This is a genomic window from Neobacillus vireti (assembly GCF_001026695.1).
GTDB classification, from domain to species: domain Bacteria; phylum Bacillota; class Bacilli; order Bacillales; family Cytobacillaceae; genus Neobacillus; species Neobacillus vireti.
Window position 1 is genome coordinate 345,302 of the sequence record NZ_LDNB01000012.1, and the last position, 115,343, is coordinate 460,644.

Genomic DNA, 115,343 nt, shown 5'->3' on the forward strand with positions numbered 1-115,343 from the left:
GAAATTTATTAATGAAAGATTTATCGTTAAGAAAAAAAATATTTTTCAAATGAAAAAATGGGTAGAAGCCACTTCTTGCCGGCGAGAATTAATCTTGCGATATTTTGATGAAGCATCGTCAGGTAAGGTTCCATTCTGCTGTGACCAATGTGGACTGCAACTAAATGATTATCAAACCGGACAGCTTGCCCCAATGCCAAAAGCAAATGAGGAGTTGTGGAAGGACTATCTTGCCAAAATCTTAATTAATCGTGAGTTGAGCAAATGAAAAAGAAGTATAATGAATTAATCACAAATTTAACGGATAAAGAATTACTATTTCACTTATATATGACTCAAATTATTCTTCTGGCAATTTCGTTTATTTTAGGGTTTCTTTTATATGATCATTTCTCCTATTTGAGCAAGATCCACTTGAATGACATTCAAGTTGCTATTATAGGCATCCCTGCTGGTGTTGCGGTGGTATTCATTGATATTGTTTTAATGAAGTTGCTGCCTGCTTCTTTTTATGATGACGGGGGACTTAATGAAAGGATTTTCAGAAAAAGAAGTTTTATCCATATAATGGTGATTGCTGGGTTAGTCGCATTTAGTGAAGAATTACTATTCCGCGGAATTATTCAAACAAAGGTTGGACTCATCCTGGCAAGTATTATTTTTGCGATTATTCACTATCGCTACCTGTTTAATTGGTTCTTATTTTTAAATATTATCTTGCTAAGCTTTATTATTGGGATGATTTATGAGTGGACAGATAATTTAGCGGTTACGATTGTTATGCATTTTGTTATCGATTTTCTGTTAGGCATATATATTAAATTAAGACGAAAAAAAATGGCTGATGAACAGGGGGGAGCTGCCACGTGAACAAAGAAGAACCATATAGAGATCAAGCAGAGAGATTGAAACAGCGGATTCAAAAAATTAATGAAAAAAATGAAATTGTCGAGGAGGGTGACAAATTACCTCCGAGAGAGCAGATTCATCGTCAAAAGAAAAAGAAAACAAAATGGAAGCTAAAATATCCAGTTATTAGTTTTCTAGTCTTATCGTTTATCCTCCTTCCCGTCATTATTTATAGTGTAATTTCATACAGTGATGGCGTAAAAAAAATCAATGGAACAGAAAAAAACTCAGGAGGCTCAGTGTGGAATGAACCAATAAATTTTGAAAAGCAGAAGAAAGATGACGAAAGTAAAGTAGACAAATCCGACCAACTGAAGGAAATAAAGGATGATAGTACGGAATTGATTACACCAGAAGAAAAGAGCGAAGAGCCAAAGGTAGATGATGACCAGCCTGTTACTACTAATAATGTCAATTCTTCTCCTCCACCCCCTGCATCTAATGCAGCCAATGTAAATAAGCAGGACTCAGACAAGAACAGTCCGCAGCAAGAGCAGAAGACAAATAACCAAACTAATACGCCGCCAAAGCAAGATAAAATTATTTATCATACTGTCCAGCCGCAAGAAACTCTCTTTAAACTGGCAAATAAATATTATTATTCAACAAAAGGAATAGATATTATCAAAAAAGCCAACAATCTGCACAGCGATCAAATTCAAGTTGGTCAAGTTTTGAAAATACCGTTAAACAACTAACCGATCCCAGATCGGTTTTTTGCGTTTATCAACATAAAGCACAGGACAAGTTCATATGAATAAATGGAGAAATGGAGGTTGATAAAATGGATTCTCCAATCCAATTACTTGAGAATACCGATCAAGCAACGAAGCAAATGTTAGAAAATGTTAGGAAAAGAAAGAAAAAGTTTGAAGACACAAAAAGATGGCATTATTTTTCGGTATATGGGACACTTTTGTTTGCCTTTTTTTTCTTTGCTTATTTCTATTTTACAATTGCTGAACATTATTCTTATTCTTTTTTAGCGATGTTATCGGCTGCTTTAAATAATACCATCAATGTTTTGTTGTTAAGTTTGACGATTATTGGGTTTGGAGCAATGAATCTTTTAAAACAACAAAAGGAGAAAAAGGAGAAGGAATTTCAAGAATTGCGCTGTGAAATTGTCGACCGTAGTAAGGATTTATGGAAGAGGGAGGAAGAATGGAAAAACCGCCATATTGTTTTTGAAATCATGAAAAAACAATATGACATTAACCTTTATCACGAAAAAAAATAAGAAGCAGGTTTAATCTGCTTCTTATTTTTTAAAAAATCGTCTTCCTAACTCTCTCTTCTTTTAAGATTTCTACGGCTTCACGGAACCGCTGTGCATGAATGATTTCCCGCTCCCGCAAGAAACGAAGGCTGTCATTGATATCAGGGTCGTCACTTAGATTAATGAGCCATTGATATGTTGCCCTGGCCTTTTCTTCTGCCGCTATATCCTCGTATAAATCAGCGATCGGGTCGCCTTTTGCAGCAATATAGGAGGCTGTCCACGGCACGCCTGCTGCATTTTGATAGAACAGTGCCCCATCATGGTTAGCATAATGATCGCCAAGTCCAGCCGTTTTCATTTGTTCAGGTGTGGCATCCTTCGTTAATTTATAAACCATTGTGGCAATCATCTCAAGGTGTGCAAATTCCTCCGTACCAATATCCGTAAGAAGCCCGATTACTTTATCAGGAATAGTATATCTTTGATTTAAATAGCGAAGTGCCGCTGCAAGCTCACCGTCAGCACCGCCATATTGCTCAATTAAATATTTTGCTAACGTTGGATTACAGGTGCTGACACGGACAGGATATTGCAGTTTTTTTTCATAAATCCACATTTACTCGGTCCCTCCTTTATACTTCGAATACTGTCTAGCTCCAGCGCCCAGCGTCTAGTGTACTAGCCCTCTCCTCCCTACGATAAGTCAACATCGGCTCGCTTCGCTCACCGTGTTTCCTTTATCTCAGTCGGAGCGGTCTAGTCCATACGCCGCTAACCGGGCGCTTCCGCTTTTAAATTTGCCACGGCCACGGTGTTTCATTCCAATTCCAGGGATATCCGGAGTAGCTGTTTCCGAATTGCAGTAATGGTCCAAATTGGCTTTCAAATGCCTTTTTGATTTTTTTTCTTTCTTTAACATAATGATTAAATTGATTGATTGCTTCCATGTCATCCGGATGGGTATCTAAGTATAGTGTTAGCTCGACCAAAACAAAATCAACCGTTTGAAGCTGTTCCATTAATGGATAATACTCAGCGGGTACTTGTTTCATGTTTGAAGTCCCCCTTGTGCCTTTTCGAAATGGTTATAATACGGATCATAAAAGTCTTTCCAAAGCGTGCCCGCTCTAAGGGCTTCAGCAGGCGTGAATTGGGGAAGATTAGGTGGTTGAAATCCCATATATAAATGTGGTGGGGTAGAATAAGTTTTTTCAAGTAATGGTTTGCAAGGGTCGAATGGACTGACATATGGATGATAAGTTTTTTGATGGGTATTCATAGTTGCCCTCCCTTTATTCAACATCAATTAATCATATGAAATATTTTTGTGATACATGTCATAAAACTTTAAGATATTAAAGGGTTTTTCCATTTGTTGTCGAAGTATTATAAAAGGTAGGATTAATACTTTGAGGTGATGCAAATTGTTCGTAAAAAATATGATGATACCAAAGCATGAGTGTTATACGGCACAGGAAGGTGTAACGCTAAAAGAAGCTTTAGAAATGTTAGAAAAGTATCAAATTGATGGAATCCCGGTATTAAGCGGCGATAAATATTTAGGTGTTGCAACAAGATATACTATTTATGAAAGTTTTTTTCTGTCTGACAAAACCAAGGATGAATATTTAAATTCAACGTACGTTAAAGATATTGCAACACATCAAGAAAATTTTTTGGAGGGTGGAGAAGTATTTGAAAAAACACTTCTCAATTTGAAAGATTTTCCGCTGTTAGCTGTCGTCGACAATAAGCGGAATTTTCTTGGTGCAGTAACACGGTCGGACGTTCTTAGTTCATTTGAAAGTGCATTTGGGGTAAACCGCCCGGGTGTGAGAATTTCATTTACTTCTGTTGAGACAGAAGGCCGGATTGCGCGTCTTTCAGAAATTGCCCATCACTTCCATGAGCACATCATTTCACTTGTTACCTTCGATGAAACCGATAAACTCGTACGAAGAATCGTCATGAAGATTGAAAAGAAGGATAATATTGAGAAGTTTACCAAGAAGCTCGAAGAATATGGTTTTCGTATCTTAAGTATTGATGAAGACTAATTAAACGAATTGGTGAATATTTCAAATCCCTCTCATACATTGTATGGGAGGGATTTTATGTTTTCTAGTTTCCATATGGTTATGGTATGATTTCTGTACAACATTAAGTTAGGAAATGGGGAAAAAAGAAAATGCTTGTTCTTTTTGTTGTCCTGTTTATAATTGGCGGAAGCCTACTCATATATATGCTCCGAGAAGCATTTTTAAACGATATAACGGAACACGAATTATTTTTTTCTGACTTCCCAGACACATTTGGTAGTGTTTCGCTCTTTTTTATTTCGGATATTCACAGGCGAACCATTTCGGACAAAATTATTAATGGCGTTAAAGGGAAGGCTGATATCGTCGTCATCGGAGGGGATCTCACGGAAAAGGGTGTACCCTTTGAACGCGTTAGAGAAAACCTGTTGAAATTAAAGCAAATTGGTCCCGTTTACTTTGTATGGGGTAATAACGATTATGAAGTTGATTATCATCAATTAGATACAATCCTTCTCGAGACAGGAATAAAAGTCCTAGATAATACAGCCGTTACCTTTGAATCAGAACAAGGGGAGGAGTTATCTTTACTCGGAGTGGATGACGTAAATCAAAAACGGGATCGACTTGATTTGGCACTATTAGATGCGGAGGCTGCTAGTTTCAAAATTTTAGCAAGCCACTATCCAAGCATAACTAATAAAATTCAACCCGGAAATGATATTCGGCTTGTGATATCCGGACATACGCATGGGGGACAAATACATATCTTCGGATATAGTCCTCAAAAACGAGGCGGCATTAAAAAACTAGAAAATACGATTCTGTTAATTAGTAATGGCTACGGAACAACGTCACTTCCTTTAAGGCTTGGAGCGCCAGCAGAAACCCATCTAATTAAGCTAAGAAAAGGTAAGGACCGGTTTTGATTGATGTAGACAATTCACCAATAGAACCCTAAGGCATACACTGAAAACAAGTTTATGTCACGGCAGGGGGCAAAAGCATGCGCTTAGAACGCTTAACGGCCAATAAAATAAAAATTTTTTTAACCTCTGATGATTTGTTTGAAAGGGGACTTTCCAAAGATGATATTTGGAAGGATTCAAGCAAATGGAATCAGCTCTTTCATGATATGCTCGAAGAGGCGAGTGAAGAATTTGATGTTGATATACAGGGTTCTGTTGCAGTTGAAATATTTTCGCTTCAGGCCCAAGGTATGATTTTGATTATTACCGTTGATGAATTAAAAGATGATGAACAGTTATTATATGATGGTTTTATTGAAATGCAGGTAAGGCTTGAAGGCTGTGAAGACCTCTTATATGAGTTTGAAGAATTTGAGGATATTATTAGTCTTTCAAAAAGACTGTCCTCGGTAGATATATTTGGTGGAAGCCTCTATTCAATGGGGAATTACTATTACTTTTTGATGGATAAAGCAGAAACTGTAAATAAAGATATGACTGCCTGCATTTTATCGGAATACGGCAATCCCTCCATTCAAAGCCCGCACGTGTTAGCTGAATACGGTAAAGCAATTATAAAATATAAAGCGGTGGAAACAATTCTTCAATTTTTTAAATAAACGTTTTTAAGGAAAATATATTTCCGAAGGGGCCAACAGCCCCTTTTTTTAGTCGAAAAAGAAGATTTCGAACAGGTGATATCGCTTAATAATTCCCATATTATATAATGATGGGAGCGTTTACATACCCATGCTTTAAAATATAGAAATGTGCGTATTTCTTCTTGCATAAATCATTTAAACGTGTATACTTGTGACTGAAAGCGGACAACATTCGTAAAAGAGATTTCTTAGGAGGATTACAAATGGTAGCCGAAAATGGTACAAGAAAGACTAATCAAGTGGAAAAAAATGATGTGTTGAAATCAACACAAACAGTTATTCATAAAGCGCTTGAGAAGTTAGGTTATCCTGAAGAAGTATACGAGCTCCTGAAAGAGCCGTTGCGTATGATGACAGTAAAAATTCCAGTTAAAATGGATGACGGATCGACAAAAATATTTACTGGATACCGGGCACAGCATAATGATGCAGTAGGACCGACAAAGGGCGGCATTCGTTTTCATCCGGGTGTGACGGAAACAGAAGTGAAAGCCCTTTCGATTTGGATGAGCTTGAAATGCGGCATTGTTGATCTTCCATACGGCGGTGGTAAGGGCGGTATCGTTTGTGATCCGCGCGACATGTCCTTTAGGGAGCTTGAAAGATTAAGCCGTGGATATGTTAGGGCAATCAGCCAAATTGTTGGGCCAACGAAAGATATTCCTGCCCCAGACGTTTTTACAAATTCACAAATAATGGCTTGGATGATGGATGAATATAGCCGAATCGATGAATTCAATTCTCCAGGATTTATTACAGGTAAACCGCTTGTACTTGGCGGTTCACATGGGCGTGAATCGGCAACAGCAAAAGGTGTAACAATCTGTATCCGCGAAGCAGCTAAAAAGAAAGGCATTCAAATTGAGGGTGCAAGAGTTGTTGTTCAAGGTTTCGGTAACGCGGGTAGCTTTTTGTCCAAGTTCATGCATGATGCCGGTGCAAAAGTTATCGGTATTTCTGATGCCTATGGCGCTTTATACGATCCAAACGGTTTAGATATAGATTATCTTTTAGATAGACGTGACAGCTTTGGAACAGTCACTAAATTATTTAATAACACCATTACGAACAAAGAACTGCTAGAACTCGAATGTGACATCCTTGTTCCTGCTGCCATTGAAAATCAAATTACAGCTGAAAATGCTCATGACATTCGTGCGGCCATTGTTGTTGAAGCTGCAAATGGACCAACAACATTAGAAGCAACAGAAATTTTAACAGAGCGCGGTATTTTACTTGTACCTGATGTACTGGCATCAGCTGGCGGAGTAACAGTTTCCTATTTTGAGTGGGTTCAAAATAACCAAGGGTACTATTGGTCTGAAGAAGAAGTAGAAGAAAAGCTTGAAAAAATATTGGTTAAATCTTTTAAAAATATTTATGAAACTGCCCAAACACGACGTGTCGATATGCGTTTAGCCGCCTATATGGTCGGGGTAAGAAAAATGGCTGAGGCGAGCCGTTTTAGAGGCTGGATTTAAGTTAATACATTGAAATATCGCAAAAAAACTCCTATCATAGACGATAGGAGTTTTTTCATTAAAGATAAGAATGTATAAAATTTTGACTTTGAGAAATGTCCAGCTCCAGCGCCTAGCCCCTCGAGGTCACAAGCCAATCCGTCCAAAAGGTTAAAATGCAACCTTTCGGCCAGCTCGTCTTGTGCTTGTCGGGGCTGACCAAGGCGCTTGCGCTTTTCTTATTAAGGAGTGTAATGATTATGCAAATAGAAGATATCATCATTGTTGGAGGAGGCCCTTGTGGTTTAGCTGCGGCAATTTCATTACAAGAAATAGGGAAAAGGCCATTAATTATTGAAAAAGGTAATCTGGTAAATTCAATCTATCATTATCCGACACACCAAACATTTTTTAGTACAAGTGAAAAATTAGAAATTGGCGAGGTGCCCTTTATAACAGATAGCTATAAGCCGAAAAGAAACCAGGCTCTCGTCTATTATCGAGAGGTAGCTAAACGAAAACAGCTGCGGATTAACGCATTTGAAAGAGTCACAAAAGTATCTAAGGAGGATGATTTTTTTCAAATTGATACGGATAAACAAAGCTATAATGCTCGGTATGTGGTTATAGCCACGGGTTATTATGATCACCCAAATTTCTTGAATGTACCTGGGGAGAACCTGCCAAAGGTGTTTCATTATTTCAAAGAGGCCCATCCATATTTTGATAAAGATGTCTGTGTCCTTGGCGGAAAAAACTCCAGTGTTGATGCCGCTCTAGAGCTTGTAAAGGCCGGTGCGCGCGTTACTGTTTTGTATCGCGGCAAGGAATATTCCCAGAGCATCAAACCTTGGATTCTGCCGGAATTCGAAGCCTTAGTAAGAGCTGGCACGATTTTAATGGAATTTAATGCAACCGTTAAAGAAATAACCGAGCATCAGGTCATTTATAGTAAGGATGGAGAACAAAAGGCGATTAAAAATGATTTTGTGTTTGCGATGATAGGGTATCATCCAGACCATCAATTTCTAAAAACAATGGGTGTGAAAATTGATTCGGAATCAGGAAGACCGCTTATTAATCCAGAAACGATGGAAACGAATATTGATGGTATCTATATCGCCGGGGTCCTTGCGGCAGGAAACAATGCAAATGAAATTTTTATTGAAAATGGCAGGTTCCATGGGGGACAAATTGCCCGATCCATTATCGACAAAGAAACCGAAGGGTGATAACGAATGAAAAAAGTTGTTTTATTAACAACAGGCGGTACAATAGCTAGCAAACCAAATAAAGAATCAGGTAAATTAGCTTCGGGCGCGTTAACGGGTGAAGAGCTGGCGGCGATGTGTAATATACCGAAAGACATGGAAGTGATTGTTGAATCCGTCTTTCAAAAAGCAAGTATTCATATTACCTTTGAAGATTTAGTGGTCCTAAAAAATAAAATTGAGGCATATTTTAAGGATGATGCGGTTTCTGGTGTAGTTGTCACTCACGGAACTGATACTATGGAGGAAACTGCCTATTTTCTTGATTTAACGATCAATGACTACAGACCAGTAGTAGTTACAGGCTCACAGCGCTCCCCCGAGGATTTGGGAAGCGATGTTTATATTAATTTGCAGCACGCTATTTATGCAGCATGTTCAAGTGATTTACATGATGCCGGGACCGTTGTCGTTTTTAATGAACGAATATTTGCCGCAAGATATGTGAAAAAAGAACATGCTTCTAATATTCAAGGCTTTAGCGTGTTTGGATTTGGCTATCTCGGTATTATTGACAATGACCAGGTCCAGATTTTTCAGAAACCAATTAAAAGAGAATTTTATGACATTCAATCACCAATTCCACAAGTCGAAATCATCAAGTGCTATATTGGCGCGGATGGGAAATTTGTTAAGGCTGCCCGGGAGGCCGGTGTAGGCGGGATTGTCCTCGAAGGTGTGGGTCGTGGACAGGTGGCTCCTATGATGATAGAAGAAATCGTAAAAGCTGTTGAGGCAGGGATTAAGCTGGTCATCACCACAAGTGCAGAAGAGGGCTCTGTTTATACAACCTATGATTATGATGGCAGTGCCTATGATCTTTATAACAAAGGGGTAATCCTTGGCAGTGACAATGACTCTAAAAAAGCACGAATCAAATTAGCTGTCGCGCTAGCAAGCGGCTTGGAGCATATCCATTTTTAACTCTTAGGATTTATGAGTAAGCAATATGGAATGAATCTTTTATTTAATTTATATTGCTTACATGATACGATGAAGAAAATCGATTTGAAAAGAGGTTCATCATGCTGGGAATATTATCTGCCGGAGTTGCCCCTGGTCTGGCCCTACTGAGTTACTTTTATTTAAAAGATGAATATGAGCCAGAGCCAGTTTCCTTTGTTCTTCGGACCTTTTTATACGGAGCTTTATTGGTGTTTCCAATCATGTTTATCCAGCATGTGCTTGAATCAGAACACTTGGTGAAATCTCATCTTATCGATGCTTTTCTTAGCTCAAGTCTTCTTGAAGAATTTTTTAAATGGTTCATCCTGTTTTATGCAGTATACCAGCATGTTGAGTTCGATGAACCATTTGATGGCATAGTCTATGGAGTGGCCGTATCCCTTGGTTTTGCTACGATTGAAAATATCTTTTATTTACTGTCAAATGGGATTGAGCATGCGATGACGCGTGCTTTATTGCCTGTTTCAAGCCATGCCCTGTTTGGAGTTATTATGGGCTTTTATATTGGAAAAGCAAAGTTTACTGAAGGGCATAAAGCTAAATGGGTTGTCATCTCGCTGCTATTGCCATTCCTTCTACATGGATCGTATGATTTTATTTTGATTTCGCTTGAACATTGGGTGTTTATTATTTTTCCATTCATGATTTTCCTTTGGTGGTTTGGCTTAAGAAAGGTGAAAAAAGCAAAAATATTGAGCGCCAATCATTTTAAAAAACAATATCCTGTTCAAAAAACCCTTCAATCTTGATGAGGGCACTGAAAAAGTCCCTTAAATTTAGGATTGTGTGTCTAGAGTAGGCTGTTGATTTCCGCTCCAATCAACAGCGTTCTTTTAATCAGATAAATACCCTCATGAACAAAAAGACGCCTCAAAATTCACAAGATTTTCAGTGCCCTCATTCCTGATGAGGGATTTTTTGTAGTATCAGTAATTATATTATTGGACTTCGAGAAGTCCATACGCCGCTGACCAAGGCGCTTGCGCTTTTATAATAAAATCCGATTCGCTAATAAATCGTGAAATTCGCTAATAAACATGGCAGATTCGCTAATAAACATGCAAGAATCGCTAATAAACTCTCGAAATTCGCTAATAAAAAATTGGGCGAGTATTAATGATTGCATTTCCAAGAAAAAAACATCTGTTTCTGACAGGGCATCCTCTTCTAATTACATCTTTTCTTCAGTTCGATGTCCAAAATGGATAATCTCCCCCACAACAGGCTGCTTTTTCCTAAATTTACTGTATTTAAAGCAATTTGTGTTATTTTAAAAGCCTTAGCTTTTTCGCGGAGGCCATACGCCGCTGACCAGGACGCTTACGCTTTTCTGATTTATTCTACTTTTTTGGAATAAAAACACCAATCTAACAAAAAATAGGGTTACTGCAAAAAAGATTTACATTGGGGGTTATTATTCTATGTTAAAGAAAAAAATCCTAAAAAAATTCTTCATAGTAACTTTTTTTCTTACTGTGCCATTATCCTGTTTGGAAAATAATCAGGTCCATGCTTTTTCCAAACAAGTAATCCAAAAAGGAGCTGTTGGCGACGATGTCATTGAACTACAATCAAGGCTTCAATATATTGGCTACTATAATGGGAAAATCGATGGAGTTTTTGGTTGGGGTACGTATTGGGCATTAAGAAACTTTCAATACGAATTTGGACTGCCAATTGATGGATTGGCAGGGGCAACAACAAAGGCAAAACTTGTTAAAGCCAGCAAATACAATGAGCAGTTTGTAAAAAAACAAATCAACTCTGGGAAAAAATTTACCCATTACGGTGGTGTTGATCAAAGCAAGCAAAGTGCACCTGGCACCAAAGCGCCGGCAGCTAAAAAACCAGCTGCGAAAGCACCTGCAGCTAAAAAACCTGCCGCCAAAGCGCCTGTGAAGCAAGCAGCCCCGAAAAAACCAACTGCAGCTAACGTTCCAAATGGATATTCGCAAAATGATATCCGCTTAATGGCGAATGCTGTTCACGGTGAATCAAGAGGTGAACCATATATCGGTCAAGTGGCCGTTGCTGCTGTTATCCTGAACCGAGTAAATAGTGCTTCGTTTCCTAACACAGTATCTGGCGTCATATTTGAGCCAGGAGCATTCACTGCTGTAGCAGATGGGCAAATTTGGCTGACTCCAAATGAAACTTCTAAGAAAGCGGTTTTGGATGCGATTAATGGATGGGATCCAACTGGTGCGGCCCTTTATTATTTTAATCCAGCTACAGCAACAAGCGGTTGGATATGGGGAAGGCCGCAAATAAAACGAATCGGGCAGCATATTTTTTGCAAGTAGAGAGGTGAATAGAATTGATTAGAGGCATATTAATAGGTATTTTAGCAGTGGGTGTCGCGGGAACAGCCTACTGGGGCTATCAAGAACATCAGGAGAAAAACGCAGTTCTTTTAAATGCAGAAAACAATTATCAACGGGCGTTTCATAATCTTTCTTATCGAATGGATTTATTACACGATAAAATTGGAACAACACTTGCCATGAACTCCAGACATTCGTTATCTCCATCATTAGTTGAAGTATGGAGACTAACCTCGCAGGCCCATGGGGACGTTGGGCAGCTGCCGTTAACACTATTACCATTTAACAAAACCGAAGAATTTCTCGCGAATATTGGAAACTTCAGTTATCGGACGGCTGTCAGGGATTTGGACAAGGAGCCATTATCAGCGAAGGAGTATGGCACATTACAAACGCTCTATAAACAGTCTGGTGATATCCAGAGCGAACTCAGAAATGTGCAGCACATGGTTCTGAAAAATAATCTGCGCTGGATGGATGTTGAGCTTGCGCTTGCATCTGGAAAAGAATCAACTGACAATACCATTATTGACGGCTTCAAAACAGTTGAAAAAACAGTGTCAGGGTATAAAGAATCTGACATGGGGCCAACATTTGCTAACATGCAGAAGAAGGATGAAAATTTTAAAAAGATAAAAGGAAAAACCATTTCCCGTCAAGAGGCAATCAAGATAGCTAAAAATTATATGAAGTTTGATGGTAATGCGCAGGTGAAAGTAACCGAAAATGGAAAAGGCGCTGATTACGGTTTTTATAGTGTATCAATAAAAAATAAACAAACGGCCCAAGAAGCTAGCATGGATATTACTAAAAAGGCAGGACATCCGATTTGGTTTATTAATAACCGGGAAATCAAAAAACAAGTTCTCAGTCTAAACGAAGCTGATAATAAGGCAGCGGCTTTCTTGAAAGAAACAGGTTTTAAAAATTTAGAGGTTTTTGAAAGTACACAATATGATAATATAGGCGTTTTCAACTTTGTTACAAATATTAATGGGGTTAGAATCTATCCTGAAGCTATAAAAGTGAAAGTGGCACTAGATAATGGCGATATTGTCGGCCTTTCAGCGGAAGAGTATTTAAAATCATTCCAAACTAGAAAAATTGAAAAACCAGTTCTTTCTGTTGAGCAAGCACGCAGTAAGGTAAATCCAAACTTTAAAGTAATGGAGGACCGGCAAGCACTTATTGTTAATGATTTGAATGAGGAGGTACTCTGTTACGAATTCCTTGGAACAATTGGAACTGACACCTACCGAATATTTATTAATGCCACAAACGGCATTGAAGAAGAGGTTGACAAACTGGAAAATGCCGAGGCGATATATGAGGAAGTCCTTTAAGGAAAAGCAGTTGCTTTTCCTTTTCCTATTTCTTATTCATGGTGAAGCATGGAATAAAACAAATCAATCGCCCCAATAATAAGGATATATTGATGATGGAGTGAATGCTATGAAACGGGTTGAAAGTGTTTTAATCAAGGTTATTATCATCCAATTTATTTTTCTATTTTTTGCGCAGCTATTTTTTCATCAACTGGGTATCCTCCCGCAAATAAAACAATTAACTAAATATGAAGGTGTCAATGAAAATACTTTTACAGAAATTCTCCAAACTTTTCAAGGAAAATAAAGCAGGTCATTCTGCTTTATTTTTTTGAAGTAAAAAAAGAAGCTTTTCGTTATCTTATGGTAAAATATAAAGTAGACAACAAAGGAGACAAACATAGTTGTTTTTAGGAGGATTTATGGAAAAGAAATTATCTATCGCAATTGACGGTCCTGCTGCTGCCGGAAAGAGTACAGTAGCAAAAATTGTCGCGGAAAAGCTTTCCTACATCTATATCGATACGGGGGCAATGTACCGGGCATTAACATATAAAGCAGTCGTTAATGAGCTTAATCTGGAAGAGGAATCTGCTTTATTTGATACATTATTATCAACTGAAATTAAATTACTGCCCTCTGATAATGGTCAATTAGTATTCCTTGATAATAAAGATGTAACCAAGGAGATCCGTTCTTCAAAAGTGACAAATTCTGTTTCGTATGTGGCAAAGCATCCGTTAATCCGCCAAGAAATGGTCAGAAGGCAGCAAGCATTTGCCACTGAAGGCGGTGTGGTAATGGATGGACGTGATATTGGCACCCACGTCCTGCCAAGGGCAGAAGTAAAGATTTTTTTACTCGCCAGCGTTGATGAAAGAGCAGTCCGCCGTCATACTGAAAATGTACAAAAGGGCTTCCCGTCGGACTTAAATAAATTAAAGGAAGAAATTGCCCAAAGAGATAAAATCGATTCAGAGAGAGAAACAGCTCCTTTGAAAAAGGCCGATGATGCAGTTGAAATTGATACAACCTCTTTAACCATTCCTGATGTTGTAGAAAAAATAATGGCTCTTGTGCAAGAAAGGATTGGATTAGGGTGACGTTTTACGGGTTTGCAAAATCAGTTGTTTATGGGATTTTTAAACCATGGTACAGAGTTGAGGCAATTGGCGTTGAAAATTTCCCGAAAGAGGGTGGAGTTCTTCTTTGCTCCAATCATATTAATAATTTTGACCCGATAATTGTCGGAATAATGGCACCTCGGCCTGTTCACTATATGGCAAAGGAAGAAATTTTTCGAGTGCCGGTGTTGGGCGGAATCGTTAGAAAATGTAATGCTTTTCCAGTAAAAAGGGGCTTCGGTGACCGTGAAGCGCTACGGTCTGGATTAAAGATTTTAAAAGAAGGCAATGTTTTCGGACTTTTTCCCGAGGGGACGAGAAGTAAGACCGGGCAGTTAGGGAAAGGACTTTCTGGCGCGGGATTTTTCGCATTACGAACAGATGCGTTGGTTGTTCCTTGTGCCGTTATCGGACCGTATAAAGCCTTTCATAAGTTAAGGGTAGTATACGGAAAACCGATAGCAATGGAGGAAATGAGAAAAAATAAGGCATCTGCTGAACAAGTTACTGAATTAATTATGTCTGAAATTGCTAAACTTATAAAAGAGCATCAATAGGTTCTGCTTGACAAAAGAGCCTATTTGTAAGAAGTTATTAAAAAGGGACTTTTTTCGAATATTCTTTTTTTAAATTTGTTTTTATATGTGGTGCAGGCTCTTGGCTTTCACCAAAGCATATATAGATAATATTTAGATGTAAATGGATTAAGGAGGAATACATATGTCGGAAGAGTTAAATCAAGTTGAAGTGGAAAGCTTTGAAATTGGTGACAAAGTAACTGGACAAGTTACTAAAGTAGAAGAGAAGCAGGTGCTCGTGGCTGTTCCAGGCAGTAAACTTGATGGAATTATCCCAATTAGCGAGCTTTCAAGCTTGCACATTGAAAAGGCATCAGATGCAGTTCAAGAAGGTGATGAACTGGAGCTAGAAGTATTAAAAGTTGAGGAAGAAGCATTGATTCTTTCGAAAAGAAAAATAGATGCCGAGAAAGCATGGGAAAGCTTAGAACAAAAATTCCAAAGCGGAGAGGTCTTTGAAACCGAAGTAAGAGACGTTGTTAAAGGCGGTCTTGTCGTTGATCTTGGTGTTCGCGGTTTTGTCCCTGCCTCCCTTGTTGAATCCTATTTTGTCGAGGATTTCAGCGATTACAAAGGGCGTAATCTTTCCTTTAAAATCGTTGAACTTGATAAAGAAAAGAACCGCTTAATCCTTTCGCATCGAGCAGTTGTGGAAGAAGAAAAAGGGAAACAAAAACAAGATCGTCTTGGTGCATTACAAGCAGGCCAGATAATCGAGGGCACAGTCCAGCGAATTACTGATTTTGGAGCATTTGTTGATATAGGCGGCATCGACGGTCTTGTTCATATTTCTCAATTATCTTATGAGCACGTTGATAAGCCATCAGATGTTGTTCACGAAGGTCAGCAGGTTCAAGTTAAAGTATTAAGTGTAGACCGAGATAATGAAAGAATTTCTTTATCGATAAAGGAAACACTTCCTGGACCTTGGACAAATATTGCTGAAAAAGCACCGAAAGGAAGTATTCTAGAAGGGACTGTGAAACGGTTAGTCTCATACGGTGCCTTTGTTGAGGTTTTCCCTGGTGTTGAAGGTCTTGTTCATATTTCTCAAATTGCTCATAAGCATATTGGAACACCGCATGAGGTTCTTAAAGAGGGTCAACAAGTTCAAGTAAAGGTTTTAGATGCTAATGAGAATGATCAACGGTTATCATTAAGCATCAAAGAACTTCTCGAAAAAGAGGTTGAAGAAAATCTTGATTATGAACTTCCTGAAGAATCAAAAGGCTTCCAGCTTGGTGAAGTCATTGGAGACAAATTAAAGAATCTAAGAAAATAATGGTGATTTTACTTGTCTAGATCTGAACGAAAATGGGACCATATCCGTTTTGCTCTTGAGAATGAGCAAAACGCTGCAACAGTTTTCGATGATATAAAATTTCTTCACCAGAGCCTGCCGAATACCAATGTATTCGACGTGCAATTAGATCATTCAATTGGCGGACTTAATTTAAGTTCGCCAATTTTTATCAATGCAATGACAGGCGGCGGCGGTGAAAAAACTTTTCAGATTAACAAAGAGCTTGCAATTGCTGCTAAAAATACAGGGTTAACTATGGCTGTGGGTTCACAAATGTCTGCACTAAGGGATAAAACTGAAAGGTATACGTATAGGATAGTCCGAGAGGAGAATCCAAATGGTATTATCATCGCTAATATTGGCAGTGAAGCAAAAACGGAGCATGCGAAAGCTGCAATCGATATGATTGAAGCGAATGCCCTGCAAATCCATTTGAATGTTATTCAAGAACTAACCATGCCAGAGGGAGATCGGGATTTTTCTGGTGCCTTAAAAAGAATTGAGGCGATTGTCAATGTAGTAGATGTTCCAGTCATCGTCAAAGAAGTCGGTTTTGGGATGACGAGGGAAACAGTTGAAACTCTTTCTTCAGTTGGTGTCACTGCGGTTGATGTTGGCGGCTCCGGGGGAACAAATTTTGCAGAAATTGAAAATAAGCGTCGTGAAAAAACCTTCTCGTTTTTTAATAATTGGGGTATATCCACTCCCGTCTCAATCATTGAAGCAGCATCCATTTCTAATCAGGTAACGATTATTGGTTCCGGTGGTTTTTCGACTGGATATGACATTGCCAGGGGGTTAGCATTAGGAGCAAATGCGATTGGAATCGCAGGTTATTTCTTGCGAATACTTGTTGAGAAGGGACAAGCCGCACTTCAGGAAGAAATCGAAGCCCTTCATAACGAATTAACGATAATTATGACAGCATTAGGGGCAAAAACAATCTCAGATTTACAAAATGCTCCGTTAATCATTTCTGGTGATACATACCATTGGCTGCACCAAAGAGGAATAGATACAAGACGATATAGCCAGCGGTCGATAAGATAAAAGCTCTCACACTTGCGAGAGCTTTTTTGCATTCGTTACCTTTTCCCGTCATTTAACCCCCGAGCTTCTTCAGGACTTGAAAGCTTGGCTGCACCAGGATAGTGTAATGCTTGGTCCCGGTCGGACTCTACTCTCCTGCTTGCTTTTAATTTTTTCTCTTGGCGGTCTCTTCCCATTATCCACACCTCCTCTTAATATCATGATTCGCAAGGGCAATATTATTCAAGGAAGTATGAAAATACATAAAGAATACCAATAATGAGAATAATAGGAGGTGTGTAGAATGGAAGGGATAATGTTTTATTGGATATGCTGGGCGTTCTGGGTCTATATGACGTTTATCCTGCATAAGCAAAACACATACCGTTTAAAAATGTCAATTATCGTTCTAACCGTAATCACTTTATCGAATTATCATTTCAGCGTTGGCAGTTTTGAATTGCATGCGAGTGGAATATTTTTATTAGTTGTTTCTTATGTATTTTACAGTCAGGAAAAATTAGGTGCTAGCTTTTATTTTTTTATCTGTTCATTAATTGTGTCTATTGCCTATGTAACGTTCCATTTGTTCGAGATTTTTGATCCAATTTGGGTTATCTTTAAGAAGGAATGGATGATGGGGATATGCTTTGGCTATCTGGCAATTCTCTTGCAAAAAACGTTAAAAGGCCGCTTGTTGATTATCGTAAGCGGCACCATGCAAGGGGAGTTTTTATATGCCTATATCTTAAATAAACTTCAGTTTTCCTATTCTGTCGGGGCTTTTGCTTATTTAGATGTTTGTTCTTTAATTGCCGCCTTGCTGGTGGGATGGAGCTTACTAGAAAACGCCGGCTCTATTTTCCAAAATCATGTCCATTTTTTTGAAAAAGGGAAACAAAAATCATCTTAAAATCAGTTCATATTATGGTTTCCGTTGCTAGTTAGGAATAACATTGTTAAAATAATATAGTTAGGCCCTTCTAAATGACAGAAGGGTTTCTTTACTTGATAAGAACTTTAATGGAATAATGCTAACATAACAATATGTTTGTGTATTATATAAGAGAAAGGATGGCGAGTGTAATGGTTAAACCTGTTATTGCCATTGTAGGACGGCCAAACGTTGGGAAATCAACGATTTTTAATCGAATTGTTGGCGAACGAATTTCCATTGTTGAGGATATTCCTGGAGTAACAAGAGATCGGATTTATAGTTCCGGAGAATGGTTGACGCATGACTTTAATGTAATTGATACTGGTGGAATCGATATTGGTGACGAACCGTTTTTAGAGCAAATTCGTCAACAGGCAGAAGTGGCAATTGATGAAGCAGACGTGATTATCTTCTTAACAAATGGACGTGAAGGGGTAACAGCTGCTGATGAAGAGGTAGCGAAAATTTTATATAAGTCAAAGAAACCGATTGTATTAGGGGTTAATAAAATTGATAACCCAGAAATGCGTGAACAAATTTATGATTTTTATTCCCTAGGCTTCGGGGAGCCAATTCCTGTTTCAGGATCACATGGGCTCGGCCTTGGTGATTTATTGGACGAGGCAGCCAAACACTTCCCAAAAAACAAGCCCCTCGATTATGCTGATGATGTGATTAAGTTTTCCTTGATAGGACGGCCAAATGTAGGAAAGTCTTCCCTTGTTAACGCCATTTTAGGTGAAGATCGTGTTATCGTAAGCGATATTGCCGGCACCACTCGTGATGCGGTCGATTCACCGTATACATATAATGGCGATAAATATGTCATTATCGATACAGCCGGTATTAGGAAAAAAGGAAAAGTGTATGAGAGTACGGAGAAATACAGTGTCCTTCGTGCATTACGAGCAATTGAACGTTCAGATGTCGTTCTAGTTGTCATCAATGCAGAGGAAGGTATCATTGAACAGGACAAGAAGATTGCCGGATATGCCCATGAAGCGGGCAGGGCAATTGTGATTGTAGTCAATAAATGGGATGCGATTGAAAAAGATGAAAAGACGATGAAAGAGTTAGAGCAAAAGATTAGAGAACATTTCCAATTCTTGAGTTATGCTCCAATCGTGTTTTTATCAGCAAAAACAAAAAAACGGATTCATACCCTGCTTCCTATGATTAATACGGCAAGTGAAAATCATTCGATGCGGGTAGAAACAAGTGTATTAAATGATGTGATAATGGATGCCGTAGCGATGAATCCGACACCAAGTGACAAAGGCAAACGCTTAAAGATTTACTATGCAACACAGGTGGCGGTCAAACCCCCTGCTTTTGTTGTATTTGTCAATGAGCCTGAATTACTGCATTTCTCTTATGAGCGTTTTCTCGAGAATAGAATTAGAGACGCGTTTGGTTTCGAGGGAACCCCTATCAAAATTTATGCGAGAGAAAGAAAATAAAGATAAGGCGGGTGTAAGGTAATGCAGGATAAAAAAACAGCAATTGCCGTGGTGGGTGCCGGTAGCTGGGGTACAGCTCTGGCGATGGTGTTAGCCGATAATTCTCATGAGGTCCGTCTCTGGAGCCATAATGAGGACCAGGTGAAGGAAATCAACGAATTTCATTCAAATAAAAAATATCTCCCTGGAATAATTCTGCCTGAATTAATCGTGGGTTACGCTTCGTTAAGTGATGCTTTAATGGGTGTGGAAACAGTTATTCTAGCAGTTCCTTCTAAAGCGATACGGGAAGTTCTTGGAAAAATGCGTGCTGTACAAGCTGGGCCAGTAATAATTGCACACGTGAGCAAGGGGATTGAACCAGATACACTTTTACGGATTACTGAAATGATTAAAGAAGAAATGCCAAAAGAGCTGTTAAAAGATGTTGTCGTCCTTTCAGGTCCAAGCCATGCGGAGGAAGTTAGCTTGCGGCATCCAACGACCGTAACGGTTACCTCGGAAAATATGGAAGCAGCGGAAAAAGTCCAAGATTTATTTATCAACCATAATTTTCGCGTCTATACCAATTCTGATGTTATCGGGGTTGAAATTGGTGGTGCCTTAAAGAATATTATTGCCCTAGCAGCAGGGATAACAGACGGGCTTGGCTATGGTGATAATGCTAAGGCCGCCTTAATGACCCGAGGATTGGCGGAAATAGCGCGTCTAGGCACAAAAATGGGGGCAAATCCGTTAACCTTCTCCGGATTAACCGGAATTGGCGACTTAATTGTTACTTGTACAAGTGTCCATTCACGGAACTGGAGAGCAGGTAATATGCTTGGAAAAGGTAAAACGCTGAACGAGGTCCTTGATAATATGGGAATGGTGGTTGAAGGTGTAAGAACAACAAAAGCCGCTTATCAGCTCGCTGCAAAGTATAATGTAAAGATGCCGATCACTTTTGCACTATATGATGTCTTATTTAATGGGAAAGAGGCAAAAGATGCGGTAGATGTGTTAATGGCCCGAGGTAAAACCCATGAAATGGAAGATTTAGTAAACGTACTTGAAGAAAGAAATATGGAAGATTAAAATATAAAGAAATTAGGCGTTCAAATGATGCGCATTATATCTAGATTGCATACAATGCTTTCGAAGCATCCTAGTAGTATGACGCTGGAGAACGGGTTATTTAGTCCTCATGGCTGAAGTAAAGAATTCGCCCCTCTTTACTTCAGTTTTTTTTGCCGATAGGAAAGTATAACTTTCCTATCAGGCATAAGTGCAACTACGCCTCTGTCTTCGCCCTAACGGGCTATCGGCGAGTTTTCTTTAAATTGCTATGATATAATAAATTTTTGGAATAAGGGGGGATTATTTTGACGCCTGGGATGTTGAAAATGTGGATTTCGATTGCAGGTATGGGGTTTATGTTTCTTGCGATTATGACCATTTATTTTAGCCGGTATAAGCTAAAAGGGGTACTCCGTTTTATTACCGCCATTTTTGCCTATTTATTTATGATTGTGGCTGGTATAACGTTGCTTATTGTTTTCTTATATTAAATTACATAAACCTAAAGGTGATTTTATGAAAAGAATGAAGCTTTGCTGTTTCATTATGTTAACAGCTATTTTTTTGTCCGGATGTATGTATCCAAAAGAAGAATTAACACAGAATCAAATCCCGTATAAAGATCAAATCCAAGCTGTACAAACGGCAGTGGATGACTTCCAGAAGGATAATGGCGGCATTTTGCCGATAAAAACGAAGGAAGCTGACACGCCGATTTATCAAAAATACCCGATTGAATTTAAAAGAATTACTCCGAAATATATGGCTGAGCCTCCGGGGAATGCGTATGAAAGCGGAGGGATATTTCAATACGTGCTTGTTGATGTAGAAACGAATCCAACTGTTAAGTTGTTTGATTTAAGGATGACAGAAACAATCCGTGATATAAACTTAAGGATTAGATCAAAAGGATATCCGCCCTTTAAAAAACAACTAGCCAAAAATGTCTTTTCGCTTGATTTTAAACAACTAGGCTATGAAAGTCCGCCATACGTGGTCAGCCCATTTACCAGTCAAAACCTTTCACTAGTTATTACAGGAAATGCTGAGGTATGTGTGGATTATCGCCCCGACCTTTATCAGAAACTTAAGAATTCGGACCAACAGTTTAAACCTGGTGAGGATATTCGCCCTATTTTAGTGAAAGACTCCATGTTTGTACCGGCATATTCACTGCCTTATACATTAGATGCAGCAACGAATGAGCCTGTATTCTTAGAAGAATAATTTTGTCATAACCCTTTCCCTATGAAATATATTGTAGGAGAGGGTTTTTTTTATTTTAATGGCTGTGTTAAAGAACATTGTTGATTTTGAGCACAATGTTGATTGGAGTGGAAGGCGCGAGACTCCTGCGGGAGCAGCGGGACAGGTGAGACCCCGCAGGCGCTATAGCGCCGAGGAGGCTCACCGCCCGCCCCGCGAACCGCTCGCGCCTGNAACACAGCTAATAAGGGGGTAAAAATTTTTATAAAAAGTGTCATAAAAAGATAGGACAACGTCATAAATATATACTGTCCAAAAATATCTAAATGGATGATATTATCCCACTTTAGTCTATGATCGGGAGGGAATCACTTGGAAAAGGTTGATATTTTTAAAGATATTGCCGAAAGAACAGGCGGTGATATTTATTTAGGAGTAGTAGGAGCTGTACGTACGGGAAAATCGACATTTATAAAAAAATTTATGGAGCTTGTTGTGTTACCGAATATAAACAGTGAAGCAGAAAGATCAAGGGCACAAGATGAGCTGCCGCAGAGTGCTGCCGGGAAAACGATTATGACAACGGAACCGAAATTTGTTCCCAATCAGGCAGCAACTGTTCATGTCGACGAAGGGTTAAATGTTAATATCAGGTTGGTTGACTGTGTGGGGTATACAGTTCCGGGTGCTAAAGGATACGAGGATGAAAATGGTCCAAGAATGATTAATACACCCTGGTATGAAGAGCCCATTCCATTTCACGAAGCGGCCGAAATCGGCACACGAAAAGTAATCCAGGAACATTCAACAATCGGGGTGGTTGTGACCACCGATGGTACTATCGGCGAGATACCAAGAAGTAACTATATTGAGGCAGAGGAAAGAGTCATTGACGAGCTAAAGGAAGTAGGTAAACCGTTTATTATGGTCGTTAACAGTGCTCAGCCATATCATCCGAGCACGGAAACTTTAAGATCGAGCCTAGCGGATAAATATGATATCCCTGTTATTGCGATGAGTGTAGAGAGTATGCGCGACAGTGATGTTCTTAATGTCCTTCGTGAAGCACTCTACGAGTTTCCAGTTCTCGAAGTTAATGTAAACCTTCCAAGCTGGGTCATGGTACTAAGGGAAAACCACTGGCTCCGTGAAAGCTATCAGGATGCCGTTAAGGAAACGGTTAAAGATATCAAGAGATTAAGAGATGTTGATCGAGTTGTTCAGCAATTTAGTGACTTTGAATTCATTGAGCGCGCTGGGCTTGCAGGAATTGAAATGGGTACTGGAGTTGCGGAAATTGATTTATTTGCTCCAGATGAATTATATGATGATATTTTGAAAGAAATCGTTGGAATTGAAATTAGAGGTAAAGACCATTTACTTGAATTGATGCAGGATTTTGCTCATGCGAAAGCAGAATATGATCATATTTCAGACGCCTTGAAAATGGTTAAACAGACGGGTTATGGGATTGCTTCGCCAACTCTTTCTGATATGAGCCTTGAAGAACCAGAGATTATTCGTCAAGGACCTCGTTTTGGTGTTAGATTACGAGCGGTAGCACCATCGATTCATATGATAAAAGTGGATGTAGAATCGGAATTTGCACCAATTATCGGTACCGAGAAACAAAGCGAGGAGCTTGTTCGCTATCTGATGCAGGATTTCGAGGATGACCCATTATCGATTTGGAATTCGGATATCTTCGGCCGCAGTTTGAGTTCCATCGTCCGAGAAGGGATTCAAGCAAAGATTTCCTTAATGCCGGAGAATGCCAGATATAAATTAAAAGAAACATTAGAAAGAATCATAAACGAAGGATCAGGCGGCTTAATTGCCATTATCCTCTAGGTTTTGGACTCCCCATCGGAGTTCTTTTTTTTTAACTTTCTACAAATTTGGCAAGAATTAGCCTAATTGTGCAGAATTTCGCTAAACAAAAGAAAAGATTACCATTATTTCATGAAATCTTCTTGATATGCTGAATTTATTGTGATAATCTTTTAACAGAATTACGTTATAGTGTTGGAAACCTTTATTCATAAGTGTTTTTACAAAAAATAGATTTAATTCACAAAAGCAGTTCATTTGGATTACTTTAGCAATTAAACCGTGCTATGACGTATAGAAATTAGAAAAATTGTTTAGAAATGTAGATAAGTATTCTTATTTACGAATCTTGATAATTTCTTTGGGAGGAGGTGAATGGCATGAACAAGACAGAACTTATTAATGCAGTTGCTGAAGCAAGCGAGCTTTCAAAAAAGGACGCTACTAAAGCAGTTGATGCTGTTTTTGATGCGATTTTAGATGCTTTAAAAAATGGTGATAAAGTACAATTAATCGGTTTTGGAAACTTTGAAGTACGTGAGCGTGCTGCCCGTAAAGGACGCAACCCGCAAACAGGCGAGGAAATCGAAATCGCTGCAAGCAAAGTTCCAGCTTTCAAACCAGGTAAGGCGCTTAAAGATGCAGTAAAATAATTACATAAATTTATTGCTTTAAGCGGTTTGCTAAAGCAAAAAGGTCATGGCAATTTCCATGGCCTTTTTTCTATGTTAAAACATCATTTAAGGATTGTTTTTTTGCTTGGGCAGAAAACATTGTGCTAATATGTATTTGTCATCTATACTTGATAGATATATGCTAGGAGGAATTTAGTATGTCAGAAGTGAATCGTGCCCAAATTGAAGAGGCGGTACGTCTAATATTAGAAGCAATCGGTGAAGACCCGAACCGTGAAGGGTTACTCGATACACCAAAACGAGTGGCAAAAATGTATGAAGAAGTTTTTAGCGGCTTAAACGAGGATCCAAAGCAGCATTTTGAGACAATTTTTAGTGAAGACCATGAAGAGTTAGTCTTGGTTAAAGATATTCCGTTTTATTCGATGTGTGAACATCATCTCGTCCCTTTCTTTGGGAAAGCACATGTAGCTTATATTCCGCAAAACGGGCGGGTTACTGGCTTAAGCAAACTCGCAAGAGCCGTAGAAGCCGTTGCCAAGAGACCGCAGCTGCAAGAAAGAATTACTTCAACGATTGCAGATAGCATGATGGATAAGTTGGATCCACATGGTGTAATGGTAGTGGTTGAAGCAGAGCATATGTGCATGACGATGCGCGGCGTTAAAAAACCTGGCTCAAAAACAGTTACTACTGCTGTTCGCGGGGTGCTTGCAGATGATGCAATTGCCAGGTCAGAAGTGCTTTCGTTAATAAAATATTAGTTCCGATTATTTCAAACAAATGTGGAGTGGATTAAATGGAAAAGCGCAATCAGCAAAATAGTGATTTTGTGGTCATAAAGGCAATTGATGATGGAGTCAGTGTTATTGGATTAACAAGAGGAACCGATACAAAATTTCATCACTCAGAAAAACTGGATAAGGGAGAAGTGCTTATTGCTCAATTTACAGAGCATACATCGGCAATTAAAATTAGAGGAAATGCGAAAATACTTACTCAATTTGGTGAAGTAGAAAGTGAAATGAAGAAATAATAAGGTATTTATTTCCTGTAGGCGGAAATGTAATTATTTTATGAAATCCTGCCCATTAAATATCTTTTGTGATATAATGGTGACTGCCTTGCTTATAGGATTTGGGAGAAAAGGCCCTTATTGAATGGCAAGAATTTTACTTATTGACTTGTGAAATAAGAATACATATAGACATAATACTTTGGGGAAGCAAGGGTGATTAGATTGCCGGACATTCGACAAAAATTCATTAGTATTAGAGAGCAGGTCGAAAAGCAAGTTTTTGACTCTTACCTACTCGAATATATTGAAACTCCAATTATTGATGAAGATAAGCTTCTCATTCTTATCTCAATTATGGACCGCCTCGAATTGTCTTTTAACCAAATGCAAAACTATTGCCTTTCAACAATGCTGGTTCAAATTGCCCTTGATACTCATGAACATATTACGAATACATCTGAAGTTGAAAAAGAACGGCAGTTAACGGTTCTTGCAGGAGACTATTTTAGCGGAATGTATTATAAACTGCTAGCAGATTCCAAGGATATCATGGTGATTAAGACCCTTGCAATAGGGATTAAGGAAGTTAATGAACATAAAATCCTTGTCTATCAAAAGCAAACGGGCGGAATTGAAAAACTGATGACAAGTATTAAGCAAATAGAAAGTTCATTATTTGAAAGGCTTGCTGAATATTTTAAAGTAGATTTATGGAATGGGTTTCTTAGCAATCTTCTATTTTTTAAACGTTTGCTTACAGAAAGGAAACAATTTATTCATACGGGGAACTCAATCATATTCGAGGTGTTAAAGAGGGATATTTATCCAAATGATGAATTGGAATTAGCGGATATTTCCATCGAGCTTCGTGATCAATTACTAATGATTTGTGACAGCTATCTTGACCAATCCAAACAAGTCATTGAAAAAGGAATTCAACAGCTTCCATTTTTAAATGATTATTTAGAGAAGAGAATTTCTTTTCTTATCAGTCAGCATCAGCCAATTGCAAAAACTTTTGTGGAAGAAGGGTAATCAGAGATGCAGCAGTCGAAAGAAGAACGAGTTCATAATGTTTTTGAAAAAATATCCGATAGCTATGATAAAATGAACTCTGTAATTAGTTTTCAACAGCATATCAAGTGGCGTAAAGACACCATGAAAAGAATGAATGTACAGCCTGGTTCAAAAGCACTCGATGTTTGCTGTGGGACGGCTGATTGGACGATTGCGTTAGCAGATGCCGTAGGTCCTTCCGGGAAAGTAACGGGGCTGGATTTTAGCCAGAATATGCTCAATGTAGGGATTGAAAAGGTTAAAGGGTTAGCACTAAACCAGGTTAAATTGGTTCATGGTAATGCAATGGAGCTCCCTTTTGAAGATAACAGTTTTGATTACGTCACCATTGGGTTCGGGCTGAGAAATGTTCCTGATTATCTGCAGGTGTTAAAAGAAATGCATCGCGTTGTAAAACCAGGCGGAATTGCTGTTTGTCTTGAGACTTCGCAGCCTACGTTAATTGGCTATAGACAGCTCTTTTATTTTTATTTCCGTTTTATTATGCCGATGTTTGGTAAATTATTTGCGAAGAGCTATAAGGAATATTCTTGGCTTCAGGAATCTGCACGTGATTTTCCAGGAATGAGAGAGCTTGCGCGCATGTTTGAACAGGCAGGCTTTGCTCAAGTAAAATACAAACCATATAGTGGTGGTGCAGCTGCGGTTCACATAGGTTATAAGAAATAGTTGATGGAATGTAGACAGGATGAAAAGCAGGGTGAATACAAATGAAATTAAAAATGATGTATTCATTTTTGAATTCGGATATTAATATTATTGAGAAAAAATTAGAAGAGACAATTCAAGCGGATTCTCTTCTTTTGAAACAAGCTTCTTTGCATACATTACAAGCCGGAGGAAAAAGAATTCGTCCTGTTTTTGTTTTGCTCGCTGGTAAATTTGGTCATTATGATATTAATGTGATGAAAAATGTGGCGGTTGCTCTAGAGCTCATCCATATGGCTTCCCTTGTTCATGATGATGTTATCGATGATGCAGACCTGCGCAGGGGACAGCCGACGGTCAAAGCTAAATGGGATAACAAAATTGCCATGTATACGGGTGACTTTGTTTTTGCTCTTGCCCTGGAATTGATGGCCAACCTGGATCGAGCTGAGGCTCATAAAATTTTAGCGGATACAATGGTTGAAGTAACGGTTGGTGAAATTCAGCAAATCAGGGACAAGTACCGGTTTAATCAAAATCTCCGCGACTATTTGCGAAGAATAAAAAGAAAAACGGCCTTACTCATTGCTGCAAGCTGCCAGATAGGGGCAATTGCTGCGGATGTAGAGGAGGCCATCCATAGGAAACTTTACCGTTTCGGATATTATGTGGGGATGTCATACCAAATAACGGATGATATTTTAGATTTTGTGGCAAAGGAAGAAGAACTCGGAAAGCCTGCAGGCAGTGACCTTTTGCAAGGGAATATTACGGCTCCAGCCCTTTTTGCCTTGGAAAATGCAGCAAACCGCATTGAAATTGAAAAGGTTCATGAGAAAATGGAATCCGCGGATATTCAAAGTATCATTACCCTCATTAAGCAGTCGGGTGCGATTGAAAAATCGGTCGAACTTAGTGATCGCTATCTAAGTAAAGCCCTAGCTATTTTAGAGGAATTACCGGCTAATAAAGCTAAAAAGACTCTCAAAGACATCGCTAGATTCATTGGGAGAAGAAAATTTTAATCACCTTGCGAAATATTCGAAAAAATGATACCATTTTTCATGGCTTGTTCTTGAGCTAACAATCAATATACATAAAGATGTAGGAGTGGAATTCATGGAAAAAACATTTTTAATGGTAAAGCCTGACGGAGTTCAACGTAATTTAATTGGTGAAGTGGTTGCTCGTTTTGAAAAAAAGGGGTTTCAGCTTGTCGGAGCTAAATTAATGAGCATTCCCAAGGAGCTTGCTGAAGAGCATTATGGTGAACATAAGGAACGTCCGTTTTTCGGTGAATTAGTTGATTTCATTACCTCTGGTCCTGTATTTGCAATGGTATGGCAAGGAGAAAATGTGATTGCAACGGCTCGCCAAATGATGGGGGCTACTAATCCGAAGGATGCAGCACCTGGTACAATTCGCGGTGATTTTGGATTAACAGTTGGTAAGAATGTCATTCACGGTTCTGATTCACCTGTAAGTGCAGAGCGTGAAATTGGCTTGTTCTTTAAAGATACTGGGGTTGTTGAGTATTCCAAACTAGTTAACGAATGGATTTATTAATTTTTATGGAAAAGGCACTTGTATAGTAAATATACAAGTGTCTTTTTTGATATCGATTTCAAAATTTTATCACGCTTTTCTGAATAGTTATACTAGGTTTATTGTGAATGATATGATATATTGATACATAATTCTTTAATGAGTTGAAGGGGGAAAGAGGATGGGAATGAGATACTTAACAGCAGGTGAATCCCATGGTCCGCAGCTGACAACAATTTTAGAGGGCCTGCCGGCAGGAATGCCGCTCGAAGCTGAGGATATAAATCAGGAGCTTGCCAGACGGCAAAAAGGATATGGACGCGGGAGACGAATGCAGATTGAGAAAGATACTGCCGAAATTGTCTCTGGTGTTCGTCATGGCTACACACTTGGATCTCCGATTGCCCTAGTGGTCAAAAACAATGATTGGAAGCATTGGACGAATATAATGGGCATTGAAGCCGTTGAAGCAGGACAAGAGGATGAAATAAAGCGTAAGGTAACCCGTGCCAGGCCGGGACACGCTGATTTAAATGGAGCAATTAAATACGGGCACAGGGATATGCGAAATGTGCTTGAGCGGTCATCTGCACGGGAAACAACTGTTAGAGTGGCAGCTGGTGCTGCGGCCAAGAAACTTTTATCGTTAGTAGGAATCGATATTGTCGCCCACGTCGTTGAAATCGGTGGAGTTAAGGCAAACGTCGACAGCACGATAAAATTGCAAGCTTTAAAAGAGCAAACGGAAAATTCACCAGTACGGACCGCTGATAAAAATGTCGAGCAAGAAATGATGACAGCGATTGATGAAGCAAAGAAAAATGGTGATTCAATCGGCGGTGTCGTGGAAGTAATTGCCACGGGGATGCCGGCTGGGGTTGGAAGTTATGTTCATTACGATCGTAAATTGGATGGAAAATTAGCAGCTGCTATCATGAGTATTAACGCGTTTAAAGGTGTAGAAATTGGGATTGGCTTTGAAGCAGCAAGGAAGCCTGGAAGTGAAGTTCATGATGAAATCGCCTGGGAAAAAGAAAAAGGGTACTACCGTAAAACAAACAGGCTTGGAGGATTTGAGGGCGGAATGACGACGGGGATGCCGATTATTGTCCGAGGTGTGATGAAACCGATTCCGACGTTATATAAACCATTGATGAGTGTGGATATAGAAACAAAAGAGCCTTTTGCTGCCAGCATTGAACGGTCTGATAGCTGTGCCGTTCCTGCAGCTGCCATTGTTGCTGAAAGTGTAGTAGCATGGGAGCTCGCAAACGCGCTCGTTGAACAATTTTACAGCGACCGCTTTGAAACCTTTGCAGAAGAAATCAAGAGAACTCGGGAATATGCGAGGGAATTTTAATGGATACGATTCATATCCAAACAGAATCAAAAAACTATAATGTCTTTGTCGGAAAAGGTGTGAGGAGCGAGCTGGGCACCTTTTTAGCTAATCATTTTCCAGACCTCACCAGAATATTAATTATTACAGATGAAACAGTTGCTAAGCTACATCTTGAAAAATTACAGCTCGTGCTAAAATCGTGGGAACCGATTATTTACACAGGACCCAGCGGTGAAAAGACGAAAACTTTTGAGGTTTATTATGATGCACTATCATCCGCCCTTGAAAATCATCTTGACCGTAAATCGGTAATTGTTGCTTTTGGTGGTGGAGCGGTAGGGGATTTGTCAGGTTTCGTTGCCTCTTCATATATGAGAGGTATCCCCTTTATTCAGGTCCCGACTACTATTTTAGCCCATGACAGTGCTGTTGGCGGGAAAGTCGCCATCAATCACCCGCTTGGGAAAAATATGATTGGGGCTTTTTACCAGCCTGAAGCCGTATTTTACGATTTAGAGCTGTTAACTTCACTGCCTGAGCATGAAATCCGTTCCGGATTTGCAGAGGTCATTAAACATGCGCTGATTTCTGATCCCAGCTTCTATGAATGGCTGCGAAAAAATGTGGATGACCTTAATTTAATTTCTTTAGATCAACTATCTTATTCGATAGTTAAAGGTATAAAGATTAAAAATGAGTTCGTTAGTCAGGATGAAAGAGAGACGGGAATTCGGGCTTACTTAAACTTTGGTCACACACTGGGGCACGCGATAGAATCGGAAATGGGTTATGGGAATTTTACTCACGGGGAAGCAGTAATGATTGGGATGATTTTTGCTTTGAAATTGAGTGAAAAGCTACTGGATTTATCCTTCGATTTAGAAAAATTTATTGAATGGGTAGAACATCTCGGCTATAAAACGAAAGTTCCCAATCATTTATCCGTTGAAAAATTAGTAGCTAAAATGAAACAAGATAAAAAGTCGGTTGGGGATTCGATTCGATTTGTATTACTAGAGCAATTGGGCCAACCGAAGCTTCAGAAAATATCAGAAACCATTTTATTAGACGAACTTAAACGTTTTTAACAAGGGGGATTTTTCTTATGATCAGAGGGGTGAGGGGAGCGACGACCGTTAATAGCAATACTGAGGAAGCGATTATTCCTGCCACTAAAGAACTTCTGGCAAAATTAATCGAAGCGAATCAAATAAAGCCTGATTCAGTTGCATCCGTATTTATCTCAACAACTGAAGATATTGATGCCGCCTTCCCGGCTAAAGTATTGCGGACATTTACCGGCTGGACATACGTACCGGTCATGTGTATGCGGGAAATGCAGGTTCCTAATTCGTTAAACTTTTGTGTCAGAATTATGATGCATGTAAATACCGATCTCTCCCAAGAAGAAATTATTCATGTTTATTTAAAAGGAGCCAAAGTACTTAGACCAGACTTAGGTAATAGTTTGACATAGTTTTAGTTAACAATTATTGAAGGGGTGGAGAAAATGAGATGGAAAGAGCAATTATTGACACTTACACCGTATCAGCCAGGAAAGTCAATTGATGCGGTCAAAAAACAATTTAAGTTAGAGAAAATTGTCAAGCTTGCCTCCAATGAAAACCCGTTTGGCTGTTCACCTGCGGTAGTTGAGGCACTGCAAACAAACCTTTCAGGGTTGGCTATTTATCCTGACGGCTATGCCACTCATTTAAGAGAGAAGCTTTCTGAATTTTTGAATGTTGATGAGGAAGAACTCATTTTAGGGAATGGTTCAGATAACCTTATTCAAATTATTTCAAGATCGTTGCTTCATCCTAATGCAAGTACGATTATGGCGACTCCATCTTTTTCGCAATACAAACACAACGCCGTCATTGAAGGTGCAGTTGTTAAGGAATTGCCTTTAATCAATGGTGAACATGATTTGGAGGCAATGCTTGCGGCTATAGACGAACAGACTAATGTTATTTGGGTCTGCAGTCCTAATAACCCTACGGGTACATATATTCCAGAAAATAAATTAATTCCGTTTTTAGATAAGGTTCCCCCGCATATCCTTGTCGTTCTTGATGAAGCTTACTTTGAATATGTAGTAGCTGAAGATTATTATGATTCAATCAGGTTAACACGGAAGTATGAAAATTTAATTGTCCTTCGAACCTTTTCGAAAATTTATGGAATGGCTGCCTTAAGAGTCGGCTATGGGGTTGCTAATCGAGCAATAATAAAAGTATTAGAGCCTGTAAGAGAACCATTTAATGTTAATTCATTAGGGCAGCTGGGAGCAATTGCAGCAATCAATGACCAGGAATTTGTCGAAGTTTGTAAGGAGAAAAACAGACAGGGTCTATCACAATTTTATGATTTTTGTGAACAAAACCAATTGGACTATTATCCATCACAAACTAATTTTATTTTAATTGATTTGAAAGTTGATGGGGATGTGGCTTTTCAATTTTTACAAGAGAAAGGGTATATTGTCCGCTCCGGTAAAGCGCTTGGTTTCCCAACTGCTGTGAGAATTACCGTTGGATCATCTGAACAAAATGAAGGTGTACTACAAGCATTAAGCGAATTTCTTGATAAGAACTAGAGAAGCTTTTTAGGGCGCTTGCGCTTTTCTTATATTGGGGGAATATTCATTGAATGGCCGTGTTATTGTAATTGGCTTAGGATTAATCGGCGGTTCCTTAGCATTATGTATCAAGAAGGAACATAACGAAGCTACGATAGTTGGATTTGATATTAATAAAGAACAGTCTAGACTGGCAAAAATGCTTGGTGTCATTGATGAAATAGCGGAAACCATTGAGGATAGTGCAATCGATGCCAATTTAATCATTATTGCTGCACCTGTAAACGAAACGAAAGAAATTCTTCAGATGCTGGCTAAACTGCCCCTTCATCCAGACGTAATTATTACCGATACAGGCAGTACTAAACGGAAAATAGTCGAAAGTACCGCCAGCTTGAAGGATCGGGGAATCACTTTTATTGGCGGTCACCCAATGGCTGGTTCGCATAAAAGTGGGGTTTCAGCTGCAAAAGAAATATTATTTGAAAATGCCTTTTATTTATTAACACCAGATAATCAGATTGAGGAAGCAAAAGTAGAACGATTAAAATGTTGGTTACTAGGGACAAAGGCAAAGTTTTTGACGATTACGCCTGAAAATCATGACTACCTTACAGGGATTGTCAGTCATTTCCCGCATATCATTGCTGCCTCCATCGTTCGACAGACAGAAAAACTTTCAGCATCAGAAAGTCTCATCCCACGCCTGGCTGCCGGGGGATTTAGGGATATTACGCGGATTGCCTCAAGTAGTCCGGAAATGTGGAAGGATATCTTGCTGCACAACCGTGAGATATTAATCGGGCTGCTAAATCAATGGCAGGAAGAAATGAATGGTGTTAAAGGCCTGCTTGAAAATGAAGATAGTCCCGCAATACTAAATTATTTCAACCAGGCAAAACAATTTCGCGACGGGCTGCCAATGAAAGAAAAAGGAGCAATCCCTGCCTTTTATGATTTGTATGTTGATATACCTGATTACCCTGGCGTGATCTCGGAAATAACAGGGTATTTAGCGAAAGAAGATATCAGCATTACAAACATTCGCATCCTTGAAACAAGAGAGGATATCAATGGAGTTTTAGTCATTAGTTTTCAAACGGAAGAGGACAGGTATAAAGCAGAACGTTGTATCGAAACCTATTCCAACTTTCAAACATCAATCGGTTCATAATCTAAGATTAAAAAAGGTGATTTATATGGCATCATTAACACTGAAAACGAACACAGAACGATTATTAGGTGAAATAACCATTCCTGGAGATAAATCGATTTCGCACAGGTCCGTCATGTTTGGATCCATTGCGTATGGTGAAACGCGGGTAACTAATTTTCTTCCCGGTGATGATTGTTATAGTACGATCTCATGTTTTCGAAAACTTGGGGTTGCCATCGAAGAAAACGACAATGAGCTTCGTATATTTGGTAATGGTTTTGAGGGATTAACAGAACCTGATGAAGTTTTGGATGTTGGCAATTCGGGAACAACCATTCGTTTATTAATGGGGATACTTGCGGGAAGACCATTTTTCTCCACACTTGTTGGCGATGATTCAATTGGAAAAAGACCAATGACCAGAGTCACAGTCCCATTAACAAATATGGGTGCCAAAATTGATGGAAGAAAAAACGGTGCCTATACGCCCGTTTCTCTCCGTGGAAAGCAATTAACACCGATTCACTACAAACTGCCGGTTGCTAGTGCCCAGGTAAAGTCTGCGATTCTCCTAGCGAGCCTGCAGGCAGATGGAATTAGTACAATCATCGAGCCAGCTAAAACCCGGGATCATACGGAAAGAATGATTCGTAAATTCGGCGGGGAAATCACAAGGGATAACCAATTGATTACGGTTAAGGGCGGACAAAAGCTGCATGCTGCTACGATCCATGTACCTGGTGACATTTCCTCAGCTGCATTTTTTCTTGTCGCCGGTGCCGTTATTCCTAACAGTGAAATTGTCTTGAAAAATGTGGGCTTAAATCCTACCCGAACAGGAATTATTGAGGTCATGAAGAAAATGGGTGCTGAATTACAAATTGTTCAAAAGGATGAGAACGGATTTGAACCATTTGGTGACCTCATTATTAAAACCTCCGCACTAAAGGGAACTGTTGTTGAAGGAGATTTAATTCCAAAACTAATTGATGAGATTCCAATCATAGCCTTACTGGCAACCCAAGCTGAAGGAAAGACGATCATTAAAGATGCGGAAGAATTAAAGGTAAAAGAAACAAATCGAATCGATACTGTTGTCCAAGAACTAAAAAAATTAGGGGCTGCGATAGAGGCAACAGCTGATGGAATGATTATCCACGGAAAAACTAAACTTTCTGGTGGAACTGTCTCAAGCCACGGCGACCATCGGATTGGAATGATGCTCGCAATTGCAGCTCTTCTAAGTAACGAAGAGGTCATTCTGGAGAATCCTGAAGCAATCTCCGTTTCCTACCCGAACTTTTTTAATCATATTAATAGCCTTTTAAAGTAAAAGCTGCCTTCATTGCGGCTTTTCTTTTTTGGTACAGGACAAAGTCATAGTTTAGAAATTTTTAGCATAGCTTGTCTTAAAGAAGAAAAGCGGGTGGTTGAGACGATGTATATCATTGAAAATGCCAACATTCTTATAGACAGGAAATTAACTACATGTTCGCTTTTGATTTCAGATAATCGAATAACGAAGATTCAACCTTGTTTTAATCATTATCGGGTGATGAAAATGAATCTTGACCCTTATATTATGACCCCGTCTTTTGTGCTTTTTAATTCCAAAATACCGTATAAAGAATCCTTTCAGGCATTAAAAAATTTTCTAATTGACCACTTTCTGCTAAAAGGATGTACAACCCTGCTTACATATGTTGACGTTTCCTACGAAAATGAATTAACAGAAAAATTCAAGGGAATGAAAACAGCGCTTGTGGGTTGTCCAGTTGACTTTATCATCGGGATCAGAATCCCAGTCCGCTTAATTACTCCAAGCCTAATGAGAATGTGTAGGAAAGAAAAGATTCCGGCCATTTTTGTTGAAGTAGAGGAGCCTGGTCAATTGGAAAATGTGCCATGGGGATGGATAAGGGAAGCGATATTCCCGTTCAACAGTCCCTTGATTCCAAAAATTTCTTCTTCACAGAAGAAGGAAGAGAGAGCCGTTTTGTCGAAATGGAAAGGTATTATGGTAAAAGAAAAAATTCCTGCAATTTATGAAGAAATAGAAGAAAATCAGCCATTATGTACCGCTATACTAAACAAAATAGGTTTATATCCGCAAAGAGCAAGTCTAATGCACGGGACTGAATTAAGCTATAACTTATATTTAAAGGGAAGAGAAATCAATAATGTTGATGAAGTTAATTTATTTCATTATCATGGTGATAGACTTGTAGTTACAGTTCACAAAGGAAAGATTGTTCGGACAGGGGCTAAGGTATTATTTAAGCCAGGATATGGAGAACATGTAAAGGTGCAAACCCTATCGTATTTTTCTTTGTAATTTAAGGGGGAGAAGAGGTAAAAGCCAATGGAGAGAGTAAATAAAATTATTAACATGATAGAGCAGGGCCAACATAATGACGCCTTAAATGAATATAATCTTATATTAAAAAGCGGTCTGCCTGAGGAAAAATTTCTCTTGGGGGAAGAATTGTATCAGTATGGATTTTTAGATGAAGCAAAGAAATTAATTGAAAACCTATTGGAAATTTACCCTGAAGAAGGTGAACTTCTTGTTCTGCTAGGTGAAATATTGGTGGAAGCCGGAGAAGAGGAAGATGCAATTCTTGTTCTAGAAAAAATTTCAGAACAGGATGCTAATTATGCACAGTCATTATTACTGTTAGCAGACCTTTATCAACTCCAAGGTCTATATGAAGTGTGTGAAAGAAAATTATTGAAGGCAAAACAAATACTGCCAAATGAAGTCATTATTGATTTCGCCTTAGGGGAGCTTTATGGAGAACTTGGCGAAATTGCCAAGGCGATGAACGCCTATGAAACGGTTTTAAAAGAAGAAAACGAAATTGCCGGCATAAATATCCATGGACGGATGGCAGACCTATTAAGCGGATCAGGGTCTTTTGAGGAGGCTTTGGCTTATTATGATAAGGCGCTCGATGGAAAATTAGAGATAAACACATTATTCGGCTCGGCATTTACAGCGCTCCAGGCAGGCTATAATCGAACTGCCATTGAAAAGTTCAATGAATTAAAAGCACTAGATCCAGAATACCATTCACTCTATTTACATCTTGCGATCGGATACGAACGGGAAGAAGAGCTTGAAAATAGTTTACTCGCGATTCAAGAAGGAATAAAACAGGATGAATTTAATAAAGAATTATTTTTCTATGGCGGGAAAACAGCACTTAAGCTTGGAAAAGACGCAGATGCTGAGCAATACTTCCGAGAGGCACTTGCATTAGATCCTGGATACACAGAAGCAGCGCTTATGTTAAATAAGCTCTTTTTCCAACAGGAAAGATATGAGGATGTCCTCGAGTTAGTTTCTCAGCTAGACATTATTGAAGATGAGGAGCCCCAGTTTTTATGGGATTCCGCACATAGCTTTCAAAAATTAGAGAAATACTCCTACGCATTAGACAAATATGAAAGTGCATATACTTTTTTTAAGAATAATGAAGCATTTTTGCTTGATTACGGATATTTTCTAATTGAGGAAGGAAAAACCGACCGAGCCGCCGAAATTTTTAAACAGCTGCTAATTGAGGATCCAACAAATGTTGAATTTATTGAAATACTTGATCGTCTTACCGATGGGAAGGATTAAAAAAGCTGATTATGCAGAGGAGGGAAACTATCATGGCAACCCCTGTTTCTGTCAACGAGAAGAAGGATTTTATTCGCTGGTTTTTAAATCATTATCAATTAAAAAGAAGAGAATGTGTTTGGATCCTCAACTATTTAATGAGCCACGATCAACTAATGGAAAAGGTTCATTTTGTTGAGCAAGCACAGTATTGTCCGCGAGGTTTGATTATGTCTACACATTGTGTGGATAAAGTGCCATTTCGTTTTTATAAGGAAAATGTGATGACAACGGATGCTGAAAAATCATTCCATGATATTCGGCTTAATCGAGACGAGGATATATTTATTCAGTTAAACTTCCATGCTTCAAATCAGGCACATCAATATGCAGCGGTGCTTGAGGAAAATCCCTTTGTCCCAAAACATTTGCAAGTGAATGAAAAGGATGGAATCATTGCAGAACAATTGTTACAGCATAGTATTGAACGCTTTCAACGTGAAAAACTGCTGCAATTAATTGATGAAGCACTTGATAAACAAGATCGTAAGGCGTTTCGGATGCTAACAGAAAAATTAAATAAGCTTACAACGGCTGAAACAAAAGGAAGTTTGCGATAAGCAACCTTCCTTTTGTTTTTGGCAGTGTTAAAGCTCATTGTTGATTTTGGCACAATGTTGATTGGAGTGGAAGGCGCGAGACTCCTGCGGGAGCAGCGGGACAGGTGAGACCCCGCAGGCGCTTCAGCGCCGAGGAGGCTCACCGCCCGCCCCGCGAACCGCTCGCGCCTGGAACGGAAATCAACATTTACTTTTAACAGAGCCTTGTTTTTTAATATATTACATTTTCTTTTAATGTTTAAGGAGATAATGATATTATAGGAATAGTGAAACAAAAGGCAGGTGGAAAAAATGAAATGGATACCACAAGATATTGAAACTTATTTAAATGCCAAGGAGTATGTGGATACTGCTGTTATCCCCATCTATTCAATTTCGTTTGAAGATGAAATGAAGCAGTCAGCCTCGGCTTCAGAATTTATCTCGCTGTTAACAAACCAAATAGAAAGGCAGTTTACAGGAAGATTATTATTATTTCCTCCATTTACATATTTAAAAAATGAAAATAGCGAAAAAGTATTGAATGATTTGCTGACTTGGGAGGAAAATATCGTAAAAGGTGATTTTAAACACATATTTTACATAACATCCAATATTGAATGGAAAGCACATGAGGAAAAATTAGGCGGGGCATTAATTTGGCTTCCATCACTTCTGCTTGAGCAAATGTCTGAATCCCAAAAGGTGGAAATGATTAACAGTCAAGTAAAACAGCTTTTAATTCTCTTTACGCAAAAATGGCAGGAATAATAATAATAAAACTATTCATATTATATGTTTTTAAAATAGTATGATATTGACCTTGCCTGTAGATTGATATATCATTGTTATGTCCTAGTTTTATATGTGTTTAATAATTGTCCGCTGGACTTAACTTCATGAATAAAGGGGGGGATAAAGCATGAGTAAAGAGCGTGTTTCAAGACGTCAATTTTTAAGCTACACATTAACTGGTGTAGGCGGCTTCATGGCAGCCGGAATGTTAATGCCAATGGTACGATTTGCGGTGGATCCTGTATTAAAAGCAGAAGCCGGTGGGGATTTTATTCCTACTCCGAAAAAGATGTCGGAAATAACTAAAGAGCCTGTTCGTGTTGACTTTAAATTTAAGCAAAAGGATGCCTGGTACGAGTCTGAAGTTACGGAAACTGCTTGGGTCTATAAAGATGATAATGGAAAAATTATTGCACTATCACCTGTATGTAAACACTTAGGCTGTACGGTTAACTGGAATACGGATAAAGAACATCCAAATCAATTCTTCTGTCCATGTCACTATGGCCGATATACAAAAGACGGTACAAATGTTCCAAATACACCACCATTAGCACCGCTAGATGTATATCCATACAAAGAAAAAGATGGTTACCTTTACTTAGGAAAAGCTAAACCACGGAAGGAGGCGTAATCATTGTTAAACAAAATTTACGACTGGGTCGATGAACGTTTAGATATTACGCCTTTGTGGCGCGATATTGCAGACCATGAAGTACCTGAGCACGTTAACCCGGCGCATCACTTTTCAGCGTTTGTTTACTGCTTTGGCGGTCTGACATTCTTCGTAACAGTCATTCAAATTCTTTCAGGTATGTTCTTAACCATGTACTATGTACCAGATATTAAAAACGCATGGGAATCTGTTTATTATCTGCAAAATGAAGTTGCTTTTGGTCAAATTGTCCGTGGAATGCATCACTGGGGTGCAAGTTTAGTGCTTGTCATGATGTTTTTACATACATTGCGCGTCTTCTTCCAGGGTGCTTATAAAAAGCCTCGTGAGTTGAACTGGATTGTCGGAGTCCTTATTTTCTTCGTCATGCTTGGTTTAGGTTTTACAGGATACTTATTACCTTGGGATATGAAAGCGCTGTTCGCTACAAAGGTTGGTCTGCAAATCGCTGAGGCCACGCCGTTCATTGGTTCCTATGTTAAAGTTTTATTAGCAGGTCATGAACATATTGTTGGTGCTCAAACATTAACCCGTTTCTTTGCAATCCATGTGTTCTTCCTGCCAGGAGCATTGCTGGGACTTATGGGAGCTCACTTCATTATGATTCGAAAACAAGGTATTTCCGGACCGCTTTAAAATAAAGTTAAAGCGGTAAGTTTTTTCTAATCTCTACGAAAAAAAGGAGGGGGATTGCTCAATGCATCGCGGTAAAGGTATGAAGTTCGTCGGTGACTCACGTGTACCAGCACCTGAATCACGTAAAACGATGCTTCCAAAAGATTACTCAGAATATCCTGGTAAAACAGAGGCATTCTGGCCTAACTTCCTTTTAAAAGAATGGATGATAGGTGCCGTGTTTCTTGTCGGCTATTTATGCTTAACAGTTGCACATCCGGCTCCGCTTGAAAGGATTGCGGATCCGACCGATACAGGTTATATTCCATTACCAGACTGGTATTTCTTGTTCTTATATCAATTGCTGAAATACACATATGCATCTGGCCCATATACGGTTATTGGAGCTATGGTCATTCCTGGACTCGCTTTTGGCGGCTTATTATTAGCACCGTTCCTTGATGTCGGACCGGAACGCCGTCCACTTAAGCGTCCGCTTGCAACATCATTTATGTTGTTGGCGATAGCAGCTACTGTATTTTTAACGTGGCAATCTGTTGCAACACATGACTGGGCAGCAGCTGAACGCCAAGGTAAAATCGTTGAGAAAGTAGATTTTGATAAAACAAGTGATGGCTACAAAATCGCAAGTGAAAATACTTGTATTACCTGTCATGGTGATAATTTTCAAGGCGGCGCTGGAGCACCAACATTAATTGGTACTGGCTTATCAGCTGAAGAAGTAGCAAAAATTGCTGTAGAAGGTAAAAAAGGCCCAGGTGGTACAATGCCTGCAGGGATTTTTAAAGGTAATGACGAACAGCTTAAAAAGCTATCGGAATTTATCGCAGAAATTGGTAAAAAATAATTAAATGATGAAAAGCTGACGGGAATCGTCAGCTTTTTTATTGAAATGGGGAGTATTTGTGCGCTTTATTTATCCTCTTTTGGCAAATAGATCCATTCTCGGACTTTTACTCATTGTCAATATTGCCGGAACTGCTTACGGATATTATTGGTATGGGTGGCAGCTCAAAGAAACACCTGCTATTTTTCTTCCATTTGTTCCCGACAGTCCGACAGCAAGCTTATTTTTTGTTTTTGTCCTGATTGCATTTCTGATGGGGAAAAACTGGCCATTAATCGAAGCACTTGCGATTGTAACTCTTTTTAAATATGGGATTTGGGCAGTTGTCATGAATATTCTTGTTTATTTTGTTCAAGGGGAGCTTGACTGGATTGGCTATATGTTGATTATCTCCCATTTTGCAATGGCTGTCCAAGGAATATTGTATGCACCGTTTTACCGTTTTAAATGGTGGCATTTAATCGTAACAGCAATATGGACGCTGCATAATGATGTAATTGATTACGTATTTTTTATGCTACCCTCTTATCATATGCTGGATCAGTATATACCGCAAATTGGCTATTTTACTTTCTGGCTTTCAGTTGTTTCGATTGGACTGGCCTATTATTTTTCAATAAGACCGAACCGGTTTAAATTAGAAATAAAATAATCGTGTTTCAATAATTAGTGGTCTAACCTTGTCCACCCCTACATACATTTTATTAGTAATGAAAGGGGGGACAAGGATTGTTGAAAATCAAATGGTTACTTTTATTTGCAATTATTATGATGATGACTCCCATAGCCGCAGCCGCGGAACAGCAATCGCCCATGGAGCGGCTGGATGATATTTCTGATGAAGCACTCCAAATGGTAAAGTTTCATCGATATGAAGATGCAAAAAAAATGCTTGATTATTTTTCTGACCAGTTCACGAATATTTCTGGTAATGCAAGGCCATTATCTGTAGATGAAGTAAGAATTGTTAACACCTCGCATGATGAAGCGATGGAAGCAGCGGTTAGCCCTAACATGAAATATGAGGAAAGAATAAATAAATTAACTAAATTCCGGCTTGTTATAGATGCTATCGCGACAAGCCATCAACCCTTATGGACAGAAATGGAAGAACCGATAATGAGTGTCTTTAGCCAAGCAAGGGATGCAGCCATAAATGGCGATACAGCTCATTTTCATGCAAACTTTAATACCTTTCTATCACTATATAACGTAATTTATCCGAGCATGAAGGTTGATGTTCCTATCGAAACCATTCAAAGATTGGACGCCCGGATTGATTTTATAAATGAGTATCAATCACAGATTATTAGTGACACAAAAAGTCAGCAGGAACTTTATGCTTTAGACACCGACTTAAAAAATCTTTTTGCCAATATGGAAAAAGATGATGCCGATCCTTCACTATGGTGGGTAATCATTTCAACAGGGAGCATAATTATTATGACATTATCCTATGTTGGGTGGCGTAAGTACAAGGGTGAAAAAACATGGAAAAAAGACCGCTCAAGAGATCATAAGGATTAAGATTAAAAAAAGCAATGTCACTAATCGACATTGCTTTTTATTTCTGTATTGGCACTTTATTTTCATCGTGTGTAAATCCTTCTCCGTGGACATCATGAACAACAGAAATCGAGATAAATGCGTGTGGGTCAACAGAAGTGATCAAATTTTTCAAGCGCATGATTTCGTTTTTGGCGACAACGCAATACAAAACTTCACGCTCGCTTTTCGTATAGGAACCGTAACCTCTTAATGCAGTAACCCCACGGTCCATTTCATCCATAATCTTTTTCGCAATTTGTTCATTCTTATCTGAAATGACCATTGCACCCCGGGCAGAGTACGCACCTTCCTGCATAAAATCAATCACCCTTGCACCGACGAAAACAGCAACAAGTGTGTACATTGCTTGTTTGTAATTAAGGTATGTGAATAATGAAAGGGCAATAACGCAGGCATCAAAGATAAACATCGTCTTTCCCATGTTCCAGCCTGCATATTTTTGGACAAGTCTTGCAATAATATCGACGCCGCCAGTTGTCCCTCCGAACCGAAAGATAACTCCTAAGCCAATTCCCGTGAAGACACCGGCAAACAAAGCTGCTAAGGTTAAATCGCTTTGCAGCGGCATATCAAGTGGGTAGCGCTGAAATATCCATAAAAAAATCGAAACCCCAACTGTTCCTAAAATCGTATATAAGAAAGCGTTCCGTCCTAATAACTTCCAGCCGATAAAAAATAAAGGAATATTAAGAAGCAGGTTTGTATAAGAAGGATCCCAGTTCAATAAGAAATAAAAAATCAGTGTAATTCCTGTGAACCCGCCTTCCGCCAGCTTATTCTCCATATTAAAATTGACCAAGCCGAACGCCATAATGGCCGCACCTAATAGGATAAACAGAATGTTCTTTAATTTAAGCCCTACTATCATAAACATTCCTCCTCTTCCAAATAATCTCTCTTATGGCGGTATTTATTATAGCCGATTAAAGAGCTAAGAGCAATGAGGAGAGAAAAAGAGATGATAGAAACGAAAATATTTGTAAAACCACCCCAATTTAGCTAACATAAACATGGATATATAACATTGTTAATGTGACATTTGCAGAAGAAATGAGGTGATGAGAAAATGGCAGAACAAAAGACAATGAAAGACCTTCAGGCAGAAGTCGATACTTACATAGGCCAATTTAAAGAAGGATATTTTAGTCCTCTCGCAATGCTTGCAAGATTATCAGAAGAATTAGGAGAGTTGGCTAGAGAAGTAAACCATTACTACGGTGAAAAACCGAAGAAAAGCACTGAAACTGAAAAAGCTATTGAAGAAGAACTTGGCGATCTTCTCTTTGTTCTCATTTGCATGGCCAATTCCTTAAAGGTTGACTTGGAAGATGCCCATGATTATGTCATGGATAAATTTAAAACAAGAGATTCAGACCGTTGGACAAGATTTGAGCAGGAGTGATTAAAATGAATGAAATTAAAATTATTATTGCTGGTCCGCGGGGCCGGATGGGCTCTGAGGCAGTTCAGCTGGTAACTGCCACAGCACATTTTAAACTGGCGGCTGTCCTTGATCACAAGAACGATGGCATGATGTTAAGCGATGTAGCAGGGTTCCAATCTATTTCAAATGTACCAATCTATACTGATATAGAAAAATGCTTGCAAGAGGTAGAGGCAGACGTATTAATAGATTTAACCACGCCTGAAGTTGGCATGTACCACGCGAAAACAGCGCTGGAATATAATGTCCGCCCTGTTGTGGGTACAACGGGCTTTACAAAAGAGAATTTAGCTGAATTGGAAGATATCTGCCGTGAAAAAGAATTAGGCTGTATAATTGCGCCAAACTTTGCTATTGGGGCTGTGTTGATGATGAAATTTTCACAGCTGGCGGCGAAATATTTTCATGATATTGAAATTATCGAAATGCATCATGACCAAAAACTAGATGCCCCATCCGGGACAGCGGTAAAAACAGCAGAGATGATATCAGCTGTAAGAGAAACTAAAAAACAGGGTCACGCCAATGAAAAAGAAACACTAAAAGGGGCTAGAGGGGCGGAGTATGATGGCATGCATATTCATTCTGTCCGCTTGCCAGGGCTCATCGCACATCAGCAGGTTTTATTTGGCTCTGATGGTCAGACATTAACCATTCGTCATGATTCCTACAATCGTGCCTCCTTTATGTCAGGAGTGAAGGTAGCGGTCGAAACGGTAATGAAGCATAATAATTTTGTTTACGGACTAGAAAATATTTTAGACTAGGAGTCAAAATAATGAATATTGCCTTAATTGCCCATGATGAAAAGAAAAATGATCTCGTCCAATTTGTCACAGCCTATCAAGAAATATTTAAGAAACATACTCTGTTTGCTACGGGCACAACTGGCTTACGAATTAATGAAGCTACGGGGTTGTCTATTACCCGTTATCAATCCGGTCCGCTTGGCGGTGACCAGCAAATTGGTGCAAGGATTGCCCAAAATCAAATGGATGCGATTTTCTTCTTCCGCGATCCGTTGACAGCTCAGCCTCATGAACCGGATGTGACTGCACTGGTCAGACTGTGTGATGTATATTCCATTCCACTTGCGACCAATATGGGTACGGCCGAATTATTAATTAGAGGTCTAGAACTGGGCTTAATCGATTGGAGAAATATCGTTAAAGAAAATGGTGAGGTAAATGGAAGATAAACCGTTACATATTCTTGCTTTCGGTGCCCATGCTGATGATGTGGAAATCGGCATGGCAGGTACGATAGCGAAACTGGTTTCTGAAGGAAAACGTATCGGTATTTGTGATTTAACGGATGCTGATCTTTCTTCAAATGGGAATGTCACGTTAAGAAAAGCAGAAGCAAGACATGCAGCTGAAATTTTAGGTGTTTGTAAACGGACTTCGCTGGCATTTCCTGATAGAGGTTTATTCTTAAATGATGAATACATAAGGAAGATTGCTGGTATTATACGAACATATAAACCCCAAGTTGTCTTTGCTCCCTATTTTGAGGACCGCCACCCTGATCATGGGAATTGTGCCCGTCTTGTGGAGGAGGCGGTTTTTTCAGCTGGGATTAAAAAATATCAGACAGAAGATGGTACAGAGCCGCACCGAGTAGAAAAACTGTATTTTTATATGATTAATGGTTTCCACAAGCCGGATTTTACTACGGATGTCACAATGTTTATCGACAAAAAGCTGGAAGCATTAAGGGCATATAAGAGCCAATTTGAACAAACAGACGAAAGCTTCAATACACCGCTCGTCAATGGTTATATTGAAACAGTCGAAGCCCGGGAAAGAATGTTTGGTAAATTGGTTGGGGTAACCTATGCAGAAGGCTTTAAAACAAAAGAGCCAATCCTTGTGAACCGAGATTTGATGGGAGATTGAAAAATGAAGAAACTAAAAATTGGGATTACCTGTTATCCAACAGTGGGCGGATCGGGTGTAATAGCCACAGAGCTTGGGAAAATGCTAGCAGAAAAAGGACATGAGATTCACTTTATTTCTTCAAGCATTCCTTTCAGGCTTAATAAAATGTATCATAATATTTATTACCATCAGGTCGAAGTGAATCAATATTCTGTTTTCCAGTACGCACCCTATGACATTGCCCTGGCAAGCAAAATGGCGGAAGTAGCAAATCGGGAGAAATTAGATTTGCTCCATGTTCATTACGCCATTCCTCATGCAGTGTGTGCGATATTAGCCAAGCAAATGAGCCACAGAGATATAAAAATAGTCACGACACTACATGGGACAGACATAACCGTATTAGGGTATGATCCATCATTAACAGATGCGATTAAATTTGGTATCGAAAAATCCGATGTTGTCACTGCTGTCTCCAAGGCATTAGTGGATCAAACCTATGAACTAATCAACCCGGATAAGCAAATTGAAACTGTCTATAATTTTATTGATGAGCGAATCTACCATAAAAGAGATGCTTGTAAACTAAAGGGAGAATTCGGGATTAAAGAAGAAGAGAAAGTGATCATCCACGTCTCAAATTTTCGGGCCGTAAAACGCGTCCAAGATGTAGTGAAAACCTTTGCGAAAATTTCTGCGACAATGCCCGCTAAATTGTTGTTAGTTGGCGACGGACCAGAAATGACTTTAGTTTGTAAACTGGTAAGGCAGCTCGGGTTAGAGGACCAGGTCCTTTTCCTTGGAAAACAAGAGAATCTTGAGGAATTGTATTCCATCAGTGATTTGATGCTATTACTTTCGGAAAAGGAAAGCTTTGGGCTGGTAGCTTTAGAGGCTATGGCTTGTGGCGTGCCGTGTATTGGGACAAATATTGGCGGAATCCCAGAAGTCATTTTGCATGGAGAAACAGGATTTATTTGTGATGTAGGAGACATAGAAAAGATCTCAAGTAAAGCAATTGCGCTGTTAAATGATCAACATCTTCATCGGCAGTTTTCCAAGCTATCAGTGGAAACGGTTAAAACAACCTTCAATGCAGCAAAAATTGTTGAACAATATGAACAATTATATTATAAATTAATGAATTAAGGTGAAGTAGGATGATAGAACCTTTTTTATCAGCTAATCCTGTGTTAAGGAAATTAGAGGATGCCGGTTACGAAGCCTATTTCGTTGGCGGTTCCGTTAGGGATTACCTTTTAAAGCGAAGGATTAGCGACGTAGATATTGCTGCATCAGCAACACCTGATGAAGTGAAATCAATCTTTCCGAAAACTGTCGATATTGGAATTGAGCATGGAACAGTGCTTGTGTTATTTAACGGCGGATCGTATGAAATTACTACCTTTAGAACCGAAGCGGAGTATAAGGATTTTCGCCGGCCGAAAGAGGTAGCGTTTATCCGTAATCTCCAAGATGACTTAAAGCGCAGGGATTTTACGATGAATGCAATCGCGATGGACCGAAATGGAAAACTAATTGACTCCTTTGATGGACAGACGGCAATTAAAGATAAAGTAATTCAAACCGTTGGTAAGGCAGAGGAGCGTTTCGGTGAAGATGCGTTAAGAATGCTGCGGGCAGTTCGGTTTGTAAGCCAACTTTCTTTTACAATTGAAACTAATACGTTAACGGCATTAATTAAGCAAGTTGATTTACTTAAGAATATTGCTGTTGAAAGAAAAAAAGCAGAGTTTGAAAAGCTTTTAGGCGGCAAGAATCGAAATGAAGCCATCAAGGTTTTGCTTAAAACGAATTTATTTCTTTATTTGCCGGGTTTGGCGACTAAGGAAAAGCATTTAAAACAATTGATTAACTTTCAATGTGACAGCCTAAATAAAAATGAAATGTGGTCCATATTGCTTTTTTGTTTAGATATACAGGAAAAGGAAGTCGTGGAGTTTTTAAGAGAGTGGCGGATGGCAATTAAAGACATAAGAGCGATACAACAACAATTACTCTTCCTGGAAAAAAGACTTCAGCATGAATGGTCCGTTTTTGATTTGTATCATGCAGGCTATGACAACATCCTATCTGTTGAAAAGCTGTACTTGGTTATCAACGGAATGAAAGAAACAGATTCAATCAATCATTGGCTAGACTTGTACGACAAACTGCCAATCAAGCATCCTGCTGACATTAAGGTCACGGGGAACGATGTGATGAAATGGCTCGACAAAAGCGGCGGACCCTGGCTGAAAGAGACGCTAGTAGAGATAGAGAATGCAATCGTAGCAAGGAAATTAGAAAATAATAAGCAAAAAATTAAGGAGTGGCTAATGGCGTGCAATCCGAATTAAGAAAAGAATTGCTTGATGCCTTTACCAAAGCTGGCGACGTCTATTTATCCGGGCAGCATCTTGCTGAGGTAATTGGCTGCTCAAGAACCGCTGTGTGGAAGCACATTAAGGAATTAAGGAAAGAAGGCTTTGAATTAGAAGCCGTACGAAATAAGGGCTACCGAATTCTAAAAACACCGGAAAAAATAACCGCCGATGAAATCAGACTAGGGCTGACAACGGAATTTATCGGCAGGAATCTCCACTATCAAGAAAGTGTTGAGTCGACACAAAAGATTGCCCATCAATTCGCTTCTGAGGATGTACCGGAGGGAACTGTAATTATTGCAGAAGAGCAAAAATTCGGAAAAGGCAGAATGAGTAGAAAATGGCATTCACCAAAATATACAGGCATTTGGATGAGTTTAATTCTTAGGCCGAATATCCCGCTGACGAACGCGCCTCAGTTGACACTATTAACAGCTGTAGCAGTTGTTCAGGCGATGGAAGAAATAACAGGACTGCAGCCTGAAATAAAGTGGCCAAATGATATATTACTGCATGAAAAAAAGGTAACTGGGATCTTAACAGAACTGCAGGCTGAAGCGGACAGAATTCATTCGATTATTATTGGAATTGGCATAAACGTCAATCAACGGAAAGAGGATTTCCCAGATGAGCTTCAGGAAATAGCCAGCTCACTATCGATTGAAAAAGGAGAGGCGATTTCCCGGGCAGCGTTAATTAGAAGTGTTTTTAAACATTTTGAAAAACTGTATTTACTCTATTTAAAGCAAGGCTTTTTTCCGATTAAGCTTCTTTGGGAAAGCTATGCCGTCAGTATTGGAAAAGAACTTAAAGCAAGAACGTTAACAAACGTAATTGAAGGAACAGCATTGGGAATCACGGATGAAGGCGTTTTAAAAATAAAGGACCAATCTGGTGTTATCCACCATGTATATTCTGCTGATATCGAACTTTGAACCCTCTCACATAGCATTATATTCCTTGCAAGAAACGTGTACATTTTGTATGATAATTTCAATGGGCAGTATCCCTGGGAACTGCACCGACTTGTGATAACAATTAAAAAGGTTTCTGCCTAGATCCGTTTTTACGGACCGGGACAGAGGGATGGAACACGCAAAAGAGTAACAAAGATCCTCTGCCTTCAGAAGGATCTTTTTATTTGCTCTTCGAATTCGTTTTATCGCCTCTCCCATTATAAAAGGAGGGAAAAAGATGAAGCAGACAACAGATTTTTTGAAAATGAAGGAAAAGAACGAGAAGATTGTCATGTTAACGGCCTACGATTATCCATCTGCAAAACAAGCAGAACAGGGGGGAGTTGACGTTATTTTAGTTGGCGACTCGCTTGGAATGGTGGTTCTAGGTTACGATTCCACCATCCCGGTAACGGTTGAAGACATGATTCACCACACGAAAGCTGTTAAACGCGGAGCTAAAGATACATTTATTGTCGTAGATATGCCGTTTTTGACCTACCATCTATCAGTTAGAGATACATTAATTAACGCAGGCAGAATCATTCAGGAGACAGGCGCTCACGCTGTAAAACTTGAAGGAGCCGACGAGGTTATTGAAAAAATTTCGGCCCTTACAAAAGCCGGGATTCCTGTTTGTGCCCACCTTGGGTTAACCCCGCAATCAGTTGGCGTTTTGGGTGGCTACAAGGTTCAGGGAAAAGATGCGCATGCTGCGAAAAAGTTAATCGAAGATGCGAAAGAATGTGAGAAAGCAGGTGCCTTTGCTGTTGTCTTGGAATGTGTACCAAAGCAGCTGGCAGAGGAAGTAGCAAAGTCTATTTCCATTCCTGTAATTGGGATTGGCGCTGGTATTAATGTGGATGGGCAGGTGCTTGTTTATCATGATATCTTAGGCTATGGAGTTGAACGTGTGCCGAAGTTTGTCAAACAATACCATGCTGTAAATCCCTTCATGATTGAATCGATTCAAGCCTATGCGGCAGATGTGAAAAATAATCAGTTTCCTGAAGATAAGCATACATTTACGATGAAGGAAGAGGAACTGAAGGTACTTTATGGAGGCAAGGAATGAAGGTTATTACCACCATTAAGGAAATAAACGAAGAAATCGTAAAACAAAAGGGGTTAGGAAAATCGATTGGCTTTGTCCCGACAATGGGATTTCTGCATGAAGGCCATTTAACTCTGATAAAGAAAGCAAGACTGGAAAATGATATTGTCGTCATCAGTATTTTTGTCAATCCTTTACAGTTTGGACCAACAGAGGATTATGCGGATTATCCCCGCGATTTTGAGCGAGACCATGCCTTAGCTGAAAGTGAGCAGGTGGATTATCTTTTTTACCCGTCAGTGGAAGAAATGTATCCCAATGAACCATCGGTAAGAGTGACGGTTCAGGAACGAACTGATGTTTTATGCGGAAAATCCCGCCCAGGTCATTTTGACGGTGTTGCAACTGTCATTACAAAATTATTTAACATGGTGATGCCGGATAAAGCCTATTTCGGTAAAAAGGATGCACAGCAGGTAGCGGTCATTGACGGGTTAATTGCTGATTTTAATTTCCCAGTCGAGCTTATTCCTGTCGACATTGTTCGGGAACAGGATGGGCTCGCGAAAAGTTCCCGGAATGTCAATCTCTTACCTGAAGAAAGAATTCAGGCAGCAGTGCTCTATAAAAGCTTAGCAGCGGCAAAAGAAGCAATTGATCAAGGTGAACAAAATCCTTCTCGATTAATCGAGCTAATTAGTGGAATGATTACAAGTGAAACCAATGGACAAATTGATTATGTCGAAATTTTCTCTTATCCAAGGTTAAAGCCATTGGAAAAAATAGAGGGTTCCATAATTATAGCACTCGCTGTAAAATTTACTAAGGTTCGCTTAATTGATAATTTCATTATTCATCTAGATTAGACTTGAAAAAGTGACAACAGGGGAGGAATACTTTTGTTTCGTACTATGATGAACGGTAAGATCCATCGAGCAATCGTAACAGAAGCTAATTTAAATTATGTAGGCAGTATTACAATAGATGAGGATATTTTAGACGCTGTTGGCATGATAGCGAATGAAAAAGTTCAAATTGTCAATAACAACAATGGTGCCCGTCTTGAAACCTATATTATTCCCGGTGAGAGAGGCAGCGGTGTTATTTGCCTAAATGGCGCTGCAGCCCGCCTTGTCCAAAAAGGGGATATTGTTATCATCATTTCTTATGCCATTGTACCCGAAGAAAAACTAGCTGCTCACAATCCTAGAGTGGCGATTATGGATGAAAACAATCGCATTAAAGAACTGATCAATAAAGAACCTGCACTCACAGTTTTGTAAGTCCCCGATTTCCGGGGATTTTTTTAATTGTAAATGTGTGATTGTTTTCTTTTTTTCCTTTTTATGATACCGTTTAATGAACGAAGTTTCGGGGTGTTTATCGAATGTCAAATAAATTTGTTGTAGTTGATTTAGAAACAACGGGGAACTTGCCGAAAAAGGGCGATAAAATTATTCAATTTGGTGCTGTGGTCATTGAAAATGGGATCATCACAGATCGATTTTCGTCACTTGTCAATCCACAAAAATCGATTCCGGTTTTTATCGAAGAATTGACCGGTATTAATGATGAAATGGTCAAGAATGCCCCCTTGTTTGCTGAAATAACAGAGAAGGTCATGTCTTTGCTTGACGGTGCCTTTTTTGTAGCACATAATGTGCTATTTGATTTATCATTTCTTCAAGAGGAACTAATCCAAGCTGGATTAGAAGGATTTTATGGTTCTGTTTTAGATACGGTGGAAATGGCAAGATTTCTGTTTCCTACAGCTGATGGTTACAAGTTAACAGATTTAGCGGAAAAAGAAAATTTGCAGCATGACCGTCCGCATCAGGCTGATAGCGATGCCCAGGTTACCGCCGAATTATTTCTTATTCTGCTAGAACGGTTATCATCGCTGCCGCTCGTAACTCTTAAGCAACTTACACATCTATCAGGAGGGCTAAAGAGCGATTTGCAGCAGATGCTCGGTGAAATAATGGCAAATAAGGATATGAATACGGAAGAATTACCCGATGCTATCGAAATTTATCGAAATTTAGCATTAAAGAAGTTGACTCCTTTAGTGGTCAATAAAGAAGCAGACATGATAGATTTTCAGTACCCTTCCACAGAGGAAGAGAAAATAGAGGTTGTCAACCAAGGCTTCGAGTTCTTTGAGAAAAGGACTGGCCAATTTATGATGATGGATACTGTTTATCAAGCCTTTCAAAATAAAAATCATAGTCTAATCGAAGCCGGAACCGGGGTAGGAAAATCGCTTGGATACTTGCTGCCTGCTGCATGCTTTTCAAAACAAATTAAAGTTCCTATTGTCGTCAGTACACATACGATTCAACTGCAAGAACAACTACTAAAAAAGGAAATTCCGCTTTTAGAAAAAATCCTGCCTTTTAAAATAAACTCGGTACTTCTTAAGGGAAGGAGCCACTATTTAAGTTTAGAAAAGTTTTCGCAGACATTGTTGGATAAAAATGATAATTATGATACCACCTTAACAAAAATGCAAATTCTCGTCTGGCTGACCGAAACAGAAACCGGTGATAAGGATGAATTAAATCTTTCAAGCGGCGGTTTTATTTACTGGAATAAAATCAAAAATGAAGCACCTATTTTTTCAAAGAAGGATATGTGGCTGGAAAAAGATTTCTATCAAAAGGCAAAAAGGGATGCACAAGCGGCTGATATTATTATTACTAACCATTCCTTGTTATTAAGTGATATTAAAGGGGAAGGCTCCATCTTGCCTGCCTTTGATTATGTCATCCTTGATGAAGGTCATCACCTTGAGAAAGTGGCGAGCCAGTTTTTTGGCCATTCTCTTGATTATCTATCCGCAAGGTTGATGATTGGTCAATTTGGACTGTATGAACAAAAACAACTGTTTTATGAAATGGAAGAGTTATTGGCTGCCATCCCAAGACAAAAAGGAAAACTGCTGCATACATTTGAATTGAACCAAATGGTCATCGATCTTACCTATGAAATGGATGAATTTTTTAAACTAATCGCCGTTTATGCAAAAGCGAAGCAGATAAATAAAAAAGGCTTTAATCGAATAAAAGTACGATTTTCACATAGAGATAGCGGGAAGGAAAGAAATGCACTTGTCCATAGTGCCGAAAGGGTTGCATTCATACTGAAGGATTTACATGCGGCAATCATGGACCGACTGGAATCGATTAAGAAAGCAAAGGGTTCGTTAACAGCAGCAAAAGAGAATAAATTGGAAGAACTCTATTTATTCGGAACTGAACTGGAGGAGTTAAGGAATACGGTTATTAAATGCTTTTTAAAAGAATCCAAGGATGTAAAATGGATTGAAATGGATACCCGCTCACCACAAAATATTACCACCTTTTTGGCACAGCCTGCATTTGTGGCGGAGCAGCTTAAGGAACGATTTTTTCAAATAAAAAAAGCTGTTGTCATTACGTCTGCTACGTTAACGGTTAATCATTCTTATAGCTACATCATGAAAGAATTAGGTCTTAATGCTGACGCAACTGTTCAACAATCGATTCCTTCGCCCTTCGAGTATAAAAATCAGGTTCAACTTTTCATTCCTGAAGACTTGCCTGCAATAAATTCGGTTTCGTTGGATGAATATGTAATTGCAATAACCGAACATATTATCACAATTGCTGAAGCGACAAAAGGAAGAATGCTGCTCCTGTTTACGGCTTATGACATGCTGAAGAAAACATATGAGCTCATTAAAGAAAGCGGCTTTCTAAATGAATACGTTCTAATTGCTCAAGGAATTACCAGTGGCAGCCGCACGCGGTTAACAAGGAATTTTCAGCGCTATGATAAAGCGATATTACTAGGGACAAGCAGCTTTTGGGAAGGTGTTGACATCCCAGGTGAAGATTTATCGTGTCTCGTTATCGTCAGACTCCCGTTTAGTTCGCCGGAGGAGCCGCTGACTGAGGCGAAATGCCAGATAATTAGCGAACAAGGTGGAAATGCCTTTTCAGAATACTCCCTTCCAGAAGCGATTCTTCGCTTTAAGCAAGGATTTGGACGCTTGATTCGTACCGAAAAAGATCGTGGATTAATGATTGTATTTGATCGGCGCATTGTTACGACAAAATACGGGAAAGCCTTTTTGAAATCAATCCCATCTGTCCCTGTGAAAAATGGAACGATTAATGAATTGGTTGAGCTGATCCATTCTTGGTTATGATAATATTGGAAATTCATCAAATCCTATAAGTGAATAAATGGGAGGAATGTGTATGAGAATATTGCTAATCCTTATGACTCTATTTGTTACAGGCACTTTTTCAGTACAGGCCGAACCATTTATTGCAAATAAGGTGGAGAACATTGATTTAAATTTAAGAGAAGATGAAGCAGCTGTGAGTTTTTTGGGTCTCGCTAATGGGGAAGCGATATTGCTTCAAGGCCCAAATGATAAAAATATATTAGTTAATGCCGGTGGCAAAGGGACAAAAGCAGAATTGGAAGCATGGTTAGGCCTTTATGGTGTAAATAAAATCGAAGCCTTAATTCTGACAAATAACGGCCAGGAAGGAACTTTAAATAACCTCAACCAGCTGATAGCAAAATATAACATTCAAGAAATAATTACAACATCAGACATCTCCAAACAACTTGCAGGACGTTTGGAGCAAGCAAAGCGAATTTCCATAGTATCTTGGGAAACTGGGGCAAAGAAGGAAATTCTTCCGCAGATGACGGCTGAGGTCCAATTCAGCGGCAATGAACAAGATGAAGGCATGGATTTGACTCTGCAATTTTTGAAACACACCATTTTTTTGATGAGCTCATTTAGCAAACAGGCAGAGCAAATCATCCTTAAGAAAAATCTCAAGGATGTTAATATTTTCAAGCTCCCCAATCACCATAAGGAAGACACATTATCCGGAAAATTAATTGAACTGTTGAATCCGCAAATAGCGATCCTTTTTGCAGAAGAAAAGCAAAAGCTTGATCGTGACATCCTTGATGATTTGCATAATACTTGGTCTGAGATTCATGTAACCAAAAAACATAGTGCGATAACGATTAAATTTACCAAAACAAATTATGAAGTCATTACCATTCCAACCGTACCAGAAAAATAAGTACAAGCAGAATTTAAAAAAAATCATTTAATTTGGCAGCGAATTACAATCCGTTAAAGTCATATTCCTGTTATAATAATTGAGAAGATTTTAGAAAAAGGAGAATATTGATGGAAAGTAAAATTGAAGTTATCTCAACAGTCAAAATCCAGTATAGTCCGGATTTATATAAAGTTGTTGATTCCCTTAATCGAAACTTAAAAGATAGGGAGCTCATGTTTGGACTGGCCCTTGATAAAGATGATCAAAATAAAGCGATTTTTACCATATATCGTACATAAAGAAGTGATGAAATGAAAAAATGGATTTTATTTATCGTGTTATTTATTGTAATTATTGTCGGGATTATGATAAAAGTATATTTTTCTTCGGTAGAACCGCTAAAAGCTGCTGAAAAAAAAGCTGTCGCACTGGCGAATGAAAAGACTTCATTAAGCAAAGTGGTAGATTTTCATATTTATAGCGGCTTAGAAACAATTGATGTAATTGAAGGGAAAGATAAAAAAGGTGAAAAAATTATCATTTGGATTCCCGAAAAGAGTAAGAAACTGGTTGTAAAAAAAGCAAGCGATGGTCTAACTAAAGAGGAAGCTATTCAGAAATTATTAGAAGAAAAAAACCCAAAAAAAATCATCTCAGTCCGGTTGGGAATGGAAAAAAATATCCCATTATGGGAAATTTATTACCGTTCTGAAAATAATTTAATAAATTATTATTATATTGACTTTGAATCTGGTGAATGGCTGAAAAAGATTGAGAACCTATAGCTGCACTGGAGATGGGAGGAAGAGAAATGGAAATAGAATTAGCAAACAGGGTATTGGCATTAACGCCTTCATCAACATTAGCGATTACCGCTAAAGCAAAGGAATTAAAGGAACAGGGAGTAGATGTTATTGGTTTAGGTGCCGGGGAACCTGACTTTAATACACCTAGCCATATTTTAGATGCAGCCTATCGTTCAATGAATGAGGGGCATACTAAGTACACTCCTTCCGCAGGATTACCTGCCCTTAAAAAGGCGATCATCAAGAAGTTTGAAAACGACCAAGGCTTAAGCTATAAACCGAATGAAATCATCGTTGGAAACGGGGCAAAGCATGCGCTATATACCTTGTTTCAGGTGCTTTTAAATGATGGTGATGAGGTTATTATTCCTGCTCCTTATTGGGTAAGCTACCCTGAACAAGTTAAATTAGCAGGCGGTGTTCCGGTTTATATTGAGGGGCTTGAACAAAATCAATTTAAGATAGCACCTGAACAATTGCTAAAGGGAATTACGAAAAAGACTAAAGCGGTTATTATCAATTCTCCTAGTAATCCAACAGGTGTTTTGTATACAGCGGAAGAACTGTTGGAACTAGGCAAAATCTGTTTAGAGGAAAACATTTTAATCGTCTCTGATGAAATTTATGAAAAGCTTATTTACGGAGGAGCTCAGCATGTTTCAATTGCTCAACTTTCTCCTGAGCTTAAAGAACAAACGATTATTATTAATGGTGTATCCAAGTCACATTCGATGACTGGCTGGCGAATTGGCTATGCTGCCGGCAATAAGCAGATAATTGAAGCTATGACTAACCTAGCCAGTCATAGCACATCAAATCCTACAACGACCGCTCAATATGCGGCAATCGCTGCCTATAACGGCCCGCAAGATGCTGCTCGGGAAATGCGTTTGGCATTTGAAGAAAGATTAGCGATAATCTATGATAAATTAGTGGCTATACCTGGCTTTACTTGTGTAAAGCCCCAAGGAGCTTTTTATCTTTATCCAAATGTTAGGGTTGCCGCCGAAATGACTGGATTTCAAAATGTCGATGATTTTGCCAAGGCATTACTTGTAGAAGCGAAAGTAGCTGTAATCCCCGGGTCTGGCTTTGGCACACCTGATAATATTCGCTTATCGTATGCGACTTCATTAGAGCAATTAGAAACAGCAGTTTCCAGAATACACCAGTTTGTTGCGGCAAAAGTTGAGATATAATCTTCTTTAGAGAATGAACAAAAAGTCTGCATTTAGCAGGCTTTTTGCTTGTCCAGCTTCAGCCCCTGACCAAGGCGCTTCCGCTTTTCTATTTTCCTTACCAAATATGGATACCCAATTTCCTTACTCGGATTGTTTGTTCATGGTATACTTATCAGGAGGTGTCCTAAAATGAAATCAAACATATTATCATGGATACAAGAAGGTAATATTACAGTACCTGCTTTATTATTTTCAGAGTATCGTAAACTTAATTTGAACGAAATTGAACTTGTTCTTTTATTAAATATTCTTACCTTTTTAGAAAAGGGGCAGGAATTTCCTACTCCAGAAGAACTTTCAGCAAGAATGACGATTTCTGTGTCAGAATGTAACGAAATGCTTAGAAGGCTGATACAAAGAGGTTTTATTGAAATCACCGATGAATATTCGAATGAAGGCATTCGTTTTGAGAAATATTCGGTTAAACCTTTGTGGGAAAAACTTGTCGACCAGTTCCTAATAAATAACAAAACAAATAAAGAAATAGATAAGAAAGCTGAAGAGTCCGATCTATATACTTGTTTTGAGAAGGAATTTGGGCGCCCGTTATCTCCCTTTGAATGTGAATCCCTTGGGATGTGGATGGATGACGATCATCATGACCCTATCATTATTAAAGCAGCGCTTAGGGAAGCAGTAATGTCCGGAAAATTAAATTTTCGCTATATTGATAGAATTCTTTTCGAATGGAAGAAAAATGGAATCAAGACGATTGAACAGGCGAAAAGCCATGGACAAAAATTTCGTCAAAAACAAACACAAAAGATGATTCCAAAAGTTGAAGCCCGGCAGCCTTCTGTCCCTTTTTATAATTGGCTTGAACAATAATTATCATTAAGCGAGGGGGACCCTCTCGTTTTTATTTTGCGAAGGGGTAATATCATGCTTAAAAATACTGAAATCCGTTATTGTTTAGATCAAATTGGTGAAATGTTTCCTGAAGCCCATTGTGAATTAAACCATACTAATCCATTTGAACTTATTATTGCTGTCTCCTTATCGGCACAATGCACGGATAAGCTGGTTAATAAGGTAACAAAGGATTTGTTTCAAAAATACAAAACACCCGAAGATTATTTACAGGTTTCAATTGAAGAATTGCAAAGTGATATTCGTTCGATTGGTCTTTATAGAAATAAAGCTAAAAATATTCAAAGCCTTTGCCGGATGGTTCTAGATGAGTATGACGGCGAAATCCCGATGGATCGTGATGAATTGACCAAGCTGCCGGGTGTGGGCAGGAAAACTGCCAATGTGGTCGTCTCGGTTGCTTTTAACATCCCCGCAATTGCAGTCGATACCCATGTTGAAAGAGTGAGTAAGCGTCTGGGAATTTGCCGCTGGAAGGATTCAGTGCTGGAAGTAGAAAAGACATTAATGAGAAAAATTCCGGCTGAGGAGTGGTCTGTGACCCATCACCGGTTAATTTTCTTTGGCAGGTATCATTGTAAGGCGCAAAATCCCCAATGCCCAAGCTGCCCATTGTTAGAGCTGTGCAGAGAAGGCAAGAAACGAATGAAAGCGAAGGCTGTCATTAATGGTTAATCAAGAGAGGGAAGTATCTGAGTTACTAGCGGAATGGAGTTCTCAGAAGGAACAGCTAAAGACAATATTCCATGAACGAAACCCGGAAAACAGCAGGGAATTGATGGAGCATGGAATTCAATTATTTGTTCGATTTTTATTTTTATCAAACAGTCTGCACCTGTCTTTTGATGGTAGGATTTTTTTTAGCCAATTAGAAATTAAGCCCGTTAATATTGAAGAAAGATTAGCGTTTATTAAGTCACGTCCAAGCTTATATCATTCATTTCGGCAGTTGTCAGAACTGATGGTTGAACAAGAAAAACTTTTTGTAAAACATAGGGCTATGAAAAAATCGTCCAGGCCAAAGGCCTAGACGATTTTTTTTACTTTAAGAGATAAGAATTTATAACATTGAACTTCGAGAATTGTCTAGCTCCAGCGCCCTAGCGGCTACTGTCCTTCGGTCTTCTCCCTACGATAAGTCAACATCGAATCGCTTGCGCTCTTCGTGTTTCCTTTATCTCAGTCGAATTCCTCCAGGCCATACGCCGCTGACCAGGGCGCTTGCGCTTTTCTTAAGATTCACGGGATCCTGATCCTTGGCCTCCTGTTGGGTTTCCAGGGGGAGTAACGGGAGGGTTATCGCCGGGATTACCCTGGTTCCCGCCATTTCCTTTGCCTTTATCTTTATCTTTGTCTTTATCCTTGTCTTTATCTTTATCCTTGTCGTTTTCATTCCCTTGGTCATTCCCCTGACCATTGTTATTGCCATTATCATTACCCTTACCCTTATCATTCTCTTGATTATTCTCATCAGCTGGTTTTGGTATATCAATTGCAGTTGTGGCTGGGTCACTCTTTTTATCGCCGCGAATTGCGACAATTGTAAAGGTATACTTAGTTCCTGGTACAACTGAAGATACGGTTAAAGTTTTATCTGTTACTGGGAAATGTTTTTGACCGGCCCCGTCATCGACGGTTACATCAAAGGTTACATTTTCATCACTCTTTTTGTAATCCCATGACAAGGTAATTTCATTTTTGCCTTCGTCATATTTCGCTGCAGCATTCACAGGAGAATCAAGTTTGTTATATTTCTCCGATACTTTTTTTGGTAAATGTCCTTTGACAGCATATTCGGTTAATACTTCACTTGCCGGTGTGAACTCGCCGGCTAGGGCTGGCGGCATCGAGCCTTTTTCAATCCTGACTTTTTCCACACTATTAGGCATAGTGAAATCAGGCGTGTCGGTATCCTTTGAAACGTAGGCCATTACATTCTTAAAAATTAATTGGGCAATGCCGCGGCCTTCAACCGTTGAAATTGGCGTTGTCCTGTCCTTATATCCGGTCCAAACAGCGGTAGTATAATTGGTCGTAAAGCCAGTAAACCAGGCGTCAGGGACAGATGAGCTGGACTTGATATTATATTTTTCCATATCTTCAGCGGTATAGTTAGTTGTCCCCGTTTTACCGGCAATCGGAAGACCGGGTACTTTTGCTTTTGTTCCTGTACCGGGAGAGACGAGAACACTTTTTAGCATATCGCTAACCATGAATGCGGTTGAATCTTTCATGACCACCTTCGGTTCCGGTGCAGTGCTTATCTCAGTTCCATCGCGCAGTTTTATTTTCGTAACTGCATGCGGCTTTGTGTATACGCCCTTATTACCAAAAGCACTGTAAGCCCCGGCCATTTGAAGCGGTGAAACACCCGTTTCAAAGCCGCCAATGGCGTATGCTTCAGAAATTTCTTTTAAAGGAATACCGAGATTGTTTGCAAAATCTTTTGCTTTATCCAAACCAACCTGCTGAAGTGCTTGGACGGCAGGTGTATTCCGCGATAATTGCAGAGCGGTTCTAATCGTCATTGGCCCCATATATGTTTGGTTCCAGTTTCCAAACTTCTTCCCATTGGAATAGGTCATTGGTTTATCCTCAATCATTTCAAAGGTTCCCCAATTTAAGTATTCAATTGCCGGGCCATAATCAAGCACGGGTTTGATAGTCGATCCCGGCTGACGCCTTGTGTCAGTTGCATAGTTAAAGCCGCGTTTTACCTGTTGGTTTCTGCCGCCGCCAAGGGCGCGGATTTCGCCCGTCTTCGTATCTAGAAGCGAAATTCCAGCCTGAAATTCCTCATCAGGATAATTAATAATATCATTTGTGTTAAGCATATTATAAACATATTTTTGTGCATTCTGATCTAATGTCGTATAAATCGTTAACCCATCTGTAAAAATATCAAGGTCAGTATTTTCCTTCACTTCGTCAATAACAGCATCGACAAAAGAATCGAAAGGCTTTTCGTCCACGGTACGCTGTTCTGGTTTCAATACAGTAGCTGCAACGGAAACTTTTTTCGCTTCTTCCATTTCTTGTTTCGAAATAAATCCATGCTGCTCCATTAATGTTAAAACAATATTTCGTCTTTTCTCGGCCAAATCCGGATGGTCAAACGGATTGTAATTGTTTGGGCTTTGGGGCATTCCGGCAATTTGCGCAGCCTCTGCTAACGTTAACTCATTTAATGTTTTGCCATAATAGATTTTTGCTGCTGTGGCAAGTCCATTGCTGTTTCGAGATACATAGACTTTATTCACATACATTTCGAAAATTTGATGCTTTGTATATTGTTGCTCAAGTTTATAAGAAAGCCAGGCCTCCTGAACTTTCCGTTTTAAGGTTTTATCCATAGTTAAAAATACATTTTTAACAACCTGCTGTGTAATCGTACTGCCGCCTTCCGCGCCAAATCCACGCTGGAAATTAGCCAAAACAGCACCGCCAAGGCGGATGGGGTCAATCCCATGGTGCTGGTAAAAACGATAATCTTCAGTTGCTATAACGGCATTTTCAAGTACCTTTGGTATATCTTTATAGTTAACATATTCCCGGTTAACGGAACCCACTTCGTAGAACAGGTTTTGATCTTTATCTAAAATCTTCGAAGGGATGGGATCTTTTAATAGTTTTGGGTCAAGTGTGGGAGCATCCTTTACTAAATACGCGAAAGTACCAACCCCGCCTATAATGCCAACGATTCCAAGAACAACTAGGCTTAGAAAAATTTTCTTAAAAATCCCGCCCTTTTTTTTCTTTGCTTTTGGTTTTCCATTGGATTGGAGTTTCTTTCGGCGCTCCTCTCTTGATTTATATTGTTCAGACATTGTAATTTCCTTCCTTTCTAACTATAACCATGTCCCACCTGAAAAATGGTTAAAATCTATCTATGATTTTAATATAGTCAATTCTTGGCTGATAGCCAAGTGGAATGTGATGACCCTTTTGTTCGATTTCTTCTTTGGTGATTGATTTTCTTCCCCCATTATCCATTCTTTCCCAAAAAGTTATCACATGTTTGGCTTCAAGCAAATAAACCTGCTCGAACCTTGAAAATCGCAGAATAACAAAACAAATGCCTCCTTGATTAAGGACTTCCTCCATATGCTTTATTTGATGCTGATGAAAATTTTTTAATGGAAAAGACGTTGTGTTCTGTGTTTCCTTTGCTTCAAAATCAATATATTTTCCTTTATAGACGCCGTTATAGTCGGTAGTTGAAGCAAGTTTAAAATAGGCTTCTTTAATGACTGCTGCACTGCGATTTGGATAATCAACCTGGACGATTTGCACTGGTGTTGGTTTTTTATGAATGACGGCAATTTTTCTTTCTCGGTAAAATTCATTTGTTACATTTAAATCATCCTCAAGTGTCATACCGCGGTTACTATAAGAGCTGTTTTTTCTAGTACCCCTAGTTCTGGCAGTCCCAATTTCATTTGGTGTATACCTTTTTCCGTTAGGATAGTTAAAGTTCATGTTTTGCACCTCTCAAACTATTCCTATCATATCAAATCTTTGAGGAATTGGCGTGTATAAAAAAACTTTGCAGGCACACCCTATTAACAATTGTACCGTGTTTGACAAAGATAAACATGATTCAATTTTCATAAAAGGATGAACCCAACTGACTCATACTCTATTAAAAAACGTAAGGGAAGTTACTATGAATCATCTTACGATACAGGAACAATCAATCATTCGTCAAATTCAAAGTGAAACGGATAAAAAGAATCTCGATAATATTTCTAGAACCGCCGCCTATTTAAGTTATTTTAAGGAGAATCCGGATATTATTTGGTCTTTCCTTGCAAGTATGGTTTCAAGAAATGGGGGCTGGAATATGTGTGACCTCTCAGGTTCAATTTTTCCCCATCTTATCGCAGCTAAAACAAGAAAGCAGCTTTTCCTAACGTATGAGCGAGCTAATTGGCTCATTTTTCATGATGTATTTCCGCAATTACTGGTCTATCAATATTCGACGAAAATAAATCGGCCAATGTTTCATTTACTTTCGTTTTTTAATGTATCTTCATTTATTCAAAAAGAATGGCAAAGGTATTGGATAGGAAACGACAAGAAGAGGCTAACAACCGCTTTAATAATTAATGAGCAAAATGTGATTCAAACACCCGTAATCGACCATCCAATTTATAAGAAAAAGGTTTTCCGTTCGCTGATTTTTTCCTTTCAGGACTGGCTCCATTTCAGCTGTGTCTTATTTCCAACCTGTGGTGGTGAAGTATATGGGGCAAGTGTGAATGGCTTCAAATCTCTTTCGAAGAGGATTAACTTGGGAAAAAGACTCGCTGAGATTCTTTTTCATCCTCGGCTGTTTCCCTATTTTTTTGAATTCGCGGAAAAAACACCGCATACCGGCTCCAGATATGACTATGAACAATATTTCAAAATAAAAACCGTCAGGAACACACCGATGCTGCGAACGAGCTTCCCAGTTATTACTCATCATCAGCATGAATCTGAAGATTGGAGTATGCGAAGAACGGTTTCCCCAGCCTGGCTATATTTCCCTGTAAGGCACCAGCACCCCATCCACCTTACTGACTGGTATTTCGCCAAGTCAAACCAGCTTCAATTACTACTTTCCATTCAAAAAGTATTACAGTTGAAAAAATGGGAATAAAAAAAGCAAGAAATCCTTGCTTTTTTTTGCTTCATAAAGGAATTATAAATATTGACTTCGAGAATTGTCCAGCTCCAGCGCCCTAGCGGCTAATGTCCTTCGCGCTCCGCCCTACGATAAGTCAACATCGGGCAGCGAAGCTCACCGTGTTTCCTTTATCTCAATTGGAGCGCTCCAGGCCATACGCCGCTGAACAGGGCGCTTGCGCTTTTCTTATGTTGAAGGACGATCAGGCCCTTCCATTTTTTTATCACCGTAGCCAACTCTTTTTTCTGCTTCTGATTGTGTTTGTTTATTGGTTTGCTTTTTCTTGTTTGACATTATAACACCTCCGATAATAGCTTGTGCGATTTTGTATTTTTTCATGCGAATAAAGGATTATGTCGAACTGTCAGCGGATAGGGGCATTATTGACACTTTCTTTGGCGAATTGCTTCTAGTTTTGTCAAGTAAGAAGGAAGCAGGTTAAAGAAGGAGAATACTACCTAATAAAATAGTGCGAGGAGGGTTTTATTAATGAATAAGTCATTAGCTGACAAAGAAAAACTGCTGATCATGCTGACAGGAATATACGATCAATTGGAAGAATTGGAGTCCGTTCTCGAGGCATCTTTCTCCGAGCAACGAGTTCGTTTGAAAAAGGAAGAACAAGGGAAATTAATGAAACCGATTCAAAAAATAGCGTTCGTGGAAAATACTATAAATAAGATTAATCCAATATACAATGAAGAAAATCCTGATTTCAATCCAAATCAGCTTTCAAAATCATTAAAGCTTGAATTAGGGTATTAATTACGGCAAAATAGTGGTACTGACTGAAAACAGCAAGGCTAAAATTGCTGTTTTTTTTTGAGGGGGTAAATAAATGATGTCTGAAGAAATCATTCATATAACAGAAACACTTCTCCAGCGTAACCGTTTATTTCTTAAATATTATCAGGAGGCAAGGGAAACAGGAATAACTAGGGATTTTCATGTGGTCATTAAACCATTTGCTGATGAAGTTAAGGCAATAACTGACGATTGGAAGGGAATAATGAAAAAGTGGTTTGCAGATAATTCACTTAAACATATTCATTTAAAGCAAATTGACATGACAGCAGAGCATATGGAACAGCTTTCCATTCAATGTTTTTTTTCCAACACTAGTAAAAAGAGATTCTTAGATACCAACCGAACCGTAGAATTCCTCCTTCAGGAAATTCTAAAAGAGGTTAGGAAAAGTAAAAGAGATGCCTAGACAGCATCTCTTTTATTTTGTTCAAGTATTTTCGATGAGGGAGTTTTCAATATCGGTTTCAGGTATTACTGCGCCTTGGTTTTCAAGTTCACGAACAATCTGGCGATATTCATTAATGCTAATTTCGTTTTGAATATAAGCTTTCTTAGCAAAATCCATTAGTGCGTTAACATCATCTGTATTGTAATCCCGACTTTGAATAAATTTGCTTTTTAATTCACGAATATCCATAAAATAGCTCCTCCTTCATCATTTTTTCTATCGTAACACGAAATAATGGAAAAGCTTAGTTTTTAAAATATTTAAACTTTAGACAAGATTCCCCTTAATTAGACATTGAAGAAAATTTCAAAATAATCACCAATCATTTCTTCCCTTCATAATGTGTAATAGAGAATATACAGAGGAGATGTTTGCCCATGTTTGGTAATAGAAGACCAAATAACTACGTAAATTATGGATACTCGGGGCAAATGATGCACCAAGTTCCAATCGGGTACCATGGGAGTCAGCAGCCATTAAATCGCAATCAGCCGCATCCTTATCAAACTCAGCCGCAAAATTATGATTGGATGGCTTACCAACAACAAAATTCTTACCACCCGCAATACCATCACCATGGACAGAACTTTAACCCGGGATTTAACCCCAAAAATATGGTCAATAATAACCAGTCTTACTTCCAAAAGGATTCACAATTTTTATTCCAAAATCCACTTGCTCCAAAGGATGATAAAGCTAATCATCAATCTTACATGCCAATGAATGGTTATCCAATGATGAACCCTTACCCAAAACACATTAACATACCAAAACAACCCGGCGGCATGCAATCATTTATGAATTCCTTCAAGTCACAGGATGGGAAAGTTGATGTGAATAAAATGGTCAATACCGCAGGAACAATGATGAATGCTGTAACGCAAGTCTCCTCTCTTGTCAAAGGATTTGGGGGAATCTTCAAAGTATAAAGGAAAAGACGGCTATTATGGCCGTCTTTTCCTATTCTTCAATTTCAATAATTTTGCCTTTTTCTTGCGGGATGCAAATTTGTAATAAGCCATCTCGGTAAGAGGCCTTCACCTTTTTATCATTAATCGCATGGGGAAGGGAAATCGTTCTTGAGGATTGCTGCCTAATAAACTTGCTCCGAAAAACTTGATTGTGGTTGTCTTCCTCGGTTTCTAACTCATTATTTTCAACAGATATGGTCAAATAATTCCCGGTAATATTTAAATGAATTTGTTCTCTTTTAACACCGGGAAGTTCAGCCGTAATAATATGTTCATTTCCAGTTTCTATTGTCTTTACAGGGAACCCAGCTGCAGCGGGAAATGGTGTATTGAAAAAATCATCAATCGATTGTAAAAATCCACGGACTGGTTTATCTGTGAAGAAATCGTTCATTGATTTCACCAATTCACGAAAAGGTTCAGGCAACGGCTTTTTAGGGTTATTTTTCTCATTTGGAGGCATCGAAGACATTAACATTCCCTCTCTTTCCATTATTTCACTCCTTATCATATGCCGTTAGAACTAGGTAGGTGCCGTCATATTATTGCAATAACTTTTTGAACGATTTGTTACAACCTGTTTCTATGTGACAAACATCACAATAATGAGATGCTAAGATTTGTATGCTTTAGCGGTAATAAAATAGAAAGTGAGGCAACATTATGTTCTGTTATCAATGTGAACAAACCCCATCAGGTGGATGTACAATCATGGGGGTTTGTGGTAAAAATGAAACAATTGCAAGCTTACAAGACACAATTATTTTTGGCTTAAAAGGAATTGCGGCCTATCGCACACATGCTAATCAGCTAGGGATTACAGACAGCTTTGTTGATGCTACAACACATGAAGCTCTTTATTTGACATTAACGAACTCCAATTTTAATGTTCAAGAACATATTGATATGGCAATGAAAGTAGGACAGGCAGCTGTCCGGGTAATGGAAATGCTTGACGAGGCCCACACGAAGCGATTAGGTATCCCAGTGCCAATCCGTGTTAGTCAAAACAAAATTGAAGGCAAATGTATCGTCGTTACAGGTCATAATTTGTTTGCCTTAGAGGAACTATTGAAGCAAACAGAAGGTAAAGGAATAAATATTTATACTCATTCTGAAATGCTTCCTGCACACGGCTATCCGGCATTAAAAAAATATTCTCATCTTAAAGGCAATATCGGCAAAGCTTGGTATGACCAACGTCGTCTTTTTGAAAAATTCCCAGGGGCGATTCTTGCAACAACGAATTGCGTAATGCCAATCAAAGGAACGTATGCGGACAGAATGTTTACATACGAGGTGGCAGGGCTTGAAAACGTAGAAAAAATTATCAATGATGATTTTAGCCCGTTAATTGACAGGGCATTAGAGCTTCCTGAAGCGGCAATCGATTCTGCTGAAACATTGTTAACAGGCTTCCATCATGAAACTGTTCTAGGGATTGCACCGGAAGTTATTGACGCCGTTAAGGCTGGGAAAATAAAACGGTTCTTTGTCATTGCCGGATGTGACGCCCCCGGCCATGGCGGTGATTACTATCGTGAACTCGCTACATCATTACCGCCAGAAACGGTAATTTTGACAACGTCCTGCGGAAAATTCCGCTTCAATGACGTTGACTACGGTGTTGTTCCCGGAACAGAGATTCCTCGATATATCGACTTAGGCCAGTGCAACAATTCCGGCTCAACTGTGAAAATTGCGATGGCGCTAGCGGATGCATTTGGCTGTGAAGTGAATGAACTTCCAGTTAGTATTGTTTTGTCTTGGTTTGAACAAAAAGCAGTTGCGATTCTGCTCGGGCTGTTCAGCTTAGGAATCAAGGATATCCGTATTGGGCCAAAACCGCCTGAATTTATCGCGGAAGGAGTATTACAAGTCCTTCAAGAAACATTTAATTTAAAATTGATTGGTACAGTAAAAGAAGATATGGAAGAAATGCTTCAATTATCTGTGAAATAAGTTAAAGAACCGCAGCCTTGTTGCTGCGGTTCTATCAGATAAGATTGATTTCTTCCATAAGAATCTCAACATCGACAATCATGTTTCCTTCATCATCTACTTCAATTAGTTCTTCCTTTTTCATTTTTGTTAATGTCCGGCTAATCGTTTCCCTTGTCGTGCCAATCATATTGGCTAAATCCTTGTTGGTAAATTCGGACGTTAAAAGAATGGTCCCATCGTCTTGTTCCTCACCGTGTTTCTGCGCAATCCGGATTAGTAATTTAATAATTTGTTCATAGGTATTATTAAGAATTTGTTCCTCCAGCCGGTTTTGCAGATCGACGATTTTCTCGCCAAGCACCTTAAACACCTTAATACATAGCTCAGGATTTTCTATAAGGACCGTTTCGAATTGGGAAATCGGCACAGCAATCAGCTTGGATGGTTCGAGAACCTCTGCATAGGCAGGATAGTCACCTTTTCTGAAAAAGCCGACATGTGGAAACATCTCACCCTTTTTCATGATGGCGACAATCTGCTCTTTGCCATTGACGTCACTTTTGTAAATTTTGATTTTCCCATCATAAATAAAATAGACGTTTTCAAGCGGGTCGCCTTGGAGGAAAACATGACTTTGCTTTTTCCAATCTCTTGCGATCGCAATATTGGTAATCTTCGATAATTCAAAATCATTTAATTCGCGAAAAAGAGTGAAATCAGAAAGTACCCTCTTAATTTCTTCTATCCTCATTCTATCACCTTCAAATTATTTTCAGTTACTATCTATTGTAACAAAAAATCTTCCAATAGTTTATTTATAATTGAAAGTATTAGGAGCCGAAATTGTTTTCATATGTTCATGGAAAATGATACCAGTCGAATTAGAAGAAAAAATTTTGTATTTTGCTTTTGTCGCGAACGTTCATTCGCTAGAATAGAAGTATTGGGGTGAGGACGATGAAGATAAGAAAAAATTTGCCGGACATACTGGCAGAATTAAAAATAAATGATGAATTTAAAGAAAATATCGTTACCTGGCAGACAATTGACGAGAAACCAGCACAATTGGTTCCAATGCCTGAAGACTTACATCCGGTGTTAAGAAAAGCACTTGAGAGCAGGGGGATTGAACAGCTTTATTCCCACCAAAGGTCTGCATATGATCAAATTCTGGAAGGTAGAAGTATCGTTGCAGTAACACCGACGGCGTCCGGAAAAACACTGTGCTATAATCTTCCTGTTTTGCAAACGATTTTAGCGAACCCAAGTGCAAGAGCTCTTTATATGTTCCCGACAAAAGCATTGGCACAAGATCAAAAGAGTGAAATCAATGAAATTATTCAAGCAGCCGGTGCTGATATTAACAGCTACACGTATGATGGAGATACACCGGCAAATATCCGCCAAAAGGTCAGGAAGGCAGGGCATGTGGTCATTACTAACCCTGATATGCTCCATTCAGCCATTTTGCCGCATCATACGAAATGGGTATCCTTGTTTGAAAATCTTAAATTTGTTGTAATTGACGAGCTGCATACGTATCGGGGCGTATTTGGAAGCCATGTTGCCAATGTTATTCGAAGATTGAAACGTATTTGCCGCTATTATGGAAGCAACCCTGTGTTTATTTGTACATCGGCGACAATCGCCAATCCATTAGAACTGGCGCAAACCTTAACAGAAGAGACAATGAGCTTAATTGATAACAACGGTTCACCGAGCGGGAGGAAGCATTTTCTCTTTTATAACCCGCCGATTGTGAATAAACCGTTAAATATTAGAAGAAGTGCTACCTTAGAAGTACGGAAAATTGCCGGTGAACTATTAAAGAATAAAATTCAAACGATTGTTTTCGCGAGAAGCAGAGTCAGGGTTGAAATTATCTTGACCTACCTACAGGAATTGGTGGAAAATCAGTTGGGTGCTAAATCAATAATGGGTTATCGGGGCGGTTATCTTCCTACAGAAAGAAGGAAAATTGAGAAAGGACTCCGGTCCGGGGAGATTTACGGGGTTGTCAGCACAAACGCTTTGGAATTAGGAGTTGATATAGGAGCGCTTCAGGTCTGCATTATGACAGGCTATCCTGGTACGATATCAAGTGCTTGGCAGCAGGCAGGAAGAGCAGGAAGGCGGCATGGGGAGGCCCTTGTCATTATGGTCGCCAGTTCAAGTCCGCTCGATCAGTATATCATTCAGAACCCCGATTATTTTTTTAATAAAAGCCCGGAAACAGCACGAATTAATCCCGATAATTTAATCATTTTAATCGATCATATGAAATGTGCTGCCTATGAGCTTCCGTTTAAAGCAGGTGAGCAGTTTGGTAAAGTTGAAACAGAGGAATTGCTGGAGTATTTAACAGAAGAACGAGTCCTTTATCGAAATGGGGAAAAATGGTATTGGATGAACGATTCTTTCCCGGCACATAACATTAGTCTGCGATCGGCTTCACAGGAAAATGTGATTATAGTTGATCAATCAGATGTGGCAAATGTAAAAGTCATCGGGGAAATGGACCGCTTTTCCGCGATGACGCTTCTCCATGATGAAGCCATTTATTTACATCAAGGGATACAATTCCAAGTTGAGAAGCTTGATTGGGACGAAAAGAAGGCGTTTGTCAGGGAAGTTGATGTCGACTATTTTACCGATGCCAATCTTGCCGTCCAATTAAAGGTATTAGAGGAGGACAAGCTCCAGACCATGGATGATGCCGAAATCGGCTTTGGTGATGTCAGCGTCCGGGCAATGGCAACGATTTTTAAGAAAATCAAATTTGAGACGCATGAAAACATCGGGTCAGGGCCAATCCATCTTCCAGAAGAAGAGCTGCACACGAGTGCAGCCTGGATTTCATTAAATAAGCCGTTAGCTGATATGGGGCATGAACGACTTGAACAAGGACTAGTCGGAGCCGCACATGCGTTAAATCATATTGCACCGTTATTTGTGATGGCCGACCCGCAGGATATTCATGTCATTCCCCAAGTAAAGGCTGACCATAATGAGAAGCCAACAATTTTCTTTTATGATCGTTATCCGGGTGGAATTGGCTTAAGTGAAAAAATCCACAGCGGTATGTCAGAAGTATTTGCCGAAACAAAAAAAATGATTGACCGCTGTCCATGTCATTCCGGCTGTCCATCATGTATTGGCGCTGATACAGTAGGCGAAACAGCCAAACAGGATACACTAAAAATTATTCATTCTTTTTTAAAACCGTCTGATTTGGACAAGGAAGTGCAGTAATGTCATTAAAAAGTAAATTGAATCGCTTAAAACCTCACCTATCGGGGGGAAGCCAGTCTGTTAAAGTCGATAACCTGCGTGATCCGGGGAAGATTGATGTCCCATTTCATGAGCGGTGGAAACAAGAAGGGGTGTTTCCCTATTTCCTCGGCCAAGATTACTGCTTAATCAGGGAAGTTAAATACCCCCTTTCACAGCAGCATGGACATTATTGTTTTCGGGATTTCCTTACCGCGGTGGACATATGGAACAAGCGACCCGTCAATCACCCATTGTCTGCCCAAGGGCATGTCGCAGAGGAACTATTCTTCTTTGATACAGAAACGACCGGACTTGGCGGCGGGGTAGGAAATACCATCTTTCTCCTTGGTTATGCCAGCATTTCTGGAGAACAGCTTGTTTTACGACAGCACATCCTGCCACACCCTGGTGCTGAGGTTCCTTTATATCAAAGTTTTTTAGAAAAGGTGAATTATAAAACGCTGGTCACTTATAATGGAAAATCGTTTGACTGGCCGCAAGTCAAAACAAGGCATACCCTTGTAAGGGAACATGTCCCAAAGCTGCCAGCATTTGGCCATTTCGATTTATTCCACGCGGCAAGAAGGTTATGGAAGCATAAATTAGAACGTTTAAAATTAGCTGTTGTAGAAAAAGAAGTTTTAGGAGTAGAGAGAATCGATGATATACCCGGATTTTTGGCGCCAATGATTTATTTTGATTTTGTTGAAAGTAAAACACCTGAAGGCATGCTTGGAATTCTAAAGCATAATGAAATTGACATTTTATCACTTGTTACGCTTTATACCCATCTCACCTTTCAACTGTGTGGAATCGATGCGTTTCAGTCTAGATCTGAATCCTATGAAGTGGGGCGCTGGTTTGCAGCGTTAGGAGAAAAGAGTGAGGCGGAACAAGTTTTGAGTAAACTGACCACGGGCAATGATATGACTTCCTTCCAGGCAAAGCTTGCCTTGGCCTTCCAGAGCAAAAAAGAACGTGACTGGGAAACTGCACGAAAATTGTTTAAGGATGTTGTCGACTGTGACGAAAACCGGATGAGTTTGGAAGCTTGTGTAGAGCTTGCAAAAATCCATGAACATAGATTAAAAGATTACCAGCTAGCCATTGGTTACTGTAAAAGAGCCATTTTATTAAAAACGCAATCGAAAAAATCAGTCAATTTGTCTAGTCATTTGACTGCGGAACAGCTTGAGGTTAGGCTAAAGCGCTTAGAACGGAAATATGCTAAATTTCCTGGGTAAGCGCAAAATTCGCCAAAAATTCCGATGAAATTTTTATTTTCAGCAAATTTCGATTTATTGCCACAAATCTGTAATAATTACAGGTGAAAAACAAGTGTTTCAATATTGTATATCAATGCTAAATCAGGTAAAATGTGAAGTTGGATTGATTAATAATACGACTAAAAAACTGATGGAGCTGGTAGTATGTACAAAGCAATATTATTCTTGTTTTTTATTGTCGTATGTTTGACTGCCTTTGTTTTTACCAACTTAAAAGATAGCTTTTATTCCATATTATAAGAAAACAAGGCAGGGTGGAATTTTGAAATATTCATCCTGAATAGTGAAAAATAGGTATTTTCATTAGTACAAGAGTAACTCCTTCAACATAGGCTGTTAATGTAAACAGAATAATTGAAGGGAGAGTATTATATGTATCTTGGAACCAATTTTACGCCGCCAGTCATTCATCCGACGAATCAAATTGTGAACCATACGTTCTCAACAACGGTGGTGCCACACATCCATCCAACACATGTTACAACAGTCAATCATCATATGTACCAACATAAACATTACTGTTGTGAAACAGCTTCATGCTGCGAAGATGTGTGTAGTCAACATATTAACTGCTGTAACCCATGTGCACCAGGCGGAATGCCAGTTGCAAATGCAATGCCAGGCTTTGGAGGTCCAGGTTTTGGAATGGGAGGCCCAGGCTTCGGACCAGGAGGCCCAGGCTTCGCACCAGGACCATTCATGGGTCCTAGACCTTAAGGTCAAGTAATGTCGATTGCAAGGGCTTTATAGCCCTTGTTTTTTCGCTGATTTGAAAGTAAACTTTCCAATCAGGCATAAGTGCAACTAACGTTTATTTACTAATATGATATGCTGTTTGTGTAAAAATGTTTGTCCATTTAAAAATTTTTTTGTGCAGAGGGGGACGTTTTGATTAAAGTGCTGGCCATTTCGGGTTATAAACCCTTTGAATTAGGTATATTTAAGAAAGACCATCCTTCTGTCCTCTTCATCAAGGCTGCGATCAAGAAATCTTTAATACCATTGGTTGAAGAGGGATTAGAATGGGTGTTGATCAGTGGTCAATTAGGTGTGGAACTGTGGGCGGCTGAAGTTATCTTTGATTTACAATTAGATTTTCCTGATATAAAGCTGGCGGTAATTACTCCTTTTCTGGATCAAGAGGCATCATGGAATGAAAATAACAAGGAATGGTATGAGTCTGTGCTTGCCCAAGCAGATTTTATTGATTCAGTTACCAAAAAAGGCTATGAGAAACCGTGGCAATTTCGCTTGAAAAATCAATTTTTTATTGAAAAAAGCGATGGCCTTCTGCTTCTTTATGATCAAGAAAAGGAAGGAAGTCCAAAATATTTATATGAATTGGCAGTACAATATCAAAAGGAAAATACTTATCCGCTTGAGCTTATAACCTTTTACGACTTACAAATGATTGTAGAGGAAGAACAATACAAACAGACTGATTTTTAAGGAATGTTTAAGGATTTCGCACATATATTAAGTTGATTGTAATCTTTGTAACAAAAGAAAATTGACAAAAGAAGTTATTTTTGAAAAAATAATATGGAATGATTGGCTAAACTGAGGTGATTTAGATGCTATCCGATAAAGTAAAATTAACAGCTAAGGATATCTTGGAAAAAGAGTTTAAAACAGGTGTACGTGGTTATAAGCAAGAAGATGTTGATAAATTCTTGGATTTAATTATTAAAGATTATGAAACCTTTCATCAGGAGCTCGAGGACCTGCAACAAGAAAATCTTAGACTGCGTAAACAGCTCGAGGATTCTTCAAAAAGGCAGCCAGCGGCACAGCCTGCTGGCACAACGAACTTTGATATTTTAAAGCGGATATCCAATTTAGAAAAACATGTTTTTGGCAATAAACTATACGATTAACAGATTATGCCGTGTTTTCCTAATAAAAACTATTGAAAAAACAGCATGAAATACATATAATAATAAATGTATTCATTAATTACGTTCGGGTAATCGCTGCAAGGATCATTTGCATTCTTGCAGAGGAAAGTCCATGCTCGCACGAGCTGAGATGCTCGTAGTGTTCGTGCCTAGCGAAATCATAAGCTAGGGCAGCTGAGTCAAGACTCAGTTGACGGCCGGGAAAATACCTAAGTCCTTTGGATATGGTATGAATACCTATAAAAGTGCCACAGTGACGGAGCCTTTCCAGAAATGGAAAGGGTGGAACGGGTAAACCCCACGAGCGAGAAACCCAAATAATGGTAGGGGCACTTTCTCTGAGGAATTCAACAAGGAGAAGGACAGGTTCCATTGTGAATCTGTAGATAGATGATTACCACCTAAGTACGAGGCATCACTGCCGTTTGCAGTACTATGGTACAGAACATGGCTTACAGAACGTTATTAATGGGAATTTTGCTGGATTATAAACGGCTCTCCTGATATGGGGAGCTTTTTTATTGGCTAAAACTGCATCCCTTTGTTTCTTTTTGTCAATAATGAATTTGATAAAATAAGTATATTGGAAGCACAAACATACATACACTTGAAATGGATTAAGGGTGATAAAATGGGAAACTATCAATTAATCGCAACTGCGGCAATGGGGCTCGAAGCTTTAGTTGCCAAAGAGGTACGGGCGTTAGGATACGACTGTGAAGTGGAAAATGGAAAGATTACTTATTCTGGGGATGAATCGGCGATTGCCCGCAGTAATTTATGGCTGCGAACGGCAGATAGAATAAAGATAAAGGTTGGCGAATTTAAGGCCTACACTTTTGATGAATTGTTTGAGAAGACGAAGGCGCTGCCATGGGAAAAATATCTCCCAGAAGATGCGGAATTTCCGGTCATTGGAAAGTCAGTTAAATCAAAATTGTTCAGTGTTTCCGATTGTCAAGCAATCGTCAAAAAAGCAGTGGTTGAACGGATGAAGAAACAGTATAAGCGTGACAGCTGGTTTGAGGAAACCGGTGCTCTTTACCGCATTGAAGTTGCTTTGTTAAAAGATGTGGCTACGATAACGATTGATGCCAGCGGTCAGGGCCTTCACAAACGTGGCTACCGCTCAGATCAAGGGGAGGCACCTTTAAAAGAAACGCTGGCAGCTGCCCTTGTTTTGTTAACCAATTGGAAGGCTGACCGTCCCTTTATTGATCCTTTCTGCGGCTCTGGCACGATTCCGATTGAGGCGGCCATGATTGGACAAAATATCGCTCCTGGTTTTAATCGAGAATTTGTGTCAGAGGGCTGGAATTGGATTTCTCCGAAAGTATGGGATGATGCCCGGATAGAAGCAGAAGACATGGCAAAATATGATCAGCCGCTAGACATAATGGGTACTGATATTGACCACAGAATGGTGAAAATAGCTCAAGAAAATGCGGTCGAGGCTGGTTTTGCAGACATCCTTCATTTTAAACAAATGCAGGTTAGAGATATTACCACCACCAAGGAATACGGGGTTATTATTGGGAATCCACCATATGGCGAAAGACTCGGCGAGAAAAAGGCTGTCGAGCAGATGTATAAGGAAATGGGCCAGGCCTTTAACAAACTCGATACATGGTCCAAATATATCCTCACATCAAATGAAGATTTTGAGCAATTCTACGGGAAGCCGGCTACGAAAAAGAGAAAGCTGTTTAATGGCTTTATCCGGACGGATCTTTATCAATACTGGGGTAAAAAGCCACCGCGTCAAAATGACTTCGAGAAATAGACGGTTTTTATAGGGGGAATATGATGCAGAATCGGATGCCGTTTGAAATTTCAAAAACTGAATCCTTTTATGATAAATTAAGTGAATGGATCGGCGACTTATTTTATGACATTTTGCCAGAAGCCGGTTTCGAACTCAGGGACGAGCAAATTTTCATGGCTTTTCAACTTGAAAAAGCATTTAAAGATAAAAAAGTTATTTTTGCTGAAGCGGGTGTAGGAACAGGGAAAACGATTGTTTATTTACTTTACTCGATTATGTACGCAAGATACACGAATCGTCCTGCCATCATTGCTTGTGCGGATGAAACATTAATTGAGCAGCTCGTCAAAAAAGAAGGCGATATTGCAAAATTAGAGAAGGTCTTGCAGTTGAATATTGATGTTCGGCTGGCAAAATCGCGTGATCAGTACTTATGTTTAAAAAAGCTTGATCAGGTTAGAAATAATGATTTTTCTGATGAAATTTCTGAAATTTATCAACAGCTCCCTGATTTCGTTCACACGGCAGGATCGATGCAGTCGTTTGAAAAATATGGGGACAGGCGAGATTATCCCGCCTTGTCAGATGATCGATGGTCTGATGTTAATTGGGATTCCCTTCAGGATTGCTTTGCCTGTGAAAAGCGTCATCGCTGCGGGCTGACCTTACATCGTGATTTTTATCGGCATTCTACCGATTTAATCATCTGTTCTCATGATTTTTATATGGAGCATATTTGGACAAAGGAATCACGAAAGCGCGAAGGCCAGCTGCCGCTATTACCGGAGCATTCTTCTGTAGTTTTTGATGAAGGTCACCTGCTGGAATATGCAGCACAGAAAGCGTTAAGCTACCGCTTTACTGATTATACGTTAGAGACACTGCTTACAAGGTTAATGGAAAATGAAGTGCGAGAGGAAACGTTGTACACGATTGAAGAGGCTCTTTTAGATAACGAAGCATTTTTTGATACGATTTCACAATTTTCTTCACTATCACAAGGCTCCGAAAAACAAGTCATTACTAAGCATCCAATAGTAATGAAAACTTGCCGAAAACTATTCTCAACCCTGCAAACATTGGAGGAGGAGCTGGTCTTTGAAAGTGAGTTATATGTTATTAATGAGTATGACCTAAAAATTGTTGAGGAGTATTTGGAACAAATCACTTACTCGTTATCCCTTTTCCTGAAAGAATTGAACGGAATCACTTGGTTTGAAGAGGACAAGGGTGAACGGACGCTTGTGATCATGCCAAAAATGGTCGAAGAGGTGATGCGGGAAGAGGTTTTCTCACAGAAAAAGCCGTTTGTATTTTCATCAGCGACCCTCGCCAATCAAAAATCGTTCGACTATATTTCCAGTAGTCTAGGTGTCAAGGAATATCTATCCTTCTCAGTCGCATCGCCTTTTGACTATCAAGACAAAATGAAGCTATTCCTGCCAAGGTTCACACACAATGAAATAGACAAAAAAACAGACTATCTGCTTGAACAAGTACGTCAATCAGAGGGCAGGGCACTCATTTTGTTAAATAATAAAGACGAGCTGGCACGTGTTAAGGAAAGGATTTCTAAAGAAGTCTCATACCCGGTCTATTTCGAGGGGGATGAAGAAATCAGCACGCTCGTTTCGAAATTCCAAAATGAAGAGCATGCGGTTCTTTGTTCGATTCACCTATGGGAAGGCCTTGATATCCCCGGCAGATCGCTTGAAAATGTGATCATTTTCTCACTGCCATTTCCTCCTAATGACCCGGTTTTTACGGCGAAGAGAGATGGGGCCGACAATCCATTCGTAGAAGTGGATTTACCTTATATGCTCCTCCGTCTGCGTCAGGGAGTAGGGCGATTGATTCGAAGTGAACAGGATCAAGGAACAGTTCATATTTTATTGGACGAAGATATCGTCCCAGGTGTGTTAGAAAAAATCAAAGAAGTTCTGCCTACCGAGGCAATCTAAAAAAAGAGGAAACGCCATATACTTAAGGCGTTTCCTCTTTTCTTTATTATCTACCCAAATAACTTTTCCCTTCGGCGGTCATTTTATCAGGCGACCAAGCAGGTTCCCAGACAAGATTGACTTCTACATTTCTCGTTTCCTCGATTCCTTCGACACAATAGCGGACACCTTTTGTGATACTGTCATGGAGCGGGCACCCTGGAGTTGTCAGTGTCATCGTAATAGTTACATCGGCATCATCTGCAATCTCAACATTATAGATTAAGCCTAAATCAACAACGTTTATATTTAACTCCGGATCATAAACAGTTTTTAACTCATTAAGGACTTTTTCTTTTAAATTCATGGTAAACACCTCATTATTTTTTTAGGACGCTAAGAATACTGTATGAAATAACAATTAGCACAATTGAGAGGATAAACTGACCGATATTAAAGAGAATTGCCGCTTTAAAGACGAATGAAGTAAAGACAATCAAAACGGCAGCGACAAATAATGAAAATAACGGAACAACTATCTTCTCATTCATCATATCCTTTAAGGACGGAACCGCATTTTTACCGATTTCCTTGCTATATTTATACGTCCACCAAAGGAATGGAACAATCTTATATAAATATCCAACAATACTTAGGACAATCCAAAGCAATAAATAGCTATAAATCAGTGGACCTGCAAGCGTTGAAAATGACCGTGTCCTAAGGACAATAAAGGCTGCCAAATGAATGAGATTTCCAAAGCCAATTGCAAGTAAAGCAAACGTAAACGGTTTATCCAGTTTTTTCTTTAATCTCTTTTTAATGATGATGCTTATATGCCAGCTGAAAATTGAAAATCCAGCCAAGAGTAAAAAGAAGCCAATTTTCGTAAGAACACTATTATTAGAAATGAAAGAAATAATCGTTATTACGAGGCCAGATACATATATGCTATAAACATATCGCGCCTGAACCATCGGAAACCCATGAGATAACGAAAACATCGGTACCATCTTATAGGAGAATCCGAAGATTAGTAACGTAAACCAGCCTGTTATTCCCATTAATAGATGAATCTTAAAAATCGTTTGATAGTATTCGGCTCCAATCCCTGTTTTTAAACAATAGATTAAGGTTATTCCCAGGAAAATAGTTAGAAACAAGCAAACCAAGGCTGAACCAACAAAAGCGGTGAGAATGGTTGGTTTTGCCTGCTTTTTTAAGGTCATCACCATTTGAAATAAAAACATTAATATACCGACTAAGGTAAGGATTCCAGGAATCATTGCCTTTTGCGGTGCACAATAAAGCATACCCGAAAACGACGCAATTCCTGCTGCGGTTACAAAAAATTGGATAAAGCCAAATTTCTCATTCCATATGTTTGTAAGAAAAGCGACAGGGACGAGCTGGTACATCGCTCCCATTGCCACCATTAACGCCCAGCCAAGGATTAATAAATGAGCGGAAGACCAAATAGCCGGAAGTCGAAAACTTCCGTCCACCATCATTTGGCCATTTAGTAAAAGCAGTATTTGTGAAAAAACTAAAGCAACAATGCTAAAAAAGATAAATGAGAAAGGAAGCTTAATATTTGTTTCATTTCCCATGTTTTGAGGAAGCATGATGGTTCACCATCTTAGCGAAAAATTTCAATTTTAAAACTTCCGTCTTCTTGTGCTTCTGTTTGCTGCTGATAGCCCAGTTCTTCAAGCTGCTCGTAAAGAAACATTGGCCTTCTATCATTAAAAATCGTTAAAACCTCATTTTCCCCCAGCGTTTCCAAAGCCGCTAACGTTCTCATCATCGGCTGCGGCGGCTCTAATCCACGGTTATCTAAAATCATTCGAAATCACCTTTCCTCTATGCTTTTTTCGTGAACGTTACCTTCCAATGCTTTTTCTCCAGTTCTTCTTCTTCATGGCTAAAGCCTTTTGCCTTTAACACAGCGAAAAGCGGGACAGGTTTAAAAGGTGCATGGAGGATAAAGATATCATTTGCTCCGAGCTCTTTCATAGCCTCCATAATTTTTTGAAAAGGTTCTATTTTACTTTTTAAATCATCGCGTACGTCAAGTTCAATGATTCTCTGTTCCATCTGGTAACATCTCCTCATATTTTTTATGGCTTTAATAGATAAGCTCCTGTTGCAACGCCTCACAGTTGATTAGGTAAAACCCTTGATGTCCTCTTGCTTCATTAACATCACCTTCATATTAGTAATTCGATTTAGCTTCATTTTAGCTATGATTCCACACTGATAATGTGACCTCCATCATAGATAAATCATTTTTGTTGAAAATAATTCTCAATGTGACAATTTTGTGAAAAAACATTCAGCAATGTGCTGATCTGAAATGAGGTTCTTCACTATGTGAAGGATAGGTGGATAGTAAAAGTAAAACCCGCAAAGCTCAGCTTTGCGGGTTTTCATCTGTTTTGCTCAATTTCTCATAGCATTCAAAGCAATAATTCTCTTTTTCTTTGGTTTTTACACCATTAAAGAAGCCATCCAAACAAAAGATTTCTTTTTCGCAGCATTTACAAGTTCCTATTAGTTCCTGCATTGGTCATACCCCCTATATGAACTAAATCATCTTAAAAGTGTGATTCCACGCACTAAGTGTGTAACGATGTTTCCTTATAATAAAAGAGAAGTTAACAAACTAATAGGAGTGATAATAATGCAAACTTATGTAAAGGTCATCAATGTACCAGATTTCCCGCCACGCGAAAAGCATCCAACCATCTTTAACGGATTTGACGAACTAGCATCTGGCGAGACGATGATGATTGTGAATGACCATGATCCAAGACCGCTATTATATCAGTTTATGATGGAAAGACCTGAACAATTTTCTTGGGAATACCTAGAAGAGGGTCCGGAAACCTGGAAAGTGTCAATCAGCAAAAAGTAATTTGTGATTTGTTATAAAAGCTTAAATCACTTAACTTTCTCTAAGCGTTTTATTTGAATATTTAATTTCCAAGAAATATCCTCTTTTCCCTATAAATATATTTTACAACAGAAATTTATTTCTGTTGTCTTTTTTACTTCTCCGCCTTTCTACTTTTCTGAAAAGTATGATAAAATTTGGATATAAAAAGGGGGGAACTTCAATGGATGTCACACAGTTAGAAAAAGAGTTCTTAGAATATGTGAAAAAAATGTCTGCCTATAACGAAGCATTAGGATTAATTTATTGGGACTTAAGAACAGGAGCCCCTAAGGATGGTGCGGGGCAAAGGTCCGAAGTGATTGGTATGTTATCATCCGAAGTCTTTAAAATGTCTACATCTGAAGAAATGGCAGCATACATAGCTAACTTAACGAAACAAGAAATGTCTGAAACGACTAGAAAAATTCTTGAAGAATGCAAAAAAGAATATGATCGAAATAAGAAAATTCCTGCTGAAGACTACAAGGAGTTTGTTATTCTCCAATCTAAAGCAGAAAGTGTTTGGGAGGAAGCAAAGGAAAAAGCAGATTTTGCCCTGTTTAGTCCTTACTTAGAGAAGCTGGTAGCAATGACAAAACAGTTTGTCAGCTATTGGGGGCATAAAGAAAATAAATATGATGTCTTATTAGATATGTATGAACCAGGTATGACGATGGCAGTTTTGGATCAAGTATTTGGTGAACTAAGGGAAAAAATTGTTCCCTTAGTTAAGCAGATTGCAGATTCGGCTCATAAACCTCAAACAGACTTTCTATTTAAGGAATTTCCAAAGGAAAATCAACGCGAATTCAGTTTAAAAATCCTTGAGACAATGGGCTATAACTTCAATGGAGGAAGACTGGATGAAACGGTTCATCCTTTTGCCATCGGATTAAATCCTGGTGATGTCCGCGTAACAACGAAGTATGATGAAAATGATTTCCGGACAGCTGTTTTCGGTACGATTCATGAAGGCGGCCATGCCTTATACGAACAAAATGTTTCCAAAGACTTGATTGGGACACCGCTTTGCTCGGGAACATCAACGGGGATTCATGAATCACAATCCCTTTTTTATGAAAATATCGTAGGAAGAAGCTTTTCATTTTGGCAAAACAACTATGAACTGTTAAAAACATATGCAGACGGTCAGTTTGATCAAGTAGAAATCGAAGATTTTTACCGGGCGATTAATGAATCCAAGCCATCCTTCATTCGAATTGAAGCAGATGAATTAACCTACCCGCTCCATGTCATCATTCGCTATGAAATTGAAAAAGGGTTATTTAATGATGAAATCGAAGTCAAGGATCTTCCTAAGATTTGGAATGATATGTATGAAGAGTACTTAGGAATTCGTCCTGAAAATGATGCTCAGGGTGTTCTCCAGGATGTCCATTGGGCTGGCGGCAGTTTTGGCTATTTTCCATCGTATGCCTTGGGTTATATGTATGCGGCTCAATTTAAGCATAAAATGCTTGAGGAGCTCCCAAATTTTGAACAATTATTAGCGGAAGGAGATTTACTTCCAATCAAGGAATGGCTGACAGAGAAAATCCATCGCTTTGGAAAAATGAAAAAGCCGCTCGAAATATTAAACGATGTGACAGGTGAAGGCTTAAATGCTAAATATTTAATTGATTACCTTTATGAGAAATACGGAAAGGTTTATCTGTTGAATTGAAGAAAACCATTCCCGTCGTTCTAATCGTCGTAAGTGCAGCGTTATGGGGAATCATCGCTATTTTTGTTAGAAAATTAACGAGCCTTGGATTTACCCCGATGGAAATAGTTGCTGTCAGAGTTGTGACAGCAGCTGTTTTATTAGCGTTAATTGGAATCCTAAAATACCGGAGCCATTTGAAAATAAGCTTTACTGATGCACCGCTATTTGTTGGGACGGGTATCTGCAGTATTGTTTTATTTAACTGGTGCTATTTTTCTGCAATTAATCAAATGAATTTATCGATTGCCGTGATATTATTGTATACTGCTCCGGCGTTCGTCACCGTATTATCCTATTTTTTTCTAAAGGAAAAAATGGATTCGGTCAAACTTATTTCGGTGGCAGGAACCATTCTAGGCTGCGTATTGATTGCCGGACTTAGTGTGACAGATGCTGCTACAGTTAGCGCCGGAGGTCTCCTAACAGGGCTTGGTGCTGGTTTCGGCTACGCACTGTATAGTATTTTTGGTAAATTTGCTTTAAAAAAATATTCGCCATTTACGGTTACACTTTACACGTTTATTGTAGCGGCGATTACCTTATTTCCGATTACAGGGCTGTGGAAGAAGGGGAGTGTGCTTTCCTCCGGAGACGTACTCTTATATGGTATTGGCCTCGGGCTGTTTCCAACAGTCATTGCATATTTATGTTATACAAAAGGGCTTGAGAGGATAGACAGCAGTAAAGCAGCTATTATCGCCACGGTCGAACCAGTTATCGCGACGCTATTAAGTGTTTTACTTTATGGAGAGGGTTTTGGGGTGGTCCAAGGGATTGGCTCAACAATCATCATATTATCTGTCTTACTGATTAATCTTCCTATAAGGTCTTTTAGTAAAATACAAAAAGAAAAGGCTTCAATCGACTTTGATTGAAGCCTTTTCTATATCAGGTCACCATTTACTCCAAGTCTGGAATCCTTTGGAGCCTGGTGGTGCGTTTTGGATGATATCGATAAATGGTATCGTGTATGCGAAAAGAATGAGTGCTGCCGCAATGCCGAGCCATAATTTCCAGTTTTCAAACACCATTGGTGCTTTTTCTTCAAGGTTTTCAGCTTCTGCAACTGGGAATTCTTCTTCCCCTTTTGGAGCAAAGAACGCTAGATTTACAAAGATGATTAACACGAGAATAATACCAAGGAATAAAATCGTACCGCCAACTGCTTGAGCGATTTGGTAAGGAATCCATTCAGCAGCTTGCTCGGAACCGCCGTAAGTGGAGAAAGCAGAACGTCTTGGTCCCCCTAGGAGCCCTTGGAAATGCATCGCCCCTGACATGAAGGCCATGCCAATGAACCAAACCCATCCCTGAATAATCGCTAATTTATTCATTGCTTTTGTTAATTTTCTTCCCGTTAAATGCGGAACCAACCAGTATGAAATTCCAAAGAACGTTAACACAACAGAAGTAGCTGCTGTTAAATGGAAGTGACCGGTAATCCAAATCGTGTTATGCACGACTTGGTCCATTTGGTTGGAAGCATTGATAATTCCACCTGCACCGGCAGGAATAAATGCAGCCATCCCAATAAAAGGAACGATAAAGCGAGCATCGCCCCATGGAAGAACCTTAAACCAGCCAAACAAACCTCTTGCTCCCTTGCTGCGTCCGTATCTCTCGAAGGTTGCGAATAAAGAGAACGCCGTCATTAATGATGGGATTACAACCATGAAAGTTAGGATCACCTGGAAGAATTTCCAAGCTGGGTCAATTCCGGGTTCTGTTAATTGGTGATGGAAACCAACCGGAATCGAGAAGAGCAGGAATAAAATAAACGATAAGCGTGCAAGTGAATCTGAGAAAATTTTTCCGCCAATAATTTTAGGAATAATCGCATACCAACACATGTAGGCTGGCAGTAACCAGAAATACACTAAAGGGTGACCAAAATACCAGAACAATGTCCGGCTGACTAAAACATTAACTGTAGGAACTAAACCAAGTGACCAAGGCAGCAATTGGAATAAAACAGTAGCGGCTACACCTAAAGTTGCGATAATCCACATAACGGTATTTATTACAGCCATAAAGCTTAATAATGGACTAGGTTTTCCTGGATTGTTCCTGCGCCATCTAGCGTACGTCATGATTTGAGCAGCACCGTCAATCCAACTTCCGACAATCACAAAGGTTAAGCCTAAGTAGAAAATCCAATGGGCTTTAAGCGGAGCATAAAATGTATAAAGTACGGATGCTTCTTTAAGTAAAACCATCGTAGCAGCCATTAATGTACCGACTAACATGACCCAGAAGCCAATCCAGCCAGTTCGTCGAGCGGCATTCGAATGTCCGCCTGTTGTTCTGCTTACTGCAGCATATTGAAATCCCATAATAAAGAAAGTAGTTAAAACAAGACCCATTAAGACACCATGTACTGTTAAGATTTGATAATAATCAATTCCCCATGGCAGTTCCCATTTGCCTGATCGGACAAGAGTTTGCAGGAGACCCATTAATCCGCCAAGAGCAAGCGCTGAAAAGGCAACAAAAAAGTGTGCCATGGAAAGCTTCGCATCACGAGGATCAACTTTTACTTTTGCAGCTGTAGAAGTAACCATTATTTTACCACCTCAATCTTTGAGTACATTAAATGGTGTCCAGCACCACAGTATTCGTTACAAACAATTAAATATTCGCCTGCTTTGTTAAATGTTGTTGTATATTCACTGATGTATCCAGGTTCAAGCATCATGTTAATATTTGTTCCGGCAACTTCAAAACCGTGAATAACATCTTTTGTTGTAGCAATAACTTTTACCTTTGCCCCTAGAGGTACTTCTACTTGTGCTGGGCTATATGAGAACGTAGATGCGACAAAGACTAATTCGTATTCCCAATCTTTGCCATCCACTTTGTGTAGGCCTGGTTCATTAAATGGTTTTTCCTGACCGACAGTTTCCGGATTAACCGTTGTTAGGCAGCTTGGCGGCTTGTTGCCAAGATAGAAGGCACTAACACCAATGACTGTCAAAAAAATGACCAGGCAGCTAGTCCCGAAAATCAGCCAGATTCTTTCTAATTTATGCATGTGCATATTTGTTCCCCCCCTTAAAAGTTAAAAACGATCTACGAATAGGTAATAAACACTTACCCATGTGACAATGATAAAGATTCCCAAAAAGAAAACGGATGCTAATGTCCCTTTGAGTGAAGAGCGATCATCAATCTCTGTTTTTTGTTTTGTATTCAGTTCAGTTTTTGCCATCCCCAAGACTCCCCTCCGAAAATTGAAAATTAATTAAATGAGTTCTCTTTCATCATACAAAACAATCGTGAAAGTAAAATACTAAATTTGTAAGTTCACAAATTGTTCATTCCTTAGTTATCTACTATGGTAATGATAAAAACTTGATGCAACAGTGATTTATATCACAATTACCATTAGGTAAATGTGAATAAAGTGTGAACAATCACACCTCACGTGTGATAAAAGTAATAGATAAATACTTCACATACTTCGAATTCTTTTTTTAAAAAAGAATAGTCACATTTCGAAATATTAAAAATATGATAGGAATAAATGTTATATTTATCTTTAGAAATGAGTGTGTTCTTTGTGGAGAAGTATTATTGTGAAAAATGCCGGCTTCTATACAATGAAGCGGAAATCTGTAAAATTTGCGGGTTAGTAGCAGAAAATAAAATAAAAATTGAGGTTCAAAAACAATCAGAAAAATAATCAGATGTGCCTTTGAAAATGCATTGGAAAAGATTGTGTAATGATGTGATGTAAAATCCGCGCTATAATTTAAGTGCACAACAACAACAACCTTCAAAACGTTTGCTTCCCTTAAATGGGGAGCTTTTTTTGTCTATTAAGCTTTATGAATATTTATTGGTTAATTGGAAAAAATACCCTCAAGACTGATAAAGGAGTATGATGATGCCTACGATTATTTCAGTTGCAGAGATTGTTCCTCCATTTGAAATTAACCAAGATCAAGCGTCACATTTTGCCAGAGAGCTTTTTGCTGAATCATTTAAAGATATTGAGAGACTATTGAAAGCCTTCCAAAATGGACAGATTGAAAAAAGACATTTTGTGAAAGGTTTAGGATGGTTTAAAGAAAATCATTCTTTTGAAGAGAAGAATCATGCTTACACAGAGTCCGCTGTTGCACTTGGAAGAGAGGCGATTGTCAAATGCTTAAACAATCAAGACTTTCTTACAGTACCCATTCCTTATGAAGAGGTAGAGGCGATTTTTTTCATATCTACAAGCGGTATTTCAACACCAAGTATTGAAGCGCGAATTATGAATCAATTGCCTTTCAATCCACATACGAAAAGGATACCGATTTGGGGGCTTGGCTGTGCAGGAGGGGCAGCCGGATTATCAAGGGCTGACGAATATTGCAAAGCCTACCCTAAAGCCAAAGTCCTTGTCCTGTCGGTCGAACTCTGCAGCCTGACGTTTCAGAAAGATGACCTTTCGAAAAGTAATTTGATTGGAACTTCTCTGTTTGCTGATGGGGTTGCCTGCGCCTTAGTTTGCGGCGATGCTGTGAACTATAATAATATTAGAAAGAAGGCGTCGTCACCCTCCATCATCGCCACCCAATCAACCCTCATGCCTAACTCTTTGGATGTAATGGGCTGGGAAATAAGAAATACAGGATTATTTGTTCTTTTCTCTCGTGACATTCCCCAAATTGTCGAAGGCTGGCTTAAGCCGAATGTTAAAGGATTTTTAGATGAACATGGAATCGAAATTGAACAAATCGATTGCTTTATTGCCCATCCGGGCGGGAAAAAAGTCATTGATGCATATGTAAAGGCGTTAGATATCCCTGCCTCCATGACTGATCTATCACTTGAGGTGTTAAAACAGTTTGGAAATATGTCCTCGGCTACTATTCTTTATGTACTGCGGAGATATATGGAGATGGACATTCCGAAAGAGGCAATTGGACTTGGAACCGCGCTTGGTCCGGGGTTTAGCTCTGAATTACTCCTTATGAGGTGGGTGTAAATGAATAATCTTCTTCCATTTGTTATCTTAATTCTTTTCATTGCTATTCAGCGTGTAGTGGAACTTTTTATCGCCAAAAGCAATGAAAAATGGCTGAAGCGGCAGGGAGCCATAGAATTTGGTAACAAGCACTATAAGTATTTGGTCTTCATGCACCTGCTCTTTTTCGTCGCATTATCTACAGAAAAGGTTTTATTAAATCGCGGGCTATCAGCGGTGTGGCCAATATTTTTAGCTGTTTTTATGCTTGCACAGTTCATGAGAGGCTGGGCCATTTCTTCACTAGGGAAGTATTGGAATACGAAAATTCTTGTCTTAAAGCATGCGCAGGTAGTCAGAAAAGGGCCATACCGCTTATTAAAGCACCCTAATTATTTTGTTGTCACAACGGAGCTGCTTGTCGTACCGTTGCTGTTTAATGCCTTCTATACGGCACTGCTGTTTACAATTTTTAACTTCATGATTCTGTCAATCCGGATACCTGAGGAAGAAAAAGCGCTTAGTATGTATACGGAATATGATGAAGTCTTTCGAGGTTGCCATCGGTTTATCCCCAGGATTGTTAAATAAATGTGACAGATGCACTGCGGATATTGAAAATGATTATCAGCCATGCTAAAATAAAGACAATAATGAAAATCATTCTCAAGTAGACTGATAAGGAAGGTGTTACATATGGCGTTTGCGTTTGTTGGCGGAACGATTATTATCTATGCATTTGTCATGAAGCACGTCTTAAAAAACGTTACCCAATAACGAATAACCTATTTATAAGGCCAAGGTTGCATACCTTGGCCTTTTTGTAATTAAAAATAATAGCGCTGTCAAGATAGGAAAATTTTGAATTATCGTATAAAATAAAAATTATTACTACGTTGTTAAGGGGAATAAATAAAAATGGTGCAAACAGCCAATCAGAATGAAACGATAAAAACACTAAAACATAAAATTGTTTCGATATATGACTATTTAATCAAGCATCAAGATAGCGAGCAGGCTGAAAAGGTAAAACAGCTGGCAAAAAAATTAGACAATAAAGAATTCCTGATTGCATTCTGCGGTCATTTTTCTGCGGGTAAATCGACAATGATTAATCAAGTGGTTGGTGAGAATTTACTGCCATCCAGTCCGATTCCAACTAGTGCTAACCTAGTGAAAGTAAAATCCGGTGAGGATTACGCGAAAGTGTTTTTTAAACATGAAAAGCCAAGGCTATATCTAGCACCCTATGATTATGAATTAGTCAAAAATTATTGCAAGGACGGGGACCTAATAGAAGAAGTAGAGATTAGCCATAGCGATTCCCGTTTACCGGCTAATACCGTCATTATGGATACACCAGGTATTGATTCAGCCGATGATGCCCACCGTATCGCAACGGAATCAGCCATCCATCTCGCTGATCTGATTTTTTATGTAATGGACTATAACCACGTCCAAGCAGAGTTGAATTTTCTATTTACAAAAGAATTGACCGAGGCGGGGAAAGAGGTTTATTTGGTTATCAATCAAATCGATAAACATAAGGATGAGGAATTAAGTTTTTCTGACTTTCAAACCAGTGTTGTCGATTCGTTTGCCTCATGGGGGGTAAAGCCGGCAAGGATTTTTTATACGTCATTAAAGCATAAAGACCACCCACTGAATGAAATTAATGAACTTCAAGGATTTATTGCGGAAAAGTTAGCTGCTAAAGATGAATTGTTAATTCCGTCCATTTATTCTTCATTAAGAAAAATCACCCAAGACCATCTTAACGAGGAAAATAAACAGGAAGAAGAAAAGTTGGGTCCAATTATTGAACTACTAAATGAATTGACCGAGCAGGAGAAACAAGCATTATTAATGAATTATCAATATATCACGGCCAATCTTCAAGTAATAAACGAAGGAACAGCAGGAAAAGAAAAGGAATTTGACACTGAAATTGCCCAAATAATGAAAAATGCCTATCTCTTGCCATTCCAGACAAGGGCATTAGCAGAAAGCTTTTTGGAAAGCTGTCAACCCGAATTTAAAATAGGCATTCTGTTTACCAAACAAAAAACCCAAGAGGAGAAGGAGAAGCGCTTAGATCGTTTTTATCAAGATTTACTTGAAAAAACAAGGTCACAGCTTGAGTGGCATTTACGTGAATATCTCCTTCGGACGATCAAGGAAGCGGAACTAGACCAGGAAGAGCTGATTCGTTTAGCACAATCTTTTTCCATCAGCGTTCCAGTTGATTTGTTAATAAATACAGTGAAGCCGGGTGCTCGAGTCACCGGTGACTATGTTCTCCATTACACAGAGGATGTTGCCAATGAAATAAAAAGGATCGCCAGGAAACAACTTTCCGAATTTAAAGAGCCTTTTTTCGCCGCCTTAAAAGACCAGTCAGCAATCATAAAGGACCGGTATGAACAGGAATTTAGCAACATCGAGAGATATGTAAAGGCATTAGCAGAGTTAAAAATGCATGAACAAACGATATTCTTACGTGAAAAGACGATTGATGAACTGCTTATGCAAACAGAAAGTCTGAAGGAAGATGTGTATCGGCTTTTTGCACAAGAGGAAGAGGAATTTGAAGTCATTCAATTCCAAGGGAAAACCAACCAAATAGACAAGAAAATAGACAATTTGGCTAAATCGGTTGAAGCAGCTGTCAATGTCGAAAATTCGAAACATCACATCCAGCCTGAAAAGGATCGTTTGAAATACACAACCGAGAAGCTTCATCATGCTTCAACATTAATAAAAGATCTCCCAGGTTTTCAAAAGCTTGCAAAAGAATTAGTGGATAAAGCAGAAAGATTGGAAAACAAGGGGTTTACAGTAGCGTTATTTGGGGCATTTAGTGCCGGCAAATCTTCGTTTGCCAATGCACTGATGGGAGGAAGGGTACTGCCTGTATCTCCCAATCCAACAACAGCCGCTATCAATAAAATTAAGCCAGTTTCTGCCAAACATCCGCATGGAACCGTTCTAGTGAAGTTTAAGGAATCAAATACGATGCTTGAGGATGTCAATCGTTCCTTAAAGGTTTTTGATTTACAGGCCAGCGATTTCGCAGCGGCTGCAAAGAACATCGGTCAAATTCTGCTCGAAAAAGGGCAAGAAGGTGTGTTCGAGAAGACCCATTATGCCTTTTTGCAGGCATTTAACAAAGGCTCAGCCACCTATGTGCCATCATTGGGGACAGTTAAGGAAACAAATTTAAGCGAATTTCACGAGTTTGTTGCGATGGAAGAAAAATCCTGTTTCGTTGAATGGATTGAACTTTATTATGATTGTGAGTTAACCCGAAAAGGAATCACGCTTGTTGACACCCCGGGGGCGGATTCCATTAACGCTCGTCATACCGGCGTTGCCTTTGATTATATTAAAAACTCAGATGCAATCCTGTTTGTCACTTATTACAATCATGCCTTTTCAAAAGCAGACCGTGAATTTTTAATTCAGCTGGGCCGAGTGAAGGATTCCTTTCAAATGGATAAAATGTTTTTCCTGATCAATGCGATTGACCTTGCTGAAAATGATGCCGAGAAAGTGACCGTGGTGGAATATGTCGAAGAGCAGCTGCTTAAATATGGGATTAGAAATCCGCATCTTTATTCGTTATCAAGTCTGCTTGCCCTAAAAGAAAAGATCACTCCAAATCTGAATGCTAATTCTGGCTTAAGTGCGTTTGAGCAGGCCTTTTATCAGTTCATTTCTAATGACTTAACGGAAATGGCCATTTTAGCGGCAGAAAAGGAATTGACGCGTGTTCGGGAAATAGTAGCCAAACTCATTCAAAGCTCAAGCGAAGATAAGGTTGTGAAAGAGCAAAAACGAACGGAGTTTGAAAAGGAAAGGGCAGAACTTAATCACGTCTTTGAAAAGCAAAATGCTGATGCAATACTTGGACGAATGAACCAGGAGGCAGAAGAACTAATCTATTACATTAAGCAAAGGGTCTTCTTGCGTTACAGCGATTTCTTTAAAGAGGCATTTAACCCATCAACCCTAAGGGATGATGGGCGCAATTTGAAAAAGTCGCTCCAGAATGCACTTGACGAATTCCTAGTAAGTTTTGGTTTTGACTTTGCGCAAGAAATGCGTGCCACTACTGTAAGAATCGACCGGTTTGTTGAAAAACAGTTGGCTGATTATCAATCAGGTCTGATACGTAATCTTCTTGAAATCAACCGAGACCTTTCTTTTTCCGCATTCGAAAAAAGGAAGGGGGAAGAAATTGATTTCCCAATTGCCTTTAAAGATGCCAAGCAGCAGTTGTTCGCAAAATCAATGTCTTATTTTAAAAATCCAAAATCTTTTTTTGAAAAAAATGACAAACAAAACATGAGTGATGAACTTATGGTCGTTCTGCAGCCACTTGCTGACGACTATTTACAACAGGAAGCGGGTCGTTTGAAACAACATTATGCAGACGAATTGTTGAACGAATTTAATCGTTTATTAATGCAAATGAATGAGCAGTCAGCTGATTTTTATTTAAGCCTGCTTTCCGCCTTAGATGGCGGGGTTTCACTCCAAGTCTTAACTGATATACAGCAAAAGCTTACCGGAGAATCCAAATAATTGGGGGCACTTTAGATGAGGTATGTTAAAAACAAGGAATGGTTATTGAAAAACTTGAATGAAACAAATGTAAGAATAATTGATTGCCGGTTTTCCTTAGCAGCTCCTCAAAAAAAGCAAGAAGAATATCGAGAAGGTCATATTCCTGGCGCTTCCTATTTCGATCTAGAACAAGATTTGTCAGGATCTGTTGGTGATCATGGTGGCAGACACCCGTTGCCAGATTTAGTAGAGTTCGTTACGAAGCTTGAGAAAATAGGCATTAATAATGATACAACAGTCATCGCCTATGATGATGGAGAGGGTGCATTTGCCGGCCGTTTTTGGTGGCTCCTTCAGTATCTGGGGCATGAGCATGTGTATGTGCTTGACGGAGGATTTAAAGGGTGGCTCGAAGGAAATTATCCACTGACAACAGAAATACCTGTCTTTGAAAGGGTTAAATTCCATCCAAGCTTAAATGCTGACTTAATCGCCGCCACTGAAGAAGTGAAGGACATCGTCAAAAATCAGCCGAAAGACACTATATTAATCGATTCACGTGAAGAAAAACGATATCTTGGCTTGGAAGAACCAATTGATAAGAAAGCAGGTCATATCCCTGGTGCGATTAACAAACCATGGATGGAAGGTTTCAGAGATGGACAATATATTCCAGCTGTCGAACAAAAACAAAGATTTTCAGAAGTAGAACACGATAAGAAAATAATTGTTTACTGCGGCTCAGGAGTAACCGCTACGCCAAATTTTCTTGCCTTAAGGGAAGCTGGATATGAAAAGGTAAAGCTTTATGTGGGAAGCTTTAGCGATTGGATTTCCTATGCTGAAAATATAATCGAATAATATTCCGGTCCAACTTATGATATAATGGAATTCATGTTGTATTTTTAGGATATTAAAAAATAGGGGGCTGAAACTTGGAAAATCAAAAACCTTCACTAATGCTTGTTGATGGAATGGCCCTGTTATTCCGTGCTTTTTATGCCACGGCAGTGTCAGGACAATTTATGATAAATTCAAAAGGAATTCCTACTAATGGAATCCATGGTTTCGTTAAGCATTTATTTACAGCAGTATCTTCATTTAAACCGACACATCTCGCTGTTTGCTGGGATATGGGAAGCAAAACGTTCCGCACAGAGTTATTCGCCGATTATAAAGGCAATCGCGGCGAGGCGCCAGTCGAGCTCATCCCGCAATTTGATTTAGTAAAAGAGGTAGTCGAATCGTTTGATATCCCAAATATTGGCTTGGCTGGTTTTGAAGCAGATGATTGCATTGGCACAATCGCTAAGCAAACAAAGGATTATGCTCATGTGTCGATTTTAACTGGTGATCAAGATATCCTGCAGCTCCTTGATGATAATATTTCCGTCATTTTATTGAAAAAAGGTTACGGGAATTACCTTGTTCACACACCAGAAACTTTCTTTGAAGAAAAAGGAATCACTCCAAGGCAGATGATTGATTTAAAAGCCTTAATGGGGGATCCAAGCGATAATTATCCTGGAGTAAAGGGGATTGGCGAAAAGACGGCGCTAAAGCTCTTGCAGGAATATGAACATGTAGAAGGGATTATCTCCAACTTAGATCGATTATCAAAATCAAATAAGACAAAAATTGAGCGTGATTTAGAAATGCTGCACCTATCGAGAATGCTCGCCGAAATAAAATGCGATGTTCCGGTTAGCTGCGCATTAGAAGAGGCTGGACTTCGTATTAAAAGAGAAAAAGCGGAAAATAAATTAATGGAAATGGAGCTTCGCGGTTTGCAGCGGCTGCTGCCGTTGGGCGAGGCCATTATATCCTAAGGTAAAGGTTGTCTCGGGTTCGGGACAACCTTTTACTATCGGTTAATTACTTAGTGTTTTTCTTTTTCGCTGCATTTTCGAGCTTGCTTTTTGGTTCCTCAGCAAATTCTGCATCTTGCCCATACCCTTGTGGAGTTACCCCTGGGGCTTTCACACCGCGGTTTCTTTGGCTTTTGTTGGTCATTAACATCTCACCTCCCCTAACAACTAGTATTTCCATGAGGAATAATAAAACTCGAGATTTCGAACAATAATCTGTAGAGGTGATATGATGAACAAGGGTGTTTATTTAGCGTTGATCAGCATTGGACTTGCTCAAGGATTAAAAATCCCCATCCATTATCTTAAAAAGAAAGAATGGCGCCCGGAATTGTTCTTTGGAACAGGCGGTATGCCTAGCTCACATTCAGCTGGGGTTACTACCCTTACCACATATATTGCCTTGAGAAGAGGACTGCCCACTTTTGACTTTGCACTCTCTCTTATCTACGGGCTCATTGTCATGTATGATGCTCAAGGCATCCGCAGGCAAACAGGAGAACTCACATTAAAGGTCAACTCGATGAACGACTTAATTGAAAAAATCCAAAAGGAAGAAAGCCTGGAATTTAAACAGGAAGGCGCAAAAAAGTTAAAAGAAATGTTAGGACATCAACCTGAAGAAGTGGCAGGCGGAGCTTTATTTGGAGCATTGATTGGTGTTATTGGTCACCTATGTACAAAAAAGGATAGGAAATTTGCGGATTTTAAGTTAAGATTTTAATGGGATGTTTTAAGAATGTAGGGGAGAGGAATGGTAAAGTAAGTGAGGTCAGTGGAGGATTATTTGCACTTTTTGGAAGGAAAAGGCTTTCAACTAGATGAAGATGCAATCGGTTTTATTTACTTTGGGAAACACTACACAAATGCTTCCGATGAAATGATTAATACAGCGATTGAGCTGACATTAAAGGCACAAAGGCGCTTTGATGGCAGTTTTTATGTCGCATTACTGGAAACGTTAATTTCAAACAAGTTAACCACAAGAAAAGACGCAATAAAGTTTGTCATGGAAAAGGAATTACTCGCGATTTAAACAAAACAAAAAACTCCCTTCGTTACGGGAGTTTTCTTAATTAGCTTTCAAAACCTTAACAAAAAGTAAACTTATATCAGCGAATAAAGGTTTTTTCATGATGACTTATTAGGCTCCTCGCTTGAATTTTTTTGAATGGCAAGTCGTGCTAATTCATCAGCAGTCTTGTTTTCCACACTTGGAATCCACTTCATGAAAAACAGCTCAATCTTGGCTGCTAAATGTAAGGCTTCCTCAAGTAACGGAGCATATAATTTGTTTTTGATAAATTCCTTTTCAACAGATTTACTGACCAATTCCGAATCGGTCCGAAAAGAAACGATTGAATGGACATAGCCCTTTTCAAGGCAAATCTTCAGTCCGTTAATAAAAGCATGAAATTCCGCCTCGTGGTTTGACATATTTCCAAGCGGAATCGAATATTTTTCTACAGTGCCGTATGCCTTAATAAAGATTCCCGCTCCACTTCGTCCAGGATTACCTGCACTTGCTCCGTCGATGTACACCTCAATCAATGTTAGCTTCCTCCATTTTTGTACTAATGAAAGTTTACCATATATAAATAAAGGTATGCAGGAAATTATTTTTTCTAATCCTTAAGTGGGCATGATATAAAGGAATATATGTTAGCATAAACAGAAATCATTCATGAAAGGCTGAAACCAATGAAATATAGGCTTGAGTGGAATCATAAATTAAAAAATAATCAAAAGGTTCAATTTTCGTCTGAATGGGTATCGGGTGAAACAGCTATTCAAATAGGGGAAGAACTGGAGGGTTCGGGAAAAGCGTCAGATTTATATTTTTATGATGAAAAAGGGACCTCTTGGATCTTAAAGGAAATGAAAAGACTGTTAACCGAAATTGAGGAAGACCCTCATGAAATTACTGTTTACTTTGATGGAGGGTTTCTAAAGGAAACGAATCAGGCAGGGCTTGGCGTTGTCCTTTTTTATAAACAAGGAAAGAAGAAATACCGCATCCGCGCGAATGAACGCTTTGATGAAATGGATACGAACAATGAGGCTGAATATGCTGCTTTTTATTATGCACTAAATATTATAGAAGATTTGGGTGTCCATCACTTATCATGTGAATTTAAAGGGGACTCACAAGTAGTCTTAAAGCAGCTTGAAGGGGATTGGCCGTGTTATGAGGAAACGCTTAATCGCTGGCTTGACCGCATTGAGGAAAAAATGAAAACACTCGGACTTGTTGCTAAGTACACTGTTATTTCAAGAAAGGAAAATAAAGAAGCGGATAAACTTGCCACCCAAGCATTAGAGGGGAAAGAAATCTTTGCGAAAACATTAATTTTATAAAATATGGGGTGTTCTTAAATAGTGAAGAATTCAGTCAGAAAAGAGCTGCTCGGTCAAGTTGAAAGCTTGATGAATCAATACTGTGATGGATGCTTTCTCCATCAACAGTTAAAAAAAGAAGGCGGGCGGAGAATGGCACACCGGTTTTGCATTTCTCAATGCACTGTCGGGGAAAAGCTTCAAGAATATGGGGAAAAGCTAACATAAAAAGGCTGACAATTTCTTGTCAGCCTTTGATTGGTCGTGATCATTTAGGATTATAGTTTTACTACGTTAGCTGCTTGTGGTCCACGGTTTCCTTCAACGATTTCGAAAGAAACTTCTTGACCTTCTTCTAATGATTTGAAGCCGTCGCCTGTGATAGCGCTGAAGTGTACGAATACATCGTCGCCGCCTTCAACTTCGATAAAACCAAAACCTTTTTCATTGTTAAACCATTTTACTTTACCGTTTTGCATTTACTTCTTCCTCCTAAGCCTTTCAAGACACCAATGTTAGTGTCAAAGATAAATATTATCCTGTAACAAATCAAATTAATAATTCGGTTACATGATGCTTTAAATATACAATAATGGAAATGGACAGTCAAGGATTGAAAACTCATTTTTTGGTTAAATTATCAATTTTCTTTTAATTTGGCTGAGTTAAAAGTGAATGTTGATTTCCGTTCCAGGCGCGAGCGGTTCGCGGGGCGGGCGGTGAGCCTCCTCGGAAGCGCCTGCGGGGTCTCACCTGTCCCGCTGCTCCCGCAGGAGTCTCGCGCCTTCCACTCCAATCAACATTGTGTTTAAAATCAACAATGTTCTTTAATACAGCCTTTAATTTGGAGTAACAAAATTTTAGAATCCCAATAAAGAAAGGGATGTTTTATCTCTTTACGGAAATAGGACAAAATGGGAGAATGGATTCGGGGAAGTATATAAAAGAGGAGCAATTGTTATGAAATTAATTATTGCCGAAAAGCCAGATCAAGGTTCAACGCTAGCGTCAATTTTTAAACATAAAAAACAAAATGGTTTCATTGAAATTTTTCCAAATGACGTTTTTCTTAAAGGTGCCTATGTCACCTGGGCAATTGGTCATATCTGTCAATTAGTTTCACCGGAAAAGTACCAGCCAGGCTGGAAGAAATGGTCATTAGATAATTTGCCGATCATACCGGAACACTTCGAGTACGAAGTAACAAAAGATAAAGCCAAACAATTTGCGGTCATCAAAAAATTGGTTACCAACCCCGCAGTGACGGAAATTATTCATGCGGGCGATGCCGGCCGTGAAGGTGAACTAATAATCCGCAATATCCTTAGGTTAACAAAATGCCGTAAGCCGATGAAGAGACTGTGGATCTCCTCATTAACAGCCAATGCCATCCGGGAAGGATTTAAAAAGCTGTTAGACGAGCAGGAAACCAGGAGTTTGTATTTTGAAGCCTACACAAGGGCATGTGCGGACTGGGTGGTTGGCATGAACGCGTCACGCCTTTATAGTTTATTGCTTCAAAAACAAGGATTTTCCGATGTTTTTTCGGTTGGGAGGGTGCAGACACCTACATTAGCGCTAATTGTAAAAAGAGAACTAGAAATAGAGAATTTTAAGGCAGAGCCGTTTTGGGAGGTACTTGCTCATTTTTTAATCAATGGTAAAAAATATAGCGGGAAATGGCAGAATGACGGAGAAACCCGCGTAAAAACAAAAGAACTAGCAGAAAAGATAGCTGCTTTTTGCCGGGAAAAGCCTGCTGAGGTAGGCGAAGTTCTTTCAGAACGAAAGGAATTTTTCCCGCCGTTTTTATATAATTTATCAGCCTTACAAGCAGAAGCAAATAAACGGTATAAATTCTCGCCGAAAAAAACGCTGGATGTCCTGCAGAAGCTCTATCAAAAAGGAAACGTCTCCTACCCGCGTTCGGACTCACGCTACGTAACGAAGGAAGAAGCTGCTACTTTCCCGGAGATTCTAAACAAATTAAGTCAGATTAAAGATTATCAAAACTTCTTTCCGTTGCCATTTACCTCTATTGCGGATAATAAACGATATGTAAATGAAAAAAAAGTTACCGACCACTATGCGATTATCCCAACTGAACAAATTCCAAAGGTTGATAGGCTTAGCCCTGACGAGCGAATCATTTATGATTTGGTGGTCACTAGTTTAATTGCTGCTCATTACAATAAGGCGATTGCCGAATATACGACAGTTACTACATTGGTCGATGGACGAGCTGCATTTATCTCGAAAGGTAAGGTGCAAATCGAAGAAGGCTGGAGAAAAGTGCTGAATCCAAAGGAACGTGATGATGTACCGGCTCTCCCAATGCTGTCAAAAGGGGAACAAGGCCGGACGGAAAAAGTGGAGGTCAAAGAAAGTCAGACACAGCCGCCAAAGCGCTATACAGAGGGTCAATTGATTACGTTAATGAAAACAGCAGGCAAGCATATTGATGATAAAGAGCTCGAGAAAATATTGACAAGGACTGAAGGTCTCGGCACAGAGGCAACAAGGGCAGGTATTATCACGATGCTGAAAGACCGCTTATACATTGATGTCAAAAAGAATTTAGTGTATGCGACGGCAAAGGCAAAAATTTTGATAGGGGCAATTGGTCAAGAAATCCTCGCGTCTCCAGAAATGACAGCAAAGTGGGAGCAGAAATTGAAGGAAATATCAGAAGGGTCTGCTGCACCAAAGCAATTCATGGAGCAAACCCAAAGGATGGTCATCCATTTAATTTCGTCAAGTATTGGTCAAGCTGCTAATTGGTCTTTTTCGAACGAAGTCCGCGAAAATTTTGCTCCAAGCAGGCAAAAAACAAAGAGACAGTCATATACAAAGCTGGGACCATGTAAAAAATGCGACGGGTCAGTCGTCGACAAAGGGAGTTTCTATGGTTGTTCCAATTACCAAAAAAATCAATGTAATTTTACGATTTCAAAAAAAATTCTCGGGAAAAATATTACCCAGAAAAATATAAAATTGCTTCTTACAGAAGGAAAAACAGATGTGATCGAAGGGTTTACAAACAAGGATAAAACCTTTAATGCAAGGCTTTTTCTTGATGAACAGGAACTTAGAGTCAGGTTTTTATTCGCCGAGGAGCAGCGAAATAATTCCAGGTAAGGTGTCTCCTGAATGATAATCAGCCTTGTCACTCCATTTTTTCTATAGTAAACTTTGTATGGACAAGAGGCGGAGCGCCGCAAAAATGGTTTTTAGTGATGATGGACAATGGAGGGTACGGGATGCCAACACCTAGTATGGAAGATTATATCGAACAAATATATATTTTGATTGAAGAAAAAGGATACGCACGAGTGTCGGATATTGCCGAAGCCCTGTCAGTACATCCCTCCTCAGTAACAAAAATGGTTCAGAAACTGGATAAAGATGAATATTTAGTATACGAGAAATATCGGGGACTTGTGTTAACATCTAAAGGTAAAAAGATTGGCAAGCGCCTAGTATTTAGACATGATTTGTTAGAGGAGTTTTTAAAAATTATCGGTGTAAAAGACGAAAATATTTATCATGATGTTGAAGGCATTGAGCATCATTTAAGCTGGGATTCAATTGATCGTATTGGTGATCTTGTTCAGTTTTTTGAAGAAGACGAGAGCCGGATTAAGGCGTTGAAAGAAATCCAAAAACAAAACGAGCAAGAACAGGTATAAAAAAGAAGCACCTAGCGAAAAATGGCTGGGTGCTTTTAAAATAAATTCGGGTAATGGTCAAAGGATTGGTCGGTTTCTGGCAATAACGAAAGATTCCCGTCTGAATCCTCGGAAGACTGGACACCTTGGATGAAGCCATTCTCTGTCTCTGCTAATGCCTTTCGATAAGAAATAATCCGGCCTTCGGACGTGACAAAGCTGATGATGTCTCCAAAATGGTTTCGATGAACACCTGTGATTGTTTCCAATTGAAATCCCCCTTTTCTCTTTTATTATTCCTTTATTGTATGAAGAATAAACAAAAAGGGAAGGAAAACAAAAAAACAAGCATCGAAGAGGTTCCTCCGATGCTTATTTTTGCCCCCAAGAATAGGGTGTTTCCTGATATACATAATAATTGAGCCAGTTGGAAAAGAACAGGTGGCCGTGGGACCGCCAGCGATTAATCGGCGGCTGTGCAGGGTCGTTATTTGGAAAGTAATTTTCCGGCATATGAATCTCCAAGCCTTTGTTTAAATCTCTTTCATATTCCTGTGCGAGTGAATCAGATTCATATTCCAAATGTCCAGTTATCATTACATGCTTTCGATTTCGAGAAGCAATCAACAAGGCTCCAGCATCCTCTGAGGCGGCCAATAATTTTAATTCTGGGTTATTCAAAATCGCTTTAATTGATACATCCGTATAGCGGGAATGGGGCGCATAGAAATGGTCGTCAAAGCCGCGCATTAAAAAATCATTATGTTCGAAAATTCGGTGCGCATATATGCCGGAACATTTCCGCTGCAGCTCAAATTTACCAATTCCGTAATGATAGTAAAGTGAAGCCTGTGCTCCCCAGCAAATATGTAAGGTTGAGGTCACGTTTTTGTTGGTCCAGTCCATAATTTCTTTTAATTCGCTCCAATATTTCACTTGATCGAATTCAAGAAGCTCAACTGGTGCACCTGTAATAATCATCCCATCAAATTGCTGATTTTTGATGGTTGAGAACGTGGTATAAAATTGCTCCAGATGCTGTTTACTAGTATGCGTAGATTCATAGGAATCGGTTTTCAAAAACATGACATTTACCTGTAAGGGTGTATTTCCTAATAATCTTAATAGCTGTGTCTCTGCCTTTTCCTTTTCGGGCATTAAATTTAAAATAAGGATATTTAAAGGTCTTATGTCCTGGCTAACCGCTCGTTCATCGTCCATGATAAAAATATTTTCCTGCTCAAGGACCTCCCGGGCAGGTAAAAGTTTTGGAATGTTAATTGGCAAGTGATCATCCCCCTCTTCTAATGTGTAATTCAAAATGTTACATTCATTAATACAACGCTGTCCAGATAAAAGTCAATGAATAGCACAAAAATTCGATATTTACATTATAAACATTATTATTAATTCAGAAAAGATAATAATTTGTTCATATTTAATCATCGGATTGGAACCCCTTTTTTGATACAATGAAGGGGTAGTTTAAATTCAAAATGTTGAATGTGGGGGATTAATGTGGCTATGAAAACATCTTTTAAGTCAGACATTGAAATTGCACAAGCATCAACGATGAAACCAATTGTAGAAATTGCTAAAAAAATTGGTTTAACAGAGGATGACCTCGAGCTTTTTGGAAAATATAAGGCGAAACTTTCTAATGAAGTACTAGCTAAAATAAAAACGAAAGAAAGTGGAAAAATTATTCTTGTCACCTCGATAAATCCTACTCCTGCAGGTGAGGGAAAATCGACGGTAACAGTGGGGCTAGCGGATGCTTTCACTCGGATTGGGAAAAAGGCAATGATTGCTATGCGTGAACCATCATTAGGTCCGACTATGGGAATTAAAGGCGGAGCAACAGGAGGGGGCTATTCACAAGTCCTGCCGATGGAAGATATAAACCTGCATTTTACGGGGGATCTTCATGCGATTACGACTGCCAATAATGCCCTCGCAGCCTTAATGGACAATCATCTCCAGCAAGGAAATGAACTGAATATCGATCAACGGCGCATCGTCTGGAAACGGGCAGTTGATTTAAATGATCGTGCCTTAAGAAAAGTGATTATCGGACTTGGCGGCCCGCTTCAAGGTGTTCCAAGAGAAGATGGCTTTGATATCACCGTGGCATCGGAAATTATGGCGGTCTTATGTTTAGCTGCAGATTTAAAGGATTTGAAATTACGATTATCGCGAATGGTTGTTGCCTATAATGATAAAAAGGAACCAGTTACCGTCGGTGATCTTGGTGTCGAAGGCGCATTAACATTATTGTTAAAGGACGCAGTTAAACCAAATCTCGTTCAAACAATAGAGCACACGCCGGCTCTTATACACGGCGGCCCGTTTGCGAATATTGCTCATGGCTGCAACAGTGTAATTGCGACAACCGCAGCAGCAAAACTTGCGGACTATGTCATCACTGAAGGCGGCTTTGGGGCCGATTTAGGTGCCGAGAAGTTTTTACATATTAAAGCTAGGAGTGCCGGAATTAAACCGGAAGCAGTTGTGGTTGTTGCGACCATTCGAGCTTTAAAAATGCATGGCGGCGTTCCAAAAACCGAATTGGCAAAAGAAAATATTGCCTCATTGACACTTGGATTTGCCAACCTGCAAAAACATATTGAAACCATTAAAAGCTTTGGACTTCCCGTTGTGGTTGCGATTAACAAGTTTATTACCGATACAGAATTAGAGGTTCAAACATTATTAGAATGGTGTCGAAGGGAAAATGTTGCCGTCGCTTTAACCGAAGTTTGGGAAAAAGGCGGAGCAGGCGGCATTAAACTTGCTGAAGAGCTTTTAGCTGTCATTGAAAAAGAAGAAAACAAGTTCCATCCGTTATACGACTTATCTGATTCGATTGAACAAAAGGTTAGAACGATTGTTCAAAAGGTATATGGCGGCAAGGATGTTGAGTTTTCCTCGAAGGCGAAAAAACAATTACTTGATTTTGAAAAGTTCGGCTGGTCTAATTTAGCTGTTTGTATGGCCAAATCACAATATTCCTTGTCCGATGACCCAACAAAGCTTGGAAGACCAACAGATTTCACCGTAACGGTCAGAGAGTTTAAACCATCGATTGGGGCGGGGTTTATTGTGGCGTTAACAGGAGAGGTCATGACAATGCCTGGCCTGCCTAAAAAACCGGCAGCCTTAAAAATGGATGTCGATGAAAACGGGAATGCGGTTGGGCTTTTCTAAAGGAGAAATAATATATGTTTGATCCAACAGCCTTTGATAATATGAAGGTGGTTATTGAAGGTGCGCTTTATGATAAGGATAGCAGCGGTGACATTGTCATTATCGATCGAAACGATCTCATCAATATGGCGAAAATGTCGCGTCGGTTTAACGTATCCTTTCAATTACCCAACAGTTCTATCACAGCTGTCATTGAGATGGAAGCGAAGCTTGTGAATTTAGCAGCGGAGCTAATCCCAAGCTCCCTTTCAGGACAGCTTGCAGGATGTCATGTGAAATTGCAATTTTTCCTTGAACAACAACACGGAAAAATGGAGTATCATGCAATAGAGGATATCCTATTGAATGTATGGGGAGTAACTAGAAAAATAACGATGGCTGTGCACTATAATCCCTTGGAAATTGAAAAAAAGGTTTCAAATGTCATAACAGTAGAATTTGGTCGATTGATTGGTGAAGACCAATTGGATGATTTGGTGGAAATGACCGAGGTCATGACTACAACCATACAGGAATTGGAGCACTATTATAATTAGATATAACCTTGTGCAGAGCCGGATTGTAAATCGGCCCTGTTTTTTTTGTGTATAATATTTACAATTCTAAAAATTATAGTTACTATTAATAGTAGGTACCAATATTGAAAATAAGGAGAGATTGCCGGTGGTTAAAACCGCTTGGGTTACCGATAGTACTGCATTCTTAGATGAGGAATTAAGAAATCATCCTGATATATATACGATTCCATTAACAATTTTACTTGATGGAGAGGAATTTTCTGATGGGATTGATCTAACTCCCTCCCAGTTATTTGAACGATTAAAGCATCTAAAAAATCCGCCAAAAACCTCACAGCCATCTGTAGGAGCCTTTCAAACATTATATAATCAACTTTCAATAGAATATGACCAAGTGGCTGCTATCCTATTATCGGAAAAACTAAGCGGAACGGTTTCCTCAAGCGAGCAAGCTGCGAAGCTTGTCGAGATTCCAGTCACAACGTTTGATTCAAAAATCCTAACATATCCAATGTCAGCTTTACTAAAAAAAGGAATGGAATTACAAAGAGCAGGTCATAGTTTAGAATCGATAATGTCAGAACTTGAAACAATCAGAGACACAAATGAGACTTATGTTCTTGTTGGCAGCTTGGAGCAGCTTCATCGCGGCGGGAGAATGTCAGGGCTGCAATTCTTTCTAGGCAGCATGCTAAATGTAAAACCAATTATTTCGATTGAAGACGGAGCCCTGTCTGTGAAAGAAAAGGTAAGAAGCGAGAAAAAGGCGAAAGAAAAAATCCTTGATTACTTCAGGATATCCTACGAGAAATATAAGCTAAAGGAAGTGTATATCCTGTACGGTTTACATGAATCACCAGCCGCTGCATTGAAAGCAGAACTCGAAGAACAATTTCCAGAGTTGAAAGTCATCTGCTGTCCATTAGGGGCGGTCATTGGCGTGCACGCAGGAGAAAACACCCTCGGGATCAGCTGGCATAATGGCTTGAAATAACAACCAAAAAATAACCTCGAAGTACTGGGGTTATTTTTTATTTGTTATTCATGCTAAAATAGCAGGGATAAAGGCAGGTGTTCGATAATGACAAATCAACTCATAGAAATAACAGAAGTGTATGTTCGGAATGAACTTGGTGAAGAAGCCACCGGTCATGATTGGTACCATGTTGACCGGGTTCGGCGCAATGCCTTATCTATCGGCAAGAAAGAAAAGGCAGGAGACCCGTTTATTATAGAAATGGCATCCCTTCTCCATGACATACCAGATGAAAAATTAAATGAAAGTGCTGAAAAAGGCAGGGCAAAGCTCGATTCTTTTTTTCAAACAATCGAATTAGCAGACGGGGTCAAAAACCACATCATTCAAATTATCGAATCGATCTCATATAAAGGCGGACGAAAAATGGCTCTTGGATCTGTTGAGGCAAAAATCGTTCAGGATGCTGACCGTTTGGATGCGATCGGAGCAATAGGAATTGCCCGGACATTTGCTTATGGGGGGAAAAAAGGCCAGCTCATTTATGATCCGAATATTAATGTCAGAGAAGAAATGAGCATGGAAGAATATCGAAATGGTAAATCAACAAGCATCCATCATTTCTATGAAAAACTGCTAAAATTAAAAGAATTACTGAATACAGAAGCAGCCAAAAAAATGGCGGAGAGCCGACAGCAAATGATGCTGGACTTCTTAGAACAATTTTACCAAGAATGGGATGGACAAGAATCATGAAAATGCTCACAGTTGAAAATATTTCGAAAACGTACGGGGAGAAACAGCTCTTTAATGATATTTCTTTTACAATCAGCGAAAAAGAGCGTGTCGGCTTAATCGGAATTAATGGCACCGGAAAATCCTCACTATTAAAAATCATTGCTGGCTTGGACACTCCTGATGACGGTAAGATTATCACAGCAAAAGACTATTCAATCGCTTTTTTAGACCAACAGCCGGAGCTTGATGCTAAGAAAACGGTTCTTGAACAAGTCTTTCATGGTGAAGCGCCGATTTTAAAGCTGATGCGTGAATATGAACAAACGTTATTACAGCTAAATAGCAATCCAAATGCTGTGAAAATTCAGGAAGAACTTTTTCAATTACAAAAGCAAATGGATGCCCTTAATGGCTGGGATGTTAGCACAAATGCCCAATCGATTTTAACGAAATTGGGGATTGAAGATTTTAGTCAAAAAATCGGCGAGCTATCCGGCGGGCAAAAAAAGCGGGTTGCCCTTGCGCAAGTATTAATTGCCGAGCCTGATTTACTCATCTTAGACGAGCCGACGAACCATCTTGACTTTGATTCCGTTAAGTGGCTCGAAGATTATTTAAGCAGATATAACGGGTCGATTTTATTGGTTACCCATGACCGCTACTTTTTGGACCGGGTTGCGAATCGCATGTTTGAATTAGATGGCGGACATTTATATAGCTACAAGGGAAATTATGCGGCATTCATTGAAGCGAAAGCGATTCGTGAGGAAAATGAGGCAGCCACCTTTGAAAAAAGAAAAAATCTGTTCAGACGAGAACTTGAATGGATGAGACGCGGTGCCAAAGCAAGAACAACAAAGCAAAAGGCGCGGATTCAGCGATTCGATGAATTAGACGACAAGCTTTCAAGCGGGAAGCCTGCTAGTGAGAAACTGGATATTTCATTAAATGGGAGCAGGCTCGGCAAGCAGGTTTTTGAATTGAAGGATGCTTCGAAACAGTATGGTGAGAAAACCATCTTACATCACTTTGATTTACTCGTTAAGCCGGGGGATCGGATTGGAATTATCGGCCGCAATGGAACAGGGAAATCAACCTTATTAAATATTCTTGCGAAGAAGATTTCACTTGATGCTGGTGAATACATCATGGGACAAACGGTGAAGATTGCTTATTATACGCAAGAAAGCGAAGACATGGATGAAAACATGAGAATGATTGAATACATTAAAGAAACAGCAGAGATTGTTGAAACCTCCGATGGGAAAACGATTTCGGCTGCTCAAATGCTTGAACGTTTTCTCTTTCCATCGTTTACACATGGAACGCCGATTCGTAAGCTTTCTGGCGGTGAAAAACGCCGGCTCTATTTATTGAAGCTGTTAATGACGGCACCTAATGTCCTCCTGCTGGACGAGCCTACCAATGATTTGGATACACAAACCTTAACCGTTCTGGAGGATTATCTTGAAGACTTCCCTGGAGTCGTGATAACTGTTTCCCATGATCGCTATTTTCTTGATAAGGTGGCGGAACAGCTCCTTGTTTTACTAGGTGAAGGAGTCATTACTTCTTTCTATGGAAATTACACGGAATTTCTTGAAAAAGAAACGGAAACAGAACGGCAAAAACCAGTAACCGTTTCAAGTCAGCCATCGAAAGCACCAGAAAAAGAAAAGAAGAAAAAAATGACGTTTAAGGAGAAAAAAGAGTGGAGTGAAATTGACGAGATTATTGTAAAAACAGAAGCACGGCTTGAAGAAATTGCAGTTGAAATGGGAAATGCGGGCAGTGATTTCACGAAAGCACAAGATTTGATGAAACAAGAAGCGGTGTTGAATGAAACGCTCGAACATTTAATTGAACGCTGGAGTTATCTGGCTGAATTGGCTGAAAATGAGTAGGGAGCAAACAAATCGACGCCGAGCATCCCCAATGAATGTACCCTCGCCAATGTGTTAAACTTGAGGGAGAAATCAAAAGAATTAGGTGATGGTATTGAAAATTAAAGCAATTGAACCGACTCCAAGTCCGAATACGATGAAAATTATTTTAGACCAAGAATTGCCAATGGGAAAAAGCCATAATTATAAAAAAGATACAGCTATGGATGCACCAGCCGTAATTCAATCAATTTTACAAATTGAGGGAATTAAAGGGGTTTACCATGTAGCCGATTTTCTTGCAGCTGAACGAAACGCAAAATATGATTGGAAGGAATTGTTAGCGAAAGTCCGTCAAGCTTTTGGTGAAAAAGCGTCCGATGTTGCCAGTGCCGAAATAGTGGATGAACATTATGGTGAAATAAAGGTCGAAATCCAACTATTTAAGGATATTCCGCTTCAAGTAAAACTCACAGACAGCTTTACTGAGCGGCGGTTTGGCATGCCGGAAACCTTTTTAAAGGCAAGGGAGCGGGCGCAGCTGCCAGAAGATAATTATATTCTTTTGAGGAAATGGCAGAATCAAGGTGTCCGCTATGGAGATTTTGAGCAAATTGGGCAGGAGGTTGTCGAGGAATTAATTGCGGCTTATCCAAAAGAACGTCTTGAAGCACTTGTCACAAAAGCCCAGACAGACTGGGCGGTTTCTGACCAGAAACCGAAACGGACGCGCAGAAAAGTATCGCTTGCCGATTTACAAAACCCAGAGTGGCAGATTCGTTATCAGCTCCTTGAGCAAATGGACGATCCAGAACTTGAGGATTTGCCTATCCTCGAGAAAGCTTTATCGGATGAAAAGCCTTCGATTCGCAGATTAGCAACCGTCTATCTTGGTATGATAAAAGAGAAAGAAGTCCTGCCCTATTTATATAAGGCATTAATGGATAAAACCGTAACAGTCCGCAGAACTGCAGGTGATTGTTTATCCGATTTAGGCTTCCAAGAAGCCGCTGATGAAATGGCCAAATCACTAAAAGATTCCAGCAAATTGGTCCGCTGGCGGGCAGCGATGTTCCTCTACGAAGTAGGGGATGAAAAGGTGCTTGCCGCTTTAAAAGCTGCCGAAAATGACCCTGAATTTGAAGTAAGTTTGCAGGTGAAAATGGCGATTGAACGTATTGAAGGCGGCGGGGAAGCCAAAGGTTCAGTCTGGAAGCAGATGACAGAATCAAGAAAAACAGACAATTAAGTGGTCAAATAACAAATGATTTAGTATCCTAAAATGGAAGAAATGGAGTGATGAAATATGTCTAATGCTTATGAAGAATATATGAAACAAATGGTTTTACCGATGCGCGAAGAGTTAACAAGAGCTGGTTTTGCGGAGCTGACAACTCCTGAAGCTGTTGAGGAGTTCATCGAAAAGACAAGCGGAACAACACTTGTTGTTGTGAATTCCGTGTGCGGCTGTGCCGCCGGATTAGCCCGTCCTGCAGCAACACAGGCTGTTTTAAACAGTGCGAAAAAACCGGATCATCTTGTGACGGTTTTCGCCGGCCAGGATAAAGAAGCAACTGCTAAAATGCGCGAGTATTTTGAAGGTATTGAGCCTTCATCGCCATCAATGGCCTTAATAAAGGATAAAAAAGTAGTTCATTTTATCCCGCGCCATGATATTGAGGGAATGCCAATGGAAACAGTGATGCAGAATCTACTCGGTGCTTTCGAAACAAACTGCTAAAAAGGATGTCATTTGACATCTTTTTTTTATTCTCAAATATTCTATCTAGTTTAAGAAAACGGAAATTATAAAAATATTCCAAACTGTTTTTTTTCATTTTTACAAAAAAAGAAGTATAATATTTTTAAAGTAACCCAAATTGACAATTAAAGTTCAATAGAATAAAGGGGAATGAAAAATGAACAAATGGCTCCGTAAATCATTATTTGTAGTGGTTTCCGCTTTAACCTTTGGTCTTGTTACACCAACACAGCTAATGAATAACGTTAATGTAGAGAAACCGAGCGACAGAGATGCCTTTGAAGCATCAGCAACTGAACGCAGTCTATCGTCGACTACTGCATTTTTAGAAGAATCAGAGTTTGATAGAGATAAGTTTATCGAAAATTTAATCAAACAGGCAGAAAATCAGTCCTATCAAAAGTTTGGCACTAGAATAAAGCCAGTAATTGAAAATGAATTTCGTGAGGTTATTTTGCCAAATATAGAAAAAGCAGTTGACGAAACGGCAGCGCAATTCCCTGAAGAAAATTTAAAAAATCTAACGATAACTGAGCAGCCTGGTTCTGGACATTCTGAAAAAATTTTTAATATAAAAAATGGTGAAACAGGAAAAGATATTTTACGATTTCATGTTAGACGAGATAATCCACCTAAAGCGGGATACTGGTTTAATTTTCATTATCATACCTATCATGATGATTTCCAAAACCATCATGAGCTTGGGGCGATTTATTGGGCAAAAAATACACCGCCAAAATGGATGAGTTAGTGGTTGAATTTGCGAAGCGATATGAAAAAATTTATTATAGAATGAAACCTTTTTATCAGAGACTCGTAAATAGACTATTACCTAATTTGGAGGAATGAAGAAATGGCAGTAAGTTTATCAAAAGGCCAAAAAGTAGATTTAACAAAAACAAATCCAGGGTTGGTGAATGTGGTTGTCGGCCTTGGCTGGGATACGAATAAATATGATGGAGGACATGATTTTGATCTTGATTCTTCTGTATTCCTTTTAGGGGAAAACGGAAAGGTTACCAATGAAACAGACTTTGTTTTCTACAATAATCCACAAGCGGCTAACGGAGCCGTTGTACATACTGGGGATAATCGAACAGGTGCCGGCGATGGAGATGATGAAGCAGTAAAGGTTAATCTTTCAGCCGTTCCTGCTAATGTCCAGCGAATTGCTATTACGATTACGATTCATGATGCTGAAAGCAGAAATCAAAACTTTGGACAGGTCTCAAATGCCTATGCTCGAATTTACAATGAAGCTAATGGTGAAGAACTAATCCGATATGATTTAGGCGAGGATTTCTCAATTGAAACGGCTATTATTGCCGGTGAATTATACCGCCATAATGGCGAGTGGAAGTTCAGTGCCATCGGCAGCGGTTATCAAGGCGGATTAGCAGCGCTCGCAACGGATTTTGGCCTATCAATAGGTTAATAATTAGAAAATGATGAGGCCCAATAGTGAATGGGTCTTTTTAGAGAAAATGTATACATCTAGGAGGAATTCATTTAATGTCAGTTTTAAATCATATATTGGAAACATATGCATTATTCTTTGATTGGGATCATTGGGCACAGGTATTAACCGATCCAGTCAGCTGGGGACTAATTGGTACCCTGATTATTTTAGAAGGACTGCTTTCGGCTGATAATGCACTGGTATTAGCAGTAATGGTCAAGCACTTGCCGCCTAAAAAGAGGAAAAAAGCTCTATTTTATGGTTTGCTGGGTGCATACTTCTTCCGATTTCTCGCAATCGGAATCGGAGTTTACCTCATTAAGTTTTGGCTCATTAAAGCACTTGGAGCAGCATACTTGGCATGGTTATCGATAAAATATTTCATCGATAAGCGTAAAGCGGGCACGGATGACGAGGAAGAAGATGCAAAAGGTATGAACCAAGGAGGTTTACTGATTCGTTTATTTGGCACCTTCTGGGGAACGATTGTTGCTGTTGAACTAATGGATATTGCCTTTTCAGTTGACAGTGTTCTTGCCGCTTTTGGTGTCAGCGACCAAATCTGGGTTTTATTTGTTGGTGGAGTCCTCGGCGTATTAATGATGCGTGGTGTTGCAGGGGTATTTCTTACGTTAATTGATAGAGTCCCTGAACTTGAAACAACGGCATATATCTTAATACTTATCATTTCCGCAAAGATGTTACTCAGCCTTCCTGCAATCGGTTTTGAATTAGAATCGCTGCATTTCTTCCTCATTTTACTTGTAACATTTGCGGCAACTTTTATCGTCCACTTTATGAATAAGAAAAAAGAAGGAAGCAAAGAAAATCATTTATAAAATTTTGTTTTAAAAGGGGAGCTGACGAAAGTCCGTTTCCTTTCTTTTTTACCCTTTACAGAGGAGAAGAACGAAAAGATGAATTTTTTTACATATTTCTATGAAGAAGATTTAGCTAAATTTTTCTATCAAAAGCCGCAAGACTTTAATAAATTTTCAAACCGGGAGCTTTTGTCCTACGGATTGGGGGCAACCCTTTATATGCCGGCGACCCGGCCGAATATTCATCAGGAAATTCTTTCGAAGAAGCATGAAGGCTTAACATCCCTTGCCATTGACCTGGAAGATGCTGTTGGTGACAACGAAGTTCTGGGTGCTGAAACACTGCTGATTGATGAACTGGTAAAATTATCAGGAGAATTGAACAAGGGATTTTTAGGTATTGAAGATTTGCCATTAATGTTTGTCCGTATCCGTAGCCTTGAGCAATTTAAACGGATAATCGAACAATTAGGAGATGCGACAAAGCTTCTTACTGGGGTGGTGCTTCCTAAGTTTACGGAAGGTATTGGGGAAGAGATGCTGCACGAGGTTTTGCGGATTCATTCGGAGCAGCATCCTTTTTATGCGATGCCGATCCTGGAGACAGCTAAGGTTATTCAAAAAGAAACAAGAATGGAAGAATTAATGAATATAAAGCATCTTCTTGATCGTTACAAGGAAAATATTTTAAATGTGCGGATTGGGGCAACAGACTTTTGTGGCTTATATGGGATTCGCAGGAGTGCGGATACGACGGTTTATGATATTGCGGTTTTAAGAGATTGCATTTCCGACATTGTTAATGTCTTTCAACGGTTTGATAGTCCATATGTGGTTTCCGGACCCGTTTGGGAATACTTTTCAGCGAAAAAGAGGATGTTGAAGCCTCAGCTTCGGCAAACACCGTTTCGTGAACGGTACGGGGTTGAGGGATTAAAATGGAGGACCAAATTGATAGATGAAAACGTAGATGGGTTGATTCAGGAAATACTGATGGATATTGCAAACGGTTTAACTGGGAAAACGATTATCCATCCCTCCCATATAAAAATCGTGCAGGCACTCAATGTCGTTTCCTATGAGGAATATATCGATGCCAGTAATATCATAAATGCCGCCAATGGAAATATTGGCGTAATGAAAAGTGATTTTGCGAATAAAATGAACGAAATCAAGCCGCATTATTATTGGGCCAAGAGAATAATCTTAAAATCAAAGCTTTACGGGGTGCTGCATGAAGAATTCACAAACATTGACCTTATCAAACAAGAAGTATACGTATAATATCCTTGATTCGATTGAAACGGAGCTTGAGATAGCTGCAAATCCGTATCATCTGCCTATTGAAGAGTTGTTTACAATGGCGGCTCGCATTAATAAGAAGCGCTCGTTTTTGTTTGTCAGTAAAGTGCTTGGAAAACATTTGCCGATTAATCCAAATAAAGGGCTGTTAACAGGGGCATTATTGGCCGCTAGATTTTTAGAATCAGTAAAGGGCATAGAGTGTGAAAAAAAGGAGAGCCTGCTGTCTTCATTTACAAACGGTGAAGCCTGCGATAGTTTTTCCTTTATTCCGAAAGATGTCCATCCTGTTATCATTGGTTTTGCTGAAACGGCAACCGCCCTTGGCCATGCCTTCTTTGATTGCTTTCAAGCTGCTGCCTATTTTCATACAACTAGAGAAGAGCTCATAAATGGAAAACCCGTGATTACTTTTGAAGAAGAGCATTCTCACGCGACCTCGCATCGCTGTTATATTCCACTGGAAATACTTGATAATGACCGAGAAATCATTATTGTTGACGATGAAATGACAACAGGAAAATCAGCGATAAATATTATCCAGTCCATTCATGCCAAATTTCCAAGGCGCGTTTATACGGTAGTAAGCATTTTGGATTGGCGTTCTGAAGAAAATCAAGCTGAATTCTCCCGCCTTGAGGAAGCTCTTGGAATAAAAATTCATGTAGTAAGTCTTTTATCTGGCCAGGTGCACGTGAAGCAGCTGAAAGAAATTGAGAATCCGACGAAAAGAGCTGAATGGAACGAGAGTAAGGAGTCGTCAGTTGAATTACTGCAGCTGGCTGATTTTTTTACAGCGACCCCGGGCGCATCTATTAATCCGTTAAACAAGGCAGCGTATATCAAAGAGACGGGACGGTTTGGTCTAAGAAGTCATGAAAACATCGCCCTTGATGATAAGGTTTCTGCAGCAGCTTTCGTTTTAAAACAAAGCAGAACGGGTGGAAAAACCCTGTGTCTTGGAACAGGGGAATTTATGTACCTTCCAATGAGATTAGCCGCTCAGATGGGCAGCGGGATTTACTATCAATCAACAACGAGAAGCCCAATATATGTTGAAAACAAAGAAGGATATGGTGCGCGGTTTGGGGGGGCCTTTCCAAATCCAGAGGATCCGGTGATCACACACTTTGTTTATAATATCCCCCCAGGTCATTACGATGAAATATTTGTCTTTTTCGAAAGAGAAGTAGATTATGAGAATATGCAGCCATTGCTAAAGGAACTAGAAAAATTTGAAATTAGGTCGATAAAGCTCGTCTATTTTTCAAAAGTCAGAGGTGAATAACTTGCAAAATACAATCAACAAACCTGCGAATATTGGAACGTACCATGAGAGTGACGTGCTTTTTCTATTAAAGGATTTAAGTGATATTCAGCTGGAAGATTCCGCTGTTAATCGGGAATTACAAATCCAATCTGGCGGTCATTATAGTGAATCCTTGCCGATTGAGTATCAGCCTCCAAAAGAGTATGTCGATTTATTTTGGAAAACATTGATGGAGTACAAACAAAAAGTGGCGGTATGTGTAGGAATTGTGGCCGAACAAATCTATCAATTAAAAGGGAAAAATGCAATTCTTGTTTCCCTTGCCCGTGCCGGGACGCCTGTAGGAATCTTGATTAAGAGATACTTAAAAATGCGCTACAATGTGTCATTGCCGCATTATAGTATTTCCATCATTCGCGACAGGGGAATTGACGAAAACGCGCTACACTATATTATTGACAAGCATCCAAATGGAACTATTCAATTTGTCGATGGCTGGACAGGAAAAGGGGCCATTTCGATTGAGTTAACAAATGCCTGCCAGGATTTTGAACAAAAATATCAGATTAAACTTGATGATACGCTCGCTGTCATTGCCGATCCAGGCTACTGTACGACCCTTTACGGAACAAGGGAAGACTTTTTAATCCCAAGTGCTTGTTTAAACTCGACTGTCTCCGGGCTTGTGAGCCGGACGGTTTTAAATGATAAATACATCGGCAAGGATGATTTTCACGGGGCTAAATTTTACCGCGATTTGTTTCCAGACGATGTTTCCAATGAATTCATTGATATGATTTCTTGTGAGTTTCCCTTTATTGCTGAGGAGGCTGCGGAAATAGCTTCGCAAATGAGCCAAGAGAAAATCGAAACAGGTTTTTTAGGAATGGAAGATGTAAAGAGAATCCAAGCTGAATTCGCGATTGAAAGCACACACTTTATCAAGCCTGGCGTCGGAGAGACGACTAGGGTTCTTCTCCGCCGGGTTCCGTGGAAGATATTAATGCGGGACCCATCAAGCCCTTTTGTCAAACACATCCTTATGCTGGCCGAAGAAAAAGGGGTTGAAGTGATTCCTTATCCTAATTTGAACTATTTGTGCTGCGGCTTAATCAAATCGGTGAAGGAGAAGCAAGAATGATTTTTGCATCTGACCTTGACCGCACATTAATGTATTCGAAACGGGCAATCCAAGAGCTTGGTAATGCTGGGGGTGCTGAGCTGA

Annotated in this window: 127 protein-coding genes and 1 other RNA gene (2 of these 128 running past the window's edge); 105 read left to right on the forward strand and 23 right to left on the reverse strand. The window is 39.3% G+C overall.

The annotated features are described in order from the left end of the window. From AA980_RS14700 to AA980_RS14715, 4 genes are all read left to right on the forward strand, one after another. Positions 1-268 carry the 3' portion of a RecQ family ATP-dependent DNA helicase gene (locus AA980_RS14700; protein ID WP_047771703.1) on the forward strand. 1,241 nt of this gene lie to the left of the window's left edge, so 268 of the gene's 1,509 nt are visible here — the last part of the coding sequence; its start codon lies off the left edge, out of view; its stop codon occupies positions 266-268. After that, positions 265-870 carry a CPBP family intramembrane glutamic endopeptidase gene (locus AA980_RS14705; protein WP_024030323.1) on the forward strand — a complete coding sequence of 202 codons (606 nt, stop codon included), beginning with the start codon at positions 265-267 and terminating at the stop codon, positions 868-870. The genes AA980_RS14700 and AA980_RS14705 overlap by 4 nt, the downstream gene beginning before the upstream one ends. After that, positions 867-1,607, forward strand: a complete 741-nt coding sequence (locus AA980_RS14710; protein WP_024030322.1) for a LysM peptidoglycan-binding domain-containing protein — start codon at positions 867-869, stop codon at positions 1,605-1,607. The genes AA980_RS14705 and AA980_RS14710 overlap by 4 nt, the downstream gene beginning before the upstream one ends. A gap of 86 nt (positions 1,608-1,693) precedes the next feature. Next, positions 1,694-2,149, forward strand: a complete 456-nt coding sequence (locus tag AA980_RS14715) for a DUF2663 family protein (RefSeq protein ID WP_024030321.1) — start codon at positions 1,694-1,696, stop codon at positions 2,147-2,149. 28 nt (positions 2,150-2,177) lie between these two features. Here the strand turns inward: AA980_RS14715 and AA980_RS14720 are convergent, their stop codons facing one another. From AA980_RS14720 to AA980_RS14730, 3 genes are all read right to left on the reverse strand, one after another. Continuing rightward, complete coding sequence (locus tag AA980_RS14720) at positions 2,178-2,747, reverse strand: manganese catalase family protein (RefSeq protein WP_024030320.1); 570 nt, start codon at positions 2,745-2,747, stop codon at positions 2,178-2,180. 175 nt (positions 2,748-2,922) lie between these two features. Then, positions 2,923-3,183: a spore coat protein CotJB gene (locus tag AA980_RS14725; RefSeq protein WP_024030319.1), complete on the reverse strand. Its 261-nt coding sequence runs from the start codon at positions 3,181-3,183 to the stop codon at positions 2,923-2,925. Next, positions 3,180-3,410 (reverse strand): spore coat associated protein CotJA, encoded by a 231-nt coding sequence (locus AA980_RS14730; RefSeq protein WP_024030318.1) that lies wholly within the window; start codon positions 3,408-3,410, stop codon positions 3,180-3,182. The genes AA980_RS14725 and AA980_RS14730 overlap by 4 nt, the downstream gene beginning before the upstream one ends. A gap of 145 nt (positions 3,411-3,555) precedes the next feature. Here AA980_RS14730 and AA980_RS14735 point away from each other — a divergent pair, with 145 nt between their 5' ends. From AA980_RS14735 to fni, 14 genes are all read left to right on the forward strand, one after another. Further along, a complete protein-coding gene (locus AA980_RS14735) occupies positions 3,556-4,188 on the forward strand; it encodes a CBS domain-containing protein (protein ID WP_024030317.1) in 633 nt (210 codons plus the stop codon). 131 nt (positions 4,189-4,319) lie between these two features. Continuing rightward, positions 4,320-5,099 (forward strand): metallophosphoesterase, encoded by a 780-nt coding sequence (locus tag AA980_RS14740; RefSeq protein WP_024030316.1) that lies wholly within the window; start codon positions 4,320-4,322, stop codon positions 5,097-5,099. A 77-nt stretch (positions 5,100-5,176) separates the two neighbouring features. Continuing rightward, on the forward strand, positions 5,177-5,758 hold the full coding sequence (locus AA980_RS14745; protein ID WP_024030315.1) for a genetic competence negative regulator: 582 nt from the start codon (positions 5,177-5,179) through the stop codon (positions 5,756-5,758). 245 nt (positions 5,759-6,003) lie between these two features. Further along, positions 6,004-7,281, forward strand: coding sequence for a Glu/Leu/Phe/Val family dehydrogenase (locus AA980_RS14750; RefSeq protein WP_024030314.1), 1,278 nt, complete (start codon positions 6,004-6,006; stop codon positions 7,279-7,281). Between the two features lie 239 nt (positions 7,282-7,520). Next, entirely contained in the window at positions 7,521-8,492 is a 972-nt protein-coding gene (locus AA980_RS14755; RefSeq protein WP_024030313.1) for a YpdA family putative bacillithiol disulfide reductase, read from the forward strand. Positions 8,493-8,498: 6 nt separating this feature from the next. Then, positions 8,499-9,455 (forward strand): asparaginase, encoded by a 957-nt coding sequence (locus tag AA980_RS14760; RefSeq protein ID WP_024030312.1) that lies wholly within the window; start codon positions 8,499-8,501, stop codon positions 9,453-9,455. A gap of 101 nt (positions 9,456-9,556) precedes the next feature. After that, positions 9,557-10,246 carry a glutamic-type intramembrane protease PrsW gene (gene prsW, locus AA980_RS14765; RefSeq protein WP_024030311.1) on the forward strand — a complete coding sequence of 230 codons (690 nt, stop codon included), beginning with the start codon at positions 9,557-9,559 and terminating at the stop codon, positions 10,244-10,246. A gap of 672 nt (positions 10,247-10,918) precedes the next feature. Beyond that, the gene (gene sleB, locus AA980_RS14770; RefSeq protein ID WP_024030310.1) at positions 10,919-11,800 is read left to right on the forward strand and encodes a spore cortex-lytic enzyme; all 882 of its coding nucleotides are present in this window, start codon (positions 10,919-10,921) and stop codon (positions 11,798-11,800) included. A gap of 14 nt (positions 11,801-11,814) precedes the next feature. Continuing rightward, positions 11,815-13,164: a germination protein YpeB gene (gene ypeB / locus AA980_RS14775; RefSeq protein WP_024030309.1), complete on the forward strand. Its 1,350-nt coding sequence runs from the start codon at positions 11,815-11,817 to the stop codon at positions 13,162-13,164. Between the two features lie 109 nt (positions 13,165-13,273). After that, a complete protein-coding gene (locus AA980_RS14780) occupies positions 13,274-13,453 on the forward strand; it encodes a YpfB family protein (protein WP_024030308.1) in 180 nt (59 codons plus the stop codon). Positions 13,454-13,568: 115 nt separating this feature from the next. Further along, entirely contained in the window at positions 13,569-14,249 is a 681-nt protein-coding gene (gene cmk, locus AA980_RS14785) for a (d)CMP kinase (RefSeq protein WP_024030307.1), read from the forward strand. Continuing rightward, on the forward strand, positions 14,246-14,827 hold the full coding sequence (locus AA980_RS14790) for a lysophospholipid acyltransferase family protein (RefSeq protein WP_024030306.1): 582 nt from the start codon (positions 14,246-14,248) through the stop codon (positions 14,825-14,827). Before cmk ends, AA980_RS14790 begins: the two co-directional genes overlap by 4 nt. A gap of 163 nt (positions 14,828-14,990) precedes the next feature. Then, complete coding sequence (gene rpsA, locus AA980_RS14795; RefSeq protein WP_024030305.1) at positions 14,991-16,130, forward strand: 30S ribosomal protein S1; 1,140 nt, start codon at positions 14,991-14,993, stop codon at positions 16,128-16,130. 12 nt (positions 16,131-16,142) lie between these two features. After that, the gene (gene fni, locus AA980_RS14800; RefSeq protein ID WP_024030304.1) at positions 16,143-17,201 is read left to right on the forward strand and encodes a type 2 isopentenyl-diphosphate Delta-isomerase; all 1,059 of its coding nucleotides are present in this window, start codon (positions 16,143-16,145) and stop codon (positions 17,199-17,201) included. A gap of 35 nt (positions 17,202-17,236) precedes the next feature. Here the strand turns inward: fni and AA980_RS26440 are convergent, their stop codons facing one another. Then, entirely contained in the window at positions 17,237-17,377 is a 141-nt protein-coding gene (locus AA980_RS26440) for a YpzI family protein (RefSeq protein ID WP_024030303.1), read from the reverse strand. Between the two features lie 107 nt (positions 17,378-17,484). On the opposite strand from AA980_RS26440, the gene AA980_RS14805 reads away from it, so the two are divergent. From AA980_RS14805 to ypjB, 28 genes are all read left to right on the forward strand, one after another. Continuing rightward, complete coding sequence (locus tag AA980_RS14805) at positions 17,485-18,093, forward strand: YphA family membrane protein (protein ID WP_024030302.1); 609 nt, start codon at positions 17,485-17,487, stop codon at positions 18,091-18,093. Between the two features lie 173 nt (positions 18,094-18,266). Beyond that, positions 18,267-19,577 (forward strand): ribosome biogenesis GTPase Der, encoded by a 1,311-nt coding sequence (der, locus tag AA980_RS14810; RefSeq protein ID WP_024030301.1) that lies wholly within the window; start codon positions 18,267-18,269, stop codon positions 19,575-19,577. A 21-nt stretch (positions 19,578-19,598) separates the two neighbouring features. Beyond that, complete coding sequence (locus AA980_RS14815) at positions 19,599-20,654, forward strand: NAD(P)H-dependent glycerol-3-phosphate dehydrogenase (protein WP_024030300.1); 1,056 nt, start codon at positions 19,599-19,601, stop codon at positions 20,652-20,654. Positions 20,655-20,941: 287 nt separating this feature from the next. After that, positions 20,942-21,127, forward strand: a complete 186-nt coding sequence (locus tag AA980_RS14820) for a DUF2768 domain-containing protein (protein WP_024030961.1) — start codon at positions 20,942-20,944, stop codon at positions 21,125-21,127. Between the two features lie 25 nt (positions 21,128-21,152). Next, positions 21,153-21,863, forward strand: a complete 711-nt coding sequence (locus AA980_RS14825; RefSeq protein WP_024030962.1) for a hypothetical protein — start codon at positions 21,153-21,155, stop codon at positions 21,861-21,863. Positions 21,864-22,214: 351 nt separating this feature from the next. Next, the gene (spoIVA, locus tag AA980_RS14830) at positions 22,215-23,693 is read left to right on the forward strand and encodes a stage IV sporulation protein A (RefSeq protein WP_024030635.1); all 1,479 of its coding nucleotides are present in this window, start codon (positions 22,215-22,217) and stop codon (positions 23,691-23,693) included. Between the two features lie 359 nt (positions 23,694-24,052). Then, positions 24,053-24,325 carry a non-specific DNA-binding protein Hbs gene (gene hbs, locus AA980_RS14835; protein ID WP_024030636.1) on the forward strand — a complete coding sequence of 91 codons (273 nt, stop codon included), beginning with the start codon at positions 24,053-24,055 and terminating at the stop codon, positions 24,323-24,325. A 179-nt stretch (positions 24,326-24,504) separates the two neighbouring features. Continuing rightward, positions 24,505-25,071: a GTP cyclohydrolase I FolE gene (folE, locus tag AA980_RS14840; protein ID WP_024030637.1), complete on the forward strand. Its 567-nt coding sequence runs from the start codon at positions 24,505-24,507 to the stop codon at positions 25,069-25,071. Positions 25,072-25,106: 35 nt separating this feature from the next. Then, a complete protein-coding gene (gene mtrB, locus AA980_RS14845; RefSeq protein WP_024030638.1) occupies positions 25,107-25,343 on the forward strand; it encodes a trp RNA-binding attenuation protein MtrB in 237 nt (78 codons plus the stop codon). A gap of 195 nt (positions 25,344-25,538) precedes the next feature. After that, entirely contained in the window at positions 25,539-26,360 is an 822-nt protein-coding gene (locus AA980_RS14850) for a heptaprenyl diphosphate synthase component 1 (protein WP_235815189.1), read from the forward strand. A gap of 6 nt (positions 26,361-26,366) precedes the next feature. Then, entirely contained in the window at positions 26,367-27,071 is a 705-nt protein-coding gene (locus AA980_RS14855) for a demethylmenaquinone methyltransferase (RefSeq protein WP_024030640.1), read from the forward strand. A gap of 41 nt (positions 27,072-27,112) precedes the next feature. After that, entirely contained in the window at positions 27,113-28,075 is a 963-nt protein-coding gene (hepT, locus tag AA980_RS14860) for a heptaprenyl diphosphate synthase component II (RefSeq protein ID WP_024030641.1), read from the forward strand. 94 nt (positions 28,076-28,169) lie between these two features. Continuing rightward, positions 28,170-28,616: a nucleoside-diphosphate kinase gene (gene ndk / locus AA980_RS14865; protein ID WP_024030642.1), complete on the forward strand. Its 447-nt coding sequence runs from the start codon at positions 28,170-28,172 to the stop codon at positions 28,614-28,616. Between the two features lie 166 nt (positions 28,617-28,782). Further along, positions 28,783-29,955: a chorismate synthase gene (gene aroC, locus AA980_RS14870; protein ID WP_024030643.1), complete on the forward strand. Its 1,173-nt coding sequence runs from the start codon at positions 28,783-28,785 to the stop codon at positions 29,953-29,955. Then, on the forward strand, positions 29,955-31,025 hold the full coding sequence (gene aroB / locus AA980_RS14875; protein ID WP_024030644.1) for a 3-dehydroquinate synthase: 1,071 nt from the start codon (positions 29,955-29,957) through the stop codon (positions 31,023-31,025). Before aroC ends, aroB begins: the two co-directional genes overlap by 1 nt. Before the next feature lie 17 nt (positions 31,026-31,042). Continuing rightward, positions 31,043-31,414 (forward strand): chorismate mutase, encoded by a 372-nt coding sequence (gene aroH, locus AA980_RS14880; protein WP_024030645.1) that lies wholly within the window; start codon positions 31,043-31,045, stop codon positions 31,412-31,414. Positions 31,415-31,447: 33 nt separating this feature from the next. Further along, on the forward strand, positions 31,448-32,536 hold the full coding sequence (gene hisC, locus AA980_RS14885) for a histidinol-phosphate transaminase (protein ID WP_024030646.1): 1,089 nt from the start codon (positions 31,448-31,450) through the stop codon (positions 32,534-32,536). Positions 32,537-32,585: 49 nt separating this feature from the next. Next, positions 32,586-33,692, forward strand: a complete 1,107-nt coding sequence (locus AA980_RS14890; protein ID WP_024030647.1) for a prephenate dehydrogenase — start codon at positions 32,586-32,588, stop codon at positions 33,690-33,692. A 25-nt stretch (positions 33,693-33,717) separates the two neighbouring features. After that, the gene (aroA, locus tag AA980_RS14895; RefSeq protein ID WP_024030648.1) at positions 33,718-35,007 is read left to right on the forward strand and encodes a 3-phosphoshikimate 1-carboxyvinyltransferase; all 1,290 of its coding nucleotides are present in this window, start codon (positions 33,718-33,720) and stop codon (positions 35,005-35,007) included. Positions 35,008-35,112: 105 nt separating this feature from the next. Continuing rightward, the gene (locus AA980_RS14900; RefSeq protein ID WP_024030649.1) at positions 35,113-36,009 is read left to right on the forward strand and encodes a hypothetical protein; all 897 of its coding nucleotides are present in this window, start codon (positions 35,113-35,115) and stop codon (positions 36,007-36,009) included. Between the two features lie 27 nt (positions 36,010-36,036). After that, positions 36,037-37,302, forward strand: a complete 1,266-nt coding sequence (locus AA980_RS14905; RefSeq protein ID WP_024030650.1) for a tetratricopeptide repeat protein — start codon at positions 36,037-36,039, stop codon at positions 37,300-37,302. Between the two features lie 32 nt (positions 37,303-37,334). After that, positions 37,335-37,901 carry a ReoY family proteolytic degradation factor gene (locus AA980_RS14910; protein WP_024030651.1) on the forward strand — a complete coding sequence of 189 codons (567 nt, stop codon included), beginning with the start codon at positions 37,335-37,337 and terminating at the stop codon, positions 37,899-37,901. A gap of 291 nt (positions 37,902-38,192) precedes the next feature. After that, the gene (locus AA980_RS14915; RefSeq protein WP_024030493.1) at positions 38,193-38,651 is read left to right on the forward strand and encodes a YpiF family protein; all 459 of its coding nucleotides are present in this window, start codon (positions 38,193-38,195) and stop codon (positions 38,649-38,651) included. Positions 38,652-38,802: 151 nt separating this feature from the next. Then, positions 38,803-39,309, forward strand: a complete 507-nt coding sequence (locus AA980_RS14920; RefSeq protein ID WP_034724895.1) for a QcrA and Rieske domain-containing protein — start codon at positions 38,803-38,805, stop codon at positions 39,307-39,309. A gap of 3 nt (positions 39,310-39,312) precedes the next feature. Then, complete coding sequence (qcrB, locus tag AA980_RS14925) at positions 39,313-39,987, forward strand: menaquinol-cytochrome c reductase cytochrome b subunit (protein ID WP_024030495.1); 675 nt, start codon at positions 39,313-39,315, stop codon at positions 39,985-39,987. Positions 39,988-40,048: 61 nt separating this feature from the next. Then, positions 40,049-40,834 (forward strand): menaquinol-cytochrome c reductase cytochrome b/c subunit, encoded by a 786-nt coding sequence (locus AA980_RS14930; RefSeq protein WP_024030496.1) that lies wholly within the window; start codon positions 40,049-40,051, stop codon positions 40,832-40,834. 58 nt (positions 40,835-40,892) lie between these two features. Further along, positions 40,893-41,486, forward strand: a complete 594-nt coding sequence (gene lhaT / locus AA980_RS14935; RefSeq protein WP_024030497.1) for a lipoprotein heptaprenylglyceryl N-acetyltransferase LhaT — start codon at positions 40,893-40,895, stop codon at positions 41,484-41,486. Positions 41,487-41,563: 77 nt separating this feature from the next. After that, positions 41,564-42,361: a sporulation protein YpjB gene (gene ypjB, locus AA980_RS14940; RefSeq protein WP_024030498.1), complete on the forward strand. Its 798-nt coding sequence runs from the start codon at positions 41,564-41,566 to the stop codon at positions 42,359-42,361. Between the two features lie 37 nt (positions 42,362-42,398). Here the strand turns inward: ypjB and AA980_RS14945 are convergent, their stop codons facing one another. Further along, positions 42,399-43,271, reverse strand: a complete 873-nt coding sequence (locus AA980_RS14945) for a YitT family protein (RefSeq protein ID WP_024030499.1) — start codon at positions 43,269-43,271, stop codon at positions 42,399-42,401. Between the two features lie 198 nt (positions 43,272-43,469). Here AA980_RS14945 and AA980_RS14950 point away from each other — a divergent pair, with 198 nt between their 5' ends. The 18 genes from AA980_RS14950 to AA980_RS15030 all read left to right on the forward strand — a co-directional run bounded on the left by AA980_RS14950 (position 43,470) and on the right by AA980_RS15030 (position 59,149). Then, positions 43,470-43,805 (forward strand): nucleotide pyrophosphohydrolase, encoded by a 336-nt coding sequence (locus AA980_RS14950; protein ID WP_024030500.1) that lies wholly within the window; start codon positions 43,470-43,472, stop codon positions 43,803-43,805. Positions 43,806-43,810: 5 nt separating this feature from the next. Continuing rightward, positions 43,811-44,614 (forward strand): 4-hydroxy-tetrahydrodipicolinate reductase, encoded by an 804-nt coding sequence (gene dapB / locus AA980_RS14955; protein WP_024030501.1) that lies wholly within the window; start codon positions 43,811-43,813, stop codon positions 44,612-44,614. Positions 44,615-44,625: 11 nt separating this feature from the next. Further along, a complete protein-coding gene (gene mgsA / locus AA980_RS14960; protein WP_024030502.1) occupies positions 44,626-45,045 on the forward strand; it encodes a methylglyoxal synthase in 420 nt (139 codons plus the stop codon). Then, the gene (bshB1, locus tag AA980_RS14965) at positions 45,035-45,745 is read left to right on the forward strand and encodes a bacillithiol biosynthesis deacetylase BshB1 (RefSeq protein WP_024030503.1); all 711 of its coding nucleotides are present in this window, start codon (positions 45,035-45,037) and stop codon (positions 45,743-45,745) included. The genes mgsA and bshB1 overlap by 11 nt, the downstream gene beginning before the upstream one ends. Before the next feature lie 3 nt (positions 45,746-45,748). Then, positions 45,749-46,876 carry an N-acetyl-alpha-D-glucosaminyl L-malate synthase BshA gene (bshA, locus tag AA980_RS14970; RefSeq protein ID WP_024030504.1) on the forward strand — a complete coding sequence of 376 codons (1,128 nt, stop codon included), beginning with the start codon at positions 45,749-45,751 and terminating at the stop codon, positions 46,874-46,876. An 11-nt stretch (positions 46,877-46,887) separates the two neighbouring features. Then, positions 46,888-48,087, forward strand: a complete 1,200-nt coding sequence (locus AA980_RS14975) for a CCA tRNA nucleotidyltransferase (protein WP_024030505.1) — start codon at positions 46,888-46,890, stop codon at positions 48,085-48,087. Next, a complete protein-coding gene (locus AA980_RS14980) occupies positions 48,072-49,049 on the forward strand; it encodes a biotin--[acetyl-CoA-carboxylase] ligase (RefSeq protein WP_024030506.1) in 978 nt (325 codons plus the stop codon). Before AA980_RS14975 ends, AA980_RS14980 begins: the two co-directional genes overlap by 16 nt. Positions 49,050-49,308: 259 nt before the next feature. Further along, entirely contained in the window at positions 49,309-50,145 is an 837-nt protein-coding gene (gene panB / locus AA980_RS14985) for a 3-methyl-2-oxobutanoate hydroxymethyltransferase (RefSeq protein ID WP_024030507.1), read from the forward strand. Continuing rightward, entirely contained in the window at positions 50,142-50,990 is an 849-nt protein-coding gene (panC, locus tag AA980_RS14990) for a pantoate--beta-alanine ligase (RefSeq protein WP_024030508.1), read from the forward strand. Before panB ends, panC begins: the two co-directional genes overlap by 4 nt. Positions 50,991-51,023: 33 nt before the next feature. After that, positions 51,024-51,407 carry an aspartate 1-decarboxylase gene (gene panD / locus AA980_RS14995; RefSeq protein WP_024030509.1) on the forward strand — a complete coding sequence of 128 codons (384 nt, stop codon included), beginning with the start codon at positions 51,024-51,026 and terminating at the stop codon, positions 51,405-51,407. 104 nt (positions 51,408-51,511) lie between these two features. Continuing rightward, the gene (dinG, locus tag AA980_RS15000) at positions 51,512-54,316 is read left to right on the forward strand and encodes an ATP-dependent DNA helicase DinG (RefSeq protein ID WP_024030510.1); all 2,805 of its coding nucleotides are present in this window, start codon (positions 51,512-51,514) and stop codon (positions 54,314-54,316) included. A 52-nt stretch (positions 54,317-54,368) separates the two neighbouring features. Continuing rightward, on the forward strand, positions 54,369-55,220 hold the full coding sequence (locus tag AA980_RS15005; protein WP_024030511.1) for a ComEC/Rec2 family competence protein: 852 nt from the start codon (positions 54,369-54,371) through the stop codon (positions 55,218-55,220). Between the two features lie 110 nt (positions 55,221-55,330). Beyond that, positions 55,331-55,501, forward strand: a complete 171-nt coding sequence (locus AA980_RS26450; RefSeq protein WP_024030512.1) for a YpmA family protein — start codon at positions 55,331-55,333, stop codon at positions 55,499-55,501. 12 nt (positions 55,502-55,513) lie between these two features. Continuing rightward, complete coding sequence (locus AA980_RS15010; RefSeq protein ID WP_024030513.1) at positions 55,514-55,987, forward strand: cell wall elongation regulator TseB-like domain-containing protein; 474 nt, start codon at positions 55,514-55,516, stop codon at positions 55,985-55,987. 32 nt (positions 55,988-56,019) lie between these two features. Beyond that, entirely contained in the window at positions 56,020-57,207 is a 1,188-nt protein-coding gene (locus AA980_RS15015; protein ID WP_034724901.1) for a pyridoxal phosphate-dependent aminotransferase, read from the forward strand. A 171-nt stretch (positions 57,208-57,378) separates the two neighbouring features. Next, a complete protein-coding gene (locus AA980_RS15020) occupies positions 57,379-58,077 on the forward strand; it encodes a DnaD domain-containing protein (RefSeq protein ID WP_024030515.1) in 699 nt (232 codons plus the stop codon). Between the two features lie 54 nt (positions 58,078-58,131). Beyond that, positions 58,132-58,794 carry an endonuclease III gene (gene nth, locus AA980_RS15025; RefSeq protein WP_024030516.1) on the forward strand — a complete coding sequence of 221 codons (663 nt, stop codon included), beginning with the start codon at positions 58,132-58,134 and terminating at the stop codon, positions 58,792-58,794. After that, a complete protein-coding gene (locus tag AA980_RS15030; protein WP_024030517.1) occupies positions 58,787-59,149 on the forward strand; it encodes a YpoC family protein in 363 nt (120 codons plus the stop codon). The genes nth and AA980_RS15030 overlap by 8 nt, the downstream gene beginning before the upstream one ends. A gap of 202 nt (positions 59,150-59,351) precedes the next feature. Here AA980_RS15030 and AA980_RS15035 read toward each other — a convergent pair whose 3' ends face one another. After that, positions 59,352-61,946: a penicillin-binding protein 1A gene (locus AA980_RS15035; RefSeq protein ID WP_024027058.1), complete on the reverse strand. Its 2,595-nt coding sequence runs from the start codon at positions 61,944-61,946 to the stop codon at positions 59,352-59,354. Positions 61,947-61,995: 49 nt separating this feature from the next. Then, the gene (gene recU, locus AA980_RS15040) at positions 61,996-62,598 is read right to left on the reverse strand and encodes a Holliday junction resolvase RecU (RefSeq protein ID WP_024027057.1); all 603 of its coding nucleotides are present in this window, start codon (positions 62,596-62,598) and stop codon (positions 61,996-61,998) included. Between the two features lie 187 nt (positions 62,599-62,785). Here recU and AA980_RS15045 point away from each other — a divergent pair, with 187 nt between their 5' ends. The 3 genes from AA980_RS15045 to AA980_RS15055 all read left to right on the forward strand — a co-directional run bounded on the left by AA980_RS15045 (position 62,786) and on the right by AA980_RS15055 (position 65,003). Next, positions 62,786-63,763 (forward strand): DUF2515 domain-containing protein, encoded by a 978-nt coding sequence (locus AA980_RS15045; protein WP_024027056.1) that lies wholly within the window; start codon positions 62,786-62,788, stop codon positions 63,761-63,763. 516 nt (positions 63,764-64,279) lie between these two features. Beyond that, the gene (locus AA980_RS15050) at positions 64,280-64,555 is read left to right on the forward strand and encodes a hypothetical protein (RefSeq protein WP_024027078.1); all 276 of its coding nucleotides are present in this window, start codon (positions 64,280-64,282) and stop codon (positions 64,553-64,555) included. A 73-nt stretch (positions 64,556-64,628) separates the two neighbouring features. Next, positions 64,629-65,003, forward strand: a complete 375-nt coding sequence (locus tag AA980_RS15055) for a DUF1798 family protein (protein ID WP_034723319.1) — start codon at positions 64,629-64,631, stop codon at positions 65,001-65,003. A 21-nt stretch (positions 65,004-65,024) separates the two neighbouring features. Here AA980_RS15055 and AA980_RS15060 read toward each other — a convergent pair whose 3' ends face one another. Beyond that, the gene (locus tag AA980_RS15060; protein WP_024027080.1) at positions 65,025-65,234 is read right to left on the reverse strand and encodes a YppF family protein; all 210 of its coding nucleotides are present in this window, start codon (positions 65,232-65,234) and stop codon (positions 65,025-65,027) included. Positions 65,235-65,422: 188 nt separating this feature from the next. On the opposite strand from AA980_RS15060, the gene AA980_RS15065 reads away from it, so the two are divergent. After that, entirely contained in the window at positions 65,423-65,974 is a 552-nt protein-coding gene (locus AA980_RS15065) for a YppG family protein (RefSeq protein WP_024027081.1), read from the forward strand. Positions 65,975-66,005: 31 nt separating this feature from the next. Here AA980_RS15065 and AA980_RS15070 read toward each other — a convergent pair whose 3' ends face one another. Continuing rightward, positions 66,006-66,509, reverse strand: a complete 504-nt coding sequence (locus tag AA980_RS15070) for an Hsp20/alpha crystallin family protein (RefSeq protein ID WP_024027082.1) — start codon at positions 66,507-66,509, stop codon at positions 66,006-66,008. 170 nt (positions 66,510-66,679) lie between these two features. Here AA980_RS15070 and hcp point away from each other — a divergent pair, with 170 nt between their 5' ends. Continuing rightward, positions 66,680-67,978 carry a hydroxylamine reductase gene (gene hcp, locus AA980_RS15075; RefSeq protein WP_034723322.1) on the forward strand — a complete coding sequence of 433 codons (1,299 nt, stop codon included), beginning with the start codon at positions 66,680-66,682 and terminating at the stop codon, positions 67,976-67,978. A 34-nt stretch (positions 67,979-68,012) separates the two neighbouring features. On the opposite strand, the gene AA980_RS15080 is transcribed toward hcp, so the two are convergent. Then, on the reverse strand, positions 68,013-68,711 hold the full coding sequence (locus AA980_RS15080) for a Crp/Fnr family transcriptional regulator (RefSeq protein WP_024027084.1): 699 nt from the start codon (positions 68,709-68,711) through the stop codon (positions 68,013-68,015). A 206-nt stretch (positions 68,712-68,917) separates the two neighbouring features. Between AA980_RS15080 and AA980_RS15085 the strand changes: the two genes are divergently transcribed. The 8 genes from AA980_RS15085 to AA980_RS15120 all read left to right on the forward strand — a co-directional run bounded on the left by AA980_RS15085 (position 68,918) and on the right by AA980_RS15120 (position 78,143). Further along, the gene (locus AA980_RS15085; RefSeq protein WP_024027085.1) at positions 68,918-71,212 is read left to right on the forward strand and encodes a DEAD/DEAH box helicase; all 2,295 of its coding nucleotides are present in this window, start codon (positions 68,918-68,920) and stop codon (positions 71,210-71,212) included. Further along, positions 71,212-72,477: a ribonuclease H-like domain-containing protein gene (locus AA980_RS15090; RefSeq protein ID WP_024027086.1), complete on the forward strand. Its 1,266-nt coding sequence runs from the start codon at positions 71,212-71,214 to the stop codon at positions 72,475-72,477. The genes AA980_RS15085 and AA980_RS15090 overlap by 1 nt, the downstream gene beginning before the upstream one ends. 414 nt (positions 72,478-72,891) lie before the next feature. Continuing rightward, positions 72,892-73,236: a CotD family spore coat protein gene (locus AA980_RS15095; protein ID WP_024027087.1), complete on the forward strand. Its 345-nt coding sequence runs from the start codon at positions 72,892-72,894 to the stop codon at positions 73,234-73,236. 174 nt (positions 73,237-73,410) lie between these two features. Further along, complete coding sequence (locus AA980_RS15100; protein ID WP_193392236.1) at positions 73,411-73,968, forward strand: DUF1273 domain-containing protein; 558 nt, start codon at positions 73,411-73,413, stop codon at positions 73,966-73,968. A gap of 125 nt (positions 73,969-74,093) precedes the next feature. Continuing rightward, positions 74,094-74,396, forward strand: a complete 303-nt coding sequence (gpsB, locus tag AA980_RS15105; RefSeq protein WP_024027089.1) for a cell division regulator GpsB — start codon at positions 74,094-74,096, stop codon at positions 74,394-74,396. An 81-nt stretch (positions 74,397-74,477) separates the two neighbouring features. Beyond that, an RNA gene (gene rnpB / locus AA980_RS26455) (RNase P RNA component class B) lies at positions 74,478-74,877 on the forward strand. Between the two features lie 171 nt (positions 74,878-75,048). After that, positions 75,049-76,200: a THUMP domain-containing class I SAM-dependent RNA methyltransferase gene (locus AA980_RS15115; RefSeq protein ID WP_024027090.1), complete on the forward strand. Its 1,152-nt coding sequence runs from the start codon at positions 75,049-75,051 to the stop codon at positions 76,198-76,200. Between the two features lie 23 nt (positions 76,201-76,223). Continuing rightward, positions 76,224-78,143, forward strand: a complete 1,920-nt coding sequence (locus AA980_RS15120) for an ATP-dependent DNA helicase (RefSeq protein ID WP_024027091.1) — start codon at positions 76,224-76,226, stop codon at positions 78,141-78,143. 46 nt (positions 78,144-78,189) lie between these two features. Here the strand turns inward: AA980_RS15120 and AA980_RS15125 are convergent, their stop codons facing one another. From AA980_RS15125 to AA980_RS27495, 5 genes are all read right to left on the reverse strand, one after another. Then, entirely contained in the window at positions 78,190-78,489 is a 300-nt protein-coding gene (locus tag AA980_RS15125; RefSeq protein WP_024027092.1) for a metal-sulfur cluster assembly factor, read from the reverse strand. 13 nt (positions 78,490-78,502) lie between these two features. Beyond that, positions 78,503-79,747, reverse strand: coding sequence for a hypothetical protein (locus AA980_RS15130; RefSeq protein WP_024027093.1), 1,245 nt, complete (start codon positions 79,745-79,747; stop codon positions 78,503-78,505). A 14-nt stretch (positions 79,748-79,761) separates the two neighbouring features. Beyond that, positions 79,762-79,968, reverse strand: coding sequence for a DUF2249 domain-containing protein (locus tag AA980_RS15135; RefSeq protein ID WP_024027094.1), 207 nt, complete (start codon positions 79,966-79,968; stop codon positions 79,762-79,764). A gap of 17 nt (positions 79,969-79,985) precedes the next feature. After that, positions 79,986-80,219, reverse strand: a complete 234-nt coding sequence (locus tag AA980_RS15140; protein WP_024027095.1) for a DUF2249 domain-containing protein — start codon at positions 80,217-80,219, stop codon at positions 79,986-79,988. 316 nt (positions 80,220-80,535) lie between these two features. After that, entirely contained in the window at positions 80,536-80,688 is a 153-nt protein-coding gene (locus tag AA980_RS27495; protein ID WP_024027096.1) for a hypothetical protein, read from the reverse strand. 117 nt (positions 80,689-80,805) lie between these two features. On the opposite strand from AA980_RS27495, the gene AA980_RS15145 reads away from it, so the two are divergent. From AA980_RS15145 to AA980_RS15155, 3 genes are all read left to right on the forward strand, one after another. Next, the gene (locus tag AA980_RS15145; RefSeq protein ID WP_024027097.1) at positions 80,806-81,039 is read left to right on the forward strand and encodes a DUF2249 domain-containing protein; all 234 of its coding nucleotides are present in this window, start codon (positions 80,806-80,808) and stop codon (positions 81,037-81,039) included. Positions 81,040-81,241: 202 nt separating this feature from the next. Beyond that, positions 81,242-82,744, forward strand: a complete 1,503-nt coding sequence (locus AA980_RS15150; RefSeq protein WP_024027098.1) for a carboxypeptidase M32 — start codon at positions 81,242-81,244, stop codon at positions 82,742-82,744. Next, positions 82,741-83,661, forward strand: a complete 921-nt coding sequence (locus AA980_RS15155) for a DMT family transporter (RefSeq protein ID WP_024027099.1) — start codon at positions 82,741-82,743, stop codon at positions 83,659-83,661. Before AA980_RS15150 ends, AA980_RS15155 begins: the two co-directional genes overlap by 4 nt. An 18-nt stretch (positions 83,662-83,679) precedes the next feature. Here the strand turns inward: AA980_RS15155 and AA980_RS15160 are convergent, their stop codons facing one another. From AA980_RS15160 to AA980_RS15170, 3 genes are read right to left on the reverse strand one after another with little or no spacing between them, the layout of a single operon-like run. Further along, positions 83,680-85,347: a b(o/a)3-type cytochrome-c oxidase subunit 1 gene (locus AA980_RS15160; RefSeq protein ID WP_024027100.1), complete on the reverse strand. Its 1,668-nt coding sequence runs from the start codon at positions 85,345-85,347 to the stop codon at positions 83,680-83,682. Further along, entirely contained in the window at positions 85,347-85,823 is a 477-nt protein-coding gene (locus AA980_RS15165; protein ID WP_024027101.1) for a cytochrome c oxidase subunit II, read from the reverse strand. Before AA980_RS15165 ends, AA980_RS15160 begins: the two co-directional genes overlap by 1 nt. 21 nt (positions 85,824-85,844) lie before the next feature. Beyond that, a complete protein-coding gene (locus AA980_RS15170) occupies positions 85,845-85,994 on the reverse strand; it encodes a cytochrome c oxidase subunit 2A (protein ID WP_024027102.1) in 150 nt (49 codons plus the stop codon). Between the two features lie 678 nt (positions 85,995-86,672). Here AA980_RS15170 and AA980_RS15180 point away from each other — a divergent pair. The 5 genes from AA980_RS15180 to AA980_RS15200 all read left to right on the forward strand — a co-directional run bounded on the left by AA980_RS15180 (position 86,673) and on the right by AA980_RS15200 (position 94,138). Beyond that, positions 86,673-87,761, forward strand: coding sequence for a type III polyketide synthase (locus tag AA980_RS15180; RefSeq protein WP_024027104.1), 1,089 nt, complete (start codon positions 86,673-86,675; stop codon positions 87,759-87,761). Further along, complete coding sequence (locus tag AA980_RS15185) at positions 87,762-88,331, forward strand: isoprenylcysteine carboxyl methyltransferase family protein (RefSeq protein ID WP_024027105.1); 570 nt, start codon at positions 87,762-87,764, stop codon at positions 88,329-88,331. Between the two features lie 327 nt (positions 88,332-88,658). After that, the gene (locus AA980_RS15190) at positions 88,659-92,327 is read left to right on the forward strand and encodes a dynamin family protein (RefSeq protein ID WP_024027106.1); all 3,669 of its coding nucleotides are present in this window, start codon (positions 88,659-88,661) and stop codon (positions 92,325-92,327) included. A 15-nt stretch (positions 92,328-92,342) separates the two neighbouring features. Beyond that, entirely contained in the window at positions 92,343-93,170 is an 828-nt protein-coding gene (locus tag AA980_RS15195; protein WP_024027107.1) for a sulfurtransferase, read from the forward strand. Positions 93,171-93,268: 98 nt separating this feature from the next. Next, positions 93,269-94,138 (forward strand): 5'-3' exonuclease, encoded by an 870-nt coding sequence (locus AA980_RS15200; protein WP_034723335.1) that lies wholly within the window; start codon positions 93,269-93,271, stop codon positions 94,136-94,138. 46 nt (positions 94,139-94,184) lie between these two features. On the opposite strand, the gene sspL is transcribed toward AA980_RS15200, so the two are convergent. After that, positions 94,185-94,322, reverse strand: a complete 138-nt coding sequence (gene sspL / locus AA980_RS15205) for a small, acid-soluble spore protein L (protein ID WP_024027109.1) — start codon at positions 94,320-94,322, stop codon at positions 94,185-94,187. A gap of 87 nt (positions 94,323-94,409) precedes the next feature. Here sspL and AA980_RS15210 point away from each other — a divergent pair, with 87 nt between their 5' ends. Continuing rightward, positions 94,410-94,901: a divergent PAP2 family protein gene (locus tag AA980_RS15210; RefSeq protein ID WP_024027110.1), complete on the forward strand. Its 492-nt coding sequence runs from the start codon at positions 94,410-94,412 to the stop codon at positions 94,899-94,901. A 42-nt stretch (positions 94,902-94,943) separates the two neighbouring features. Beyond that, a complete protein-coding gene (locus tag AA980_RS15215) occupies positions 94,944-95,213 on the forward strand; it encodes a DUF6123 family protein (protein WP_034723329.1) in 270 nt (89 codons plus the stop codon). A 95-nt stretch (positions 95,214-95,308) separates the two neighbouring features. On the opposite strand, the gene AA980_RS15220 is transcribed toward AA980_RS15215, so the two are convergent. Further along, positions 95,309-95,728, reverse strand: coding sequence for a reverse transcriptase-like protein (locus AA980_RS15220; protein WP_024027112.1), 420 nt, complete (start codon positions 95,726-95,728; stop codon positions 95,309-95,311). Between the two features lie 150 nt (positions 95,729-95,878). On the opposite strand from AA980_RS15220, the gene AA980_RS15225 reads away from it, so the two are divergent. Both AA980_RS15225 and AA980_RS15230 read left to right on the forward strand, forming a co-directional pair. Continuing rightward, positions 95,879-96,535: a reverse transcriptase-like protein gene (locus AA980_RS15225; RefSeq protein ID WP_024027113.1), complete on the forward strand. Its 657-nt coding sequence runs from the start codon at positions 95,879-95,881 to the stop codon at positions 96,533-96,535. A gap of 21 nt (positions 96,536-96,556) precedes the next feature. Next, a complete protein-coding gene (locus AA980_RS15230) occupies positions 96,557-96,742 on the forward strand; it encodes a zinc-finger domain-containing protein (protein WP_024027114.1) in 186 nt (61 codons plus the stop codon). Positions 96,743-96,792: 50 nt separating this feature from the next. Here AA980_RS15230 and cspD read toward each other — a convergent pair whose 3' ends face one another. Continuing rightward, a complete protein-coding gene (cspD, locus tag AA980_RS15235; protein WP_024027115.1) occupies positions 96,793-96,993 on the reverse strand; it encodes a cold-shock protein CspD in 201 nt (66 codons plus the stop codon). Positions 96,994-97,474: 481 nt separating this feature from the next. On the opposite strand from cspD, the gene AA980_RS15240 reads away from it, so the two are divergent. Further along, on the forward strand, positions 97,475-99,652 hold the full coding sequence (locus AA980_RS15240) for a DNA topoisomerase III (protein ID WP_024028720.1): 2,178 nt from the start codon (positions 97,475-97,477) through the stop codon (positions 99,650-99,652). Positions 99,653-99,774: 122 nt separating this feature from the next. Further along, entirely contained in the window at positions 99,775-100,203 is a 429-nt protein-coding gene (mntR, locus tag AA980_RS15245; protein ID WP_024028719.1) for a transcriptional regulator MntR, read from the forward strand. Between the two features lie 35 nt (positions 100,204-100,238). Here the strand turns inward: mntR and AA980_RS15250 are convergent, their stop codons facing one another. Both AA980_RS15250 and metA read right to left on the reverse strand, forming a co-directional pair. Beyond that, a complete protein-coding gene (locus AA980_RS15250) occupies positions 100,239-100,451 on the reverse strand; it encodes a DUF3892 domain-containing protein (RefSeq protein ID WP_024028718.1) in 213 nt (70 codons plus the stop codon). Between the two features lie 103 nt (positions 100,452-100,554). After that, a complete protein-coding gene (gene metA, locus AA980_RS15255; RefSeq protein WP_024028717.1) occupies positions 100,555-101,469 on the reverse strand; it encodes a homoserine O-acetyltransferase MetA in 915 nt (304 codons plus the stop codon). Positions 101,470-101,706: 237 nt separating this feature from the next. On the opposite strand from metA, the gene AA980_RS15260 reads away from it, so the two are divergent. From AA980_RS15260 to AA980_RS15325, 14 genes are all read left to right on the forward strand, one after another. Beyond that, complete coding sequence (locus AA980_RS15260) at positions 101,707-103,389, forward strand: formate--tetrahydrofolate ligase (protein ID WP_024028716.1); 1,683 nt, start codon at positions 101,707-101,709, stop codon at positions 103,387-103,389. Positions 103,390-103,403: 14 nt separating this feature from the next. Further along, positions 103,404-103,925 carry a hypothetical protein gene (locus tag AA980_RS15265; RefSeq protein ID WP_024028715.1) on the forward strand — a complete coding sequence of 174 codons (522 nt, stop codon included), beginning with the start codon at positions 103,404-103,406 and terminating at the stop codon, positions 103,923-103,925. 127 nt (positions 103,926-104,052) lie between these two features. Continuing rightward, positions 104,053-104,901 carry a DegV family protein gene (locus AA980_RS15270; RefSeq protein WP_024028714.1) on the forward strand — a complete coding sequence of 283 codons (849 nt, stop codon included), beginning with the start codon at positions 104,053-104,055 and terminating at the stop codon, positions 104,899-104,901. 87 nt (positions 104,902-104,988) lie between these two features. Further along, entirely contained in the window at positions 104,989-105,639 is a 651-nt protein-coding gene (locus AA980_RS15275) for an HD domain-containing protein (protein WP_024028713.1), read from the forward strand. Next, positions 105,636-107,525: an ABC-F family ATP-binding cassette domain-containing protein gene (locus AA980_RS15280; protein WP_024028712.1), complete on the forward strand. Its 1,890-nt coding sequence runs from the start codon at positions 105,636-105,638 to the stop codon at positions 107,523-107,525. Before AA980_RS15275 ends, AA980_RS15280 begins: the two co-directional genes overlap by 4 nt. 94 nt (positions 107,526-107,619) lie before the next feature. Then, entirely contained in the window at positions 107,620-108,753 is a 1,134-nt protein-coding gene (locus tag AA980_RS15285; RefSeq protein WP_034724125.1) for a conserved virulence factor C family protein, read from the forward strand. Positions 108,754-108,810: 57 nt separating this feature from the next. After that, a complete protein-coding gene (locus AA980_RS15290) occupies positions 108,811-109,245 on the forward strand; it encodes a BrxA/BrxB family bacilliredoxin (RefSeq protein ID WP_024028710.1) in 435 nt (144 codons plus the stop codon). A 178-nt stretch (positions 109,246-109,423) separates the two neighbouring features. After that, positions 109,424-110,017 carry a YpjP family protein gene (locus tag AA980_RS15295; protein ID WP_024028709.1) on the forward strand — a complete coding sequence of 198 codons (594 nt, stop codon included), beginning with the start codon at positions 109,424-109,426 and terminating at the stop codon, positions 110,015-110,017. A 102-nt stretch (positions 110,018-110,119) separates the two neighbouring features. Beyond that, positions 110,120-110,701 (forward strand): TerD family protein, encoded by a 582-nt coding sequence (locus AA980_RS15300; protein ID WP_024028708.1) that lies wholly within the window; start codon positions 110,120-110,122, stop codon positions 110,699-110,701. 77 nt (positions 110,702-110,778) lie between these two features. Next, the gene (locus tag AA980_RS15305) at positions 110,779-111,564 is read left to right on the forward strand and encodes a TerC family protein (protein ID WP_024028707.1); all 786 of its coding nucleotides are present in this window, start codon (positions 110,779-110,781) and stop codon (positions 111,562-111,564) included. A gap of 78 nt (positions 111,565-111,642) precedes the next feature. Next, the gene (locus AA980_RS15310; protein WP_024028706.1) at positions 111,643-112,830 is read left to right on the forward strand and encodes an HpcH/HpaI aldolase/citrate lyase family protein; all 1,188 of its coding nucleotides are present in this window, start codon (positions 111,643-111,645) and stop codon (positions 112,828-112,830) included. Beyond that, entirely contained in the window at positions 112,781-114,136 is a 1,356-nt protein-coding gene (locus AA980_RS15315) for a phosphoribosyltransferase family protein (protein WP_024028705.1), read from the forward strand. The genes AA980_RS15310 and AA980_RS15315 overlap by 50 nt, the downstream gene beginning before the upstream one ends. Before the next feature lies 1 nt (position 114,137). Further along, entirely contained in the window at positions 114,138-115,259 is a 1,122-nt protein-coding gene (locus AA980_RS15320) for a cysteine protease StiP family protein (RefSeq protein ID WP_024028704.1), read from the forward strand. After that, a protein-coding gene (locus AA980_RS15325; protein ID WP_024028703.1) for a hypothetical protein crosses the window boundary here: on the forward strand, positions 115,256-115,343 show its 5' end (the start). Its footprint extends 722 nt past the window's final position; 88 of the gene's 810 nt are visible here — the first part of the coding sequence; it begins with the start codon at positions 115,256-115,258; its stop codon lies beyond the right edge, outside the window. Before AA980_RS15320 ends, AA980_RS15325 begins: the two co-directional genes overlap by 4 nt.

Excerpts from the sequence above, each read along its gene's own strand:
- aroH (WP_024030645.1), top strand. The coding sequence starts at position 31,043 with ATGATCAGAGGGGTGAGGGGAGCGACGACCGTTAATAGCAATACTGAG.
- AA980_RS15150 (WP_024027098.1), top strand. The coding sequence starts at position 81,242 with ATGGATGTCACACAGTTAGAAAAAGAGTTCTTAGAATATGTGAAAAAA.
- mntR (WP_024028719.1), top strand. The coding sequence starts at position 99,775 with ATGCCAACACCTAGTATGGAAGATTATATCGAACAAATATATATTTTG.
- AA980_RS15115 (WP_024027090.1), top strand. The coding sequence starts at position 75,049 with ATGGGAAACTATCAATTAATCGCAACTGCGGCAATGGGGCTCGAAGCT.
- panB (WP_024030507.1), top strand. The coding sequence starts at position 49,309 with ATGAAGCAGACAACAGATTTTTTGAAAATGAAGGAAAAGAACGAGAAG.
- AA980_RS14950 (WP_024030500.1), top strand. The coding sequence starts at position 43,470 with ATGGCAGAACAAAAGACAATGAAAGACCTTCAGGCAGAAGTCGATACT.
- AA980_RS15095 (WP_024027087.1), top strand. The coding sequence starts at position 72,892 with ATGTATCTTGGAACCAATTTTACGCCGCCAGTCATTCATCCGACGAAT.
- der (WP_024030301.1), top strand. The coding sequence starts at position 18,267 with ATGGTTAAACCTGTTATTGCCATTGTAGGACGGCCAAACGTTGGGAAA.
- AA980_RS15045 (WP_024027056.1), top strand. The coding sequence starts at position 62,786 with ATGAATCATCTTACGATACAGGAACAATCAATCATTCGTCAAATTCAA.
- cspD (WP_024027115.1), bottom strand. The coding sequence starts at position 96,993 with ATGCAAAACGGTAAAGTAAAATGGTTTAACAATGAAAAAGGTTTTGGT.
- AA980_RS15185 (WP_024027105.1), top strand. The coding sequence starts at position 87,762 with ATGAATAATCTTCTTCCATTTGTTATCTTAATTCTTTTCATTGCTATT.
- hepT (WP_024030641.1), top strand. The coding sequence starts at position 27,113 with ATGAAATTAAAAATGATGTATTCATTTTTGAATTCGGATATTAATATT.
- AA980_RS14905 (WP_024030650.1), top strand. The coding sequence starts at position 36,037 with ATGGAGAGAGTAAATAAAATTATTAACATGATAGAGCAGGGCCAACAT.
- sspL (WP_024027109.1), bottom strand. The coding sequence starts at position 94,322 with ATGACCAACAAAAGCCAAAGAAACCGCGGTGTGAAAGCCCCAGGGGTA.
- sleB (WP_024030310.1), top strand. The coding sequence starts at position 10,919 with ATGTTAAAGAAAAAAATCCTAAAAAAATTCTTCATAGTAACTTTTTTT.
- AA980_RS14825 (WP_024030962.1), top strand. The coding sequence starts at position 21,153 with ATGAAAAGAATGAAGCTTTGCTGTTTCATTATGTTAACAGCTATTTTT.
- AA980_RS15010 (WP_024030513.1), top strand. The coding sequence starts at position 55,514 with ATGAAAAAATGGATTTTATTTATCGTGTTATTTATTGTAATTATTGTC.
- AA980_RS15240 (WP_024028720.1), top strand. The coding sequence starts at position 97,475 with ATGAAATTAATTATTGCCGAAAAGCCAGATCAAGGTTCAACGCTAGCG.
- AA980_RS15130 (WP_024027093.1), bottom strand. The coding sequence starts at position 79,747 with ATGCTTCCTCAAAACATGGGAAATGAAACAAATATTAAGCTTCCTTTC.
- AA980_RS14760 (WP_024030312.1), top strand. The coding sequence starts at position 8,499 with ATGAAAAAAGTTGTTTTATTAACAACAGGCGGTACAATAGCTAGCAAA.
- panC (WP_024030508.1), top strand. The coding sequence starts at position 50,142 with ATGAAGGTTATTACCACCATTAAGGAAATAAACGAAGAAATCGTAAAA.
- AA980_RS14755 (WP_024030313.1), top strand. The coding sequence starts at position 7,521 with ATGCAAATAGAAGATATCATCATTGTTGGAGGAGGCCCTTGTGGTTTA.
- AA980_RS14915 (WP_024030493.1), top strand. The coding sequence starts at position 38,193 with ATGAAATGGATACCACAAGATATTGAAACTTATTTAAATGCCAAGGAG.
- AA980_RS15080 (WP_024027084.1), bottom strand. The coding sequence starts at position 68,711 with ATGAGGATAGAAGAAATTAAGAGGGTACTTTCTGATTTCACTCTTTTT.
- AA980_RS14910 (WP_024030651.1), top strand. The coding sequence starts at position 37,335 with ATGGCAACCCCTGTTTCTGTCAACGAGAAGAAGGATTTTATTCGCTGG.
- AA980_RS14725 (WP_024030319.1), bottom strand. The coding sequence starts at position 3,183 with ATGAAACAAGTACCCGCTGAGTATTATCCATTAATGGAACAGCTTCAA.
- AA980_RS14720 (WP_024030320.1), bottom strand. The coding sequence starts at position 2,747 with ATGTGGATTTATGAAAAAAAACTGCAATATCCTGTCCGTGTCAGCACC.
- AA980_RS14715 (WP_024030321.1), top strand. The coding sequence starts at position 1,694 with ATGGATTCTCCAATCCAATTACTTGAGAATACCGATCAAGCAACGAAG.
- AA980_RS26440 (WP_024030303.1), bottom strand. The coding sequence starts at position 17,377 with ATGGGAAGAGACCGCCAAGAGAAAAAATTAAAAGCAAGCAGGAGAGTA.
- folE (WP_024030637.1), top strand. The coding sequence starts at position 24,505 with ATGTCAGAAGTGAATCGTGCCCAAATTGAAGAGGCGGTACGTCTAATA.
- AA980_RS15055 (WP_034723319.1), top strand. The coding sequence starts at position 64,629 with ATGATGTCTGAAGAAATCATTCATATAACAGAAACACTTCTCCAGCGT.
- aroC (WP_024030643.1), top strand. The coding sequence starts at position 28,783 with ATGAGATACTTAACAGCAGGTGAATCCCATGGTCCGCAGCTGACAACA.
- AA980_RS15170 (WP_024027102.1), bottom strand. The coding sequence starts at position 85,994 with ATGGCAAAAACTGAACTGAATACAAAACAAAAAACAGAGATTGATGAT.
- AA980_RS15265 (WP_024028715.1), top strand. The coding sequence starts at position 103,404 with ATGTTTGATCCAACAGCCTTTGATAATATGAAGGTGGTTATTGAAGGT.
- bshB1 (WP_024030503.1), top strand. The coding sequence starts at position 45,035 with ATGGAAGATAAACCGTTACATATTCTTGCTTTCGGTGCCCATGCTGAT.
- AA980_RS14740 (WP_024030316.1), top strand. The coding sequence starts at position 4,320 with ATGCTTGTTCTTTTTGTTGTCCTGTTTATAATTGGCGGAAGCCTACTC.
- AA980_RS15315 (WP_024028705.1), top strand. The coding sequence starts at position 112,781 with ATGAAGAATTCACAAACATTGACCTTATCAAACAAGAAGTATACGTAT.
- AA980_RS14930 (WP_024030496.1), top strand. The coding sequence starts at position 40,049 with ATGCATCGCGGTAAAGGTATGAAGTTCGTCGGTGACTCACGTGTACCA.
- AA980_RS15180 (WP_024027104.1), top strand. The coding sequence starts at position 86,673 with ATGCCTACGATTATTTCAGTTGCAGAGATTGTTCCTCCATTTGAAATT.
- AA980_RS15275 (WP_024028713.1), top strand. The coding sequence starts at position 104,989 with ATGACAAATCAACTCATAGAAATAACAGAAGTGTATGTTCGGAATGAA.
- AA980_RS15070 (WP_024027082.1), bottom strand. The coding sequence starts at position 66,509 with ATGGAAAGAGAGGGAATGTTAATGTCTTCGATGCCTCCAAATGAGAAA.
- AA980_RS14855 (WP_024030640.1), top strand. The coding sequence starts at position 26,367 with ATGCAGCAGTCGAAAGAAGAACGAGTTCATAATGTTTTTGAAAAAATA.
- AA980_RS14805 (WP_024030302.1), top strand. The coding sequence starts at position 17,485 with ATGGAAGGGATAATGTTTTATTGGATATGCTGGGCGTTCTGGGTCTAT.
- AA980_RS15145 (WP_024027097.1), top strand. The coding sequence starts at position 80,806 with ATGCAAACTTATGTAAAGGTCATCAATGTACCAGATTTCCCGCCACGC.
- AA980_RS15290 (WP_024028710.1), top strand. The coding sequence starts at position 108,811 with ATGTCTAATGCTTATGAAGAATATATGAAACAAATGGTTTTACCGATG.
- AA980_RS15165 (WP_024027101.1), bottom strand. The coding sequence starts at position 85,823 with ATGCACATGCATAAATTAGAAAGAATCTGGCTGATTTTCGGGACTAGC.
- AA980_RS14900 (WP_024030649.1), top strand. The coding sequence starts at position 35,113 with ATGTATATCATTGAAAATGCCAACATTCTTATAGACAGGAAATTAACT.
- AA980_RS15085 (WP_024027085.1), top strand. The coding sequence starts at position 68,918 with ATGAAGATAAGAAAAAATTTGCCGGACATACTGGCAGAATTAAAAATA.
- rpsA (WP_024030305.1), top strand. The coding sequence starts at position 14,991 with ATGTCGGAAGAGTTAAATCAAGTTGAAGTGGAAAGCTTTGAAATTGGT.
- cmk (WP_024030307.1), top strand. The coding sequence starts at position 13,569 with ATGGAAAAGAAATTATCTATCGCAATTGACGGTCCTGCTGCTGCCGGA.
- dinG (WP_024030510.1), top strand. The coding sequence starts at position 51,512 with ATGTCAAATAAATTTGTTGTAGTTGATTTAGAAACAACGGGGAACTTG.
- AA980_RS14750 (WP_024030314.1), top strand. The coding sequence starts at position 6,004 with ATGGTAGCCGAAAATGGTACAAGAAAGACTAATCAAGTGGAAAAAAAT.
- AA980_RS15300 (WP_024028708.1), top strand. The coding sequence starts at position 110,120 with ATGGCAGTAAGTTTATCAAAAGGCCAAAAAGTAGATTTAACAAAAACA.
- mgsA (WP_024030502.1), top strand. The coding sequence starts at position 44,626 with ATGAATATTGCCTTAATTGCCCATGATGAAAAGAAAAATGATCTCGTC.
- AA980_RS15310 (WP_024028706.1), top strand. The coding sequence starts at position 111,643 with ATGAATTTTTTTACATATTTCTATGAAGAAGATTTAGCTAAATTTTTC.
- AA980_RS15190 (WP_024027106.1), top strand. The coding sequence starts at position 88,659 with ATGGTGCAAACAGCCAATCAGAATGAAACGATAAAAACACTAAAACAT.
- recU (WP_024027057.1), bottom strand. The coding sequence starts at position 62,598 with ATGAACTTTAACTATCCTAACGGAAAAAGGTATACACCAAATGAAATT.
- hcp (WP_034723322.1), top strand. The coding sequence starts at position 66,680 with ATGTTCTGTTATCAATGTGAACAAACCCCATCAGGTGGATGTACAATC.
- AA980_RS15260 (WP_024028716.1), top strand. The coding sequence starts at position 101,707 with ATGAAAACATCTTTTAAGTCAGACATTGAAATTGCACAAGCATCAACG.
- AA980_RS14745 (WP_024030315.1), top strand. The coding sequence starts at position 5,177 with ATGCGCTTAGAACGCTTAACGGCCAATAAAATAAAAATTTTTTTAACC.
- AA980_RS15135 (WP_024027094.1), bottom strand. The coding sequence starts at position 79,968 with ATGATTTTAGATAACCGTGGATTAGAGCCGCCGCAGCCGATGATGAGA.
- AA980_RS14780 (WP_024030308.1), top strand. The coding sequence starts at position 13,274 with ATGAAACGGGTTGAAAGTGTTTTAATCAAGGTTATTATCATCCAATTT.
- nth (WP_024030516.1), top strand. The coding sequence starts at position 58,132 with ATGCTTAAAAATACTGAAATCCGTTATTGTTTAGATCAAATTGGTGAA.
- hisC (WP_024030646.1), top strand. The coding sequence starts at position 31,448 with ATGAGATGGAAAGAGCAATTATTGACACTTACACCGTATCAGCCAGGA.
- AA980_RS26450 (WP_024030512.1), top strand. The coding sequence starts at position 55,331 with ATGGAAAGTAAAATTGAAGTTATCTCAACAGTCAAAATCCAGTATAGT.
- AA980_RS15210 (WP_024027110.1), top strand. The coding sequence starts at position 94,410 with ATGAACAAGGGTGTTTATTTAGCGTTGATCAGCATTGGACTTGCTCAA.
- AA980_RS14815 (WP_024030300.1), top strand. The coding sequence starts at position 19,599 with ATGCAGGATAAAAAAACAGCAATTGCCGTGGTGGGTGCCGGTAGCTGG.
- AA980_RS15195 (WP_024027107.1), top strand. The coding sequence starts at position 92,343 with ATGAGGTATGTTAAAAACAAGGAATGGTTATTGAAAAACTTGAATGAA.
- mtrB (WP_024030638.1), top strand. The coding sequence starts at position 25,107 with ATGGAAAAGCGCAATCAGCAAAATAGTGATTTTGTGGTCATAAAGGCA.
- AA980_RS15060 (WP_024027080.1), bottom strand. The coding sequence starts at position 65,234 with ATGGATATTCGTGAATTAAAAAGCAAATTTATTCAAAGTCGGGATTAC.
- AA980_RS14945 (WP_024030499.1), bottom strand. The coding sequence starts at position 43,271 with ATGATAGTAGGGCTTAAATTAAAGAACATTCTGTTTATCCTATTAGGT.
- prsW (WP_024030311.1), top strand. The coding sequence starts at position 9,557 with ATGCTGGGAATATTATCTGCCGGAGTTGCCCCTGGTCTGGCCCTACTG.
- AA980_RS15225 (WP_024027113.1), top strand. The coding sequence starts at position 95,879 with ATGAAATATAGGCTTGAGTGGAATCATAAATTAAAAAATAATCAAAAG.
- AA980_RS27495 (WP_024027096.1), bottom strand. The coding sequence starts at position 80,688 with ATGCAGGAACTAATAGGAACTTGTAAATGCTGCGAAAAAGAAATCTTT.
- AA980_RS15035 (WP_024027058.1), bottom strand. The coding sequence starts at position 61,946 with ATGTCTGAACAATATAAATCAAGAGAGGAGCGCCGAAAGAAACTCCAA.
- AA980_RS14705 (WP_024030323.1), top strand. The coding sequence starts at position 265 with ATGAAAAAGAAGTATAATGAATTAATCACAAATTTAACGGATAAAGAA.
- gpsB (WP_024027089.1), top strand. The coding sequence starts at position 74,094 with ATGCTATCCGATAAAGTAAAATTAACAGCTAAGGATATCTTGGAAAAA.
- AA980_RS15160 (WP_024027100.1), bottom strand. The coding sequence starts at position 85,347 with ATGGTTACTTCTACAGCTGCAAAAGTAAAAGTTGATCCTCGTGATGCG.
- AA980_RS15120 (WP_024027091.1), top strand. The coding sequence starts at position 76,224 with ATGCAGAATCGGATGCCGTTTGAAATTTCAAAAACTGAATCCTTTTAT.
- dapB (WP_024030501.1), top strand. The coding sequence starts at position 43,811 with ATGAATGAAATTAAAATTATTATTGCTGGTCCGCGGGGCCGGATGGGC.
- AA980_RS15065 (WP_024027081.1), top strand. The coding sequence starts at position 65,423 with ATGTTTGGTAATAGAAGACCAAATAACTACGTAAATTATGGATACTCG.
- AA980_RS14920 (WP_034724895.1), top strand. The coding sequence starts at position 38,803 with ATGAGTAAAGAGCGTGTTTCAAGACGTCAATTTTTAAGCTACACATTA.
- AA980_RS15005 (WP_024030511.1), top strand. The coding sequence starts at position 54,369 with ATGAGAATATTGCTAATCCTTATGACTCTATTTGTTACAGGCACTTTT.
- AA980_RS15090 (WP_024027086.1), top strand. The coding sequence starts at position 71,212 with ATGTCATTAAAAAGTAAATTGAATCGCTTAAAACCTCACCTATCGGGG.
- AA980_RS15125 (WP_024027092.1), bottom strand. The coding sequence starts at position 78,489 with ATGAATTTAAAAGAAAAAGTCCTTAATGAGTTAAAAACTGTTTATGAT.
- AA980_RS15295 (WP_024028709.1), top strand. The coding sequence starts at position 109,424 with ATGAACAAATGGCTCCGTAAATCATTATTTGTAGTGGTTTCCGCTTTA.
- AA980_RS15140 (WP_024027095.1), bottom strand. The coding sequence starts at position 80,219 with ATGGAACAGAGAATCATTGAACTTGACGTACGCGATGATTTAAAAAGT.
- aroA (WP_024030648.1), top strand. The coding sequence starts at position 33,718 with ATGGCATCATTAACACTGAAAACGAACACAGAACGATTATTAGGTGAA.
- hbs (WP_024030636.1), top strand. The coding sequence starts at position 24,053 with ATGAACAAGACAGAACTTATTAATGCAGTTGCTGAAGCAAGCGAGCTT.
- AA980_RS15030 (WP_024030517.1), top strand. The coding sequence starts at position 58,787 with ATGGTTAATCAAGAGAGGGAAGTATCTGAGTTACTAGCGGAATGGAGT.
- AA980_RS15020 (WP_024030515.1), top strand. The coding sequence starts at position 57,379 with ATGAAATCAAACATATTATCATGGATACAAGAAGGTAATATTACAGTA.
- AA980_RS15305 (WP_024028707.1), top strand. The coding sequence starts at position 110,779 with ATGTCAGTTTTAAATCATATATTGGAAACATATGCATTATTCTTTGAT.
- AA980_RS14730 (WP_024030318.1), bottom strand. The coding sequence starts at position 3,410 with ATGAATACCCATCAAAAAACTTATCATCCATATGTCAGTCCATTCGAC.
- AA980_RS14975 (WP_024030505.1), top strand. The coding sequence starts at position 46,888 with ATGATAGAACCTTTTTTATCAGCTAATCCTGTGTTAAGGAAATTAGAG.
- aroB (WP_024030644.1), top strand. The coding sequence starts at position 29,955 with ATGGATACGATTCATATCCAAACAGAATCAAAAAACTATAATGTCTTT.
- ndk (WP_024030642.1), top strand. The coding sequence starts at position 28,170 with ATGGAAAAAACATTTTTAATGGTAAAGCCTGACGGAGTTCAACGTAAT.
- AA980_RS15280 (WP_024028712.1), top strand. The coding sequence starts at position 105,636 with ATGAAAATGCTCACAGTTGAAAATATTTCGAAAACGTACGGGGAGAAA.
- bshA (WP_024030504.1), top strand. The coding sequence starts at position 45,749 with ATGAAGAAACTAAAAATTGGGATTACCTGTTATCCAACAGTGGGCGGA.
- AA980_RS15200 (WP_034723335.1), top strand. The coding sequence starts at position 93,269 with ATGCTTGTTGATGGAATGGCCCTGTTATTCCGTGCTTTTTATGCCACG.
- AA980_RS15050 (WP_024027078.1), top strand. The coding sequence starts at position 64,280 with ATGAATAAGTCATTAGCTGACAAAGAAAAACTGCTGATCATGCTGACA.